This is a genomic window from Arthrobacter sp. Y3223065 (genome assembly GCF_059090885.1).
This window is the reverse complement of sequence record NZ_JBNHGC010000005.1, coordinates 170129-280963: the sequence shown is the minus strand read 5'-3', so window position 1 is coordinate 280963 and position 110835 is coordinate 170129. Positions and strand designations below refer to the sequence as shown.

General features: G+C 66.5%; 114 protein-coding genes, 1 tRNA gene and 2 pseudogenes (2 of these 117 only partly in view). 54 read left to right on the top strand and 63 right to left on the bottom strand.

What is annotated here, in order from left to right; genetic code table 11:
* On the bottom strand, window positions 1-256 hold the 5' portion of the coding sequence (locus AC5RUK_RS14690; protein WP_494152626.1) for a Gfo/Idh/MocA family protein. Its footprint begins 809 nt before the window's first position; only the first 256 of its 1065 coding nucleotides appear in the window; the start codon lies at window positions 254-256; its stop codon lies beyond the left edge, outside the window.
* Between the two features lie 53 nt (window positions 257-309).
* Window positions 310-1101 (bottom strand): IclR family transcriptional regulator, encoded by a 792-nt coding sequence (locus AC5RUK_RS14685; protein ID WP_494152625.1) that lies wholly within the window; start codon window positions 1099-1101, stop codon window positions 310-312.
* 234 nt (window positions 1102-1335) lie between these two features.
* Here AC5RUK_RS14685 and AC5RUK_RS14680 point away from each other — a divergent pair, with 234 nt between their 5' ends.
* Genes AC5RUK_RS14680 through AC5RUK_RS14670 form a run of 3 tightly spaced genes read left to right on the top strand, consistent with a single transcriptional unit; the run spans window position 1336 to window position 3978 of the window.
* Window positions 1336-2052 carry a CoA transferase subunit A gene (locus tag AC5RUK_RS14680; protein WP_494152624.1) on the top strand — a complete coding sequence of 239 codons (717 nt, stop codon included), beginning with the start codon at window positions 1336-1338 and terminating at the stop codon, window positions 2050-2052.
* Window positions 2053-2077: 25 nt separating this feature from the next.
* Window positions 2078-2788 (top strand): CoA transferase subunit B, encoded by a 711-nt coding sequence (locus AC5RUK_RS14675; RefSeq protein WP_494152623.1) that lies wholly within the window; start codon window positions 2078-2080, stop codon window positions 2786-2788.
* The gene (locus AC5RUK_RS14670) at window positions 2788-3978 is read left to right on the top strand and encodes an acetyl-CoA acetyltransferase (RefSeq protein WP_494152622.1); all 1191 of its coding nucleotides are present in this window, start codon (window positions 2788-2790) and stop codon (window positions 3976-3978) included. Before AC5RUK_RS14675 ends, AC5RUK_RS14670 begins: the two co-directional genes overlap by 1 nt.
* 219 nt (window positions 3979-4197) lie before the next feature.
* Here the strand turns inward: AC5RUK_RS14670 and AC5RUK_RS14665 are convergent, their stop codons facing one another.
* Together AC5RUK_RS14665 and AC5RUK_RS14660 are read right to left on the bottom strand one after the other, a co-directional pair.
* Window positions 4198-4860: a uracil-DNA glycosylase gene (locus AC5RUK_RS14665; RefSeq protein ID WP_494152621.1), complete on the bottom strand. Its 663-nt coding sequence runs from the start codon at window positions 4858-4860 to the stop codon at window positions 4198-4200.
* A 347-nt stretch (window positions 4861-5207) separates the two neighbouring features.
* Entirely contained in the window at window positions 5208-5810 is a 603-nt protein-coding gene (locus AC5RUK_RS14660; protein WP_494152620.1) for a biotin transporter BioY, read from the bottom strand.
* 154 nt (window positions 5811-5964) lie between these two features.
* Between AC5RUK_RS14660 and AC5RUK_RS14655 the strand changes: the two genes are divergently transcribed.
* Together AC5RUK_RS14655 and AC5RUK_RS14650 are read left to right on the top strand one after the other, a co-directional pair.
* Complete coding sequence (locus tag AC5RUK_RS14655; RefSeq protein ID WP_494152619.1) at window positions 5965-7599, top strand: LuxR C-terminal-related transcriptional regulator; 1635 nt, start codon at window positions 5965-5967, stop codon at window positions 7597-7599.
* A 130-nt stretch (window positions 7600-7729) separates the two neighbouring features.
* On the top strand, window positions 7730-8818 hold the full coding sequence (locus tag AC5RUK_RS14650; RefSeq protein WP_494152618.1) for a class I SAM-dependent methyltransferase: 1089 nt from the start codon (window positions 7730-7732) through the stop codon (window positions 8816-8818).
* A 105-nt stretch (window positions 8819-8923) separates the two neighbouring features.
* Here AC5RUK_RS14650 and AC5RUK_RS14645 read toward each other — a convergent pair whose 3' ends face one another.
* Window positions 8924-9910 carry an LLM class flavin-dependent oxidoreductase gene (locus AC5RUK_RS14645; protein ID WP_494152617.1) on the bottom strand — a complete coding sequence of 329 codons (987 nt, stop codon included), beginning with the start codon at window positions 9908-9910 and terminating at the stop codon, window positions 8924-8926.
* A gap of 160 nt (window positions 9911-10070) precedes the next feature.
* Here AC5RUK_RS14645 and AC5RUK_RS14640 point away from each other — a divergent pair, with 160 nt between their 5' ends.
* Complete coding sequence (locus AC5RUK_RS14640) at window positions 10071-10715, top strand: SAM-dependent methyltransferase (protein ID WP_494152616.1); 645 nt, start codon at window positions 10071-10073, stop codon at window positions 10713-10715.
* On the opposite strand, the gene AC5RUK_RS14635 is transcribed toward AC5RUK_RS14640, so the two are convergent.
* Window positions 10712-10900 (bottom strand): DUF1918 domain-containing protein, encoded by a 189-nt coding sequence (locus AC5RUK_RS14635; protein WP_494107353.1) that lies wholly within the window; start codon window positions 10898-10900, stop codon window positions 10712-10714. The genes AC5RUK_RS14640 and AC5RUK_RS14635 overlap by 4 nt on opposite strands.
* Window positions 10901-10954: 54 nt before the next feature.
* Window positions 10955-11506: an acyl-CoA thioesterase gene (locus AC5RUK_RS14630; RefSeq protein WP_494152615.1), complete on the bottom strand. Its 552-nt coding sequence runs from the start codon at window positions 11504-11506 to the stop codon at window positions 10955-10957.
* Window positions 11507-11589: 83 nt separating this feature from the next.
* Between AC5RUK_RS14630 and AC5RUK_RS14625 the strand changes: the two genes are divergently transcribed.
* Entirely contained in the window at window positions 11590-11793 is a 204-nt protein-coding gene (locus AC5RUK_RS14625) for a hypothetical protein (RefSeq protein ID WP_494152614.1), read from the top strand.
* 77 nt (window positions 11794-11870) lie between these two features.
* Here the strand turns inward: AC5RUK_RS14625 and AC5RUK_RS14620 are convergent, their stop codons facing one another.
* Window positions 11871-13634, bottom strand: a complete 1764-nt coding sequence (locus tag AC5RUK_RS14620; protein WP_494129216.1) for a BCCT family transporter — start codon at window positions 13632-13634, stop codon at window positions 11871-11873.
* Window positions 13635-13730: 96 nt separating this feature from the next.
* Between AC5RUK_RS14620 and AC5RUK_RS14615 the strand changes: the two genes are divergently transcribed.
* A complete protein-coding gene (locus AC5RUK_RS14615; protein ID WP_493989790.1) occupies window positions 13731-14354 on the top strand; it encodes a cob(I)yrinic acid a,c-diamide adenosyltransferase in 624 nt (207 codons plus the stop codon).
* 58 nt (window positions 14355-14412) lie between these two features.
* Window positions 14413-15201 (top strand): IclR family transcriptional regulator, encoded by a 789-nt coding sequence (locus AC5RUK_RS14610; RefSeq protein ID WP_494152613.1) that lies wholly within the window; start codon window positions 14413-14415, stop codon window positions 15199-15201.
* 80 nt (window positions 15202-15281) lie between these two features.
* Here AC5RUK_RS14610 and AC5RUK_RS14605 read toward each other — a convergent pair whose 3' ends face one another.
* Together AC5RUK_RS14605 and AC5RUK_RS14600 are read right to left on the bottom strand one after the other, a co-directional pair.
* Window positions 15282-17180: an ABC transporter ATP-binding protein gene (locus AC5RUK_RS14605; RefSeq protein ID WP_494152664.1), complete on the bottom strand. Its 1899-nt coding sequence runs from the start codon at window positions 17178-17180 to the stop codon at window positions 15282-15284.
* A 137-nt stretch (window positions 17181-17317) separates the two neighbouring features.
* Complete coding sequence (locus AC5RUK_RS14600) at window positions 17318-19051, bottom strand: ABC transporter ATP-binding protein (RefSeq protein WP_494152612.1); 1734 nt, start codon at window positions 19049-19051, stop codon at window positions 17318-17320.
* 235 nt (window positions 19052-19286) lie between these two features.
* Here AC5RUK_RS14600 and putP point away from each other — a divergent pair, with 235 nt between their 5' ends.
* Both putP and ligM read left to right on the top strand, forming a co-directional pair.
* Window positions 19287-20798, top strand: a complete 1512-nt coding sequence (putP, locus tag AC5RUK_RS14595; RefSeq protein ID WP_494152611.1) for a sodium/proline symporter PutP — start codon at window positions 19287-19289, stop codon at window positions 20796-20798.
* A 260-nt stretch (window positions 20799-21058) separates the two neighbouring features.
* Entirely contained in the window at window positions 21059-22465 is a 1407-nt protein-coding gene (gene ligM, locus AC5RUK_RS14590) for a vanillate/3-O-methylgallate O-demethylase (protein WP_494152610.1), read from the top strand.
* Between the two features lie 205 nt (window positions 22466-22670).
* Here ligM and AC5RUK_RS14585 read toward each other — a convergent pair whose 3' ends face one another.
* On the bottom strand, window positions 22671-22973 hold the full coding sequence (locus AC5RUK_RS14585) for a hypothetical protein (RefSeq protein WP_493989795.1): 303 nt from the start codon (window positions 22971-22973) through the stop codon (window positions 22671-22673).
* A 341-nt stretch (window positions 22974-23314) separates the two neighbouring features.
* Window positions 23315-24181: a methylenetetrahydrofolate reductase gene (locus tag AC5RUK_RS14580; RefSeq protein WP_493989796.1), complete on the bottom strand. Its 867-nt coding sequence runs from the start codon at window positions 24179-24181 to the stop codon at window positions 23315-23317.
* Between the two features lie 161 nt (window positions 24182-24342).
* Here AC5RUK_RS14580 and AC5RUK_RS14575 point away from each other — a divergent pair, with 161 nt between their 5' ends.
* Both AC5RUK_RS14575 and AC5RUK_RS14570 read left to right on the top strand, forming a co-directional pair.
* Window positions 24343-25650, top strand: a complete 1308-nt coding sequence (locus AC5RUK_RS14575) for an MFS transporter (protein WP_494152609.1) — start codon at window positions 24343-24345, stop codon at window positions 25648-25650.
* A gap of 149 nt (window positions 25651-25799) precedes the next feature.
* Window positions 25800-26435, top strand: coding sequence for a PadR family transcriptional regulator (locus AC5RUK_RS14570; RefSeq protein ID WP_494152608.1), 636 nt, complete (start codon window positions 25800-25802; stop codon window positions 26433-26435).
* Between the two features lie 26 nt (window positions 26436-26461).
* On the opposite strand, the gene AC5RUK_RS14565 is transcribed toward AC5RUK_RS14570, so the two are convergent.
* The 7 genes from AC5RUK_RS14565 to AC5RUK_RS14535 form a co-directional block, all read right to left on the bottom strand.
* A complete protein-coding gene (locus tag AC5RUK_RS14565; RefSeq protein WP_494152607.1) occupies window positions 26462-28015 on the bottom strand; it encodes an acyl-CoA synthetase in 1554 nt (517 codons plus the stop codon).
* A 428-nt stretch (window positions 28016-28443) separates the two neighbouring features.
* A complete protein-coding gene (locus tag AC5RUK_RS14560; RefSeq protein WP_493989800.1) occupies window positions 28444-29430 on the bottom strand; it encodes an ABC transporter substrate-binding protein in 987 nt (328 codons plus the stop codon).
* 249 nt (window positions 29431-29679) lie between these two features.
* Window positions 29680-30675 carry an ABC transporter substrate-binding protein gene (locus AC5RUK_RS14555; RefSeq protein WP_494152606.1) on the bottom strand — a complete coding sequence of 332 codons (996 nt, stop codon included), beginning with the start codon at window positions 30673-30675 and terminating at the stop codon, window positions 29680-29682.
* Between the two features lie 162 nt (window positions 30676-30837).
* Window positions 30838-31293 (bottom strand): MaoC family dehydratase, encoded by a 456-nt coding sequence (locus AC5RUK_RS14550; RefSeq protein ID WP_493989802.1) that lies wholly within the window; start codon window positions 31291-31293, stop codon window positions 30838-30840.
* Window positions 31294-31327: 34 nt separating this feature from the next.
* Window positions 31328-32539, bottom strand: coding sequence for an acyl-CoA dehydrogenase family protein (locus AC5RUK_RS14545; RefSeq protein WP_494152605.1), 1212 nt, complete (start codon window positions 32537-32539; stop codon window positions 31328-31330).
* On the bottom strand, window positions 32536-33438 hold the full coding sequence (locus AC5RUK_RS14540; protein ID WP_494152604.1) for an amidohydrolase family protein: 903 nt from the start codon (window positions 33436-33438) through the stop codon (window positions 32536-32538). The genes AC5RUK_RS14545 and AC5RUK_RS14540 overlap by 4 nt, the downstream gene beginning before the upstream one ends.
* Before the next feature lie 2 nt (window positions 33439-33440).
* Complete coding sequence (locus tag AC5RUK_RS14535) at window positions 33441-34373, bottom strand: SDR family NAD(P)-dependent oxidoreductase (RefSeq protein WP_494152603.1); 933 nt, start codon at window positions 34371-34373, stop codon at window positions 33441-33443.
* Window positions 34374-34497: 124 nt separating this feature from the next.
* Here AC5RUK_RS14535 and AC5RUK_RS14530 point away from each other — a divergent pair, with 124 nt between their 5' ends.
* On the top strand, window positions 34498-34971 hold the full coding sequence (locus AC5RUK_RS14530) for a MarR family winged helix-turn-helix transcriptional regulator (RefSeq protein WP_493989806.1): 474 nt from the start codon (window positions 34498-34500) through the stop codon (window positions 34969-34971).
* A 107-nt stretch (window positions 34972-35078) separates the two neighbouring features.
* Here the strand turns inward: AC5RUK_RS14530 and AC5RUK_RS14525 are convergent, their stop codons facing one another.
* The 7 genes from AC5RUK_RS14525 to AC5RUK_RS14495 all read right to left on the bottom strand — a co-directional run bounded on the left by AC5RUK_RS14525 (window position 35079) and on the right by AC5RUK_RS14495 (window position 40611).
* Window positions 35079-35942 (bottom strand): ABC transporter ATP-binding protein, encoded by an 864-nt coding sequence (locus tag AC5RUK_RS14525; protein ID WP_493989807.1) that lies wholly within the window; start codon window positions 35940-35942, stop codon window positions 35079-35081.
* Complete coding sequence (locus AC5RUK_RS14520; RefSeq protein ID WP_493989808.1) at window positions 35932-36705, bottom strand: ABC transporter permease; 774 nt, start codon at window positions 36703-36705, stop codon at window positions 35932-35934. The genes AC5RUK_RS14525 and AC5RUK_RS14520 overlap by 11 nt, the downstream gene beginning before the upstream one ends.
* The gene (locus AC5RUK_RS14515; protein WP_493989809.1) at window positions 36702-37547 is read right to left on the bottom strand and encodes an ABC transporter permease; all 846 of its coding nucleotides are present in this window, start codon (window positions 37545-37547) and stop codon (window positions 36702-36704) included. Before AC5RUK_RS14515 ends, AC5RUK_RS14520 begins: the two co-directional genes overlap by 4 nt.
* Before the next feature lie 243 nt (window positions 37548-37790).
* Entirely contained in the window at window positions 37791-38018 is a 228-nt protein-coding gene (locus AC5RUK_RS14510) for a PLDc N-terminal domain-containing protein (protein ID WP_493989810.1), read from the bottom strand.
* A 71-nt stretch (window positions 38019-38089) separates the two neighbouring features.
* Complete coding sequence (locus tag AC5RUK_RS14505; protein ID WP_494152602.1) at window positions 38090-38833, bottom strand: NUDIX hydrolase; 744 nt, start codon at window positions 38831-38833, stop codon at window positions 38090-38092.
* A gap of 54 nt (window positions 38834-38887) precedes the next feature.
* Window positions 38888-39931 (bottom strand): LLM class flavin-dependent oxidoreductase, encoded by a 1044-nt coding sequence (locus tag AC5RUK_RS14500; RefSeq protein ID WP_494152601.1) that lies wholly within the window; start codon window positions 39929-39931, stop codon window positions 38888-38890.
* Between the two features lie 29 nt (window positions 39932-39960).
* A complete protein-coding gene (locus tag AC5RUK_RS14495; RefSeq protein WP_494152600.1) occupies window positions 39961-40611 on the bottom strand; it encodes an NADPH-dependent F420 reductase in 651 nt (216 codons plus the stop codon).
* A 91-nt stretch (window positions 40612-40702) separates the two neighbouring features.
* Here AC5RUK_RS14495 and AC5RUK_RS14490 point away from each other — a divergent pair, with 91 nt between their 5' ends.
* The 4 genes from AC5RUK_RS14490 to AC5RUK_RS14475 all read left to right on the top strand — a co-directional run bounded on the left by AC5RUK_RS14490 (window position 40703) and on the right by AC5RUK_RS14475 (window position 42919).
* Window positions 40703-41209, top strand: coding sequence for a MarR family winged helix-turn-helix transcriptional regulator (locus AC5RUK_RS14490; protein ID WP_494107333.1), 507 nt, complete (start codon window positions 40703-40705; stop codon window positions 41207-41209).
* Between the two features lie 10 nt (window positions 41210-41219).
* Window positions 41220-41513: a DUF503 domain-containing protein gene (locus AC5RUK_RS14485; protein ID WP_493989815.1), complete on the top strand. Its 294-nt coding sequence runs from the start codon at window positions 41220-41222 to the stop codon at window positions 41511-41513.
* Window positions 41514-41627: 114 nt separating this feature from the next.
* On the top strand, window positions 41628-42059 hold the full coding sequence (locus AC5RUK_RS14480) for a hotdog fold thioesterase (RefSeq protein WP_493989816.1): 432 nt from the start codon (window positions 41628-41630) through the stop codon (window positions 42057-42059).
* Window positions 42060-42088: 29 nt separating this feature from the next.
* Window positions 42089-42919, top strand: a complete 831-nt coding sequence (locus AC5RUK_RS14475) for an aldo/keto reductase (protein WP_494107332.1) — start codon at window positions 42089-42091, stop codon at window positions 42917-42919.
* A 59-nt stretch (window positions 42920-42978) separates the two neighbouring features.
* Here the strand turns inward: AC5RUK_RS14475 and AC5RUK_RS14470 are convergent, their stop codons facing one another.
* Window positions 42979-44082: a fatty acid desaturase family protein gene (locus tag AC5RUK_RS14470; RefSeq protein ID WP_493989818.1), complete on the bottom strand. Its 1104-nt coding sequence runs from the start codon at window positions 44080-44082 to the stop codon at window positions 42979-42981.
* A 304-nt stretch (window positions 44083-44386) separates the two neighbouring features.
* On the opposite strand from AC5RUK_RS14470, the gene AC5RUK_RS14465 reads away from it, so the two are divergent.
* The 4 genes from AC5RUK_RS14465 to AC5RUK_RS14450 all read left to right on the top strand — a co-directional run bounded on the left by AC5RUK_RS14465 (window position 44387) and on the right by AC5RUK_RS14450 (window position 47145).
* Window positions 44387-44593, top strand: coding sequence for a cold-shock protein (locus AC5RUK_RS14465; protein WP_127512299.1), 207 nt, complete (start codon window positions 44387-44389; stop codon window positions 44591-44593).
* Window positions 44594-44775: 182 nt separating this feature from the next.
* A complete protein-coding gene (locus tag AC5RUK_RS14460; RefSeq protein WP_494152599.1) occupies window positions 44776-45474 on the top strand; it encodes a hypothetical protein in 699 nt (232 codons plus the stop codon).
* 1 nt (window position 45475) lies between these two features.
* The gene (locus tag AC5RUK_RS14455) at window positions 45476-46165 is read left to right on the top strand and encodes a PspA/IM30 family protein (protein WP_493989820.1); all 690 of its coding nucleotides are present in this window, start codon (window positions 45476-45478) and stop codon (window positions 46163-46165) included.
* Complete coding sequence (locus AC5RUK_RS14450; protein ID WP_494152598.1) at window positions 46165-47145, top strand: D-2-hydroxyacid dehydrogenase; 981 nt, start codon at window positions 46165-46167, stop codon at window positions 47143-47145. Before AC5RUK_RS14455 ends, AC5RUK_RS14450 begins: the two co-directional genes overlap by 1 nt.
* A 128-nt stretch (window positions 47146-47273) precedes the next feature.
* On the opposite strand, the gene AC5RUK_RS14445 is transcribed toward AC5RUK_RS14450, so the two are convergent.
* Window positions 47274-47858, bottom strand: a complete 585-nt coding sequence (locus AC5RUK_RS14445) for a PepSY domain-containing protein (protein WP_494152597.1) — start codon at window positions 47856-47858, stop codon at window positions 47274-47276.
* Between the two features lie 136 nt (window positions 47859-47994).
* On the opposite strand from AC5RUK_RS14445, the gene AC5RUK_RS14440 reads away from it, so the two are divergent.
* The 10 genes and pseudogenes from AC5RUK_RS14440 (at window position 47995) to AC5RUK_RS14395 (ending at window position 56567) form a co-directional block, all read left to right on the top strand.
* Entirely contained in the window at window positions 47995-48693 is a 699-nt protein-coding gene (locus AC5RUK_RS14440) for a dienelactone hydrolase family protein (protein ID WP_494107328.1), read from the top strand.
* 189 nt (window positions 48694-48882) lie between these two features.
* Entirely contained in the window at window positions 48883-49896 is a 1014-nt protein-coding gene (locus AC5RUK_RS14435; RefSeq protein WP_494152596.1) for a squalene cyclase, read from the top strand.
* A gap of 222 nt (window positions 49897-50118) precedes the next feature.
* Window positions 50119-50421 (top strand): urease subunit gamma, encoded by a 303-nt coding sequence (locus AC5RUK_RS14430; RefSeq protein ID WP_493989825.1) that lies wholly within the window; start codon window positions 50119-50121, stop codon window positions 50419-50421.
* A gap of 18 nt (window positions 50422-50439) precedes the next feature.
* Window positions 50440-50874: pseudogene (locus tag AC5RUK_RS14425) on the top strand (urease subunit beta); the annotation flags it as partial.
* Window positions 50875-51023: 149 nt separating this feature from the next.
* The gene (gene ureC / locus AC5RUK_RS14420; RefSeq protein ID WP_494152595.1) at window positions 51024-52736 is read left to right on the top strand and encodes an urease subunit alpha; all 1713 of its coding nucleotides are present in this window, start codon (window positions 51024-51026) and stop codon (window positions 52734-52736) included.
* Window positions 52737-52765: 29 nt separating this feature from the next.
* Window positions 52766-53239 (top strand): urease accessory protein UreE, encoded by a 474-nt coding sequence (gene ureE / locus AC5RUK_RS14415; RefSeq protein ID WP_494152594.1) that lies wholly within the window; start codon window positions 52766-52768, stop codon window positions 53237-53239.
* Window positions 53220-53933, top strand: a complete 714-nt coding sequence (locus AC5RUK_RS14410; RefSeq protein ID WP_494152593.1) for an urease accessory protein UreF — start codon at window positions 53220-53222, stop codon at window positions 53931-53933. The genes ureE and AC5RUK_RS14410 overlap by 20 nt, the downstream gene beginning before the upstream one ends.
* A 65-nt stretch (window positions 53934-53998) precedes the next feature.
* On the top strand, window positions 53999-54613 hold the full coding sequence (gene ureG, locus AC5RUK_RS14405) for an urease accessory protein UreG (RefSeq protein ID WP_494152592.1): 615 nt from the start codon (window positions 53999-54001) through the stop codon (window positions 54611-54613).
* Window positions 54610-55464: an urease accessory protein UreD gene (locus AC5RUK_RS14400; RefSeq protein ID WP_494152591.1), complete on the top strand. Its 855-nt coding sequence runs from the start codon at window positions 54610-54612 to the stop codon at window positions 55462-55464. The genes ureG and AC5RUK_RS14400 overlap by 4 nt, the downstream gene beginning before the upstream one ends.
* A gap of 56 nt (window positions 55465-55520) precedes the next feature.
* Entirely contained in the window at window positions 55521-56567 is a 1047-nt protein-coding gene (locus AC5RUK_RS14395; RefSeq protein WP_494152590.1) for a HoxN/HupN/NixA family nickel/cobalt transporter, read from the top strand.
* Between the two features lie 55 nt (window positions 56568-56622).
* Here the strand turns inward: AC5RUK_RS14395 and AC5RUK_RS14390 are convergent, their stop codons facing one another.
* On the bottom strand, window positions 56623-57069 hold the full coding sequence (locus tag AC5RUK_RS14390) for a MarR family winged helix-turn-helix transcriptional regulator (protein ID WP_493989831.1): 447 nt from the start codon (window positions 57067-57069) through the stop codon (window positions 56623-56625).
* A gap of 166 nt (window positions 57070-57235) precedes the next feature.
* Here AC5RUK_RS14390 and AC5RUK_RS14385 point away from each other — a divergent pair, with 166 nt between their 5' ends.
* Window positions 57236-57601 (top strand): hypothetical protein, encoded by a 366-nt coding sequence (locus AC5RUK_RS14385; protein WP_494152589.1) that lies wholly within the window; start codon window positions 57236-57238, stop codon window positions 57599-57601.
* 86 nt (window positions 57602-57687) lie between these two features.
* Here AC5RUK_RS14385 and AC5RUK_RS14380 read toward each other — a convergent pair whose 3' ends face one another.
* Window positions 57688-59052, bottom strand: coding sequence for a DUF2254 domain-containing protein (locus AC5RUK_RS14380; protein ID WP_494152663.1), 1365 nt, complete (start codon window positions 59050-59052; stop codon window positions 57688-57690).
* Between the two features lie 407 nt (window positions 59053-59459).
* On the opposite strand from AC5RUK_RS14380, the gene AC5RUK_RS14375 reads away from it, so the two are divergent.
* Window positions 59460-59717, top strand: a complete 258-nt coding sequence (locus AC5RUK_RS14375; protein ID WP_494152588.1) for a VOC family protein — start codon at window positions 59460-59462, stop codon at window positions 59715-59717.
* A gap of 129 nt (window positions 59718-59846) precedes the next feature.
* On the opposite strand, the pseudogene AC5RUK_RS14370 reads toward AC5RUK_RS14375, so the two are convergent.
* Together AC5RUK_RS14370 and AC5RUK_RS14365 are read right to left on the bottom strand one after the other, a co-directional pair.
* Window positions 59847-60052 (bottom strand): annotated as a pseudogene (locus AC5RUK_RS14370) (cold-shock protein).
* 33 nt (window positions 60053-60085) lie between these two features.
* Window positions 60086-60562, bottom strand: a complete 477-nt coding sequence (locus AC5RUK_RS14365; RefSeq protein ID WP_493989836.1) for a general stress protein — start codon at window positions 60560-60562, stop codon at window positions 60086-60088.
* 101 nt (window positions 60563-60663) lie between these two features.
* Here AC5RUK_RS14365 and AC5RUK_RS14360 point away from each other — a divergent pair, with 101 nt between their 5' ends.
* Window positions 60664-61188 (top strand): MarR family winged helix-turn-helix transcriptional regulator, encoded by a 525-nt coding sequence (locus AC5RUK_RS14360; RefSeq protein WP_494152587.1) that lies wholly within the window; start codon window positions 60664-60666, stop codon window positions 61186-61188.
* Window positions 61189-61295: 107 nt separating this feature from the next.
* On the opposite strand, the gene AC5RUK_RS14355 is transcribed toward AC5RUK_RS14360, so the two are convergent.
* Genes AC5RUK_RS14355 through AC5RUK_RS14345 form a run of 3 tightly spaced genes read right to left on the bottom strand, consistent with a single transcriptional unit; the run spans window position 61296 to window position 64902 of the window.
* Window positions 61296-62273 (bottom strand): formylglycine-generating enzyme family protein, encoded by a 978-nt coding sequence (locus AC5RUK_RS14355; RefSeq protein WP_494152586.1) that lies wholly within the window; start codon window positions 62271-62273, stop codon window positions 61296-61298.
* The gene (locus tag AC5RUK_RS14350) at window positions 62270-63991 is read right to left on the bottom strand and encodes a sulfatase-like hydrolase/transferase (protein ID WP_494152585.1); all 1722 of its coding nucleotides are present in this window, start codon (window positions 63989-63991) and stop codon (window positions 62270-62272) included. The genes AC5RUK_RS14355 and AC5RUK_RS14350 overlap by 4 nt, the downstream gene beginning before the upstream one ends.
* 5 nt (window positions 63992-63996) lie before the next feature.
* Window positions 63997-64902 (bottom strand): bile acid:sodium symporter family protein, encoded by a 906-nt coding sequence (locus AC5RUK_RS14345; RefSeq protein WP_494152584.1) that lies wholly within the window; start codon window positions 64900-64902, stop codon window positions 63997-63999.
* 200 nt (window positions 64903-65102) lie between these two features.
* On the opposite strand from AC5RUK_RS14345, the gene AC5RUK_RS14340 reads away from it, so the two are divergent.
* Window positions 65103-66800 (top strand): SulP family inorganic anion transporter, encoded by a 1698-nt coding sequence (locus tag AC5RUK_RS14340; RefSeq protein ID WP_494107279.1) that lies wholly within the window; start codon window positions 65103-65105, stop codon window positions 66798-66800.
* Between the two features lie 28 nt (window positions 66801-66828).
* On the opposite strand, the gene AC5RUK_RS14335 is transcribed toward AC5RUK_RS14340, so the two are convergent.
* The 3 genes from AC5RUK_RS14335 to AC5RUK_RS14325 form a co-directional block, all read right to left on the bottom strand.
* Window positions 66829-67332 (bottom strand): ferritin, encoded by a 504-nt coding sequence (locus tag AC5RUK_RS14335; RefSeq protein ID WP_493989842.1) that lies wholly within the window; start codon window positions 67330-67332, stop codon window positions 66829-66831.
* Window positions 67333-67403: 71 nt separating this feature from the next.
* Entirely contained in the window at window positions 67404-67934 is a 531-nt protein-coding gene (locus tag AC5RUK_RS14330) for a YbaK/EbsC family protein (protein WP_493989843.1), read from the bottom strand.
* Window positions 67931-68653 (bottom strand): alpha/beta fold hydrolase, encoded by a 723-nt coding sequence (locus AC5RUK_RS14325; RefSeq protein WP_494152583.1) that lies wholly within the window; start codon window positions 68651-68653, stop codon window positions 67931-67933. Before AC5RUK_RS14325 ends, AC5RUK_RS14330 begins: the two co-directional genes overlap by 4 nt.
* Before the next feature lie 167 nt (window positions 68654-68820).
* On the opposite strand from AC5RUK_RS14325, the gene AC5RUK_RS14320 reads away from it, so the two are divergent.
* From AC5RUK_RS14320 to AC5RUK_RS14305, 4 genes are all read left to right on the top strand, one after another.
* Entirely contained in the window at window positions 68821-69918 is a 1098-nt protein-coding gene (locus AC5RUK_RS14320; protein WP_494152582.1) for a DNA alkylation repair protein, read from the top strand.
* A 252-nt stretch (window positions 69919-70170) separates the two neighbouring features.
* Window positions 70171-70920, top strand: a complete 750-nt coding sequence (locus AC5RUK_RS14315; RefSeq protein WP_494152581.1) for a glucosamine-6-phosphate deaminase — start codon at window positions 70171-70173, stop codon at window positions 70918-70920.
* Between the two features lie 14 nt (window positions 70921-70934).
* Entirely contained in the window at window positions 70935-72206 is a 1272-nt protein-coding gene (nagA, locus tag AC5RUK_RS14310; protein WP_494152580.1) for an N-acetylglucosamine-6-phosphate deacetylase, read from the top strand.
* 23 nt (window positions 72207-72229) lie between these two features.
* On the top strand, window positions 72230-73267 hold the full coding sequence (locus AC5RUK_RS14305) for an LLM class flavin-dependent oxidoreductase (RefSeq protein ID WP_494152579.1): 1038 nt from the start codon (window positions 72230-72232) through the stop codon (window positions 73265-73267).
* Between the two features lie 39 nt (window positions 73268-73306).
* Here the strand turns inward: AC5RUK_RS14305 and AC5RUK_RS14300 are convergent, their stop codons facing one another.
* The 6 genes from AC5RUK_RS14300 to AC5RUK_RS14275 form a co-directional block, all read right to left on the bottom strand.
* Window positions 73307-74221: an alpha/beta hydrolase gene (locus tag AC5RUK_RS14300; RefSeq protein ID WP_494152578.1), complete on the bottom strand. Its 915-nt coding sequence runs from the start codon at window positions 74219-74221 to the stop codon at window positions 73307-73309.
* Between the two features lie 23 nt (window positions 74222-74244).
* Complete coding sequence (locus AC5RUK_RS14295; protein ID WP_494152577.1) at window positions 74245-75297, bottom strand: cation diffusion facilitator family transporter; 1053 nt, start codon at window positions 75295-75297, stop codon at window positions 74245-74247.
* Complete coding sequence (locus AC5RUK_RS14290; RefSeq protein ID WP_494107272.1) at window positions 75294-75659, bottom strand: ArsR/SmtB family transcription factor; 366 nt, start codon at window positions 75657-75659, stop codon at window positions 75294-75296. Before AC5RUK_RS14290 ends, AC5RUK_RS14295 begins: the two co-directional genes overlap by 4 nt.
* A 57-nt stretch (window positions 75660-75716) precedes the next feature.
* Window positions 75717-76388 carry a DUF305 domain-containing protein gene (locus AC5RUK_RS14285; RefSeq protein ID WP_494152576.1) on the bottom strand — a complete coding sequence of 224 codons (672 nt, stop codon included), beginning with the start codon at window positions 76386-76388 and terminating at the stop codon, window positions 75717-75719.
* A gap of 54 nt (window positions 76389-76442) precedes the next feature.
* Entirely contained in the window at window positions 76443-78620 is a 2178-nt protein-coding gene (locus tag AC5RUK_RS14280) for a heavy metal translocating P-type ATPase (RefSeq protein WP_494152575.1), read from the bottom strand.
* 66 nt (window positions 78621-78686) lie between these two features.
* Window positions 78687-79037 (bottom strand): heavy-metal-associated domain-containing protein, encoded by a 351-nt coding sequence (locus AC5RUK_RS14275; RefSeq protein WP_494107269.1) that lies wholly within the window; start codon window positions 79035-79037, stop codon window positions 78687-78689.
* A 295-nt stretch (window positions 79038-79332) separates the two neighbouring features.
* Here AC5RUK_RS14275 and AC5RUK_RS14270 point away from each other — a divergent pair, with 295 nt between their 5' ends.
* Complete coding sequence (locus AC5RUK_RS14270; protein ID WP_494152574.1) at window positions 79333-79755, top strand: four-helix bundle copper-binding protein; 423 nt, start codon at window positions 79333-79335, stop codon at window positions 79753-79755.
* Between the two features lie 83 nt (window positions 79756-79838).
* Here the strand turns inward: AC5RUK_RS14270 and AC5RUK_RS14265 are convergent, their stop codons facing one another.
* A complete protein-coding gene (locus AC5RUK_RS14265; RefSeq protein ID WP_494152573.1) occupies window positions 79839-81341 on the bottom strand; it encodes a hypothetical protein in 1503 nt (500 codons plus the stop codon).
* A gap of 444 nt (window positions 81342-81785) precedes the next feature.
* On the opposite strand from AC5RUK_RS14265, the gene AC5RUK_RS14260 reads away from it, so the two are divergent.
* Window positions 81786-82697: a DUF1963 domain-containing protein gene (locus AC5RUK_RS14260; protein WP_494107266.1), complete on the top strand. Its 912-nt coding sequence runs from the start codon at window positions 81786-81788 to the stop codon at window positions 82695-82697.
* Between the two features lie 182 nt (window positions 82698-82879).
* On the opposite strand, the gene AC5RUK_RS14255 is transcribed toward AC5RUK_RS14260, so the two are convergent.
* Window positions 82880-82952: transfer RNA gene (locus AC5RUK_RS14255), tRNA-Ala, on the bottom strand.
* A gap of 195 nt (window positions 82953-83147) precedes the next feature.
* A complete protein-coding gene (locus tag AC5RUK_RS14250; RefSeq protein WP_493989858.1) occupies window positions 83148-83522 on the bottom strand; it encodes a VOC family protein in 375 nt (124 codons plus the stop codon).
* Window positions 83523-83866: 344 nt separating this feature from the next.
* Between AC5RUK_RS14250 and AC5RUK_RS14245 the strand changes: the two genes are divergently transcribed.
* Both AC5RUK_RS14245 and AC5RUK_RS14240 read left to right on the top strand, forming a co-directional pair.
* Entirely contained in the window at window positions 83867-85012 is a 1146-nt protein-coding gene (locus AC5RUK_RS14245; protein ID WP_494152572.1) for a thermonuclease family protein, read from the top strand.
* A gap of 275 nt (window positions 85013-85287) precedes the next feature.
* Complete coding sequence (locus tag AC5RUK_RS14240) at window positions 85288-85749, top strand: Lrp/AsnC family transcriptional regulator (protein ID WP_493989860.1); 462 nt, start codon at window positions 85288-85290, stop codon at window positions 85747-85749.
* Window positions 85750-85826: 77 nt separating this feature from the next.
* Here the strand turns inward: AC5RUK_RS14240 and AC5RUK_RS14235 are convergent, their stop codons facing one another.
* Window positions 85827-86324, bottom strand: coding sequence for a DUF456 domain-containing protein (locus tag AC5RUK_RS14235; protein ID WP_494152571.1), 498 nt, complete (start codon window positions 86322-86324; stop codon window positions 85827-85829).
* 253 nt (window positions 86325-86577) lie between these two features.
* Between AC5RUK_RS14235 and AC5RUK_RS14230 the strand changes: the two genes are divergently transcribed.
* The 3 genes from AC5RUK_RS14230 (at window position 86578) to AC5RUK_RS14220 (ending at window position 91753) form a co-directional block, all read left to right on the top strand.
* Window positions 86578-88308, top strand: coding sequence for a calcineurin-like phosphoesterase C-terminal domain-containing protein (locus tag AC5RUK_RS14230; RefSeq protein WP_494152662.1), 1731 nt, complete (start codon window positions 86578-86580; stop codon window positions 88306-88308).
* A gap of 452 nt (window positions 88309-88760) precedes the next feature.
* Window positions 88761-90446, top strand: coding sequence for an alkaline phosphatase D family protein (locus AC5RUK_RS14225; RefSeq protein ID WP_493989862.1), 1686 nt, complete (start codon window positions 88761-88763; stop codon window positions 90444-90446).
* Window positions 90443-91753: an alkaline phosphatase family protein gene (locus tag AC5RUK_RS14220; RefSeq protein ID WP_494152570.1), complete on the top strand. Its 1311-nt coding sequence runs from the start codon at window positions 90443-90445 to the stop codon at window positions 91751-91753. The genes AC5RUK_RS14225 and AC5RUK_RS14220 overlap by 4 nt, the downstream gene beginning before the upstream one ends.
* A 66-nt stretch (window positions 91754-91819) precedes the next feature.
* Here AC5RUK_RS14220 and AC5RUK_RS14215 read toward each other — a convergent pair whose 3' ends face one another.
* On the bottom strand, window positions 91820-92263 hold the full coding sequence (locus tag AC5RUK_RS14215) for an iron chaperone (protein ID WP_493989864.1): 444 nt from the start codon (window positions 92261-92263) through the stop codon (window positions 91820-91822).
* A gap of 176 nt (window positions 92264-92439) precedes the next feature.
* Here AC5RUK_RS14215 and AC5RUK_RS14210 point away from each other — a divergent pair, with 176 nt between their 5' ends.
* Window positions 92440-92889 (top strand): hypothetical protein, encoded by a 450-nt coding sequence (locus AC5RUK_RS14210; RefSeq protein ID WP_493989865.1) that lies wholly within the window; start codon window positions 92440-92442, stop codon window positions 92887-92889.
* 58 nt (window positions 92890-92947) lie between these two features.
* On the opposite strand, the gene AC5RUK_RS14205 is transcribed toward AC5RUK_RS14210, so the two are convergent.
* The 3 genes from AC5RUK_RS14205 to gluQRS all read right to left on the bottom strand — a co-directional run bounded on the left by AC5RUK_RS14205 (window position 92948) and on the right by gluQRS (window position 96372).
* On the bottom strand, window positions 92948-94219 hold the full coding sequence (locus tag AC5RUK_RS14205) for an MFS transporter (RefSeq protein WP_494107262.1): 1272 nt from the start codon (window positions 94217-94219) through the stop codon (window positions 92948-92950).
* A 304-nt stretch (window positions 94220-94523) separates the two neighbouring features.
* Window positions 94524-95330 (bottom strand): SGNH/GDSL hydrolase family protein, encoded by an 807-nt coding sequence (locus AC5RUK_RS14200; RefSeq protein ID WP_494152569.1) that lies wholly within the window; start codon window positions 95328-95330, stop codon window positions 94524-94526.
* 127 nt (window positions 95331-95457) lie between these two features.
* Window positions 95458-96372, bottom strand: a complete 915-nt coding sequence (gene gluQRS, locus AC5RUK_RS14195; RefSeq protein ID WP_493989868.1) for a tRNA glutamyl-Q(34) synthetase GluQRS — start codon at window positions 96370-96372, stop codon at window positions 95458-95460.
* A gap of 65 nt (window positions 96373-96437) precedes the next feature.
* Between gluQRS and AC5RUK_RS14190 the strand changes: the two genes are divergently transcribed.
* Window positions 96438-97301 (top strand): SDR family oxidoreductase, encoded by an 864-nt coding sequence (locus tag AC5RUK_RS14190; protein WP_494152568.1) that lies wholly within the window; start codon window positions 96438-96440, stop codon window positions 97299-97301.
* 90 nt (window positions 97302-97391) lie between these two features.
* Here the strand turns inward: AC5RUK_RS14190 and AC5RUK_RS14185 are convergent, their stop codons facing one another.
* Both AC5RUK_RS14185 and AC5RUK_RS14180 read right to left on the bottom strand, forming a co-directional pair.
* A complete protein-coding gene (locus AC5RUK_RS14185; RefSeq protein WP_493989870.1) occupies window positions 97392-98237 on the bottom strand; it encodes an HpcH/HpaI aldolase/citrate lyase family protein in 846 nt (281 codons plus the stop codon).
* A gap of 111 nt (window positions 98238-98348) precedes the next feature.
* Window positions 98349-98828, bottom strand: a complete 480-nt coding sequence (locus AC5RUK_RS14180) for a DedA family protein (RefSeq protein WP_494152567.1) — start codon at window positions 98826-98828, stop codon at window positions 98349-98351.
* Window positions 98829-99111: 283 nt separating this feature from the next.
* Between AC5RUK_RS14180 and AC5RUK_RS14175 the strand changes: the two genes are divergently transcribed.
* The 3 genes from AC5RUK_RS14175 (at window position 99112) to AC5RUK_RS14165 (ending at window position 101606) form a co-directional block, all read left to right on the top strand.
* The gene (locus AC5RUK_RS14175; protein ID WP_493989872.1) at window positions 99112-99519 is read left to right on the top strand and encodes a helix-turn-helix domain-containing protein; all 408 of its coding nucleotides are present in this window, start codon (window positions 99112-99114) and stop codon (window positions 99517-99519) included.
* A 168-nt stretch (window positions 99520-99687) separates the two neighbouring features.
* The gene (locus AC5RUK_RS14170) at window positions 99688-100521 is read left to right on the top strand and encodes an aldo/keto reductase (RefSeq protein ID WP_494152566.1); all 834 of its coding nucleotides are present in this window, start codon (window positions 99688-99690) and stop codon (window positions 100519-100521) included.
* A gap of 299 nt (window positions 100522-100820) precedes the next feature.
* Window positions 100821-101606 (top strand): acetoin reductase, encoded by a 786-nt coding sequence (locus AC5RUK_RS14165; protein ID WP_494152565.1) that lies wholly within the window; start codon window positions 100821-100823, stop codon window positions 101604-101606.
* 169 nt (window positions 101607-101775) lie between these two features.
* Here AC5RUK_RS14165 and AC5RUK_RS14160 read toward each other — a convergent pair whose 3' ends face one another.
* The 3 genes from AC5RUK_RS14160 to AC5RUK_RS14150 form a co-directional block, all read right to left on the bottom strand.
* On the bottom strand, window positions 101776-101967 hold the full coding sequence (locus tag AC5RUK_RS14160) for a hypothetical protein (protein WP_493989875.1): 192 nt from the start codon (window positions 101965-101967) through the stop codon (window positions 101776-101778).
* Window positions 101964-102935: a lantibiotic dehydratase C-terminal domain-containing protein gene (locus AC5RUK_RS14155; protein WP_494152564.1), complete on the bottom strand. Its 972-nt coding sequence runs from the start codon at window positions 102933-102935 to the stop codon at window positions 101964-101966. Before AC5RUK_RS14155 ends, AC5RUK_RS14160 begins: the two co-directional genes overlap by 4 nt.
* A 98-nt stretch (window positions 102936-103033) precedes the next feature.
* Window positions 103034-103180, bottom strand: a complete 147-nt coding sequence (locus AC5RUK_RS14150) for a hypothetical protein (RefSeq protein ID WP_493989877.1) — start codon at window positions 103178-103180, stop codon at window positions 103034-103036.
* Between the two features lie 405 nt (window positions 103181-103585).
* Between AC5RUK_RS14150 and AC5RUK_RS14145 the strand changes: the two genes are divergently transcribed.
* Complete coding sequence (locus AC5RUK_RS14145; protein WP_493989878.1) at window positions 103586-104560, top strand: helix-turn-helix transcriptional regulator; 975 nt, start codon at window positions 103586-103588, stop codon at window positions 104558-104560.
* 68 nt (window positions 104561-104628) lie between these two features.
* Window positions 104629-105921, top strand: a complete 1293-nt coding sequence (locus tag AC5RUK_RS14140) for an aminotransferase-like domain-containing protein (RefSeq protein WP_494152563.1) — start codon at window positions 104629-104631, stop codon at window positions 105919-105921.
* Here the strand turns inward: AC5RUK_RS14140 and AC5RUK_RS14135 are convergent.
* The 6 genes from AC5RUK_RS14135 to pdhA form a co-directional block, all read right to left on the bottom strand.
* Window positions 105899-106123, bottom strand: coding sequence for a hypothetical protein (locus AC5RUK_RS14135; protein ID WP_494152562.1), 225 nt, complete (start codon window positions 106121-106123; stop codon window positions 105899-105901). The two genes, AC5RUK_RS14140 and AC5RUK_RS14135, sit on opposite strands and share 23 nt — an antisense overlap.
* 40 nt (window positions 106124-106163) lie before the next feature.
* Window positions 106164-107204, bottom strand: a complete 1041-nt coding sequence (locus AC5RUK_RS14130) for a serine hydrolase domain-containing protein (protein ID WP_494152561.1) — start codon at window positions 107202-107204, stop codon at window positions 106164-106166.
* Between the two features lie 20 nt (window positions 107205-107224).
* Window positions 107225-107737 carry a ribonuclease E activity regulator RraA gene (rraA, locus tag AC5RUK_RS14125; RefSeq protein ID WP_494152560.1) on the bottom strand — a complete coding sequence of 171 codons (513 nt, stop codon included), beginning with the start codon at window positions 107735-107737 and terminating at the stop codon, window positions 107225-107227.
* Window positions 107738-107867: 130 nt separating this feature from the next.
* Window positions 107868-109394, bottom strand: coding sequence for a dihydrolipoamide acetyltransferase family protein (locus AC5RUK_RS14120; RefSeq protein ID WP_494152559.1), 1527 nt, complete (start codon window positions 109392-109394; stop codon window positions 107868-107870).
* A gap of 13 nt (window positions 109395-109407) precedes the next feature.
* Window positions 109408-110382 (bottom strand): alpha-ketoacid dehydrogenase subunit beta, encoded by a 975-nt coding sequence (locus AC5RUK_RS14115; RefSeq protein WP_494121390.1) that lies wholly within the window; start codon window positions 110380-110382, stop codon window positions 109408-109410.
* Window positions 110382-110835 carry the end of a pyruvate dehydrogenase (acetyl-transferring) E1 component subunit alpha gene (pdhA, locus tag AC5RUK_RS14110; protein ID WP_494152558.1) on the bottom strand. It continues 731 nt past the right edge of the window, so the window shows 454 of its 1185 coding nt (coding positions 732-1185); its start codon lies off the right edge, out of view; the stop codon is at window positions 110382-110384. The genes AC5RUK_RS14115 and pdhA overlap by 1 nt, the downstream gene beginning before the upstream one ends.

Sequence of the window (110835 nt, the reverse complement as noted above, 5' to 3'; positions counted from 1 at the left end):
GCGCGTAGTGGCTGGCCGGCGGGGTGCCCACCACCACGAGGTCGAGAGGCTCCGGCGCCTCGAAGAGTTCGTCCGCGGATGCCACGATCCTGGCGCGGGGGTGCGCGGCCGTTGCCTGTGCCGCCCGCTCCGGGTTGGCCGTCACGATGGCGTCCAGCGAATAGTCGCTCGCGGCCTCCAGCAACGGCGTGTGAAAGACCCGCCCGGAGAGTCCGTAGCCGATCACGGCGGTGCGCAGCGGGTGGTGCCCGGCCATGGTTGCTCCTAGCGTGCTCTGGTGCCGGCCGGAGGTGGCGGCTGCCCCCGAGCTTACCGGCGGATCTGCGGTTGCTCGCGCAGCTGCTGCGTGAGGATGTGTGCTTCCTCCAGCAGCAGCTTGCCCAGAAACTCCTGCCGGTCGGGCCGGAACCGCTGCTCGATGCCGGTCAGTGACAGCGCCCAGGCCGGCTGACCCTGCCGGTCGAAGACGGCCGCGCCCATCCCCCAGCTGCCCTCCAGGATCAGCCCGGGGTTGACCGTATAGCCCCGCTCCCGGGTTTCGGCCAGGTTGGCGCGGATCCTGTCCGGCGCATGGGCCGGGCCGAAGCGCTCGACCCGGGCACCGCCGTCGTCGAGCAGCCGGTCAATTTCCGCAGGCTCCAAAAAGGCCATGATGGCCAGCCCGGCGGAAGCGATGCCCAGCGGGAAGCGGACTCCTTCGTGCAGCACGAAGGAGCGAACCGGGAAGCTGCCTTCCACCCGGACCAGGCAGACGGTTTCGTCGCCCCGCCGGATGGACAGAAAGGCGCTCTCGCCGGTCTCGTCCGCCAACCGCTGCAGGCGCGGCCGGGCCAGGTCCTCAATCGCGAAGCGGCCGGCGGCCACCGAGCCGAGCACGTAGAGCTCAGGGCCCAAATGCCAGGTGCCCGTCCCGGCATGCTGGTCCAGCAGGCCTTCGGCAGCCAGCGAGTTCAGCAGCCGGTAGACCGTTGGCCGCGTCAGGCCCGACGCCCGTACGATGTCGGCCAGGGCCGCGCCGGTCTCCGGGGCGCGCCCGACGATCCGCAGCAGCCGGGCCACCCGGCCGACCACCTGGGCACCCTGCACCTGTTTGTCCGGCAACTGTCCTCCTGGCGGGTCCTGACCGGACGGCTGGCTCAGTTTGCCGCCATCCGATCCACAATGTGGACAGTCTACCTCCCGCTGACCATAGTGTGAATGCGGCATTCGGCCACCCGTTGACGGTTCCACCGCCGCCGCACTAGTCTGCCGCATAACAGCTGTCCATAAGATGGACAAATTCCGCGCCCCTGTGCAGACGAGTGGGTGGGGACGGCACTCAACGAGGAGGAAGCAATGTCCAAATTGACGGCAGGACCCGCCGCCGCACTGGCCGGCGTGCTGCATGACGGGATGACGATCGCGGTGGGAGGATTCGGGCTCTCCGGCATCCCCGCGGACCTGATCGACGCCGTGCGCGATTCCGGCATCAAGGACCTGACGGTGGTCTCCAACAACATGGGCGTGGACGGCAAAGGCCTGGGAGTGCTGATCGAGGCCGGGCAGGTCCGCAAGGTGCTGGCGTCCTACGTGGGCGAGAACAAGCTGTTCGCCCAGCAGTTCCTGGCCGGCACGCTGGAGGTCGAATTCAACCCGCAGGGCACGCTCGCCGAGCGCCTCCGCGCCGGCGGTGCGGGCATCGCTGCCTTCTACACCAAGACCGGGGTGGGCACCGTCATCGCCGAGGGCAAGCCGCACGAGGAGTTCGACGGCGAGCTCTACGTGCAGGAGCGCGGGATCGTGGCCGACCTGGCCCTCGTCCACGCGCACACCGCTGACACGGACGGCAACCTGATCTACCGCTACACGGCCCGCAACTTCAACCCGGTGGTGGCCACCGCCGGCCGCGTCACCATCGCCGAGGCCGAGGTGATCGTGGAGCCGGGCCAGCTGGACCCGAACCACATCGTCACCCCGGGCGTCTACGTCCAGCGCCTCGTGCAGGCCTCGGACCGCACCAAGGACATCGAACAGCGTACCGTCCGCCCCCGCCCCGCCGCCGTCGGCGCCTGACATTTCAGACCAGAAGGAGCACATCATGGCTTGGACCCGAGACGAGATGGCGGCCATCGCGGCCGCCGAACTAAACGACGGCGACTACGTCAACCTGGGCATCGGCATCCCCACGCTGGTGGCCAACAACCTGCCGGACGGCGTGCGCGTGGTCCTGCAGAGCGAAAACGGCCTGCTGGGCATGGGCCCGTTCCCTTACGACGGCGACGAGGACGCCGACCTGATCAACGCCGGCAAGCAGACCGTGACGGTGCTGCCCGGCGGGTCGATCTTCGATTCGGCCACCAGTTTCGGCATGATCCGCGGCGGCCACGTGAAGACCGCAGTCCTGGGCGCCATGCAGGTCTCCGCCGCGGGCGACCTGGCCAACTGGACCATCCCCGGGAAGATGGTCAAGGGCATGGGCGGCGCGATGGACCTGGTCGCCGGCACCCCGCGCGTGGTGGTGCTGACCGAGCACGTGGCCAAGGACGGCACGCCCAAGATCGTCAACGAATGCTCGCTGCCGCTGACCGGCGTGAAGGTGGTCAACCGGATCATCACGGACCTCGCCGTCTTCGACATTGACGATGACGGCGGCGCCCTCCCGCTGCGGCTGGTCCGCCTGGCGCCGGGGGTCACCGTGGCCGAGGTGCGGGAGAAGACCGAGCCGGACTTCGCCGTCGCCCCTGAACTGGACGACGACGCCGCCACACCGGCGGGCGCACTGGAAACAGCCCTGGAAGGAACACACTGATGAGCCTGAAGCAACATTTCGGCCGGGACATCCTGCTGACCGGCTGGGGGCATTCCCCGTTCGGGAAGCTGGCCGACGAGACGCTGGAGTCGCTGATCGTCACGGTGGCCCGTGACGCCATCTCCAATGCCGGACTGGAGCCCGGACAGATCGACGAGGTCTACCTGGGCCAATTCAACTCCGGCATGGTGCCGCTGGGCTTCGCGTCCTCGCTGGCCCTGCAGGTCTCCGACGACCTGGCAAACGTGCCGGCCACCCGGGTGGAGAACGCTTGCGCGTCCGGTTCGGCCGCCGTGCAGCAAGGGGCCAAGTCGCTGCTGGCCGGCACGGCGCGCAACGTGTTGGTGATCGGCGCGGAGAAGATGACCCATGCGGGCGCGGACGTGGTGGGTGCTGCGCTGCTCGGCGCCGACTACGAGGCCGCCGGCAAGCCGAGCTCCACCGGGTTCGCCGGCCTCTTTGCGGAAACGGCCAAGCACTACCAGAAGCGCTACGGCGAGGTGGGCGACGTCCTCGGCTCAATCGCCGCGAAGAACCACCGCAACGGCGTGGCCAATCCCTACGCGCAGCTGCGCAAGGATCTGGGCGAGGAGTTCTGCCGGACGGTCTCGGACAAGAACCCGGTGGTTGCCGAGCCGCTGCGCCGGACGGACTGCTCGCCGGTCTCGGACGGGGCCGCCGCGCTGGTGCTCAGTACCGAGGCACCGCGCCCCGAGGCCGCCGCTGCCGCAGTCCGGCTGGCAGGGTTCGGCCACGCCAACGACTTCATGCCGGCCGAAAAGCGCGATCCCATCGCCTTCGCGGGCAGCCGTGCCGCCTGGCAGCGCGCCCTGGACATGGCCGGGGTGGGGTTGGAGGACCTGGACCTGGCCGAGGTGCACGACTGCTTCACCATCGCGGAGCTGATCATGTACGAGGTCATGGGGCTGACCCCGGCCGGCGAGGGCCGCCGGGCCATCGAGGAAGGCTGGGTGTACCGCGACGGCAAGCTGCCGGTGAACCTGTCCGGCGGGCTGAAGGCCAAGGGCCACCCCGTCGGCGCCACCGGCGTCTCCCAGCACGTAGTGACCGCCATGCAGCTGTCCGGCACGGCCGGCGACATGCAGCTCACCGGCGCCCGGCGCGCGGCCGTACACAACATGGGCGGCCTGGCGATCGCCAACTACGTCAGCGTGCTCGAAGCGGTGTAGTTCGCGCGTCCTCGCGGCAACGGGCGTTCGGCAACCGGCCGGGCGTCCGTTCGCGTCCCTGGCCCCTGCCGCCGCCTGGGCCGGCCGCGGCACGCCGCCGGCCTGGCCTGCTGGCACAAGCCGCACGCCGCGTTAGCTTGGGAGGGGCGGAAGCGGGCCGTGCAGGCTTGCCGCCGTGCAGCCTTGCGCCTGGCAGGCTGCGGCCGACCCCGTGCCGAACTACGTCCCCGCGGATTGGTTGATGCCGGCCGCCAGCAACTCCTGCAGTCCCCGGCGGAACAGCTCCTTGCCGCCATGGGCCGGGTGGCGAACCTTCGGCACGTTGAGCCCGGCTGCCGCGACGCTTCGGTGCCCTATGTTCCCCACGGCAACAACAGTGTCGATGCCGAAAATCCGGGCCAGCTCCTGCCAGAGCGGCAAACCGTCTTGGATTTCGGTGCTTGAGGGTGTCCGGTTGGAGTGCGGCCGGCCGGGCTGGTGCGGGTGGAACGGGTACGCGCTCCAGAGCAGCGGCAGGAAGTCCAGGTCTGCCAGCACGTTCCACATGACCGTTGCCGTCGGCTCCGCCGGGACGGTGAGGACTTCCGGCGGAACCACGTAACCGTTGCCCGGGCCGAACATGCCGAACGGGTCATTTCCCGAAATCAGCGCCTTGTTGGTGAAGGGGACTCCGGTCACGGTCATGCCGCGGTACCCGGGGGCCTCCCCGACCAGCAGGACCTTTGGCCGGCATTCCAGCATCTGTTCAAGGTATCTGGTGATGTTGTGCCGGCGCGCAGCGTTCTCCGGCGCCGATGCCGAGAAGAAGTTGCGGCTCGCCGGGCCTGTCTCGAACTCCCCCAGCCGCACCACAAAGTCCCTGATCTCCTGCTGCGCCGTCACCATCCCAACCTATGCGATCTGTGCGGCAGAGGGCGGAACCTGCACCCCCGAACCCTCTGCCACCGAACTGTCAACAATCCAGTGGCGGGAAGACGCAGCGAAAGGGCCCTGATCGCTGCATCTTCTCTCCACTCGAGTGCGCAGGGGAACACATGTCCGTGAACTGCTTGGTGGAACAGGCGTCAGGGAGCCAGCCCGGGACTGGTCCCGCCGGCCCACAGACAACCACGCCGACCCACAGAAGACGACGCCGGCACCCGGGTGAGGAACGAATCCCCGCCCGGGCACCGGCGTCGTGCTATGAAGTTGTCCGGCTGCAGCGGGCGCGATGCCTGCCGCCCCACGCGCTAGACGCGGGCAGAGTCCTTGGGCAGGCGGGCCGCCAGCTTCCACGCGGCCGGCATGACGGCTGCCGCGATCAGCGACTTCACGATGCCGCCGATGATGAACGGGTACAGGCCCCACTCGAGGGTCTGCTGCAGGTCGGCGCCCAGGGAAATGGCCAGCCAGGCCATGCCAAAGACGAAGGTGATCACGGTCCCGGCCAAGAACGACACCGTGGCGCCCAGGAACTTCTTGTCCCAGTTGCGCTTGGCCAGCCAACCGGTCAGCCCCGCGGCGGCGATAAAGCCCACCAGGTAGCCGCCGGTCGGGCCCACGGCGGCGGCCAGGCCGGAGGATGCGTCGCTGAACACCGGCATGCCGGCCACGCCCGCCACCCAGTACAGCGCCATCGACAGCATGCCGCGGACCGGGCCCAGCGTGCTGCCGACCAGCAGGACGGCCAGGGTCTGGCCGGTGATCGGGACCGGCCACAGCGGTACAGCCAGCTGCGCCATCACGGCGGTCAGGCCGGCCCCGCCGACAACCAGCGCGGTGTTGGCCAGGGCGGTGCTGGGGACGAGGGCGTCGGCCAGGACACCCTGACGCGCGACGGCGGCTGAACTCATGTTTGCTCCTTTTCGGGGGATATTCCCTGCGGAAACTGCTGATCCGGTTTCGGCACCACTGTACCGGCAGCCCTCCGCGGCGGCGCCGTTTATGGCGATGATTACGCGGTTCCCTGCAGGCTGCAGGAGGACTACCCTGAAAGGCAGGAGCGCTATGGAGCCAATCGAAACACTGCTGGCTACTGCACGCGATGCCTACGCGCGCGGGGAATGGCGCCCAGCCTATGACGGATTCGAGAAGGCCCGCAGCCTCTCGCCGCTGGACGTGGAGGATCTGGCCCGGCTTGGCGATGCCGCCTGGTGGGTGGGGGATGTCCGCGAATCGGTAGTGGACTCCGAGGAGGTTTTCCACCGCTACGAGAACGACGGCGAGAAGCTCTCCGCCGCTATGAAGGCCCTGGATCTGGGGCTGCTGTGGACACTGCGCGGGGACCTGATGATCGCCTCCGGCTGGATCAACCGGGCCAGGCGCATGCTGCTGGATGCCCCGGAGAGCCCGGTCCACGGTTACCTGCTGTATCTGGACACCGTCAACGCGCTGCTGTTCGCCGAAGACCCGGAGCCGGCCCTGGCCGCGGTCGATGAACTGCAGCAGATGGGGCGGAGGTTCAACGCACCCGTGCTGCATTCCTTCAGTCTCACCCTGGTAGGTTTGGCCGATCTGCGAGCGGGGCGGACCGCTTCGGGGTTCGCGGCCTTGGACGAGGCGATGCTCCCGGTCCTGGCCGGGCAGGTGCCACCCACCTGGGCGGGAGACATCTACTGCACAGTCCTCCACGCCTGCTACCAGCTGGCCGACCTGCCGCGGATGCGGGCATGGACCGAAGCCACCGAGCGTTGGTGCGAGCAACTGGCGGGCGGCATGGTCTATTCCGGCGTGTGCCATATCCACCGGCTCCAGATCCGCAGCATAGAAGGCAATTGGGACGGGGTGGAACGCGAGATTGCCCAAAGCAGCCTGGAGCTGGCGGACCGAAACGTGTGGGCCGCCGGCGAAGGTTACTACCAACTCGGCGAGCTGCGCCGGCTGCGCGGCGACCTGCAAGGTGCCACCGAGTCCTATGCCAAGGCGCGCGACCTGGGTGTTGAACCACAGCCCGGCGAGGCCAAATTGCTGGCCGCTCGCGGAAATGTCGACGCCGCGTGGGCCGGCCTGGCAGCGGCACTGGAATCCAGTGATCGGCTGGCCCGGGCGCAAATGCTGCTCCCCGCCGTAGAACTCGCGGTGCAGATGCATCTGCTGGCGGAAGCCGAGGAATACTGCCGCGAACTGGAGCAAGCGGCCAGTGACTTCAGCAGCCCCGGTTTCCTGGCCTGGGCCCGGCACGCCCGCGGCGTCCTGCTGTTTTCCGGCGGCCAGGCCGCGCAGGCCCTCTCCATGCTGAGGTCGGCGCTGCAGGGTTATCGTTCCCTGCACCACCGACACGACACTGCCCGCGTCTACGAACTGCTCGCTGCCGCACGCCGGGAACTGAACCAGCCGGATGCCGCGGCTTCCGAGGCAGCCATCGCCCTGGCCATCTACCGGGAACTTGGCGCGGAACCCGATGTGCGCCGCTTGGACGGGCAAAAGTCCCCGGGCGGATTGACCGACCGCGAAGCCGAGGTGCTGGCATGCATCGCCCGCGGCGCCACCAACAAGGAAACCGCGGCGGAGCTGTTCATCAGCCAAAAGACGGTGGGCCGGCATCTGGCCAACATCTTCCTGAAGATCGGCGTCTCGTCCCGCACCGCGGCCGCGGCGTGGGCCCACGAGCACGGCATCACCGCTCCCTTGGCGCGGCACTGACGCCTGCATCTTTTGCCCCATCCGCGCCGCCCGAACCCACAGAACTTGCCCGATGTTCCGGCTGCCGCCGGCTCCCTACCGTGGAATTCAGCAGGCAGCAGGTGCCTGCTTCCAGACCACGGGAGAAGTTATGACCACCATCCAGGAAACTGCCGGGCAGTTCGACACCGAGGCCGCCGAAGCCTTCGTGCAGCGCTGCCTGACCATCCTGAACGACGGCGCGCTGGCCATGCTGGCCAGCATCGGACACCAGACCGGGCTGTTCGACACCCTGGCGGCGTTGCCGCCGGCCACCAGCCAGCAGATCGCGGACGCCGCGGAGCTGGACGAGCGCTACGTGCGCGAATGGCTCAACGGCCTGTCCGCGTCGCAAGTGGTTGTCTACGACCCGGTTGCCCGCACCTACCGGCTGCCGGCCGAACACGCCGCCTCGCTGACCAGGGCCGCCGGCCCGGACAACGTGGCGCGGCTGCTTCAGTACATCCCGCTGCTCGGCGGCGTGGAGGAAGGGGTCGTCGCCGCATTCCGCCAGGGCGGCGGGCTGTCCTATGCCGACTATCCGCGCTTCCACCAGCTGATGTCGGAGGAAAGCTCGGCGGTTTTCGACGCCGGGCTGATCGAGGAGATCCTGCCGCTGGCCGACGGGCTGGTCGAACGCCTGCGCCGGGGCATCGACGTGGCCGACGTCGGCTGCGGCAGCGGGCACGCCATCAACCTGATGGCGCAGGCGTTTCCCGCCAGCCGGTTCACCGGCTACGACTTCTCGTCAGAGGGAATCGCCCGGGCACGGCAGGAAGCGGCGCGCATGGGCCTGCAGAATGCCTCGTTCGAGGTCCGGGACGTCGCCGAGCTGAATGAACCGGGACGGTTTGACCTGGTCACCGCCTTCGACGCCATCCACGACCAGGCCCAGCCGGCGCGCGTGCTCGGCGAAGTCCACGCGGCCCTGCGGTCCGGCGGAACCTTCCTGATGGTGGACATGAAGGCCTCCAGCAATGTGGAGGACAACGTGTCGCTGCCCTGGGCGGGCTTCCTCTACACCATTTCGGTGATGCACTGCATGAGCGTTTCGTTGGGCCAGGGTGGCGCGGGACTGGGCACCGTCTGGGGCCAGCAGCTCGCCCTGTCCATGCTGGCGGATGCGGGCTTTTCCGGGACGGTGGTCAAGGACGTCGAGCAGGACCCGTTCAACACCTACTACATCGCGGCCAAACAGTAACCCCGACGGCGGCTCACCCAGTGAACGCCGAGTGGGCACCCCGGCCGCAACCGGCCGCCACTCCGGCCTGGCCGGCACCGGCTCAGCCGGTCAGGTCCGCGCGGCTCAGGCCGCCAGCCCGGCGGCCTGGGCCGTCAGCTCCAGCGCGCGCAGCCGCTGCGCGACGGTCGGCGCCTGGAACGCCACGATCAGTTCGTCGGCGCCGGCGTGCTTGGCGAAGCCTTCCAGGTATTCCGCCACCGCATCGGGCGTCCCGACGGCCGAGTACTTGACCATCTGCTCCACGTGCTGGCCCTGCGGCGAGTCAAGGATGAGGTCCGCTTCCTCGTCGGTGAACGTCCGGTCGCGGCCGAACAGCAGCGAGACCCGGCTGCGCCGGACAATCCGGAACTGCTCCTGCGCTTCCTCATTGCTGTCCGCGGCGATGGCGTTCACGCCGGCGATCACGTAAGGCTCGGCGAGTTGCTCCGAGGGCTGGAACTCGCGGCGGTACGCGGACACGGCGTCCTGCAGCGCATTGGGTGCGAAGTGCGAGGCGAACGAGTACGGCAGCCCCAGCGCAGCGGCCAGTTTGGCACCAAACAGCGAGGAGCCCAGGATGTACAGCGGCACGTTGGTGCCCTTGCCCGGTGTCGCATCCACGCCCTTGATGCGCGTCTGCCCGGTCAGGTAGCCCTGCAGTTCCAGCACGTCCTGCGGGAAGGATTCGGCGCTCATCGGATCACGGCGCAGCGCCCGCAGGGTGTTCTGGTCGCTGCCCGGCGCGCGGCCCAGGCCAAGGTCGATCCGTCCCGGGTGGAGCGCTTCCAGCGTGCCGAACTGCTCGGCGATGGTCAGCGGGGCATGGTTCGGAAGCATGATGCCGCCGGCACCGAGGCGGATGCTGTTGGTATGCGCTGCCACGTGGGCAATCAGCACGCTGGTGGCCGAGGACGCGATCGACGCCATGTTGTGGTGCTCGGCGTACCACACCCGCCGGTAGCCCAGCTCCTCCGCCCGCTGCGCCAAGGACACGCTGCCGGCAAGGCTTTCACCCACGGTTTCGTTGCTGCCGATGGTTGCCAAGTCAAGGATGGACAGGGGTATGTTCACGTCGGCGGAGCCTTTCGTTGCGGGACGCCCACGGTGGTTGCCGCGGGCACACATCCTGCACAACGACGGCGGTGCCCGTCTTTATTTCTTCCCTCCCGCCTGTGGGGGCCGGCTACACGCCCGTCGCCGCCGAAACCACACGGGCGTAGAGTCTGCAGGCATGGAGCATCATCACGACCGCAGGGAAGAGCCCGACCAGTTCTGGGAATCCTTCTACAGCCAACGGGACCAGGTGTGGAGCGGCCAGCCCAACGCCATGCTGGTCCGCGAGGTCTCCGGCCTGCGGCCAGGCACCGCCTTGGAACTGGGTTGCGGCGAGGGCGCGGACGCCATCTGGCTCGCCGGCAAGGGGTGGCTGGTCACCGGACTCGACGTGTCCGGGCTCGCGCTGCAACGGGCGGCCAGGCACGCCGATGAAGCCGGAGTCGCGGACCGCGTCCGGTGGCTCCGGCAGGACCTGGCCCGCTGGGAACCGCAGGAGAGCTACGACCTGGTCTGCGCCCAGTTCCTGCACTCGCCGGTCGAGCTGCCCAGGAACGCCATCCTCACCACGGCGACCCGCGCGGTCGCACCCGGCGGCACGTTGCTGGTCGTCGGCCACGAATCGTTTCCGCCCTGGTCCGGGCATCCGGAGCCGGAAGAACCGCTGCCCACCGCCGCGGAACTGGCCGACGAGCTGGGACTCGATTACCCCGACTGGGCCCTCGACACGCTCGACTCCGTCCCCCGCGAGGTCACGAACCCGGACGGGCAGACCGCCACGATCACCGACAGCGTCCTGCGCGCCCGGCGGCTGGCGGGCTAACCTGCAGCCGGTTCGATGCTGCAGTCGGTGCCCGGGAAGACGATACTTTCATGGCCGTCGTCGAACCTCACGAAGTAGGGCGGGGCACCGTCGTCGCCCCTGACCTCGATGACTTCACCGTGCCGGTCCGCCGATTCCACGGTCCTGCCCCTGATGACGATGCGGTCTCCGGGTGCTGCGATCATGACCGCTCACCTCCTTTCCCATAGCGTAGGGGAACAGGTCGTCTCCGACCAGAGTCAGCGGACCCAGCGGTGCGGCGCGGGACGGCGGGTGCTGGGCAGGGCGTTGTTCTCCCGCCACTCATGCAGCCATTCGGGCAGGATTAGGTCGGCCGGCGGCTGCTGGCCGGCGGCCGCGAAGATTTCTTCAGTGGCGACCGGCCCCTGCTTCGAAACCAGCCGGGTGGCGATGTAGGCGCGGGCATATATTTCGCCGGCGGACACCATGCGCTGCTCGAAAAAGATGGCACGGTCGTCGAAACCGATGATCCGGGTTTCGATGCTGTAGCGCTGGCCGAGGGTGAGCGATTTACGGAAGGCAATGGTCTCCGCGCCGACCACCGGCGACCAGCCGTTGCGGCGGAAGATGTTCCACACGCCGGCGCGCACCATCAGCTCAAAGCGGCCCAGGTCCATCAGCGAGAAATACATCCCGTTGTTGACGTGCATGGCGATGTCGATGTCGGTGGGCAGCACGCGCAGGGACAGCGTGGCTGAATCCCAGATGCCGAGGGCGGGCCGGCGGCGGGCCGTCAACAGCAGCAGGAGGGTCCGGAAGATCAAATGCATGCCGCCATGTTACCCGCAGGTAACTTATCGGTGCCGCAACGCGTCCCGTCAGGCCACGACACTGCGGACAAAAAACGCCCCCCGTGCCCACGGTTCGGCACCGGGCAGCTGGCCTAAACACACCGACCGACGCCGTCTTCGACGTCCGCGCCGTCGTCCAGCAGGGCCACCGGGAGTTGGACACCAACGCCGTGCCGGCCTTCCTGTTTCCGCGGAAAGGGCCGTTCGGCCTGAAGGACTACGAAAAGGTTTTCACGCCCGACCTGGCGTCCGGAGAAGGGGTCTAGTCCCCCCAGGCCGCACTGAGGACTAAAGGGGCGGGACCGGCGTCGCGACGCCGGTCCCGCCCCCTGGCTTGTCCCGGCTACGGGTGGTGTCCGTGTTTTTTGCCGTCACCGAGGTCCTCCGGCAGTCCCCCCGCGGGATGGTCGGGGCCGCCGGAACCATTGATGCGCTCCGGCTGTCCGGCCTGAACGACGGGCGTCTCAGACGTCAAGGGCACCGCAAACGGCACGTTGCTGGGGACGCTGACGGCTCCGCGCACCGGGCCCATGCGCCGCTGCCGCAGCGGATCCCGGCGCAAGTCCACGTACAGCGAGAGGCATAGCCCGACCATGATCAGCACGAAGGGCGTTGAGGCCAGGATGGTGAACGTCTGCAGCGCGTCAAGTCCGCCGACGAACAACAGCACGGCCGCGACGGTACCGGTGAGAACGCCCCAGAGGATGACCAGCGGTTTCCACGGCTCCTTTCGGCCACGGGAGGAAAGCGTTCCCAGCACGACGGCGCCGGCATCGGCGCCGCTGACGAAAAACACCGCAGTCAGCACCATCACCACGATGGCTGCGCCGATAAAGAACGGATAGTTCTGCAGGGTCGCGAAGAAGCCGGCCGCCTCGTCTCCGGTCCCGGCAATGTCTTCACCGCCCAACTGCAGGTGGATACCCGCACCGCCGAACACGGAGAACCAGACAACGCTCACGGCGGTGGGGACCAGCAGCACGCCCAGGACGAACTCCTTGATCGTCCGCCCGCGGGAGATCTTGGCGATGAACGTGCCCACGAAGGGGGTCCAGGAGATCCACCAGGCCCAGTAGAAGATGGTCCAGTTGGCCAGCCACTCGGTGCCGCCGAAGACGGCCGAGTGGAAGCTCATGGGGACGAGGTTGGCCAGGTAGTCGCCGATCGCGGCAGGGACCAGGTCAAGGATGAAGACGGTGGGACCCAGCACGAAGACGAACAGCAGCAGCACCGCGGCCAGCACCATGTTCGTGTTGCTCAGCCACTTGATGCCGCGGGCAACGCCGCTGGCCGCCGAAATCACCACGCCCACGGTCAGCACGCAGATGATCAGGATCGGAGCCGCGACTCCGGGGTTCTCCTCGAACCGGCCGGTCCGCAGCAGCGACAGGCCGGCGGCAATCTGCAGTGCACCCAGGCCCAGCGAGGTGGCTGAGCCGAATTTGGTACAGATGATCGCCAGGATGTCGATCGGCTTGCCCCAGCCCTTTTTCTCGATCCGTTCCTTGCCGAAGATCGCCTGGAAGGGCGAACTCATCAGGTTGCCGCGGCCCATCCGGTACGTCGAATAGGCCAGTGCCAGGCCAACGACCGAGTAGATGGCCCACGGGTGCAGGCCCCAGTGGAAGAGCGTGTAGGCCATGGCGCTGTTCGCGGCCTCGGGGGATCCAGGTGCCGCGTCCACGAAGGGGGGCGGCGAGGCCAGATGGGTGACCGGTTCGTAGACGCCGAAGAACATCAAACCGATCCCCATGCCGGCGCTGAACATCATGGCAATCCACGACATCGTGGAGAACTCGGTTGTTTCGCCCTCCCGCGCGAGCGGAATGTTGCCATACCGGCCGAAAGCCAGCACCAGCGAAAAGACCACGAAGCCGGTGGCGCCGAGGATGAACAACCAGCCGAAAGAGTTGGTCACCCAGCCGAGAATGGATCCGGTTACTTCGGTCACCTGCTGCGTAAAGAAAACGCCCAGCAGGCAGATGGCAACAATAATGCCGCCGGAAACGAAGAAAACCGTCTTGTCGACGGTATTCCAGCCCCGCTGCCCGTCGTCACCCGTATCCTGGGAGACCGTCGGCAAGGGGCCGGTAAATTCGCTGCTCATCATGATCCTCACTGTTGTCACCGGTTGTGCGCATGCTGCGCCCCGGGCTTCCTGCGGCTCTTCGATGTCAAACGTCCCGTCAGTATGATGGCAGGCATGAGTGGAGATGGCGACTTTCAAAGGGATGACCAGACCCGGATGGACCACTATGGAGACACCGGGTACACCGACTTCGGCAGCCACGGCGAGGTGTCCAAGAACGACCCGAGGGTTGTCGGGCATGCCGAAGTGGATGCCGCAAACGCCGCGGTGGCCGTGGCCATGGCGAGCGGGGGGGTGTCCCCGGAGGTCAGCGCCATGCTGGTCAGCGTCCAGAACGATTTGTTCGACCTGATGGCCGACCTGCTGGTGCCGTATCGTGGCAATCACCCTGCGGACGCCCGCATCATTCCCGAGCATGTGGAGCGGCTGGAACGCGCCATCGAGCACTTCAGGCAGGAAGCCAAGGACCTCAGCGGCATGCTGCTGCCGGGCGGAACCCTCTCCGCTGCGCTGCTGTACCAGGCCCGTACGGCGGTGCGCCGCGCCGAACGCGCGGTCTGGGCAGCACTGGACGAGTACGGCGACGTCGTGAATTCCGAGGCGGGCCGTTACCTCAACCGGCTCTCCGGACTGCTCTTCGTGATGGCCCGGGTGGCCAACGCCGAGCACGGGGACGTGATGTGGGTCCCGGAATCCTCCGTTCGCGGCGTCCTCGAGGACCAGTCCGGCACCGAGTAGTGCTACGCGGGGTGTAACCGCCGTCGCGACGCATTGGTCCGGGGTATCCTCGACGGTGATGAGCATCACCTCCGCCGAGCCCGCAACCGGGGCCAAGACCGAGCCGTCCGTGCGTACCTTGGCGCGCGGCCTGTCCGTGTTGAGCGTCTTCGATGACGGGCACCCGCAGATGCGGGCCGCCGAGATTGCCGCCCGTGCCGGCCTCAACCGTGCCGCCACCGCGCGGGTGCTGCGGACACTGGTCTACCTTGGTTATCTGCGCTGCCGCGACGACCGGTACTCGTTGACCCATCAGGCGCTGGAGCTGGGCCACGGCTACCTCTCCGGTTCTCCGCTGGTCCGCGCCTCCCGGACGGCGGTCCAGTGGCTGACGGAGGAATTTAGCGAACCGTGCACTGCGGGCGTGCTGGCCGGCGGCGACGTCATCTGCATCGCAGCCACCCGCGTTCCCGGGATGATCCGCGCCGGGCTGACGGTCGGCATCCAAATTCCCGCGCACGCCTCGTCGATGGGCAAGGTGCTGGTGGCCGGACTGCGCGGGGACGACTTCCGGTCCGCCGTCGACGGCAGCCTCAGCAGGCTGACCGAGCAGACGATCGACAGCACCTGGCGTTTCCGGCAGGAGATCGAGCGGGTCCGGCGGCAGGGCTACGCGGTCAACGACAGCGAGCTGCAGCCGGGCCACCGCACCGTGTCCGTGCCCATCCGCGACGCCGCCGGAGCGGTGGTCGCCGCCGTCGGGGTCAACATGCTGGCCACCCCGGACACACTGGACGCCGCCACCGCGGCCCACCTCCCGCTGCTGTACCGCGCCGCGGAGCGGATCACTGAAAGCGCCACGCGCTAAGAGCCCGACGGCGGGGCCTGCGGGCGGTGCGGGATGCGCCCGCAGCGGGCACCGCCGTCGTCGTCCTCCGCTTCAGGGGATCAGGACACCGGATCCGCGGCCGCCGCGAACTGCGACATGTACAGCCGGTAGTACGGGCCTTCGGCCGCCAGCAGCGCCGTGTGGTTGCCCTGCTCCACGATCTTGCCGTCCTCCATCACCAGGATCACGTCGGCGTCCCGGATGGTGGAGAGCCGGTGCGCAATGACGAAGCTAGTGCGGTCCGTGCGCAGCGCGGCCATGGCGTGCTGGACGAGCAGTTCCGTGCGGGTGTCCACCGAACTGGTGGCCTCATCCAGGATCAGCAGCGACGGGTTCGCCAGGAACGCGCGCGCGATGGTGATCAGCTGCTTCTCACCGGCGGAGACGTTGTTGCCCTCTTCGTCGATCACCGTGTCATAGCCGTCCGGGAGCGCCCGCACGAAGCGGTCCACGTAGGTGGCCTTGGCCGCCGCCATGACTTCTTCCTCGGTGGCGTCCAGGTTGCCGTAGCGGATGTTCTCGTAGATGGAGCCGCCGAACAGCCAGGCGTCCTGCAGCACCATGCCCACCTTGGAGCGCAGTTCGGCGCGGCTGAGGGCGGTGATGTCCACGCCGTCGAGGGTGATGCGGCCGGCATCCAGTTCGTAGAAGCGCATCACCAGGTTCACCAACGTCGTCTTGCCCGCGCCCGTCGGCCCCACGATCGCCACCGTTTCGCCCGGCCGCGCGGCGAAGGAGAGGTCCTCGATCAGCGGCTTGTCGGGGCTGTAGCTGAAGCTGACGTTGTGGAACTGGACCTGCCCTTCGGTTTGGGCAGGCAGCGATGCGGTGGCGGTGTCCGGAGCCTGCTCGTCGGCGTCGAGCAGTTCGAAGACGCGCTCGGCCGAGGCTACGCCGGACTGCAGCATGTTGGCCATGCCCGCCATCTGGCCCAGCGGCTGGTTGAATTCCCGCGAGTACTGGATGAACGCCGTGGCATCGCCCAGGGTCATGGAACCGGACGCCACGCGCAGGCCGCCCACCACGGCGATGCCCACGTAGCTCAGGTAGGAGATGAACTGCATGACCGGCATGATCATGCCGGAGACGAACTGAGCACCGAACGAGGCCTTGTAGAGCTCCTCATTCTTCTCGTCGAACTGTTCCACCGCCTGCTGCTCGCGGCCGAAGGCGCGGACCAGATCATGGCCGCTGAACGATTCCTCGATGTGCCCGTTGAGCGCTCCGGTGTTCTTCCATTGCGCGGTGAACAGCTTCTGGCTGCGGGTGCCGATGAGGCCGGCCCCCACGGCGGAAAGCGGCAAGGCAATCAGGGCGATCAGGGCCAGCTGCCAGGAGACGATGAACATCATGATGGTGATGCCGAGCAGGCTCAGCGCGGACATGATCAGCTGCGCGAAAGCCTGCTGCAGCGCCTGCTGGATGTTGTCGACGTCGTTGGTCACCCGGGAGAGCATGTCGCCGCGCTGGCGGGTGTCGAAGTAGTTCAGCGGCAGCCGGTTCAGCTTGGCTTCCACGTCGCGGCGCAGCCCGAAGACCACCCGCATGACGATTTGGTTCAGCAGCCAACCCTGCAGCCACATGAACAGCGAGGCGACGACGTACATCCCCAGCACCAGCAGGATCAGGTTGCCCAGCAGCTGGAAGTCGATGCCCACACCGGGGATCAGTTCCATGCCGCTGAGCATGTCGGCAAACTGGTCCTGGCCCTGGGCGCGGAGCCCGGTGATGACTTCTTCCTGGCTGGCGCCGGCGGGCAGGTTCGCGCCGATCGCGCCGCTGAAGATGACGTCCATCGCGTTGCCCAGCACCTTGGGCGCAATCACGTTAAGCACAACTGCCACCAGCACCATGCCCAGCACCAGGATGATCCCGGCCTTCTCCGGCTTCAGCAGCCCGAACAGGCGCTTGGCGGACGGCCAGAAGTGCTGGGCCTTGCGGACCGGCGTCCCGGTCATGAAATCCTGGTCGGCCTCGCCCGGCTGGAACTGTTCTTCCAGCACCTCGGCCTCGGCCTCGGCGGCGGCTCCCGGCGTTGGCGCCGTCACGGGGTCCGGCCCGGCGGCGACCTCGGCCGGGGCTTCCTTGTCCGGCGTCATGCCGCTTCCTCCACCGCAGTCTGGGATTGAACAATTTCCTGATAGGTTTCCGAGCTTTCCAGCAGCTGCCCGTGGGTGCCGCGGGCCACGATTTGTCCGTGCTCCATCACCAGGATCTGGTCCGCGTCGATGATGGTGGCCACGCGCTGGGCGACGATGATCACCGTCGCGTCGCCAGTGGTCCCCTTCAGCGCCGCCCGCAGCCTGGCGTCGGTTGCCACATCCAGCGCGGAGAACGAGTCGTCGAACAGGTAGACCTTGGGCTTGGCCACCAGCGCGCGGGCAATGCACAGCCGTTGGCGCTGGCCGCCCGAAACGTTGGTGCCGCCCTGCGAGAGCGCGGACTGAAGCCCCGTGTCCTTGGCGCGGATGAAGTCCTCCGCCTGGGCCACCCGCAGCGCCTCCCAGAGTTCTTCATCCGTGGCGTGCGGGTCGCCGAACCGCAGGTTGTGTGCCACCGTGCCGGAGAACAGGTACGGCCGCTGGGGCACCAGCGCCACGCGGTCCGTGATGTCGGTGCGCTCCATCCGGGTGACCGGAACGCCGTCAATCAGCACCTGACCGCTGTCGGCGTCGAACAGCCGCGGCAGCATGCTGATCAGCGTCGTTTTGCCCGCGCCGGTGCTGCCGATGATCGCCGTGGTCTGCCCCGGCCGGGCGGTGAAGCTGATGTTGCGCAACACCGGCTCTTCGGCGCCCGGATAGGCGTAGGTGACGTCGCGGAACTCGACGACGCCGGCGGGTTCCCGGGCTTTCTGCGGCTCGTCGGGTTCATGCACGGAGGGCTCGACGTCGAGCACTTCACCAATGCGTTCGGCACAGACCGAGGCCCGCGGGATCATCATCGCCATGAAGGTGCCCATCATCACCGCCATGAGGATCTGCAGCAGGTACTGCAGGAAAGCGGTCAGGGCGCCCACCTGCATCTCGCCCGCGTCCACGCGCAGGCCGCCGAACCACAGCACTGCCGCCGTGGCGAGGTGCAGGATCATGCCGATTGAGGGGAACATCAGCACGAACAGGTTGCCGACCGAGAGCGAGACATCGGTCAGTTCCCGGTTGGCCTTCTCGAAGCGCTGGGCTTCGTAGGGCTCGCGGACAAACGCCCGGACCACGCGGATGCCGGTAATCTGCTCGCGGAGCACGCCGTTGATGTTGTCGATCTTCGTTTGCATCATGCGGAAGAGCGGCATCAGCTTCCATACCAGCACACCGACGACGACGAACAGCAGCGGCACCGACGCCCACACCAACCATGACAGCTGGAGGTCCTCGCGCAGCGCCATGATGATGCCGCCGACGCACATGATGGGTGCCATCACCATGAAGTTCAGGCCCATCAGCACGAGCATCTGCACCTGCTGCACGTCGTTGGTGCCGCGGGTGATCAGGCTGGGCGCGCCGAATCGTCCTACCTCGCGGGCGGAGAACCCCGTGACCTTGTGGAAAATGCCGCGGCGGAGGTCACGGCCCATGGCCATTGCGGCCTTGGAGCCGAAATAGACCCCGGCGATCGCGGCGGCCACCTGAATAAAGCTGACGACCAGCATGAGGCCGCCGGTGCCCCAGATGTAGTCGGTGTCGCCGCGGGCCACGCCCTCGTCAATGATCTGGGCGTTCAAGCTCGGCAGGTACAGCGCAGCGATGGTCGCAATCAGCTGCAGCACCACCACGGCGAAAACGTAGGGAAGGTAGGGGCGGCCGTAATGGCGGATGAGGCGGAGCAGCATCGGGACGTGACGCAACTTTCGGCAAAAAAGGGTGGATTGAGGCCAGATAGAGGCTACACCTTGGCCGGAGCGGCTGTAACCCGCCGCGGATGAACTTCTCCCCGCTCTTCAGAGGCACGTCGATTTCCCTGCGGTGGCCCCTCCCGGGCGACATATAGCGGCCCGTAATTGGCCACACATGTACCCCGCTGGAAGACTGAGGCGCACCAAACCGATACACGGCGGAGGAAACCTCGTGAACGACCAGATGTTCCAAATCATCGCCATGCTGATTTACATGGCGGGCATGCTGGCCATCGGCTGGTGGGCCTATCGGCGCACGAGCGATTTGGACGACTACATGCTCGCCGGCCGCGGCCTCAAGCCCGGCGTCGCGGCACTGAGTGCCGGCGCCTCGGACATGTCCGGCTGGCTGCTCATGGGCCTGCCCGGTGCCCTCTACGTGGGCGGCCTCTTTGAGGCCTGGATCGCCATCGGGCTGACCATCGGGGCCTGGCTCAACTGGAAGTTCGTTGCCCCGCGGCTGCGTGCCTACACAGAAGTATCCAACAACTCGATCACCGTTCCCAGCTTCCTGGAGAACCGGCTGAAGGACCGCTCCCGCCTGCTCCGGGTGGTCTCCGGCGTGATCATCCTGGTCTTCTTCACCTTTTATGTTTCCTCCGGCATGGTGGCCGGCGGCGTCTTCTTCGAATCCTCCTTCGGCTCCAGCTATGAGCTCGGCATGCTCGTGGTCGGCGGCGTCACGGTCCTGTACACCTTGTTCGGCGGCTTCCTCGGCGCCAGTTACACCGACGTGGCCCAGGGGCTGCTGATGTTCGCGGCCCTGCTGCTGGTTCCGATCGTTGGTGTTTTCGCCACCGGCGGCCTGGGCGCCACCATCGACTCCATCCGTGAAGTGGATCCGAGCCACCTCAGCCTGTTCACCGGTGGCGCAGTCGCTGGCATTTCAGCTGCGGCCTGGGGACTGGGCTACTTCGGTCAGCCGCACATCATTGTCCGCTTCATGGCTCTGCGCACGCCCGGCGAGGCCAAGGCCGCCCGCCGGATCGGCATCGGCTGGATGCTCATGACGGTACTCGGCGCTATTGCCACCGCGCTGGTGGGTGTGGCCTACTTCCAGCAGAACCCGGACGTCACCCTCACGGACGCCGAGTCCGCCGAATCGGTGTTCCTGGACCTGGCGCAGATTCTGTTCCACCCGCTTATCGCCGGTTTCGTGCTCGCCGCGGTGCTGGCGGCGATCATGAGCACCATCTCCTCCCAGCTGATCGTGTGCTCGTCTGCCCTGGTGGAGGACCTGTACAAGATCTTCGCCCGCAAGGACGCGCCGGCGAAGACGCAGGTGATGCTCGGCCGCATGGGCGTGCTGGTCGTCGCCCTCGTGGCGGGCATCCTCGCCTGGAGCCGCAACGACACCATCCTGGGGCTCGTGGCGTTCGCCTGGGCCGGCTTCGGTGCATCGTTCGGGCCGACCATCATCCTGTCCCTGTTCTGGCGCAAGCTCACCGTCGCCGGCGCGCTCTCCGGCATGCTGGCCGGTGCGGTCACGGTGTTCGTCTGGGGCACCTCGGCGCTCTCGGCCACCATGTACGAAATCGTCCCGGGCTTCATCCTCAACGTCGCCGTCGCCGTCGTCGTCAGCCTCTTTACGCACAAGCCCCAGCCGGACATCGAGACGGAGTTCGCCGAAGCGATTCGCCGTGCCGCCGCCGGGAAGCCGTCCATGGCCGCCGCGGAGCGCTGACCGGTTCCCGCCCAACGGACCGCACAGGTGCCTTTCCCGACGTCGGGAAAGGCACCTTTTGCATTGCGGCCCACGCGCGGCCCCGCCGTCGTCCGTCCCCCGCCAGTGCCAATCCTCGGCCGGTACCGGCCGACGAACCTCCGCCAAAATCACCAGCCCCAAACCATCGACATAACTATCTCCATAGGTATAGAGTCGGACTATCTTGGAAATGTGCACTGCGTCACACTCCGGCCCGCCATCGAGGAGGACAAGAACCCATGAGCGCCAAGAATCTTCAGGAAGTTTTGAACCAATCCGGCAACACCGTCGAGATGCTGCGCAACTCGCAGATCGGCGCCTACATTTACCCCGTCGTCGCCCCGGAATTCACCAACTGGCGCAGCGAGCAGCGCGCCTGGCGCGAATCCGCGGTGCTGTTCGACCAGTCGCACCACATGGACAATCTGTTCATTAGGGGCAAGGACGCCCTGAAGCTGATTTCGGATACCGCCATCAACTCGGTCGCCAGCTTCCCCGTGAACAAGGCCAAGCAGTACGTTCCCACCACACCGGCCGGGCACGTCATAGGCGACGGCATCCTGTTCCACGAAACCGAGGACCAGTACGTCTACGTGGGCCGCTCCCCGGCCGCCAACTGGCTGATTTACCACGGTGAAACCGGTGGCTACGACGTGGACATCGAGGTGGACCGGCGCTCGCCGTCGCGGCCCATGGGACAGCCGGTGAAGCGCAAGTACTGGCGCTTCCAGATCCAGGGCCCGAACGCCTGGAAGATCATCGAAAAGGTCAACGGCGGTCAGGTCGAACAGCTGAAGTTCTTCAACATGGACCAGATGCAGGTCGCCGGCCAGCAGGTCCAGACCCTGCGCCACGGCATGGCGGGCGCACCCGGGCTGGAGATCTGGGGGCCGTACGAGACCTATGACCAGGTACGGGACACGATCCTGGAAGCCGGCCAGGAGTTCGGACTGCTGGCCGTCGGTTCACGCGCCTATCCGTCCAACACCCTGGAATCGGGCTGGATCCCTTCCCCGCTGCCGGCCATCTACACCGGCGAGGAGCTGCGCCCCTACCGCGAATGGCTCGGCGCCGACAGTTACGAGGCGGTCAACGCGGTCGCCGGCAGCTTCGTCTCCGACAAGATCGAGGACTACTACCTCAACCCCTGGGAGCTTGGGTACGGCCACATGGTGAAGTTCGACCATGACTTCATTGGCCGGGAGGCGCTGGAGAAGATCGACCCGGCAGCCCAGCGCAAGAAGGTCACCCTCGAATGGAATGCCGAGGACATGGCGAAGATCTTCGCCTCGCTCTTCGATACCGAGGGCACGCCGTACAAGTACTTCGATTTGCCGCTGGCCAACTACGGTTCGTCCAACTACGACGCGGTGCTCGACGCGGCCGGCGAGACGATCGGCTTGTCCATGTTCACCGGCTACTCCGCCAACGAGAACCGGGCGCTGTCCCTGGCCACGGTGGACGCCGATGTACCGGAAGGCACGGAGGTCACTGTGGTCTGGGGCGAGCCCGACGGCGGGACCCGCAAGACCACCGTGGAGCCGCACCAGCAGCTGAACGTGCGGGCGATCGTCAGTCCCGTGCCGTACTCCCAGGCAGTGCGCCAGGACTACCCCGGCGGCTGGCGCTCCGGCCAGAAGGCCTGAGCCACCCTGCGTTAGGCAGCACGACGACGGACGGCGGGGAAAGTGCCTGGGGCACCTTCCCCGCCGTTTGCGTTGCTGTGCCGACGCCGACTGGCCTCCGGCCCGCGAATCCGCCCGGAGTCCGACCCGCTTCAGGCGCCGATCTGCCTCAGGCCGGGGCCGACGACAGCCGCCGTCTTCTGGTGCTGCTCAGCCGGGACCTGCGTCAGCTGCCGTTGTCCTGGCCGCCGGTCTCTTCGATGTACCGCTCGCCCGATTCGGTCTCCCCGACGCGGTAGTGCTGTTCCATGTGCTCGATGGCTGCGGCGTCTTCGGGGCCGGGCGCGCTGACTGGATCGTCAATAGCTGTCCGGTCGGCATCGCCGTAGACGTTCGCCAGGCCCTTCTTGGCGTCCGCGGGCAACTCGCCCGGTGGGAGCAACTCCTCGTCCCGGGAGGTTTCGCTGCCCTGGCTCTCCCGGCGATCCGTCCGGTCGTAGCGGTCCGGGTTGTTGATTTCCTCGCTCATGAATCTCCTTCCCTCAAGCGCTGGTGCGCCCTGCCTTCACCTAATCACAGAGCGGCGGCGCGCAACAGGGCCGGGAACTGCGCACCACGCCCTCTGGAGCTCGATCAGCCGACCTGGGCGGGGCCATGGGGTGGCCCAATCCGGCCTAACTCCGGCCTTGCTAAGGAGCGGCGCTGTCCAAGTATTAAAACCTGCTCAAGCATCGTCCCTTGTCAGGGCGCCATGGCGCACCAAGAGATGGACAATTCCGTCTGAACGTGGACAGCGCAGCCCCCGGGAAGCCCGCTACCATCGCCGCGGCGCGGAGTCACCGTCCCCGATGAGCTTCCGTTCGCGCGCCGCTAGCGGGCGGCGCGGAAGTCCTTGACCCAGTCGGCCGTGGCCTTCATCCCGCCAAAGGTGTAGAAGTGAAGCTTCACGGTACCGTGCACAGCGGGGTCATAGCGGCTGGCGAATTCCTCGAGGAACTTGTCCGGCCCGGCGGTCCCCAGCAGGTTGGTCAGGGAGAACCCGTACTTGTGAACGATTCCGGCCGACGACGCCACTCCGAACCGCTTGGCATAGTTCAGCAGCCTCTTGACCCCGGCCGGCCCGGGGATGCCGATGCGCACCGGCGCGTTAATCCCACGGCGGCGGGCCTCGGCCAGCCACTCGAAGACGGGATCGGCGTCGAAGCCGAATTGGGTGATGATGACCGCTTCAAGGTTTTGCCGCTGCAGTTCGGCGTGCTTGTCTTCCAGCGCCTTCCACAACACCTCGCCGGAAATGTCCGGATGCCCCTCCGGGTAGCCGCTGATGCCGACCCGGCGGATTCCGTACCGGGGCAGGAGCCCGCTGCGGATGACCTCCAGCGAGTCCGGATAGGGCCCCATCGGCTCGACCGGGTCGCCGCCTACCACGAAGACGTCCTCGGGTGCCGCGTCGGCGGACAACGCCCGCAGGAAGTCTTCGAGTTCGGCCCGTGACGCCAACCGGCGGGCGGAGACATGCGGCACCGGCACGAAGCCGTGCCGCTTGACGGCGGCGGCCGCCGCCACCCGTGTCGGCAGGTCCTCGTTCCCCAGGAAGGTGACATTGATCCGCGTCCCCGCCGGGATGGTGCCGGCGGCGTCTTCCAGTGCGGGGACATCCTTGCCGGTCATCTCGAGCGAGAAGTCGTCAAGCAATGTCCGGGCTGCCTGCGACGGGGCGTGTTTGGGGTCGGCCATAGTCGGAAGTCCTTCCATGTGTGGTGCCGGTCACCCTTGACCGACCTGCAGCGAGTCTAGCCGTAAAACCACTACGGATATAGGGGTTGAAGAGTGGTTTGCATTTCTCAATCACTGGGTGGATACTATGGGAGCCTTCCCTTCTAATCCCAGGAACCACCATGTCCACGCCCCGCGCGCTGCGGCCGTTCGCCCACCGCAACTACCGGATCCTCATCTCGGCCCTGGCCATCTCGGTCTTTGGCACCGGCATGTGGGCCGTGGCCATGGTCTATCAGGTCATTGCCCTGGGCGGCGGGCCCATCCAGCTCTCGCTCGTCGCCACCTGCGCCAGCATCGGTTTGTTGGCGTTCGTACTGCTCGGCGGCATCGCGGCCGACCGGCTTCCGCGCCGCCGCCTGATTATCAGCGTGGAAGCGGCCAACCTGGTGGCCATCGGCGCGGTGGCCCTGCTGGCCATGACCGGGCTGCTGCAGCTGTGGCACCTGGCCGCCGCCGCTTTCCTGCTGGGTGTGGGAGCCGCGTTCTTCTTCCCTGCCTACTCGGCCATCCTGCCGAGGATCCTGCCAGCCGAGGACCTGCTGGCGGCCAACGGCATGGAGGGCACCATGCGGCCGCTGCTGCAGCAGGCCGCCGGCCCGGCGGCAGCCGGCATGATCGTCGCCTCCTTCTCCCCCGGTGCGGCCATCGGGTGGATCACGCTGTGCCATCTGGCCGCGCTGATCATCCTGAACTTCCTCGGCCAGGAACTGGTTCCGGATGCAGGGACCAGGGCGTCGGTCGCCGCTGCAGACGAGCCCACGGCCAAGCGGGGCTCCGTGCTGGCGGATTTGCGGGAGGGCGTGGCCTACACGCTGAAGACTCCCTGGTTGCTCTGGACGCTGCTGTGGGCCGTCGTGAGCGTACTCATCTTCATCGGCCCCATCGAGGTACTGCTGCCGTTTGCGGTTGCAGACCAGCTGGGCGGGGACTCACGCACGTTCGGCTTCCTGCTTGGCATCTTCGGCATCGGCGGCGCCACGGGGGCGATGGTCACCGCCTCGCTGCGGCTGCCACGGCGCTACCTGACGGTGATGCTGCTGTTCTGGGGCGCCGGCGCGCTGCCGATCGCCGTCATCGGCTTCACCGGCAGCTTTTGGGCGATGGCCGCCGCGCTGTTCGTGGTCGGCGCGACCGGCAGCGCGGGCCAGGTCATCTGGGGCACGCTGCTGCAGCGCCGGGTGCCGCCGCACCTGCTCGGCCGGATCTCCAGCCTTGACTTCTTCGTCTCGCTGGCGCTGATGCCGGTCTCCATGGCGCTGGCCGGCCCGCTGGGCGAAGTCGTGCCCATCTGGCTGATCTTCCTCCTGATCGGCCTCGCCCTGCCGCTCCTGGCGGTGCTGGCGCTCATTTTCGGCGGAATGCTGAGGGACGAGCTTGAGCACCCGCTGGACCGGACCCTCGAACCGTCGGGGCAGGCGCGCACCTAGCACGGCCGGCCGCAGAGTCGCAGGGGCACATCCCGAAAACGGCCCGATTCGAAGCGGCCGTCTCAGGATCAACATCGATTTTTCGTGGCCATCCGACTATCGATGGATATAGTGATTGGCAACACAACACTGAAAAGGAAGTTGAATCAGTGAGTCTCCGCTATGCGTTACTGGCGCTGCTCAGCGTCGAACCAATGACCGGTTACGACCTCTACAAGGAATTCGAGGCGTCCGTCGGGAATGTGTGGCACGCGCCCGACTCCCAGATCTATCCGGAGCTGCGGCGGATGGAGCAGGAAGGCCTGCTCGACGGGGAGGAGGTCGTCTGGGGCCAGCGCGGCAAAAAGCGCCGCTACCACATCACTGCCGCCGGCCTGCAGGCCTTCCGGGACTGGATGAACACCACGCTGGACTACACCCGCGTGCGGGATCCCGCCCACCTGAAGGCGGCCTACCTGGAGTGGGCCGAACCGGACGCCGCGCGGGAGCAGATGCGCGCGCACATTAAGCACCACGCCGCACTCCGGCAGCAGTGGGAGCAGCGGATCCGCGAGATCGACGGCGACAGCAGCGAGATGCTCAATCGCCGGCTGGCGGGCACCCCGGACAGCGAACGGGCGCGGGTGAAGGCCTTCAAGCGCTTCACCTATGAAGGGCTGGTTGCCCGCGCGGAACAGGAGATTACCTGGGCCCGCCGCGGTCTCGCCCTCATCGACCGCCTTTACGTCGACCAGCCGGACGTCCGTCAGCCGAAGGCCCCGCAGCCGGCCGGCGCCCGCAAGTAGCCCCGCTCGCGAAGGCAGCCCCGGGGCTAGTTCGAGTATTCCTTCCGCAGGTCGGCCTTGCGGATCTTTCCGCTGGCCGTCCGCGGCAGGTCCTGCACGAATACCACGGACTTGGGAATCTTGTAGCGGGCCAGCCGCCCGTCCAGGTGCTGCTGGATCTCCTCGGCGGACACCGAGAAACCGTCGCGGACCGTGACCACCGCGCGTGGCACCTCCCCCCACTTCTCGTCCGGGATGCCGATGACGGCGGCACTGCTGACGGCCTCCAGTTCCAGGATGACCTGCTCCACCTCGGCCGGGTAGATGTTCTCGCCGCCGGAGATGATCATGTCCTTGAGCCGGTCGGAGATGAACAGGAAGCCTTCGTCGTCCAGGTAGCCCATGTCGCCAGACTTGAACCAGATGCCGTCGGCATAGCTCTCGGCCGTGGCATCGGGCCGGTTCCAGTACTCGCGGATGACATTGGGACCCGAAATCTGGATTTCGCCGACCTCGCGCGCCGGCAGGACCTCGCCCATCGGATCGGCGATCCGGATGTCCGTGAAGAAGTGTGGAAGCCCGGCCGATCCGGCCTTCGGGCGGGACTTTTCCGCTGCCAGCGTGGTGGCGCCTGGCGCCGTTTCGGTCATCCCGTAGCCGTTGGTGAAGGACAGCCCGCGGGCCTCGTAGGCTTCCAGCACCCGCATAGGCACGGCCGATCCGCCGCAGGTCAGCTTGTTCAGGGAGCTGATGTCCGTCCTGTCCCAGTCCGGGTGCTCGCACAGCAGTTGGTAGGTGGTCGGCACGCCGCTGATGCTGGTCGCCTTGTACTTCTCGATCAGCATCAGGGTCCGCCCCGGATCGAACTTTGGCTCCAGCACCACGGTGGCCCCCTTGAGCAGGGCCGGCAGCACGCCCATGCCCAGGGAGGCAACGTGGAACATCGGGGCGATCATCAGGGCGACGTCGGTGCTGGCCATGTCGAAGTCCACCAGCACATTGATGCTGTTCCAGGTTATGTTGCCGTGGGTGAGCAGCGCGCCCTTGGGCCGGCCTGTGGTGCCGGACGTGTAGAGGATCATGGCCGGGTCGTCCAGCGACACTGCTTCATCGCGGCGTTCTGCGCTGCCGGAGGCAATGACCTCCTCCAGAAGCTCGACGGCGGTGCCCTGCTCCCCTGCCTCGGCAACGGTTCCCGCCGGGGCATCTTCCACCACTATCCGGTGGCTCAACCCCAGGAGCGAACTGCCCCGGGCGGCCAGCGCTTCCAGGCTGCGTGCGTGCACCAGGATGCGGCTGCCGGAATCCTGCAGGGCGAACTGGACCTCGGGCGGGGCCAGCCGGGTGTTCAGGGGGACAAAAATGGCGCCCAGGGTCCCGCAGGCAAAAAAGGTTTCAAGGAACGCCGGGTGGTTCTCCCCCAGGTAGGCCACCCGCTCGCCGCGGGTGGTGCCGCGGTCCGCCAGGGCGTTGGCCAGCCGGTCCACCCGCTCGGCGAACGCGCCGTAGCTCAGGTCGCCCGCGCTGCTGATGATCGCGGTCTTCTCCGCAGACTTCATGCGGCGCTTGTGGATCCAGGCGCCAAGCCCTTGATTCTGCATCGTGACATACCCTTCCGACATACCCGGCGAGCGGGTCTGGACAGCCCCGGCAAGCGGGCCCAACTCATAGCCCGGCGGGGCCGAACTCACGGCTCCGCGGTGAACCGCGTCACAGCGGACACCTCCAACCTAGGGCTTTTTAGTTGATAAAGTCAATAGTTGAGGATGCAGGCCTACCGCCGGCTTTCGCCGCACCAACAACCTTGGGTGTGCGCCCCATCCGGCCGGCTCCTCTGGGCCTCAAGAACGCGATCGGCTCGGCCCCGCCCGCAAAATGGCGCCCGCCCCACAAGGCAGCGGGCCCGGCCCGCCCCAGGCCAGTGAAACGCCCCTCCGCAAGCGCGGAGAGGCGTTTCTGCCCAAGGCCCGCCCGTAGCGGCGCCGCCAGGCCCCCAGCAACACGCCGGCCAACGCAGGCCGGTGGACGCTTACTGCTGCGGCAGGAGCGCCTCCATGTCCGGGATCTCCTCGATCAGTCCGTTCTTCAGCGAGATGTCAGCGATCTCCTGGATGGATTCGGCATTGACCTCCTGCGGGAATTTCGGCAGGGTCAGCTGCTCAATGACCGCCGGGTCCAACTGGGTGTACTCGGGCAGGATCTCTCGCACCCGGTCCGGGTTCTCGTCGGCGAACGCCAACGACTTCTTCATCGCCCGAACGAAGGCCTGGGTGACATCCGGCTTCTCCCCGGCGATGTCGTCCGAGGTGAAGTAGGTCGCCACGGTCAGATTTTCCACGGGATAGGCGTAGTTGGAGAACACCGGCACCGCACCGTCACCTTCGACGATGGTCACGAACGGCTCGACCGCGGCGATCGCGTCCACGTTGCCGTTGGCGAGAGCCGCGGGCATGTCCGGGAAGGGCATTTCCACGAAATTCAGGTCGGACGAGTCCGCACCGGACTGCTCCACCGCCTCACGGATCGTGGAGTCGCTGATGTTGTTCAGCGTATTGACGCCGATGCGCTTGCCGGTCAGGTCCGCAATCTCCTTGATCCCGCTGTCCGGCTTGACCATCACGGCGGCAAAATCCTCATCCTGGTTGCCGGTGGTCGAAGCGCCATTGGCCACCATCTGCATGTTCAGCCCCTTGGAGCGGGCAATCACCAGTGACGTGACGTTGCTGAAGCCGAAGTCCATCTGACCGCTGGTGATGGCCGGAATGATGGCCGCGCCACCCTGGGCCGGCACGAGCTCCAGATCCAGCCCCTCCTCTTCGAAGAATCCTTCCTGGTCGCCCAGGTAGATGGGGGCCACGTCAACGATCGGGATGACCCCAACGCTGATCGGAGTGAGCCCCCCGGCGGCTTCGGTGCCGCCTGTCGGTGCACCGCCGCCCCCGGATGGACTGCCGCCGCCGCAGGCTGTTGCCGCCAGCACTGCCGCCAGCGCAGCTACTGTTCTGATTCTCTTCATGGGTCCCTCTCCCACTCACCGCCCCATGCAGCAAGAGTGTGCCTTAGGTCACAGTATCTACGGACATAGTGGAGGCAGTCAACGATCCGGGGTCGCCGTGCTCCGGTCCGGGCCACGGCCGACCCCCGGACCATCCGAGACGCCCGGACGGGCCAGCTGGGCCCGACGCCCGTGCGGCACGGGCAGAAACACGCCGCAAGACGGCTGCCGCATCACCGGAACCGCCCTGCCGCTAGCGAAGAACGAAAGCTACTGCACGATCATGGCCGGCACGTCGGGTGCCTTGTCCACGTACTCGTACTTGACCATCAGCTCGCCCATGTCGCTGAGCACCTCGGTGCGGACCTCGCCGTCGAAGACTTCCATCTTCAGGTTCTTGGCGACCTCCTCCGGCATGCCCATGAATTCCGGCAGGACCGCGCGGACGCCGTCGGTGTCACCCTCGGCGGCCTCCAGGGTTTCCGTCACCGCGGCCTTGAAGTCGGCCACAATGTCCGGGTTCTGCTCGGCGTAGCTGCCGCTGGTGAATGTGACCATGGTGGGCAGGCCCGGCAGCGTCTTCTGGTTGGGGTAGCCCAGGAGTTTGTAGGCGTCGTTGGAGAGGGCCTTGGACTGGAACGGCTCCGGGACCCAGATGGCGTCCACGTTGCCGCGTTCCAGCTGCGCTTCCATGTCCGGGAACGGCATTTCGCTGAACTTCAGCGCGGAGGGGTCGGCCCCGTCCATCTCGGCAGATTCCATGATGGTCAGGTCGCCCTGGGTTTTGAGCGTATTGACGGCAGTCGTCTTGCCGGCCAGGTCGGCAAAGGTCTCGATTCCCGAGTCGGCCTTGACGATGACGGCATTGTTATCCTCGCCCTCGGCGCGCGAGGCGCTGAAGCCGGAGACAATCTTCATATCCAGGCCCTTGTCCACCGCGGTCATGACCGACAGCGGGTTGCCGACGGCGAAGTTCATGGTGCCGGTGGAAACGGCGGGCAGCATGGCAGCGCCGCCCTGCCCGGTCTGCAACTCCAGCTCCAGGCCGTGCTTCTCGAAGATGCCGTTATCGATGCCGTACTGCATGGCTCCCGACGGGGCGATCGGCAGCACGCCCACGGTGAGCTTGGTGAGCCCGGCGCCGGCGGCGCCGGACTGTTGCGCCGGCGCTTCGTTCGACCCGGAGGGGGAGCCGGAGCCGCAGCCGGTCAATGCCATTGCGGCAATCGCGCCACTGGCCAGTAACTTCGCCAAGTGCTTCTTCATGAATTGCTCCTCGCGGTCCTCGGCGCCGCCGCCCCCGCCGTCGGGAGACTGACTGTGATCGGCGCCACACCTAAATACAATGTAGATACAATAGTTGAATAAATCAACAGTTAGGCAGGATTTGTAGAACTGCCTTCCATTGCGACCGGGAGCGGCCCGGCGTCAGGCGTAAAAGCGGGCCAAGAACTCCGCGATGACCGCGGGGCGCTCCTCGCCTTCGATTTCGATGGTGTTGTTGGTCTTGATCTGGACGCCGCCTTTGACCTCGGTGACCTCGGAAATCACCGAATGCATGCGGACCTTGGAGCCGACTTTCACCGGACTGGTAAAGCGGACGCGGTCCAGGCCGTAGTTGACCTTGGTCGTGACGCCTTCCACGTCGAACAGTTCGCTCCAGAGCGGAATGATCAGCGACAGGGTCAGGAAGCCGTGGGCGATCGGTGCGCCGAACGGGCCTTCCTTGGCCTTTTCCGGGTCGGTGTGGATCCACTGGTGGTCATCGGTGGCATCGGCAAAGGTGTTGACCTGGTCCTGCGTGATTTCACGGTAGTCCGTGTAGCCCAGGTCCTTGCCGACGAGGTTGGGCAGTTCTTCGAGGCTGACGACGGTGTTGCTCATGGGTGCTCCTTGGGGAATGTGGTGCGGAATGGTTCTAGCGGAATGCGCCGGTGCCGGTGATGGCCCGGCCGACTATCAGGGCGTTGATCTCGTGGGTGCCTTCATAGGAATAGACGGCTTCGGCGTCGGCGTGGAAGCGCGCGACGTCGGTGTCCAGGGTGATGCCGTTGCCGCCAACGACTTCCCGGGCCAGGGCAACGGTCTCGCGCATGCGGGCGCTGCAGAACATCTTGGCTAAAGCCGAGTTTTCGTCCTTGTAGATGCCTTCCTCCTGCTGCTGGGTCAGCCGCACCGCCATGCCGAGCGACGCCGTGAGGTTGCCGAGCATGGTGGCCAGCTTCTTCTGGACCAGCTGGAATCCGGCCAGCGGCTTGCCGAACTGCCGGCGCTCCTTGACGTAGCGCAGCGCGGCCTCGTAGGCGCCGGCCTGAACGCCGGCGGCGATCCACGCGACGTCAGAGCGCATGTTGCGCAGCAGCGAGGCCACGTCCGCGAACGAATTGACGTTCTGCAGGCGCGCGGACTCCGGTACGCGGACCCCCGCCAGCGTGATGTCCGCGTTCTGCATCATCCGCAGCGAGGTCTTGCGCAGGATCTTGGCGATGCCGACGCCGGGGGCATCGGTGGGGACGAGGAAGCACTTGACCTGTCCGTCCGCCTGGTCGCGGGCAAAGATGGCGAGCACGTCAGCAGTGGCGGCCCCGCCGATCCAGCGCTTGGCGCCGTCGATAACCCATTCGTCCCCCTCGCGGCGGGCGCTGGTCTCGAGCCCGCCGGCAATATCCGATCCGTGTTCCGGTTCGGTCAGCGCAAAGACGCCCTTGAGCTCGAAGCTGCGGATCTTCGGGTCCAGCTCTGCAGCCTGCTCGGCGCTGCCGCCAAGGTTCACGGCCGTGCGGAACAGGCCCGACTGGGCGTTGTAGAAGGTGGCGACGGAGGCGTCGGTCCGGGCGAGCTCGAAGTTGCGGAAACCCTCGTAGAGTCCGGAGGGCTTCGCGCCGCCGTCGGTCAGTTCGGCCGGCGCCATCAGGTTCAGGTCATAGAGCGGCTGGGCAATCTGGTACGGAAACTCACCCTGTTCCCAGTAGTCCGCCAGCAGCGGCTGAACCTGCTCCTCCAGCACGCTGCGCAGCCGGCCGAGCACGGTCCGCTCGGCGTCGGTCAGCAGGGTGGCGTAGCCGTACTGGTCGGAGGGATAGAACGGCCCGGCTGCGGTGCCTGCTTTCTCTTCGGCCACCGCGCTCATGCCTGCCCACCGCCCAGCCCGAGCAGGCGCACTGCGTTGTCCTTGAGGATCTTCGGCCGGACCTCGTCCTTTAAGGGCAGGTCCGCGAAGGCGCCCAGCCACTTCTGCGGGGTGATCAGCGGGTAGTCGGTGCCGAACAGCACTTTGTCCTGAAGGACCGAGTTGGACAGTTTTACCAGGGATTCCGGGAAGTACTTCGGAGACCAGCCGGACAGGTCGATGAACACGTTGGACTTGTGCGTGGCAATCGAGTTGGCCTCGTCCTGCCAGGGCACCGAGGGGTGCGCCATGATGATCTGGAATTCCGGGAAGTCAGCGGCGATCTCGTCCAGCAGCAGCGGGTTCGAGTAGCCGAGCTTGATACCGGAGCCGCCGGGAGTGCCTGCACCCATGCCGTTTTGGCCGGTGTGGAACACCGCAGGCAGGCCCAGCGACTGCAGGGCTTCCCACAGGGGGTAGAACCGCTCGTCGGACGGATTGAAGCCCTGCAGGCTCGGATGGAACTTGAATCCCCGCACCCCGTAGTCCTCGACCAGGGACTTGGCCCGGTCGATGGCCGCCGGACCGGTCAGCGGATCGACGGAGCCGAACGGGATCAGCACGTCGTTGTTGCGGGCGGCGCCCTCGGCGATGTCCTCGATGCTGTTCGGCTCGTGCTTCAAACGGGTCCGGGCGTCCACGGTGAACACCACGGCCGCCATCTTCAGTTCCCGATACGTTGCTGCAACCGCGTCCAGCGACGGCGTCCGTTCCTCCGCCTTGAAGTACTTGCTCGAGGCGTCCATCAGTTCCTGCGGCAGCGAGACGTGCCCATGGCCGTCGATCTCGATGTGCACATGCATGTCGATCGCGGCCAGCGACGCGACGTCGAGCCCCGGTTCGTAGCGCGTGGGAGCCATGGCTACTTGGCCGCCGGCTCGGGCTGCAGGTCGGCCGGCAGCTCGGGGAACTCCTCGCCCACGCTCTGCAGGCGACCGCCGAACAGGTCGTCGAAGCGCTCGGTCAGCGCCTCGTAGGTCCAGCCGCCGTCCATGAACTCGGTGGCGACGGCCTCCGGGTGGGACCACAGCTGCAGGCGGTCGCCGCCCACACCGATCGCCTGTCCGGTCACGTTGGCTGCCGCGTCGGAGGCGAGGTAGGCAACGAGCCCGGCGACGTCGTCGGCCGTTCCGAAGCCCAGGTCCTTGCGGAAGAAGTCGGGCATGGCCTCGCCGCGTTCGTCCGCCTCCACGGCCTTCTGGAAGAACGGCACGGTCTTCGTCATCGCGGTGGCTGCGACCGGGATGACGGCATTGGCGGTGACGCCGGCCTTCTTCATTTCCAGCGCCCAGGTGCGGACCATGCCGACGATGCCGGCCTTCGCCGCGGCGTAGTTGGTCTGGCCAAAGTTGCCGCGCTGGCCGGTGGGCGAACCGATCGTGATGATCCGGCCCGCGACACCGTTCTCCTTGAAGTAGGCGTAAGCCTCGCGCGCGCAGGTGAAGGTGCCGCGCAGGTGCACGTTGATCACCAGGTCGAAGTCCTCGTCGGTCATCTTCAGCAGCGACTTGTCCCGCAGCACCCCGGCATTGGCCACCAGGATGTCAAGGCGGCCGAAAGTCTCCACGGCGGCGCCCACCAACTGCTGGGCGGTTTCGGTGGACCCCACCGGGGCAACGACGGCCGTGGCCTTGCCGCCGGCGGCGGTGATGCTGGCAACGGCTTCCTCCGCGACCTGCGCGTCCACATCGTTGATCACAACGGAGGCGCCCTGCCGGGCAAGCTCCTGCGCGTAGGCCAGGCCGAGGCCCCGGCCGCTTCCGGTGACGATCGCTACTTTTCCGGCCAAAGACATCTGCTGCTCCTGAGTCCCGCACCGTGGAGGTGCGTTGCGGTTTATGATGGTCTAAAACCAATGACAACCCATATGATTGAAAAAGTCAATCAATTTTGGCAGCACCGACTTCGAGCGAGGGAACATGTCCGCACCAACCACGGCCGTCCGTCCGTCGGCAACCAACGGCCTCGAACGGCTGTACGGTACCGAGCTGGCCAACGAGATCGAGTTCCTCACGGCGCGGGCGCGTTCGCTGGGGTCAGGCCTGGCCAACACCATGCTGGCCGAGCTGGACCTGAAGGTGCGGTCCTACTCGGTGCTGTCGCTGGCGTGCAGCGGACAGAACCCGTCGCAGCGCGAACTTGCCGACTTCCTGAGCCTGGATCCCAGCCAGATCGTGGCCCTGGTGGACCAGTTGGAGCGGCGCGGTGCCGTTACCCGCGAAGCCGACCCGCGCGACCGCCGCTCCAAGGTCATCGTTGCGACGGCGCCCGGCCGAAAGCTGTACAAGCAGGCTGAAGCAATCATCCGCCAGGCGTCGGACGAGTCCCTGGCCCAGCTGAACGAACAGGAACGGGAGACGCTGCGCGACTTGCTGCGGCGCATCGCCTTCTGAGCGGCGGCACCGGGCCCTGAGCGGCACCGGCTCTTGGGCAGCCGATTAAACAGCGGAGCCGGCCGCACCCTCGCGGGGATGGGGCCGGCCCCTGCCTGCCTGGACTGCTAGCTGGCGCTGCCGGCCTGGGTGGCGGCTGCCGGGCGGTGGCCCTGCTTGGCAAGCTGGATCTGTTCGTAGACGTGGTGGCGCAGTTCGGTGAACCGCGGCAGCGCGCGGGTGTTCAACTGGTCGCGCTCGTCGGGCAGGTCGATCTGGAGGTCTTCCTGGATGACGGTCGGCGAGGAGGACAGGATGATCACGCGCTGGCCCAGGTAGACCGACTCGTCGATGTCGTGGGTGACGAACAGGACAGTGACGCCCAGTTTCTTCCAGACCGTGCGGATCAGGTCCTCCAGGTCGGCGCGGGTCTGTGCGTCGACGGCGGCGAACGGCTCGTCCATCAGCAGCACCTCGGGCTGGTAGGCCACGGCCCGGGCAATGGCCACGCGCTGCTGCATGCCGCCGGAGAGCTGCCACGGGTAGGACTGCGGCACGTGGTCCAGGCCCACGGCCTCCAGGGCGTCGTCCACCAGCTTGTCGCGCTCGGCCTTGCCCATGCCGGCGTTCTTCAGCGGCAGCTCCACGTTCTCGCGCACCCGCATCCAGGGGAACAGCGAGCGGCCGTACTCCTGGAACACCACGGCCATTTTCTTCGGCGGGCCGGTCACCCGAGCGCCGTCCAGAAGCACCTCGCCCTCGGTGGGTGCCAGCAGGCCGGAGATGCACTTGAGCAAGGTGGTCTTGCCGGATCCGGACGGGCCGACCAGGCAGGCCAGCTCCCCTGCCCTCAGGTCGAAGGTAAGGTTGCGCACCGCCTCGATGTCGCCGCCGTCGGTGTGGTAGACCTTCTTGACGCCGCGGACCGAGAGCATGGCCTGGCCTTCGGGCAGGGTTTTGCCGGTCGGAACCGGGGTGGTTTCAGGCTGCATTTTCTACCTCTCGCAGGCCATGGTACCAGCGCAGGATCTTGCGCTCGGTCCATTGGAAGATGAATGACATGGCAACACCGATCAAACCCAGCACCACGATGCCGGACCACATTTCCGGGATCGCGAAGGAGCGCTGGAACTGCACGATGGTAAAGCCGAGCCCCGACGACGAGGCGAACATTTCAGAGATGACCATCAGGATCAGGCCGATGGACAGGCATTGGCGGACACCGGCCATGATCTGGGGCCCCGCCGAGGGCAGCACGAGGTGACGCACGCGGGCCATACCGCCGATGCCGTAGGTGTGCGCCGAGTCCGAAAGCACCGAGTCGATGGCGCGGACGCCTTCGATGGTGTTCAGCAGCACCGGCCAGATGCAGCCGGAGATGATAACCACAATCTTCATCGTGTCGGTGATGCCCATCAGCAGCATCAGCACCGGAATCAGCACCGGCGGCGGGATGGCGCGGAAGAACTCCAGCACCGGCTCGGTGAAGTCGCGCAGCCACTTGATCGAGCCGATCAGCAGGCCGGCGACGATGCCCAGGATGATCGCGGCGGCCACCCCGATGAGCAGGCGGCCGATCGAGGGCAGCACGTCGGACAGGAGCCGTTCGCCGAACCACGTTTCGGCGAACGCGTCGACGAGCAGTGCCGGCGTGGGTACGAAGAAGTTTGCCTCGCCCAGCGTTGAGGCCCACCAAATCAGCACCAGGATGACCGGCAGTGCCAGCGCGTAGGCAATGCTTTTCAGGACTTTCATGCGATCACCTCGGAACGGATCGATTCATGCCAGGACAGGGTCTTGCGCTCGATGAAGCGCATCACCAGGTTGACCAGCACGCCGATCAAGCCGGTGGCCAGCACCAGCGCGTACATGCCCGCGATCGCGCCGCCGGACTGCGCCAGTGCGATTTCCCGGCCCAGGCCCGGAGAGCCGATCACCAGTTCTGCCGTGATGGCCAGAATCAGGGCGACGGCCGCTGCCAGCCGCACCCCGGTCATCAGGTACGGCAGGGCGGTGGGGAACACCACGTGGCGGACCCGGGCGAACCGGCCCAGGCCGTAGGACTTCGCCGTCTGCATGGCCACGTTGTCCACGTCGGCCACCCCGTAAAGCACCTGGATGAAGACCTGCCAGAACGATGCGTAGACGATCAGCATCAACGAGGACTCGATCTTCACGCCGAACAGCAGCACGGCCAGCGGAATCAGCGCCACCGACGGGATCGGCCGCAGGAACTCCACCGTGGAATTGGTGAACTTCCGCAGGAAGTTTGACGAACCGATGATGAAGCCAAGGACCACGGCCAGCAGCACCGCCATCAGCAGGCCAAGGAACCACGCGAGCATGGTCTCGCCCACTGCCAGCCAGAACGCCGCCAAACCGAAGTCGTTGAAGAGCACGGCGAGCACCTCGGACGCCGGCGGCAGGAAGCGCGCCTCGACAATCCCCACCCGCGGAACCAGCTCCCACACCAGCAGGAACGCGAGGATCCCGGCAAGCCCCAGCAACTGCTTGGCGGGACGCTTCTTCGAGGGGCGCCGGCGGGACCGGCTGGCCGCCGGACCCTTGCTGTCCGTGGTCACCGCGGGGGCGCTCATGAGAGCATCTCCGCGAGGTGCGGCGCCCTATACAGCGCACATTTCATTTCCACTCCTTCTGCCCCGAGGAGAACGGGGATACAGACCGCCCTGTTCGCTAGCCGAACATGCGTTCACTAGCTCCAGTGTGGTCGACGCCACTTGGTGACGTCAAACACTCTAGGCCATCGTTACGCAGGCAACACTGCGCGACGGTGTTTAACGCCAGTGAATTGGAATGATCAACGGTTTGTGCTTGGCAGCTCAGCGCTTTCGGCCGAGCAGGAAGTAGGCCAGCGGGCCGATGAAATTGAGGAAGGAGGCCGCAAACCACACCGGCTTCGGCCCGTTGACCAGGGCGGCCGGGCGCTTCTTCAAATCCTTGAGTGCGGCCGTCTGCAAGACAAGCTGCAGTCCGGCCATGATGGCCACGCGCAGCCGCTGTCCCCCGCTCAAATCCTTGAAGGACTTCTTCTGCATGGCTTTCTTCATGGCGGCCTCCCGGTCTGTTCTGGCAACAGGTGCCTCAAGTGTAGGCTTGCACCGGCCGGCCGCGTAGGGGCTCAGCGGTCCCGTTCGTACCGCCACGGCAGCGACGCGGTGGAGAGCCGGTGCCGGGCCCCGGCGAAAGCCGCTGGCCCCGGCCCGGGGTAGGCGTCATCGCCCGCCCACACGATGACCTGTCCGCCGGCCGGGTCGTCAATCACGTGGCTCTCATAGTTGAAAGGCTCCGTCTTCCGGGCGGCTTCCAGCGCGTCCGCCACGGTGCCGAAGCGGCCCAGTTCATGCAGTGTCACCCAGGTCGGCGGGACCAGCCGCATCCGGCCGGATTCATGCCGGCGGAGCGCTTCCCCGGGCGGCATCCAGGCGAAGCCGGCCAGCTCGCCGTCGTTGAGCACGATCTCCCCGGCCGGCGCCGCTGCCGCAAAAAACCACGTTTGGAAGCGGCGGACCAAGCTGTGCCGCGGCACCCAGTTCGACAGGTGCACCAGTTCCCGCGCGGCGATCCGCAGTCCGGTCTCTTCGAATGTCTCGCGCACCCCTGCAACTTTCGCCGCCGCCAGCTGCCTGCCATGTTCACCCTCGACGGCGCTGCCGATCCCCGTGCCGCCGGGGGCTTCCGCTTCGGCCGCCAGGTAGTCCTCCGGATCCACCTTGCCGCCGGGGAATACCCAGGCACCGGCGAAGGATCCACTGCCGGGGCGTTTCAGCATCAGGACTTCCAGTCCCTCCGGGCTATCGCGCAGCAGGATGACTGTTGCCGCCAGTTCCGCCTGGTTCGCCTGCTTGTCCTCCGCTTTATCCACGCCCTTAGCTTAGGACGATGGCTGAAGCTTGGGTTCCAGCCAAGCCTGTCACGCCTACTTCCGTGACAGCAGCCGCTCAACCCGCGGCTTGACCTCTGTGGCCAGCAGCGTGATGGATTCGATCAGGTGCTCGTGCGGCAGCCCGCCGATGTCGGTCTGCAGGAAGTGGCGCACATGTCCCAGGTATCCGTGCAGGTGGACAATCCGCTCGGCCACGTCGTCCGGATCGCCGACGTAATAGGCGCCCGGCGCTTCGGCCTGGGCCAGGAAAGCGCGCTTGTCCGGCGCGGGCCAGCCACGCAGCCGGCCCATTTCCACATTGAGGTTGTGCCAGCCGGGGTAAAACCGGTCGAGGGCCTCCTGCTTGCTCGGCGCTACCAACCCGAGGGCGGCTACGGAAACTCTGATCTGCGGGCCGCTGTGTCCGGCTTGGGCCGCGGTGCGCCGGTAGAGCTCGGCCAGCGGCGCGAACCGGTGCGGGGCTCCGCCGATAATCCCATAGGAGACGGGCAGCCCGAGCTGCCCGGCCCGGGCCGACGAACCGGCGTTGCCCCCGGTTGCCAGCCAGATCGGCAGCGGCCCGGCGGCGGGCCGCGGCACGACGGCCAGGTCCGCGATGGCCGGCCGCCGGGATCCGCTCCACGACACTTCGGGGGCGCGGCTGTTGTTGATGGTCATCAGCAAATCCAGCTTCTGCGCATACAACTCGTCGTAGTCGCCTAGGTCGTAGCCGAACAGCGGAAAGGTTTCCACCGACGAACCGCGGCCGGCGGTGATCTCCACACGGCCGCCGCCGGAGATCGCGTCGGCGGTGGAGAACTGCTGGAACACGCGAACGGGATCGTCCGTGGAAATAATGCTGGCGGCACTCCCGAGCCGGATCTGCTTCGTGGCGGCCGCGGCCGCGGCGACGATTGCGCCCGGCGAGGACGCGGGCATGCTGGTGGTGTGGTGCTCGCCGATCCCGAAGTAATCCAGGCCAACCTTGTCGGCGTGGACGATCGCGTCGAAAAGGTTGCGGATGGCCTCGGACGTATCCCGCTGGGTGCCGTCCGGATTCAGTTGCGTGTCGCCGAAGCTGTAGGCACCGATTTCCATGTCTTGTCCTGTCCTGCCTGTCGTCGCCGTCATGGACGTGCGGGTTCGTGGGCCTCCGCCAAGAGGCCACGGAGCTGTCCGGCGGTATGGGCCGCGTTGAAAATGCGGGTGCCCGGTTGGAAGACGCGGCCGGCGGACAGCGGGCCGGCATCGACCGGGTCATAGCCGAGGCGGTCGATGAATCCGGCGACCATGGACTTGGCGTCGTCATCATCGCCTGCAAGAGCCAAGGCCCGGCGGTCGGCGGAGCCCGAGTCGCGGCCGTCCTCTTCGAGTTCCCGGTAGCCAATATGGTTCAGCGTTTTCACCAGGCGCGCGCCCGCCAGGAAATCCTGGATGACCTCGCTGCTGCCGCGCGGGTCGTTCTCGAAGTCGTCGATCACGCCGTCGGTGGGCGCCCAGTAATTCATCACATCTATCACGGTCTGTCCGGCCAGGATGCCCGGATCCAGGGTGCGGTATCTGTGGAACGGCACCGCGGCGAGGACCAGGCCCGCCGTCACAACCTCGGCGGCGTCGACCGGCTCCGCGCCCGGCGTGATGATTTCCGCCAGCAAGGCGATCTCTGCGGCCGGCTTGGATGTTGCGATCTTCACCCGGTAGCCGGCTTTGAGCGCTTGACGGGACACGGCGGTACCCACCCGGCCGGCTCCCAGGATGCCAATGGTGCCCAGCTCCATACCAACTCCAGTCTGCAAATATGTTGTCTGACAGACTATATTGTGCGCAGATTATCTGTGCAACTTCGTTTGGTTGGATATCATGTGAGGCATGACAGGAGAACGAGCCGCCACAGCGGACAGGACGCACAGCCCGGTTCCTGGCGATCTCGGCTGGAACCTCGGCATGGTCCTGCGCGGGTACCAGGAAAAATTCGAGGAGGCCGTCACCGGCATGCCGGAAGGCATCCGCGGCTACCAAATCCTCTCCGCCGTCGTTCATCGGGACCCGCCGAACCAGCAGGCCCTCGGGGCTCACTTGGTAATTGACCGAACCGTGCTGACCTACATCTTGGACAAGCTCGTGGCCGCCCGGCTGGTGGAGCGCGTACCCGCCGCCAACGACCGGCGTGCCCGGAAAATCGTCCCCACCGCGCAAGGACGCGAAGCGCTCTCGGACCTCGAGGTCCGCGTCGCACGTGCCGAGCAGGCCCTGCTCTCCGGCTTGTCGCCGGAGGACGTGCGCCGGCTCTCCACCCTGGTCGAGGTGTTGGCCATGGAGATCCACCGCGCCCAGCCGAACTCCAGCCCGTGCGAGGCGATGGACCACCTGCCCTAAACTCGTCAGCATGTGGATCGGCTGGATTGAGTTCGACCTGCTCCTGGGCGACGTGCATTCACTCAAGGAAAAGCGATCCGTGCTGCGGCCGATCGTCGCCGAGGTACGGAAGCGGTTCGATGTTTCCGTGGCGGAAGTCGGCCAACAGAACCTCTACCGCCGGGCCGAACTGGGCATCGGGCTGGTAGGCGCCGACCGTGCCCATGTGGTCCAGGTGCTTGACGCGGCCGAGAACTACATTGCCTACCGCCCCGGCGTGGACTTGCTGAGCACGCGGCGCAGAATCCACTCCAGCGACGACTAAGTCCGGCAGCGGACCGCTGCAAACCGGCCCTGCAGGCAGCTGGTGCGCATCGACCGGCGCGGATATTGGTAGCGTTGGTCACGCCCATGATCCGTGCCACATCCGGAGGCTCTGTTGACCACCCCCGCCACCGACGAGCAGTTTTCTACCGTTGAGGAGCTTGTCCGCCACCGCTATGCCTCCGACAAAGCGTCGCAGCATCTTGGCATCGAGGTGCTCGAGGCCGAAGAAGGCCGCGTTGTAATGGCCATGGGCGTGCAGGACTACATGCTGAACGGCCACCACATCCTGCACGGCGGCTATCTGTTTACGCTCGGCGATACGTGCTTCGCGTTCGTTTGCGAGTCGCTGGGCCGGCCGTCGGTCTCCCGTCAGGCCGAGATAACGTACATTGCGCCCGGCGCGGCGGAAGCCCGCCTGGTGGCCACCGGCGTCGAACGCACCCGCTATGGCCGCAACAACATCGTGGATATTTCCATTCACGACCAAGACGGCCAGCACTTGGCCGAAATGCGCGTCTACGGCGTGCTGGTCCCGAAGAAGTAGTTCCGCCCCGCACCGAAGGAGCATTCCCGATGGTCGTAGTGCCCGCGATCGATCTCAATAACGGCGTCAGCATCCCGCAACTGGGCTTCGGCGTTTTCAAGGTGCCGCCGGCTGAAACGCAGCGGGCAGTTGAAGCTGCCCTTGAAGCAGGCTACCGCCACATCGACACGGCTGCCGCGTACCGGAACGAGTCCGGCGTCGGCGCCGCCATCTCCTCCAGCGGAATTCCCCGTGAGGATCTGTTCATCACCACCAAGCTCCGCAACGGCGAACAGGCCGACGCCCGCCGGGCTTTTGATAACAGCCTGCGCGAACTCGGCTTGGACTTCGTGGACCTGTACTTGATCCACTGGCCGGTGCCCTCGCAGAACCTGTACGTGCAGGCGTGGCATGAACTCGAAGAGCTCTACGCCGAAGGCCTCAGCCGGGCCATCGGCGTCTCCAACTTCCTGTCAGAGCATCTGGAGACCCTGCTGGCCGCCGGAGGCATGGTGCCGGCGGTCAACCAGATCGAAATCCATCCCACGTTCCAGCAGCGCGAAGTGGCGGCACTCAGCCGCCAGCACGGCATCGCCGTCGAAGCCTACAGCCCTCTGGGCCAGGGCGCCGATTTGGAGAGCCGGACGGTCACCGCCATCGCGGCAAAGTATCTGGCGACCCCGGCCCAAGTGGTGCTCGCCTGGCATCTGGCCAACGGCAACATCGTGATCCCCAAGTCCGCCAACCCGGACCGGATAGCGAAAAACCTGACCGCGGCACGGCTCACGCTCGATGCGGAGGACCTGGCCGCGATCACGGCGCTTGACGCCGGCGGTCGCATCGGCGCGGACCCGGCCACGGCCGCCTTCACGCAGCTCTAGAAACGACGGTTGCCGGTGTCCGCGTTGGACACCGGCAACTGTAGGGAACCTGCTGAGCGCTAGAGGCGGCGGTACTCGGCCACCATCGGGCAGTCGAACGGATCTCGTGCCGACAGGCCAACCTTGTTCAGGTACTGGACCACGATGCCGTAGGACTTGGGCAGCGAGGTTTCGGTGTACGGGATGCTGTGGTTGGCGCAGTATTCGCGCACGATCTGGGCCGCCTTAGCCAGGTTGGGCCGGGGCATGCTCGGGAACAGGTGGTGCTCCACCTGGTAGTTGAGTCCGCCCATCAGTGCGTTGATGGCACCGCTTCCCCTGGGGGTGCGGCCAACGATGTTGCGGCTGGTCAGGACCTGGCGGCTGAGGAAGTCCACCTTCGAGTCCTTGGGGATCAGCGGCATGCCCTTGTGGTTCGGCGCGAAGGACGCGCCCATGTAGACGCCGAAAACGGCCAGCTGGACTCCGAGGAACGCGAAGGCGATGCCGGGCGGCAGGAAGACGAAGATGGCCGCGACGTAGAGAGTCAGCCGGGCGAACAGCACGGAGATTTCCCGCTTGCGGCCCTTGACGGGGCCGCGGGCAAACAGCGACTTGATGGAGGTGATGTGCAGGTTGATGCCCTCGAGCATCAGCAGCGGAAAGAACAGGTAGCCCTGTCTGCGGGTGAACCAGGCCATCAGGCCCCGGCGTTCGGCAGCCTGTTCGGGCAGGAAGGAGACGGTGTCCTGCTCGATGTCCGGGTCTTTCCCGATGGTGTTCGGGTTGCCGTGGTGCCGGGTGTGCTTGTTCATCCACCACTGGTAGCTGATCCCAACGACGGCGTTGGCCAGGAACCGTCCGGCACGGTCGTTGGCCGGCCCGGTTTCGAAGACCTGCCGGTGGGCGGCCTCGTGGGCCAAGAACGCCAGCTGGGTGAACAGGATGCCCAGTGCGCCGGCAATCAACAGCTGGAACCAGCTGTCGCCGAGCAGTACGAATCCGGTGACCGCGCCGGCCAGCCCCAGCGCCAGCGCAACAAAGAGGCTGATGTAAAACCCCCTGCGCTTTCGCAGCAGACCTGCATCCCGCACCGTACTCAACAGCTGGGAGTAGCCGCTGGCGGCGGAAGAACCGCGCTTGCTACGGGTAGAAGTTGTCGGGGGAGATACAGATATGCTCATGCAGCCTTCAGTGGATCGGGTCCGGCTTCCCAGCCGTGGAGTAGGGCGAGTGCCCCGTAGATGAAGATCACTTTACGGTAGCAACCTGAACGAGTCCTGAACAGTAGGTGCCGTGGTAGCGCCATTCGGATTCCCGGACAAAGTCCTGTACAGTAGTTCTTGTAGTTGTTGTGTTGCGCATTTGATTTTGAGCAACAGGCCTTTCACCGAAGGGCTTGTGCTTCTCTGAACGGCGGACGAAAAACACCGCTGCAAGCGACCCGTGAAGTCCGCGGGCCGTGTAATTACTCGGAGGAGTACAAAAATGGCAACTGGAACCGTCAAGTGGTTTAACTCTGAAAAGGGCTTCGGCTTCATCGCTCCGGACGACGGCTCGGCCGACGTCTTCGCTCACTACTCGGCTATCGAGAACAGTGGCGGATACCGCGAACTGCGTGAAGACCAGAAGGTCGAATTCGAAACCGTGCAGGGCCCCAAGGGCCTGCAGGCTGCCAACATCCGCGGCCTCTGAGACGGCAGCGGCAACGCCGCTCTAGTCTTTCCAATGGAGCCGGTTCCCGTAAGGGAGCCGGCTCCATTGTTTTGCCCGCTGTCTTGCCGCTGGTGTTTTTGCCCGGCTGTTTTACCCGGCTGTTTTACCCGGCGATTCACTCCCACTGGCAGGAATCGAGCATCCGGGGGCAAACTTGAGGCATGCCCTTGACACCAGTGCCCGCCAGTACCGGAACCTTTGTGGCCGACATGGTCCTGCAGATCCTGATGTTCACCGGCATCGCCGTGCTGTGCGTCGGGACGGCGGCGGCCGTGACCGTTTGGCTGGTCATCCGCAGGATCCGGCGCTCCCGCCGGTTCCGCAACGGGCTGCGCCGGGGATCTCTCACCGTCCGCAGTTTCACCAAGGACGACGCCGGCCGCCGCCTTGCGCGCCAGCGGCTCGGGTTGCAGCGCTCGACGGAAGCAACGGAACGGACACTCGCCGCCGCCCGGGCGGAGGGCCGCCCCGTCGGGGAACTGCCGTTGGTGGCGGCCGGGCTTGAGACGGCTTCCCGGTCCCTGGACGAACAACTGAAGTTGGCGGAAGGCGAGCCGGTGCCGGAGGTCAAGCGCTCCCTCGCCGCCAGCTTGAGCGGGCGGGCCGAACAACTCACCCGGCTGTCGGGCCAACTGCGGCAACACCTGGTGGAAGCCGGGTACTCTGCAGACGCCGAACAGCTGGAACTGGCCGGACGGCATTTGTCCCGGGAGATCGAGGCGCTGCACGCATGGTCCTCGGCCTACCGCGGTGTCCGTGACGGGCGCACCACTGCTGTCCCGCCGCACCCCCGGTCCGGCTTCCCGCCGCGCCGCCAGCCCGCCCCGGCGCAGCGTCGGCCCGATCCCCTGAGGAGCTAACGTGTCCATCAAGCACCGCCTTGGACGCATCATCCGCGCCAACCGCGCGGCCAAAGAGACTCCGGTCGATCCCCTGGCGGCCATTGAGGCCAGCCAGCAGCAACAGTCCGAAGCGGTGGACCAAGCCCGCCGCAGCGTCGCGGACATCGCGGCCGATTGCCGCCGCATCGGGCTGCTGCTGGATGAGGCCAAAGCAGAGCAGGCGTACTGCGACCGCCAGGCCGAAGAGTGCGTGGCCCGCGGCGACGACGACGGGGCCCGCGAGTTCCTGCACCGGAGCATCACGGCGTCGAAGCGGGTGGAAACCCTCGCCCGGCAATATGAACGCATGGCCGATCAGTGGCGCCGGCTGGACGGGGAGCTCGCCCGCCTGTCCTCGCGCATAGACGAGAGCCGCCTGCGGTACCAGACCCTCCAGGCCCGCCACAACGTCGCCCAGGCCACGCTCGGCATGCAGCAGGCCGCCTCGGCGGCAGCCGGCAGCGCAACCGGAATGCAGTCCGCTGCCCGGGATGCCGAGCGGGAGACCCGGCGCATCGAGGCCGAGGCATCCGCCCGCAACGAAATCGCGTGGTCGGACCCGGACTCGCCGCAAGTGCAGGAGGCCTTCGAATGGCTGGAGGCCAGCACGGAAGTTGACGACCAACTGGGCGCGCTGAAGTCGCGGCGCAACAAGGCGCCGGAAGCCTGATGGCCGCAGCCGCCAGACCTGTCGTCACCGTCCTGTACAAAGACCATCTGCCGCCGGGCATGGAGGACGTCGAGGCCGCCGCGGAGGTGCGTTATGCCCCCGCGGACCAACTCGCCGAGGCCCTGGATGGCGCCCAGGTGCTGTTTCTCTGGGACTTTTTCTCCGCCGCGCTGGAGGATGCCTGGCATGCCGCCGGCTCGCTGGAGTGGATTCACGTGGCCGCCGCCGGCGTGGACAAGCTGCTGTTCCAGGACCTGCGGGATTCGGGCGTGGTGGTCACCAACGCCCGCGGCATCTTCGACCGGCCAATCGCCGAATTCGTCCTCGCCGGGATGCTGGCCTTCGCCAAGGACCTGCCCGGCCTGCTGTCCCTGCAGCGGGGGCGGACCTGGCAGCACCGCGAGACCGAACGCCTTGAGTCCGGCCACGCGCTCATCGTCGGCACCGGGGCCATCGGACGCCAAATCGCCCGCGTGCTCAAGGCCCTCGGCCTGCGGGTTGCCGGGGCTGGGCGCACTGCCCGCAGCGGTGACGCCGATTTCGGCGAGGTTTACGCATCGAACGAGCTTGCCGCCGTCGTCGGAGACTTCGACTGGGTGGTGATGGTGGCACCGCTGACCGAAGAGACCCGGCACCTCGTCGACGCAACCGTGCTGGAGGCCATGAAGCCGACCGCCCGGCTGGTCAACGTGGGCCGCGGGGCGTGCGTGGACACCGACGCGCTGGTGGCAGCGCTGCAATCCGGCGCCATCGCCGGAGCCGCCCTGGACGTGTTCGAAACCGAGCCGCTGCCGGCCGACCACGCGCTCTGGACGATGGACAACGTGATCGTCTCGCCGCACCTCAGCGGTGACGCGCGTGGCTGGCTGCCCCAGCTGGCCTGGCAGTTCGCGGACAATTTCGCGCGCTACATCCGGCAGCAGCCGCTGGAGAACATGATCGACAAAAAGCTGGGTTTCGCCGCTCCCGCAGGATCATGAACGAGCATGCGGGCAGGGTCGATCGGGGCAGCCTGATAATCCGTGCGGCGCCGCCAAAGATCTACCGCGAATGACCGATCCCGTCAGCCTCGAAGCGTTTCGACGCGGGCTTCGCAAGGTTCTCCCTCTTAGCGCATTTGCTCACCGGTTATGCCGTCAATCAGCACATCAATGCTGGAGCCGTCTTCGCGGTCGATCTCGATCTCCCACACCGGCAGGCCGCCCTCATTCCCCAGCGTCACTTCGTCCACGTTGCCTGGTTCTGCCTCCGCGGCGGTGGCAAGGGCCTCGGGCATGGAAACCCTGGTTTGCTCCAACTCACGGGCATGCTCCGGTTCGGCACCCCCGGATTCCCGCTGCTCAAGCACCTCGCTGCCGTCCGGCGAGACCTGCACCTCTATCTCAGCATCGACGTCGAAGACGTCCACTTCCCAGGCCTGAAGCCGGTCGCTGTAGTCCAGTTCGATCGCGGAACTGCCGTGGACGGCAGTTACCGCGGTTTCGACAGCGGCTATCGCATTGCGTTCACTGGGCAAGGCAGATCCGGTGCCGGCAGGGCTGGGGTTGCCGGCCCCGGCTGGGGTTTCGGCCGGCTGGGCCTGGCCCGGTTCGGGCTGGGATATGTCGTCTCCGGTGGCGTCACAGGCCGACACTGTAACGGCCAGGCCGGCAGCAATCGAAAGGGCGGTGAAGGTCTTCCTCAGCTGTTCCATAGACCGATTCTCCGCCCCGACAACCGGCTTGGCCATGCCCCGGAGCCTCCGCCGTCGCCCCACACGGTAAGCACGACAACACCCGCTGCTGTCCTAGACTGACATGGAATGCCCCCGAGTGATCAGGAGTAGGACTTTGGCCAACAACCCGACGTACCAGAACGTCACGTTCGAATCCGCAGGCACCGAGGCCCACGGCTATCTGGCCGTACCTGAGTCCGGGTCCGGCCCCGGCGTCATCGTCATTCAGGAGTGGTGGGGCCTGGTGGACCACATCCGGGACGTTGCCGACCGCCTGGCCGCCGAAGGTTTCGTGGCGTTGGCACCCGACCTCTACGGCGGACGCATTGCCCACGACGGCAAGGAAGCCGCCGCGATGATGTCCAAGCTGCCGGAACAGGAAGGTGCCCGGTTGCTGGCCGGCGCCGTGGACTACCTGCTGGCCCACGAGGCGGTCACCAGTTCCACCGTGGGCGCCATCGGTTTCTGCATGGGCGGCGGCTTTGTGCTGGCGCTGGCCGCACAGCAGGGCGAGCGCATCAGCGCAGCCGTGCCGTTCTACGGCGTCGGCCAGGGCGTGCCCAAATCGTACGAAGGGGTCCGCGCCGCCATCCAGGGCCACTACGGCGAACAGGACTCGTCCTACCCGGTGGAGAAGGCCAAGGCGCAGGAGGAGCAGATCCGCCGCGAGTCGGGCGCGGAAGTGACCTACTACTTCTACGACGCCCCGCACGCCTTTCACAACGACGAGAACCCGCAGGGCAACTACCGTCCCGAGGAGGCCAAACTGGCCTGGAGCCGCTCGGTGCAGTTCCTCAAGGACAAGGTCAAGTAGCCTCCACGAGTCATAGGACGACGTCGGTGCCCACCTTGGCACCGACGTCGTCCCTTGTGTTTGTGACCGAGTGTCGGAGCGGCTTCCGCCGGCCCGGCCGCAGTCCCCGCACGCGGAAGTAGCCCCTCCCCCGGCGGCGTGGCGGTTCAGCCATGTTGTTCTTTCACAGGGGCCGCTACTCTGTTGACCATGAAGCCCGAGGCGGCGTTGGTCGACTGGTTGCTCGACTCCGATCCGGCACTGCGCTGGCAGGTCGAACGGGACCTCGCACATGCACCCCCTGAACAGTGGGCCGCGACGAAGGCGCGCGTGGCTACGGAGGGTTTCGGCGCGCGGCTGCTCGCGCACCAGGACCTGGACGGCCAGTGGGCCGGCGGAGCGTACTTCCCCAGCGACTTCGACTTCCAGGGGCCGGAAGCAGCCGAGGGTGCCGGACAGCCGTGGACGGCCACCACGTGGTCGCTCAATTCCCTTCGGGACTGGGGCCTCGACGCCGCCGTGCTCGCCGGCACCGCCGAACAGCTCGCCGCCAACAGCCGCTGGGAATACGAGAACCTGCCGTACTGGGACGGCGAAGTGGACTGCTGCATCAACGCCTTCACCATCGCGAACGGCGCGTGGCTGGGTGCGGATGTGGACGGCATCGCCAACTGGTTCATCGAGCACCAATTGTCCGACGGCGGCTGGAACTGCGAGTGGATCGAAGGTTCCACCCGTTCATCGTTCCACTCCACGCTCAACACCCTGAAGGGGCTGCTGTACTACGAGTCCGCCACCGGCGGCTCCGACGAAACCCGCGCCGCCCGCCGCGCCGGCGAGGAGTACCTGCTCGAACGCCGGCTGCTGTACACCCACTCGACCGGTGAACTCGTCGCCCCGTGGGCCACGCACTTCGCCTACCCGTTCCGCTGGCTGTACAGCGCACTGAACGCCGTGGACTACTTCAGGTCGGCGAGCCTCCATGACGGCGCGGCACCCGATTCCCGGCTGGGCGACGCCATGGAGCTCATCGACTCCGCGCGCCAGCCCGACGGAACCTGGCTGCAGGAACGCCGCCACCCCGGCCGCGACTGGTTCGACGTCGACGTAGCCCCTGGCGAGCCGTCCAAGTGGCTCACGTTCCACGGCCTGCGCGTCCTGGCGTGGTGGGACGAGGCCGGCGCCTTCCCGCCTGCGCCGGGCTACAGGTCCGAGACCGTGTGAGGTCGGTCGCGGCCCCTTGAGACAGACGGAGCGAAGCGGGTGACACCTGGGAGCTCCATTTCAAGCAATTGCGAGGCGGTGGTGCCACCGGATTCCCATCAAGTTGCCGGGTGCAATCTCCGTGGCTATCCTTGCCTTATCCACGGGCCTCCCGGTCTAGTCTCTGACCGGTTGTAGATAACGGGTGGACACTTCTTTTCGTTAAGGACTAGGGAGTTCTACATGCATTTAACGCCCCGTGAGCACGAAAAACTCATGATTGTGGTCGCCGCCGACCTGGCCCGAAGGCGCCAGCAGCGCGGCCTTAAACTCAACCATCCCGAAGCGGTCGCCCTGATCACGTACGAGCTGATCGAAGGGGCCCGCGACGGCCGGACGGTCGCGGACCTGATGAGCTACGGGTCCACGATCCTCTCCCGCAGCGACGTTATGGACGGCGTGGCAGAGATGATCGCCGACGTGCAGGTCGAGGCCACTTTCCCCGACGGCACCAAGCTGGTCACCGTCCATAACCCGATCCGCTGAGCCTGAGGAGGAGCACCCATGAAACCGGGAGAATACATCCTGCGCGGCGAGCCCATCACCTGCAATGAGGGCGCCGCGACCCGCATCATGAACGTGACCAACCGGGGCGACCGGCCGGTCCAGGTCGGGTCGCACTACCACTTCGCCGAGGTTAATCCGGCGCTGGACATGGACCGGGTCGCGGCGCGCGGCTTCCGGCTGGACATTCCGGCAGGCACGGCCGTGCGTTTCGAACCGGGCGATGCGCGCAGCGTGCACCTGGTGGAAATCGCAGGGAACCGCGAGGTCCATGGCTTCCGAAACCACGTGAACGGGTCGCTGGGCGCCAGTGTCCCCCCGGGCTACACCGAGGCCATCGGAGGCACCGCCGGCATCAATGCGGAGGCCGAGCCCGAACTGGCGGCCGAATACGCCATTGATCTGCCCAACGTTGGCTTCGAGGGGGCCGGCTTCCACACCACGTACGGCCTGGACCCGGTCGACGAATCGCGCGGACCGAAGGCCCGCGGCGCCGGCAAGAAGCCGGGCCGCGGCGAGGCCGCCGAGAAGACCGACGACGGTGCTGCCCCCGGGAAGACCAACGGCGGCGGGGAGGAGCAGCGATGAGTTTCGAGATGAAACGCAGGCACTATGCCGAGATGTACGGGCCGACCACCGGCGATGCGATCCGGCTCGCAGACACCGACCTGCTGCTGGAGATCGAGCACGACTACACCCGCTACGGCGAGGAAGTGGTCTTCGGCGGCGGGAAGGTGATCCGGGACGGCATGGGCCAGAACGGACAGCGGACGCGCGACCAGGACATTCCGGACACGGTCATCACGAACGTCGTGGTGCTGGACTACAGCGGGATCTACAAGGCCGACGTCGCGCTGCGCGACGGACACATCTTCAAGATCGGCAAGGCCGGCAACCCGGACATCTCCGCCGGCGTCGACATCACCATCGGTGCCGCGACGGACGTGATCGCCGGGGAGCACAAGATCCTCACCGCGGGCGGCATCGACACCCACGTGCACTTCATCAGCCCCGACCAGGTGCCGGTTGCCCTGGCGAACGGCGTCACCACGCTGATCGGCGGCGGCGCCGGCCCGTCGGATGCCTCCAAGGCGACGACCGTGACGCCGGGACCGTGGCACATCGGCCGGATGTTGCAGGCCGTTGACGACCTGCCCGTCAACATCGGGCTGCTTGCCAAGGGCCACGCCAGCGCGCGCGGTCCGCTGGCCGAACAGATCCGGGCCGGTGCCATCGGCTTCAAGGTGCACGAGGACTGGGGCGCCACAACCTCCTCCATTGACATGTCGCTGCGGATCGCCGACGAGTTCGACGTGCAGGTCGCCATCCACGCAGACACGCTCAACGAGTGCGGTTTCGTGGAGGACACCATCCGCGCCATCAACGGTCGGGTGATCCACACCTTCCACACCGAAGGCGCCGGCGGCGGGCACGCCCCGGACATTATCCGCGTCGCCGGGCTGCCGAACGTCCTGCCGGCTTCGACCAACCCGACCCTGCCCTACACCACCAACACACTCGACGAGCATCTGGACATGCTCATGGTCGCGCACCACCTGAACCCGGACATCCCCGAGGACGTAGCCTTCGCCGACTCCAGGATCCGCAAGGAGACCATCGCCGCCGAAGACGTGCTGCACGATCTCGGCGTCTTCTCGATCACCAGCTCGGACGCCCAGGCCATGGGCCGCGTCGGCGAGATGGTGCTGCGGACCTGGCAGGTGGCGGATGCGATGAAGCGCCAGCGCGGCAAGTTTGAGCAAGACCCGGAAATCGGCGACAACTTCCGGCTCAAGCGCTACATCGCCAAGTACACCATCAACCCCGCGCTGGCACACGGCATCGCCGACTCGGTCGGCAGCGTCGAGGTGGGCAAGTTCGCCGACCTGGTGCTTTGGGATCCGGCCTTCTTCGGCGTCAAACCGGAGATGGTGATCAAGGGCGGACAGATCGTCCAGTCGATCATGGGCGACGCCAACGGTTCCATTCCCACCCCGCAACCACGCGCCCTGCGGCGGAATTTCGGGGCGTTGGGCAACGCAGTGCACTCATCCTCGATCACGTTCATGCCGAAGATCGCCATCGACGAAGGCATCCCGGACCGGCTGAACCTGCGCCGGACCATCCGCGCAGCACACGGCATCCGCACCCTGACCAAGGCCGACCTGAAGTACAACGGGGAGACCCCGGACATCCAGGTAGACCCGCAAACCTACACCGTCACGGTGAACGGTGAAGTAGCGACCTGCGAGCCCTCGAGTGTGTTGCCGATGGCCCAGCGTTACTTCCTGTTCTAGACCGAGCCATACACGAAAGGACGTAGTCAATGATTATTGAGCGCGTCATCGCCAACCGGCACGATCTTCCGAACACGGAGCTTGCCGGCCTGCACGAGGAGAAGGTAGCGCTTCCCAGCAGCGAACTGGTCAAGCGCGTCCAGCGCGTCACCACCGATCACGGCCGCGAAATCGGCATCCGCCTGGCCACGCCGGGCGACCTGCGCGACGGCGACATCCTGTTCCGCGACGAGTCGAACGTCATCGTCGTCAGCGTCCTGCCCACGGACGTCCTGGTCATCGCCCCGCGCACCATCCGGGAGATGGGCGTGGTGGCCCACAGCCTGGGCAACCGGCACCTGCAGGCGCAATTTTTCGACGCCGGAAGCGACTACCGCGCGGAGGTCATGGTGGTGCAGTACGACCACACTGTCCAAGACTATCTGCAGCACATGCAGGTGCCCTACTCCCGGCAGGAACGGGTCATGCCCGTGCCGTTTCGACATGCCGAACACACGCACTGAGGCACCCGGCCGCCGCCCGTCGTCGTATCTGCTGCCCCTGCTGCAGTTGGCCGACTCCGCCCTGCCCACCGGCGCCTTCAGCCACTCGTTCGGGCTCGAGACGTTCCTGGAACGCGGACTGGTCCGCGACGAAAAGACCTTCGCGGTCTGGCTCGGCCAGTTCATCCACAGCCAGCTGACCTACAGCGACGGCCTCGCCATCCGGCTGGCCCTGGAAGCCTGCTCGACGGCGGAACTGCGGGAGCTGGACACGATGCTGGCAGCGCAGGCGCTGCCGCGGCAGGTGCGCGAGGCCGGCGTGAAAATGGGCGCGCGGATGCTCCAGATCGCCTCGGTGATCCTCGACAGCGACGAGATCGAGCAGTACCGCGAAGACGTCGCAAGCGGCGCGTGCAGCGGACATCCGGCGCTGGCCTTCGCCGTCGCCGGGCGCAGCCTGCAGGTTCCGCTGCCGGAGCTGCTGGGCACCTACCTGTTTTCGACGGCGACCTCGCTGACGCAGAACGCCATCCGCGGCATCCCGATCGGCCAGGATGCCGGGCAGCGGGTGCTGCGCCAGGTCCATCCGGAGATCACCGCGGCCACGGCCCGGATCTCCGGACTGGACCGCAGCGACTTCGGCGCCACCGCCCCTGGGCTGGAAATCGCCCAAATGCGTCACGAGCGGCAGCGGGCCCGCATGTTCATGTCCTGACCCGCCGTCGCATACCGCAAGACCCGGCCGCCCAGCGGCCGGCCCACGGAACAAGGAGTAAAACAATGGAACCCATCAAGATTGGTATCGGCGGCCCCGTCGGCGCCGGCAAGACCCAGCTGGTCGAACGCCTGACCCGGCACCTGTCCGGCGAGATCTCCATGGCCGCCATCACCAACGACATCTACACGATCGAGGACGCAAAGATCCTGGCCGCCAACGGCGTGCTGCCGCTGGACCGGATCATCGGCATCGAAACCGGTGGCTGCCCGCACACAGCCATCCGCGAGGACACCTCGATGAACTCCTCCGCCGTGGAGGAATTGAAGAACCGGCACCCGGACCTGCAGGTCGTGTTTATCGAAAGCGGGGGCGACAACCTCTCGGCGACGTTCAGCCCGGAACTGGTGGACTTCTCCATCTACATCATCGACGTGGCGCAGGGCGAGAAGATCCCCCGCAAGGCGGGCCAGGGCATGATCAAGTCGGACCTTTTCATCATCAACAAGACCGACTTGGCGCCGCACGTGGGCGCCGACCTGTCGGTGATGGAGTCCGACTCGAAGGAATTCCGCGGAGACAAGCCGTTCTGCTTCACCAACCTGAAGACGGACGAGGGCCTGGACAAGGTCATCGAATGGCTCCGCCGCGACGTGCTGATGCAGGACCTGACGCAATGAGCGCGGCCCAGCCGGCGGGCGTGCAGCTTCCGACCGGTGAGCTGCGCCTGACGGTTGGCCAGCGCGGCGGCCGCGGCGTCGCCACCTCGCAGTACCACCAGGGCGCGCTGCGCGTCATCCGCCCGCACTACCTGGACGCGTCCGCGCAGGTCGCCTACACGATCGTCAACCCGGGCGGCGGCTACCTGGGAGGGGACGTCTACGAGGTCGACATCCAGGTCGAGGACCAGGCCCGACTGTTGCTGACCACCCAGTCCGCCACCAAAATCTACCGGACGCCGGGCGATCCGGCCGTGCAGCACACCCGGTTCCGGCTCGGCCCCGGCGCCAGCCTGGAGTACCTGCCGGACCAGCTCATCGCGTACCGGGAGGCTACCTACCGCCAGGAGACCGTCGTCGAACTCGCCGCGGACTCCTCCCTGGTGATGTGCGACGTGGTCACTCCCGGCTGGTCCCCGGACGGAAGGCCCTTCCGGTACGAGGAGGTGCGCATCCGCAACGACATCTACCGCGACGGCCGCCTGCTCGCCCTGGACAACCTGCTGATCCGCCCCGGCGATCCGGACGCGCCGCTGTCCAGCATGCTCTTCCTCGAGGACTACTCGCACCTGGGCTCGATGCTCGTGGTCGACCCCCGCGTGGACGGTGACCTGGTCCGCGAGTTGCAGGACCTGTTGGCACCAATGGATCCCGCCGGGCAGCTCGGCCTGTCGCTGCTGAACGGCCCCGGCTTCGCCCTGCGCGCCCTGTCCCGCAGCACCGACACGCTGAACGCCATGCTGCACGCCGCCGTCGACCTGCTCCGCCACCGCTGGTTCGGCCAGCAACCACTGAATCTTCGCAAGTACTGACCCGGCGCCGGACACCACCCGCCCTGACTCCGGCCAGGCCCCAAAGGAGACAAAGCATGAACGCACAGCCGTTCCCCCTCGCTTCCAGCTACCTTGAGCGGGAAAAACTGCCGGCCTCGCGCCGGATCGCCACGACCTTCGGCGCCGTCGCCCTGCTGCACGTGCTCTGCCTCGGCCTGCTCGCCTACTCGTTCGCGACCGACACGCACCCGCTGGCCATCGGCCTGTTCTTCACCGCTTACCTGGCCGGCGTCAAGCACAGCTACGACTGGGACCACATCGCCGCCATCGACAACTCCAGCCGCAAATTTTCCGCCCAGGGCCGCTCGCCGGTCAGCGTGGGCTTCGCCTTCAGCCTCGGGCACAGCACCATCGTGATGCTGGCCGGCATTCTCGTAGTCAGCGGCGCCACCATCATGGGCTCGGCTTTGGAGGAAGGCTCCACCGTCAACACGGTGCTCGGCCTGATCGGCGCAGCCGTCTCGGCCACCTTCCTGCTTGTTATCGGCGTCTTCAACGGCGCCGCCTTCCGCCGCACCGCCCGGCTCTACCGGCACGTGCGCGACGGCGGACACGTCACCGCGGAGGAGCTGCGCCCGCAGGGCCTGGTCGCCCGGCTGCTGGACAAGCCGCTGTCCCGGATCAACCGCCCGCGGGACATCTATGTACTTGGCTTCCTGTTCGGCCTCGGCTTCGACACCGCCACCACCATCGCCTTCCTGCTCCTGACCGCCTCCGCCGCCCTCGCCGGTGTCTCGCCCCTGGCGCTGATGGCCCTGCCCCTGGGCTTCACGGCCGCCATGACGCTGTGCGATACAGCCAACGGCATGGCCATGATGAAGATGTACCGCACCGCCATCCTGGACCCGCAGAAGAAGATCGGATTCAACATGGTCATCACCGGCCTCTCCTCCTGCTCCGCGCTGTTCATCGCCGTGCTGACCGCCGGCGGCATACTGCATGAAGCCGGCATGAACGATCCGTTAACTCGTTGGCTGGGCGCGCTCGACCTCGGCCACGCCGGCCTGCTGCTGGTCGCCGTCTTCCTCGCCATTTGGGGCATCGCCACCCTCGGCTGGCGCCGCCGGGCCGTACCCGCCTGACCAGTGCGGCACGGACGCAGCCCAGCCGGCGTAGAACCCCGTGGTTTCTGCCGGGTCAGGCAGGGCGCAAGGGCCTCTTGATGCCGAACCTGTCATTACCGAGGTCCCGGATGACATCGATGAGCCGCGTCTTGAGCTGCTCGACCTCGCCGTCCTCACCCAGCAGCTCCTGTCCCAGTTTCACCACCTGTTGGAAGGTCTCCTCGCCTCGCTCCGAGATATTAACCCGTTGCTCGCGCCGGTCGTTTTTGCTGCGAGCGCGGGATATGTAACCGGTTGCTTCCAGCCGTGCCAGGGTCTTGCCCACGGTCTGTGGCTGCACCCGCACCCGCTTTGCCAGCTGTGCCTGCGCCATCGGCCCCTCCACGGCCAGGATTTCCAGCACAGTTGCTCCGGCATGGGTCAGGCCGAGGGAAGCCAGCTGCTCGTTCCACTCGTATTCGACAAGCCTCGCGGCTGTGGACAGGAGCCGGGGCATGGGCCACTTGGAAAGATCAGGCATGCAGGATTATAAGCAAACTGACCGTTGAGAGGTCAATGGTTTAGCCGGCCTTTTGCACCCGTGCTGTAGATTCGACTCAGTGGGCAGGCCTGTCTGTCTACAACACGCAGCAAGCGCTCTCTCACCAGAGGAAGAAGCGCTGCATTTTCCCTTGAAAGGGACATTGATGGATCCCGTGAACGAAACCAACACGCTGCCCCTGTCCATCGCGGAGTTGGACTCCACGATCTATACCGGACGGCCAGCGTCGACAGACACACTCCCTGTGGGGCGGGCGCAGACAGTTTCCGACCTGACCCCGGGGCAGAAGAAAGCACTGGAGGCCGTCACCGTCCGCGCGGGACAAGTCGAGGCGGCGGAATGGGCCCTGGACCAGGCGAAGGCCGTCTTCCAGGAGCAGACAGCCGCCGCTTTGGCCTCCGGTGTACCTGCCGAACTGGTTGCCGAAGCCGCCGGAACGTGTGCCTCTGCCCTCGCGGCACCGACCGGTGCGGCTGCCGCGAACCCGCTGAGTCTAGTGGCCATCGGCTGAGCTGCTCTGCCGGTACGCCGGTCCGGCCGCCATGGCGCGCTGCGGGGGCCGCTACGCAGTTGACCCACGAAGCCCGAGGCAGGCGATCAGCCTCTGCCACCGGGCGTCGACGCGTCGGTACGAGGGGGACGTTGCCTGCTATGGTCAGCCGGGTCTGTTTCGTTGGCTGAGAGATCACGCAGGTGCTGCCGGTCCGCAGGGTGCAGCCTGGAGTTCCCGTCGATCGCTTCCGTCAGTATCGTCAGGTGCTTGCGGAGCACCGGGACGTGCTGGGGACGACCCGACTCTTGTGACAACTGGATGAGCATGCGGAGTGTTCTCAAGATTGCGGCAGCCACCTGCGGCTGCTCCGTTGCGGCATGCCGCAGCTGGTCAAAAGCGTGGTCAATGTATTCATCCATGTTGAGCTCCCAGGGCCGCAGCAGGAGCCTGCCTTGGCGTCCGGCGATCCTTTCCGGAGGCAGCTCCGAGAGCACCAGTTTGCGCAGGAGGCTTCCGAGCCGCAACACCACTTCGACGGCGGTGTTCGGGTCGTTAATCGCCGAGCTCAGCGCCCGCAGGCCGATATCGACCAACTGCCGAATGGAAAAGTCGATGTCCTGTTGGGCAGTGCGCGCGTTGCTGACCCTGATCACCCCCCTCAAGCGGCGGGCGACGGCCGCGTCGCCGTCAGGCCAGACGGTGGCCAGCGGTTCGCCCTGGTGGATGTAAGCCCCGACGCGGGTCTCGAGCCGGACGGTGGTGCGGGCGGGAACGGCGGCAAGAATATTCTTGCTCAGGGCCTGGGTCACCCAGCCGTCCCGATGCGCGCGGACAATGAATCCTGGTTGCGCTTCCGGCGGCACCGGTGACCCTGTGGGACTTGTTTCGGCTCCACTGCTGTGCAGGACGGTAGCCGCAATTCTTTGGCCTTCGTTGGCGATGGTCCGGACAATTTCGCCCACCTGTAGCCGGTGCGCGAGGTGGTTGAGGTGCGCGATGATGAGCAGCACCGTCCCCACCGTCAGCAGCACCGCAATGGTCATGGATAAGCGGGGCGCGGGGTCGCTGGATTCGGCATTGATGTTCCGCATCACCAGGACGCAATAGACGAACGTTGCCACGAGCAGTCCCACCACGCATTGGCTCAAGCGGTCGCGGACAAAAGAGCGCATCACCCGGGGCGAGAACTGACTGCTGGCCAACTGCAGGCTCACGACCGTCAGGGAGAAAACAACACCTGCGGTCGTGATTGTCGCACCCGAAACAACGCTCAATAACCAGACCGCAGCGTTGCTCGACATCCCGAACGTGAAGCCAAGCAGCGGAGTTTCCGTGCCCGCCGCGTCAATTGCGCTGGCAGCTTCCGCCAAGCCGGCACCGCACACGACGATGATCGCCGGAAGAACAAACAGGCTCTCCCGAAAGGCATATGCCGCCGCACTGGCCCTGATCCCGAACCTTGTCCACATCATGGGCTGAGACTATGGAGGAGCGCGAGGCCAGTCAAAACACCGTTGCTCGAGCGTTCGGGGACCCAGAAGGGTGGGACCAGTCCTGATGTTTCCCTTCCTTAGCGGCGCCGAGCCTCAGCAGTATGGCGTGATGGGCATTCTGATGGGCCTCGCCCGGGTCGCCTTCGCGATGTGCCGTGACGGAACTGGCCGCTCCCGCCGTGCGGGCCCACGTCGTACGTGTTTTGTGCTCCACCCCGGACCGGCCGTGGCTATGATGCGATGAGTCCGCATTCGGAGAATGGAGCAACACATGCAACTCGGTGCTTTTTCGCTCAGCCTCGCAGTTAAGGACATTGCGGTTTCTGCCGCGTTCTACGAGAAGCTTGCTTAGCCGGCACGGCGGTGATATCACGCAGAACTGGTTGATCCTGAAGAACGGTGAGGCCGTCATCGGACTCTTCCAGGGAATGTTCGAAAAGAACGCCTTGACCTTCAACCCAGGTTGGAATCAGGACGCCCAGGCCCTTGACTCATTCGCAGATGTGCGCGCTCTCCAGCGGCAGTTAAAAGCGGAGGGCGTGCAATTCCTGTCGGAAGCAGACGAGGCAACGACCGGTCCTGCCAGCTTTGTTCTGCAGGACCCCGATGGCAACCCGATCATCGTGGACCAGCATGTCTAATGGCCGCTGGCTCTGGCCCCCGAACAGGGAGGGCCGATGACGCGGCGCTCATGGCGCTGCACGCGGAAACGCAACCAGCATAGGAAACGCCCCCGAACCACAAGGATCCGGGGGCGGTATTCAAAGCCGTCAGAGCGGGCGGATGTTCTCAGTCTGCAGGCCGTTCGGCCCCTGAGCGACATCGAACTGGACCCTTTGGTTCTCTTCCAGAAAGCGGTAGCCGCTGGGGGGAGATTGCCTAAAAGTGCGCAAACACGTCCGGTCCTTCGTCATCCTGGCCCGATGAAGCCGAAACCCTTTTCGGCGTTGCACCACTTGACGGTGCCTGTTGCCAGTTCGGGATGGCAGGGGACGCAGCTTTGGGGCGGCTACCGGTTGGTGATGGCGGACGCCTGCGCGAAGTATTCTGAGTCGACCATGACGGCGTAGCGCTCGGCTTCAAGGGACTTTACCGACTTGAAGTCCCGGCGTCCGCCGCTGCTCCAGTGCCCGATGAAACCGAACAGGGCACCCCACACGGCGGCAATGAGCACGCTGCCCAACAGCACGCTCAGCCATACGATGCCGGGGACGAACAGCCCGAACAGCAGCCCGATGAGCAGGCCGAACCAGGCGCCGCCGGCAGCTCCGGCCAGCGCCGCCTTGCCCTTGGTCATTCGGCCCGTGACTTGCTCCACACTGCTGATGCCTAGGCCGACAATGCGCACGTGCTCCACCGGGAACTTTTCATCCGAGAGCCGGTCCACCAGGCGCTGCGCCTGCAGGTAATCACCAAATTCGGCCAACACGGCCGTGGCGCGCGGAGCGGAAAGAGTTGACTGGTTTTCGATCGTCTCGCTGGTCATATTCCTCCTCTAGTTTTACTCGGTCATCTATCTGAGGACTCTTCCACCGTACCAACGGTAGTTCGGTTAGTCGAACCGAACCTTATTGGTAGACTCCTTCCATGACTGACCCTCATTCGACAAAAGCCGGCGTGCCGACGCCCGGGGCACAAGTGCGTCACGGCTTCGCCCTGCTGCTCCAGTGGTCCAGCCGGAGAAAAATCCGCAGTTACATCTTCGGCCCCGCCGCCGCGAACCTCTCGCCCACCGATACCGCGCTGCTGGAATATTTGACCAGGAACGGGCCGATGCGGCTTTCGGATCTGGCAGCACAGTGGGGCGTCAACAAATCCACCATGAACCCGCAGGTCCGCCGCCTCGAGGCCAAGGGCCTGATCGACCGCCAACCCGATCCCGCCGATCGCCGTGCCACCCTGTTGGGGACTTCCGCCAGTGGAATCGAACTGCAGCACCAGATCGGCGTGGCCGGTGCGGCAGCGTTCGACGAAATACTCTCCACTTGGTCCCCGGAAGATCGGGAAGTCCTCGGCGCCATGCTGGTCCGCTTCGCCAACGAACTCTCGGCCGCCACACCCCAACTCCTCCACAAAGGTGCCGCCGGGGCCTCCCTGCCGGGTTCCAGCTGAGCGCCCACACAGCAAAAGCGCGATCCGACCGATGGCCGGCCGCTGCGTATGAGCTGTAAACACAGCTACTGACTGCCTGGGGACCCGTGTGGTTTTGGCCGATGCGCCTAACGACCGTCCTCCCGCGGAACCAGACCAGCAATCGTCGTCCCGATGTCCCGGACGCACCGGAATCCGATGTGCGTTGTGGCGGAGTCGCGGTCCTGGGGCTGTCGGGCGGCGGGCCGGTAGCGCAGGCAGTATTCGGGGGCGCAAAGGTGGGAGCCGCCCTTGACCACGAAGGCGTCGCGTGGGTTTTCCGGGCCGGCGTGTTGCCGGCGCGGATCCGTCGGGACGCAGCAAGGGGAGGCCGCGGCCTGCGGGTGACGGGGCGACCACCGGTCGGCCGTCCACTCCCAGACGTTTCCGATCAGGTCCACGGCTCCGTAGGCGTTGGCCGCGTAGGCGCCCACTGGAGAGGTCGCGGGCCAGCCGTCGTCGGCGGAGTTCCGGTAGGGGAACGCCCCTTGCCAGGTGTTGGCCAGGTGGTGACCGCCCGGGCACCGCTGGTCGCCCCAGGCGTAAGGAGTCGGCGCGGTACCCCCGCGGGAGGCGAACTCATGTTCCGCCTCGGATGGAAGCCTTCGCCCGGCCCATCTGGCATAGGCAGCGGCATCCTCCAGTGACACCTGCGTGACGGGGTGGTCCGGCCGGTCATCCAGTGCCCGCGAACCGGGGCCCTCGGGGGAACGCCACGACGCGCCGGGCACCCAGGACCACCAGAGTGACGGGTCGCTCAGTGGAACCGACCCGGAGGTTCCGGTGAACACCAGCGCCCCTGGAACCAGCAGTCTCGGGTCCACGCCGGGGTAATCCCCCGGGTCGGGGCCCCGCTCGGCCACGGTCAGGTAGCCGGTGTCGGCGGCGAACCGGGCGAACTGCGTCACCGTCACGGGCGTGCGGTCCATCAGGAACGGGGACACACGCACCGGGTGGACGGGCCGTTCTTCGGGATAGAAGTCCTCTGAGCCCATCGGGAACGTCCCGCCGGGTACGAGAACCATTCCAGGCGGGACCTCGGCCTCCGGGACAACACCCTGGCTCACGGCTCTTGCTCTTGCCGCGCCGCGGTTGCAGGACCGGGTTCGGACGGCAGCCCGCCGCCCGGGGCCCCGGCCTCGATGTCCTCCAGGCGGTAACGGACCTCCCGGGTGCCGAAGAGGTCCAGGTCGAAGGGCGGCTCGTCCTCGCCCAGCTCCGTGTCAATAAGGTTGACAAGCTTCTTGAGCATCGACTCCATCAAGTGCCCGTCATAGTCGGGATGGGAAGGATCCCCGATGTTACGGGTCTCGCCGGGGTCTTCCAGGAGATCATAGAGCGCCACGTCGGAGACTGCGTGCAACTCCTCGACTGAACGGGGAACGCCGTACTGGGTGGGAGAAAACCAGCGGACCAGCTTGTACCGCCCGTCGGAGACGGCCCGGAAGAAGGTGCGCTTGTCCATGTCCGGTGCCCCGTAGACCTCCCCCACCCTCCGGCAGTCCTCGAGGGTCTTGTCCGGTCCATGGCCGAGCTGGGCCAGCTCCGCCAGGGCACCCTGGATCGCCCACTCCGGATCGAGCATGTTGAGCCCGTCCCAGTTGACTAGCGCCCCGTCACCGGGCTCGGCGGACGAGCCCCGGGGCGGGCGCACCTTTCCGGGAGCTTCGAACAGGTGCCGCAGGTTCCGGCCCTTCAGCGCGGGGTACCGTTCCCGGGTCTCTGCCTCCCCCAGCCCGGCCCAGGACAGGAACGTGGTAGCCAGGTCGAGGTGGGAGCCAACAGCGTCGGACTGGACTCCACTGGGCCCGTACGGTGAGACGACCGTCATGTTCACGATCGAAGCCTCCTGAAAGGGAATCGCCCCCTTCTGTGCCATGCCGTGCGCCCCGTTCATCTCACCGTGGTCGGAGGTCAGCACCACGACGGTGTTCCGCCACAGGCCCTGCCGGTCGAGCTCGTCCAGGATCTTCTGGAACTCGGCGTCGACCATCCGCAGACAGTTGATCAGATAGTTGCGCCGCACCTTCCACAGGTCTTCGCGACCCTCGGGGATCCGGCCGTAGTTCCACTCGACGTTGCGCTTGTAGGAGCGCACCCCGAACGGTTGTCCCTCGAGGTCGTCTTGGAAATTGCCGGGAAGCTCGACGTCAAACTCTCGCATGAACCCCAGATCCTGGGGCGGATGGGCCAGCGGGGCCAGCGCGCCGTTGGGGTGGGCGCGCTCGTCCGCACCGGCGCGCAGGAACATGATGTCGTGCGGGTTCACCATCGAGGAGATCAGCAGCCAGGGCCGGTCGTGCGGGCGCTTGTGGCGCAGCCAGTCAACGGTCTCGAAGGCCACCGCACCGTCGAGCTGCTCGCCGTGCAGCGGAGCACCCCAGTTGTCGCCCCAGGACTGGTAGTCCGAGAACCCGTAGCCCTCCAGCGCGGTGGAGGAGCGCTCCGGGTGGGACAGGTGCCACTTGCCCTTAAACGCGGTGTAGTACCCCTGTTCCCGCAGCATCGTGCCGATGGTCGGCACGTCCTGATCCAGCACGTCGGTCCAGGCAAAGTTGGTGTTGTCCCACAGCCCCACGTTCTTGGCATGCTGGCCCGTCCACATGGTCGCCCGGGACGGGGTGCACTGCGGCACCGTGCAGTACTGGTTGCTCAAGCTGACGCCCGCCCCCACCAGGCGATGGATGGCAGGCAGCTCCACGCCGGGCGGCAGGTCCATGTGCACGTCCCACTGGTCCATGCACAGCACCAGGATGTTGGGTCGTCGATCGCGGGCAGCGCTCATTGTTGTCAGCCTCCTCGGTCGTCGTGGTCGTTCTTCTCCGGCACGTCGGCCGCCGTCGGGATCAGAAATTGGAAACTGTTGTCCCTGCTCATCCACTTCGCCGCGGCGATCAGCAGCAGCACGCCGCAGGTGTTGAGCAGCGTGATAACGACCAGTACGCGCGGATCGTTGAAGTTGGTCTGGGCGACGATCAGAGCTGCGGCGATGCCGCGCTGGGCCGTACTTAACCCGCCCACGTCCTGGAGGTGGTCGTGGCCATCGCCCATGGTCCAGCCCAGGAACAGCGCAAGCAGCAGCACCACCAGGCCCACCCCGATGGCCGCCCACAGCCCGGGATCGGCCAACTCCGGTAGATAGCCGATCGGGATCGCCACGATCAGCACGTATAGCGCGATGGTTGATATTTTCGCCACCCAGGGCTGGACGGCCGCCACGAGTTTCTCGGCGAACTGCCGGGCCAGCATTCCCACGGCCAGCGGCAAAAGCATCTGCACCAGCAGGCCCCTGACGATCGCCCAAGTGTCCACCGCCACGCCCTCGAGGACAAGGGGCAGCGTGATCGGCAGCACCGCCACCGTGGCGACCATCAACACCAGCAGCACGGTGGCTCCGAGGGCGACGTCCGAGTCGGAGAGACTGGTGAGCTTGATGAGGAACGGGGCCCCGGCGGACAAGGAGAACACCAGCAAACCAGCCGAGTAGACAGGGTCCAGTTCCGCGAGGTCCGTGGCCGCAATCATGAGGGCCGGAACCACGATGAGGTTAAGCAGAAGCATGCGCAACAGGAACGCCCGGTTGGACAGGTGCGCCAGCAATCGCGATGGTTTTTGGGTCAGGCCCACGTTGAGCATCGAGGCGACCACAAAGATGGTCACGCTCACGCCGCCCACGGTTTGGAAGAATTCGTACACGCGCGGATCCATCGTCGTTGGAGAACGACTGTCCCCGCACGGGACCGGCGTCGCCGCCGGTCTCGTCCCGGGGTGTTCATCCATCCCATCACGGATTACGTTGGATGGGGAGTACCCGTTAGCAAGCGCGCTCCCGCGCTGCGCAAAAACCGCCGCATGGACGGGGCAGGCTCCAGTTATCCGCAAAACCGGGAGGCACCGTGCCACGGGACAGCAAGAAGGCGACCGGGTTCCTGCCCCGGCTCAAGGACCTACCTGGGGACGCACTGGCCGGGCTCGTCAACGCCGTGGTCAGCGTCCCCTCCGGCATGGCCACCGCTGTCATGGCCGGGGTCAACCCCGTCTACGGTCTCTACGCCACCACCGTCGCCCCGACCGTGGGCGGGTTTTTTGCGAGTTCCCAGCTCATGCAGATAGCCACCACGGGCGCCTCTGCCCTCGCCGCGGGCCAGGCGGTGGCCGCTTTTCCCGAGGAACAGCGCGGTCCGGCGCTGTTCCTCCTCGTCGGCATGGCCGGATTGTTCCTCGTGGTCTTCGGCCTGCTCGGTGCCGGCAAACTGGTTCGCTACGTCTCCTACCCGGTCATGACCGCCTTCCTCTCCGGCGTGGCCGCGGTACTGGTAATGGACCAGGCCGCGCAGTTCGCCGGCTACACGTCCGAAGCCAACACTAGTCTGGGCAAGTTTGTTGACCTGCTCCTGCACATCGGGGAGTTCAGCTGGAGCGCCGTGCTGATAGGAGGCATCGCCCTGGTCATCATGATCTTGCTGGGGCGCACACCCTGGGCGAACGCCGCCTCCTTGTTTGCGCTCGTCATCCCCGGTCTCATCGCCTTCTGGTGGCAACCCGAAGGTGTCGAGATCGTCCAGGACGTCAGCGACATACCCTCCGGCCTTCCGCCGTTCGCGGTCCCGGACCTCACCCTGTTCACCCCAAGCCTGGCGATCTCGGCGTTCGCCGTGGCCGTGGTCATCGCCCTTCAGGGCGCGGGCGTGAGCCAGGGCGTCCGGAACCCTGACGGCTCGCGCGCCAACAGTTCCCGGGACATGCTGGCCCAGGGACTGGGCAACACGGCCGCCAGCTTTTTCAACGGCATGCCCTCCGGTGCGTCGGTGAGCCAGAGTGCGTTGAACACCCAGATCGGGGCCCGCAGCCGTTTCGCCATGGTGTTCCATGGACTGGCCATGCTGGCCATCATCCTGGTCGCCTCAAACCTGGTGGGCCAGGTCCCGATGACCGTGCTCGCCGCAATCATGATGGTCGCGGGCTTTCAGGCCATAAAGTTCAGCGACCTGCGCTCCATCTGGCGAGTCGCCGGGACCGCAAGATGGGCCATGGTCATCACCTTCCTCGCCACCCTCCTGACCTCAATTCCGGTGGCTGTGGGACTGGGCGTGGTGCTGACCCTGGTGCTGTTCATTTACCGGGCCGGGCAGCTGACCGAGGTGTATGAACTGGTCCGCGAGGACGACGGGAAGATCCACGTCAAGGACGCCCCGTCTCAATTGCGCTCGGGTCAGGTCACGGTTTTGGACGTCTACGGCCCTCTCTACTTCGCCGCTGCCCGCACGCTTCGGGAACGGCTTCCCGCACCGGACTCCGCCGAGGACGCCGCCGTCGTACTGCGTATCCGCGGCAACAGCCAAGTCGGCGCCACCTTCATCGACGAGATCGACAGCTACGCCCATGAACTCAGCCAGCACGGCGGGCGGCTCTACCTCTGCGGCATGACCCCTGACCTCGCCGAAAAAATTCAGCGCGCCGAGCGGCTGGCCCTCAACGACGAAGTCGTTCTGGTCCCGGGCGGCGAGATCCTCGGCTCCTCCCTCCAGGACGCAGTACGGCAGGCCCGGTCCTGGCTCGACAATCGCGGTGAGGATGAGGACCCGTCGGCCTAGCCCGGACTGCCCGGCCGGGGCTTTCGTGCTAGCTGTCTTCGCCGGTGCGGGAACCGAGCTGCTCGTCCAGGCGCAGCAGGCCGGGCCCGTCATCGTTGACCAGCTTGACCCGGCCGATAATCTCGCCGACCGTGGCTTCTTCTTCCAACTGCTCGTCGATGAACCAGTTGAGCAGCGGGATGGAGTCGATGTCGCCCTCCTGCTGCGCGAGCCGGTACAGGTCGCGGATCGACTCGGAGACCTTCCTCTCGTGTGCCAACGAGGCTTCGAACGCCTGCAGTACGGTCGCGGCGAAAATTGTCGGAGCCGTGATCGCCTGGATCTTGGGGTGGGCGCCGCGGTCCATCATGTGCTCGATGAACTTGTTCGCGTGGACCACCTCTTCCTCGGCCTGGGCGCGGAACCAGCCGGCAATCCCGGGCAGGTCGATGGCATCCATTTCGATGGCCAGCTGGCGGTAGACCACGGAGGCCTGGAGTTCCAGCGTGACCTGGTCGTTAAACGCTTCTGCGAGTTTTCCTGTGAGTCCCATGGCTCCAGATTATGCGCAGGCTTGTATCCCCGCCAGCAAGGTAAGGCAAGCCAAGATTAGGGCAGCCTGTGCTACCCGTCCCCTGGCCTGTCGGTGGCGTGGAGCGGCACGGCAGGCTTCGCCAGCCCTTCAATCACCACGGCGCGGGGCAGCTTGGCCAGCTCCTCCGGCTTGAGCAGCAGTTTGCTGGACCGGTTGCCGCCGCCCATCACCACGCGTTCCTGGTCCATCACGGCGGCGTCGATGTAGATGGGGTGGCCGGAGGTTCCGATGGCGGTCACTCCCCCGATCTCCATGCCGGTCACGGCTTGGGTGGTCTCCGCGTCGGCGAAGGACGCGCGCTTCACGCCCAGGAGTTCACGGACCGTCTTGTTCACGTCCAGCCGGGCGGTCCCCAGCACCACGCACACCGCGTACCTGGCCGGTTCCACCTTCTTCGACGCCACCAGAATGGTGTTGGCCGACTGCTCCAGGGCGAAGCCGTAGTGTGCGCAAAAGGCCGCCGTGTCCGCCAGGTCCGGGTCGCAGTCGAGGACCTCATAAACGAGGCCGTGCCCGGCGAGCGCTGCCTCGACGGCGGGCAGCAGTTTGGCTAAGCTCACTGCGCCCCGGTTGCCTCAACAGTCTTCGTGACGGCGGCCAGGATGGCTTCGCCGAGCTCGGCCGGTTTGGTGAACTGCGGCCAGTGCCCCGTGGGCAGGTGCACGTACTCGACATCCCGGATCCTGGCCAGTTCGATCACCTGGGGTGCGCCGGCGTCGATCCAGCCCTGCAGCTGTTCAGGCGTGAACTCGCACGTGATCACCGTGACCGGAACGTTGAAACGCCGCTCGTCGGACAGGTGCTGCGGATCGGAGGCCACGCCCCTCGGTTGCGGGATGGCCCGGGCACGGAAGGCGGCGCGGAGCCCCTCGTCGAGGTCCACCAGGTCTTCTTCCTCGAAGAGGCTCCAGTCCGGCAGCGGTACCTCGTCGCCTTCGGCGGGTAGTTCGTCATTGATCACGCCGCCTTCGCCCAGCGGGCCGCTGTCCACGTAGACGGCACGGGCGATCCTGTCCGGGCGCTGGTCTACTACGCCGTGGATGATGGCTCCGCCGCCGGAATGGCCCACCAAGACCACCGGCCCGTCCAAACCGTCCACCGCTTTGACGGTCGCGTCGATGTGGTCGCGCAGGCCGATCCCCGCCCGCGGGGCATCCGGCGCTTCCAGCCCGGGCAGCGTTAACGGGTGTACCCGGTGCCCGGCGGCGGCCAACGGTGGGGTAACCTCCGCCCACGACGACGCGTCCAGCCAGAATCCGGGTACCAGGATGATGTCCATGTCACGTGACTCTAGTGCCCGACCGTGACCCGGAACACCCTTGCGGCGAAATTCAGGACAACCACGGTCCTTTAGGTGGTTCCGGAGGAGAGCAGCGGCCGGGTCCACCGGCCGAAGCGCCATAGGCTGGCTTCGACGATCTTATTGGCCCCGACCCGGAGGACCGTATGGGAATCATGAACGACCTGCTGGGGCCGGCAGCCGTCGAGCAACTGCAAAGGTCCTTGGCCGCAGCCGGTGGCCAAACTGCGTGGCCGGCGCTCCAGGAAGCAGGTGTTGGGCTCGGGCCGCTGGCCCTGCGCGCCCGCGCCGACTCGCTGGCGAAAGCGCTCCTCGCCGACCTGGATGCCGGCTACGAGCGGGTCGCAGCCCTGATCCGCGCGGCGCTGGCCGACGGCGCCTTCACCGGCTGGATGCTCTGGCCGGTCGGCGAGGCGGCCGTAACCCGCGCCTTGGAAGACGGGAGCCAGCGGGCCTTCGACGATGCTTTGGCCCTGCTCGCGGAACTGACGCCGCGGATGAGCAGCGAGTTCGCCATCCGCCGGCTGTTGATCCAGGACCTGGACCGGGCGCTGGGAATCATCCGGGACTGGACGGGCCACCCGGATGAACAGGTGCGGCGGCTGGCCAGCGAAGGCACGCGGCCGTACCTGCCGTGGGCCGTCCGGGTACCCGGCATCATCGCCCGGCCGGAGGCGACCCTGCCGATCCTCGACGAGCTGTTCCAGGACGACAGCGATGCCGTCCGCCGCTCGGTGGCCAACCACCTGAACGACGTCTCGCGCCACGCCCCGGACGAAGTGGTGGCCACCGCCGCACGGTGGACCGCCGCGCCGGGTGTCCACACGGCCTGGGTGGTACGGCACGGGCTGCGCACGCTCGTGAAGAAGGCCCACCCCGGCGCCCTCGCGGCGCTTAGTTTCACGGCCGACGCCGTCACGGTGGCCGTCCCGCAACTTGACCGGAACATTGTCCACCTGCCCGGGGAGCTCGGCTTCGCCGTCGAGATCCGGAACGAAACGGATACCCCGGCCCGCGTGGCCGTGGACTATGTGGTCCACTACGTCAAGGCCAACGGTTCGCTGGCCCCAAAGGTCTTCAAGCTGGCGGTCGCTGACATCGCGCCGCGCGAGGCCCGGCAGTCCCGCAAAGCGCACGCCTTCCGCCAAATGACCACGCGAGTGCATTACCCGGGCCGGCACCTCGTCCAAGTGCAAGCCAACGGAACGCTGTCGCCCGAGGCGGGCTTCGACGTCGTGCTCTGACACGTGCACCGTGCGGAAACGGTTGGAGTTCGCTCTCGGCGTGGTGCGCCAGCAACGAGCCTGAATGGCAGGCACCATCCGGTAATCTTGCCCCAACCTGTGTCCGGGTCGCCGACGATGACGGCGCACCCGGAGGCTCCGACCCGTCCCACAAGGAAAAAGTGGAATGAAGTTTGACTTGCCCTTGCCGCAAACCACGTGCAGCGCGGCGCGCATCCGTCCCGGCGGACTCATCCAGCAGACAGGACTCCTATGAACCCGTTGGCCGAGCAGGAACGCAAGCTGCAGGTTTCGCACCACGACGCTGGCGACATCGGCGCGTTGGCCGCCGACATCGTCACTGACCTCGTCGAAGAGTTGCCCCACGCCGTCATCGGGCTGGCCACCGGGTCATCGCCGCTGCCGCTGTATGAGTCCTTGGCGCGGCGCCGCCTGGATCTGTCCGGCGTCCGCTGGTTCGCGCTGGACGAATACGTGGGACTCCCGTCCGGGCACCCGGAGAGCTACGCCCAGGTGATTGACCGGGAAGTGATCCGGCCGCTGGGCCTAAACCGGGCCTCGGTCCTGCTGCCGGACGCCGACCGGGCGGACGTCGATCGGGCCGCTGCGGACTATGAAGCGGCCATCGCAGCGGCGGGCGGAATCGACCTGCAGATCCTGGGCATCGGCCACAACGGCCACCTTGCCTTTAACGAGCCCGGCTCGGCCTTGGATTCCCGTACCCGGGTCGAGGAGCTGACGATGAGGACGCGCCTAGCCAATGCGCGTTTCTTCCCGTCGCTCGACGACGTCCCCACACGCTGCATCACGCAGGGCCTGGGAACCATCCTGGATGCCAGGCGCCTGCTGTTGTTGGTGCAGGGCCGGGACAAGGCCGACATCCTCCACCGTGCGCTGACCGGGCCCGTCCACCCCGACTGCCCGGCCTCGGTGCTCCAGCTGCATCCGGACGTCACAGTCCTCACGGATGTCGAGGCGGGCTCGCGGTTTCCCGCCGGATAAACCTCGTCTCCGCCATGACACACCAAAGCGCGGGCGGCCCTGACGGCTCCCCCGTCCCGCTCCGCGAAGCGGGGCGTGCTCCGCTGCCGGGCGGCCGGATGATCCTCAGGGGCAGAATCCACACCGGCGAGGGTGAACTGCTCGACGGAGCCGTGGCGGTGTCAGGCACGGAAATCAGTGACGTGGGCACGGCGGAGACCCTGCCGCCCGGGGAAGCGGACACCGTCGTCGACGTCCCTGCCGGCCAGAGGGTGATCCCCGGGTTGGTTGATCTGCACTGTCACGGCGCCTTCGGCGTCGACTTCCCCACCGCCCACGAAGCGGACGCACGCCGCGCGGCGGCGCGCATCCATGCCTCGGGCACCACCACCCTGCTGGCGAGCCTGGTGACCGCGCCGCCCCAGGATTTGCTCGGCGGACTCGACGTCCTTGCGCGTATGGCCGCCGACGGCGAGGTAGCCGGCATCCACGTGGAGGGGCCGTTCCTGTCACCTGCCCGATGCGGCGCGCAGGACCCGCGATGGCTGCTGGAACCGGACCTCGGCCTCGCACGCGAGCTGCTCGCGGGCGGTCGCGGCTTCCTGCGCACCATGACGTACGCGCCCGAACTGGCTGGCGCCGACGAACTGGTGGAACTGCTCGCCGGCCACGGCGTTGTCCCGTCGCTGGGCCACACGGCGGCGGAGACCGCGGTCGCGGCCGCCTCCCTGCGCCACGCACGGGATGCCCTCGCCCGGCTGTTCGGTGAGGGGTCACCGGTGCCCACGGTGACGCACTTGTTCAACGGAATGGAACCGCTGCACCACCGCTCCCCCGGTGCCGTGAGCGCCTGCCTCCGGGCCGCCCGCGCCGGCGAGGCCGTCGTGGAGCTCATCGCGGACAACACCCACCTGCACCCCGACCTCGTCGTGACCATGTTCGAGCTGCTGGGTGCCGACAACATCGCCTTGGTCACCGACTCGATGGCAGCAGCCGGCCTAAGCGACGGCGTGTACCGCCTGGGCCCGGCGGAGGTGCGCGTGCAATCGGGAGTGGCCCGCCTGGGATCCGGAGCCATCGCCGGTGGCACCGCCAGCATGATGGACCTGCTGCGGAACGCCCTCGAGGCGGGAGTCCCGTTCGACCAGGCCCTCCGGTCGGCCACGGTGGTCCCGGCCCGAATCATGGGCCTGGCCGGCAGCGTGGGAACCCTGGCTCGCGGCAAGTTCGCCGACCTCGTGATCATCGATGAAGCCCTCGCAATCAACGGCGTCATGCGCCGGGGCCGGTGGCTGGCCCGGCACTGAGCGCGCGCAGGACCGCCCCCGGGATGGAATACCAGCCTGCCGGCCACGTTGTGACTGGTATGCAGCGTGCCTCCATCCCCGTCTCCATCCTGGACCGCGCAAACGCCCGTGAGGGCACCTCGGCGTCGGCTGCCCTGGGCGCCACCATCCGCCGGGCACGGCATGCCGAGCAGCTGGGCTACCACCGGTTCTGGGTGGCCGAGCACCACGGTGTGCCGGGGATTGCCGGTTCAGCTCCGACGGTGCTGATGGCCGCGGTGGCTGCGCAGACGGAACGGATCCGTGTCGGCTCCGGCGGAGTGATGCTGCCCAACCACCAACCGCTGGTGGTGGCCGAACAAGCCGCCACCCTGCAGGCGCTCTTTCCCGGTCGGATCGATCTCGGGGTCGGACGCTCCGTCGGATTTACGCCGGCAGTACGGTCGGCGCTGCGGCAGGACAAGGACGCCGCGGACCGCTTCGGCGAGGACCTGGCGGAACTGATGGCCTACCTCGACGGCAGCGCCGCCGTCACTGCCCGCCCGTACGACGGCGGGGCGACGCCGCTTTTCGTGCTGGCTACCGGCAAGGGGGTGGACATCGCCGCCAAGGCGGGCCTCGCCGTCGTGGTTGGCGGTCCTGCCTTTACGGGGAGCAATCCGGAACCGGCCCGGGGAGTTCTGGGGCGCTACCGGAAGAATTTTCGGCCCTCGGCCTGGTGCCCCGAACCGTACGTGATCGTCTCCGCGACCGTGGCCGTTGCTGAAACCGCCGAAAGGGCGCGGGAGGTGCTGCTGCCCGAGGCCTGGGCAATGGCGCAGTCCCGCACCCGCGGGGAGTTCCCGCCGCTCGCGCCCGCCGACTCCATCCGGTCAGCTCCAATGACCTCCAGGCAGGAGCGCCTGGTGGCCGAGTCCCTTGCCGCTGCGGTGCACGGAACGGCGGACCAGGTGGGCCAGCGGCTCGGGCGCTTGCTGGAGGTGACCGGTGCCGACGAACTCTTGGTCACCACCAACACCTTCGACACGGACGCCCTCGCCGACACCGACCGGCGGCTTGCCTCGCTCCTCGGCTTTGGATGACCGCGCGGGTGAGCCACTTGGCGGCGGCCGGGGTGTGGGTCAGGCCTTAGCCAGGGATTCGACTTCCATGCGGACGACGTCGAGGAATTTCTGGAAGCCCGGTTCTTCCACTGGAAAATGTCCGCATCCCTCGAGCTCAACCAGTCGATGGTTTCCGGCAAGCCGGCTCAGGTACCGGCTACTGATCCCCGTGGGGGTCCACCGATCCTCACCCGGATGGACCAGCAGGACCGGCGGTCCGCCATACGACTCGGGCGGCACGGCGGGGCCGGCCTCCAGGAACGACCGGAACCAACTCAACGGCATCGAACCTCCCCCGCCGCGCGAATCGCGCAGGACTTGGGCGGATAGTTCCGGGTCGTTGGAAATCTTCCGCATCGGGGCGACCCACCGCAGCGGAAGGGGTATCCGCTGAACCGGCCCGCTGATGAACCTGAGAGACGACGCCGCCAGCCGGGCTATCCACGGGGCACGCACGATGACCGCTCGAACGTCAGGGTCGGTGGCGTCGAGCAGGCACGTCACGATGACCCGGTCACCCCTGCCGCTCAAAGCGGCCGCATCCAGCGCCAGCATGCCGCCCATACTGGCGCCCAGGAGCAGTAGCGGCCGCTGGTCAGCGATGCGCGCCGCGAGGTCCGCCAGAAGCCGCTGCCAATCCTGGTACCAAATGCGCGCGCTTCCGCGGGGACGCGTACGCCCATAGCCTGGAAGGTCAACGAGCGTTACGAGGGCTCCAAGGCGCGACAGATGTGCGGCAAAGGGCCACATGGCCGCAGCGTTCCCTCCCCCGCCGTGCACCAGAAGCATCCGCACCGGAGCTTCGAGGGAGCCGACGTGTTCAACGTGTACGTCCCACCCGCGCCAGGTCCAGGTTTCTGCGAGGCGCCCGACCGACGGGTCGATAGGACGCACGTAGGGCTCGTACCTGCGGTCAGCCGATGTGAACCTCACGCCCTGATCCTTCCCGACGCCGCTCATTTACGGCTGCGCGCTAAACCCGGGCCCGGACGGAGGGCTTCAGCGGGTGTAGGGGTCAGGGACAGGTAGTCGATTCCGGGCAGCGCCTCGCGTAGTCCGGCAACCAGGCGTCGCCGGAGATAGTTGTAACCGTCGACGGTCATGGCCGGGTCCACCAGAAGCGTGGCGGAGACATTGAGCCGATGGCCGTTCCAGCGAAGCCGCACCTCCGACAGTCCCTTGACTTCGCTCTCAGCCAGCAGGATCTGTTCGGCACGATCGACGAGTTCAGGTTCCACGCCGTCCAGCAGGCGGCGGCCGATGTCCCGGGCGGTGCCCCAGAGCAGGACAATGATCGCAGCGGTGATGACCAGGCCAACGATGGGGTCGGCCAGCGGGAAACCAAGCCAGACCCCAATCACGCCCAAAACCACGGCCAGGGAGGTGAACCCGTCCGTGCGGGCGTGGATGCCGTCGGCAACCAGGGCCGCCGAGCCGATGCTCCGCCCGACCCTGATCCGGTAGATCGCCACCAACTCGTTGCCCGCAAAACCGACGAGTCCTGCCGCGAGGACCCAGCCCAGGTTCTGCAGGGGCTGCGGGTTCAGCAGCCGGTCGATGGACTGCCAGCCGGCGCCCAGGGCCGAAAGCGCGATCATGGCCACGATGAACAGACCGGCAAGGTCCTCGGCCCGCCCGAAGCCAAACGTATAGCGGCGGGTGGGCTGCCGCGTCCCCAGGATGAAGGCGATCCATAGCGGGATGGCGGTCAGCGCATCGGAAAAATTATGAATCGTATCGGCCAGCAGGGCGACCGAGCCGCTGATGACCACGACCACCAGCTGCAGCACTGCTGTGGCGCCGAGCCCTGCCAGGCTCAGCTTTACCGCGCGGATGCCCTTTGCACTGGATTCCAGTGCATCGTCGATGGAGTCGGCGGTGTCGTGGCTGTGCGGGACAAAAAGCCCGTGGAGGAACCCTTTCAGCCCCGTCGGATGATCGTGGTCGTGACCGTGCTCGTCCCCGGCCTCCCCGGTTGCAGAGTGTCCGGCCTGCGGATGCACGGTCATGATGCCTGCGCCCGGGGGTTGCTGTGGTGTGCCGGAAGACCGCCCAGGGAATGCTCGGCTTGAAAGACGGCGTCGGCAACCAGCTGCCGGGCATGTTCGTTCTCCAGCCGATAGTACACCTTGGTGCCCTCCTGCCGCGTCGCCACGATGCGTCCCAGCCGCAGTTTCGCCAGATGCTGCGAGACCGCGGCCGGCGACTTTCCCACCGTCTCAGCCAGTTCGTTCACCGGCAGCTCGGTATCCCGCAGAGCCAGGATGATGCGCACGCGTGTGGCGTCTGCCAGCATCGCAAAGACCTCAACGGCTAGCTCAACATAATGGCTGTCCACCTCGAGGCTGCAACCCTTCTTATCTGCATTCATACGCAGATAATTGCACACGCCGGCCGGGGCGGCAATGGTTTCCAGGCGGGAGAGCGGTTAGAGGCTGGCAAGCAGGTCCTGCATTTCCTGGATCTCGCCTTTCTGGTCCTCGATGATGGTCTGTGCCAGTTCCGTGGCCCGCGGGTTGGAACCCTGTTCGACTTCCTGCCCGGCCATCTTCACGGCACCCTCATGGTGGGCGATCATCTGGGTCAGAAACAACCTGGCTGCCTCGAGACCCTGCGCGGACTCCAGCCGCGCCAGATCCTCCTCGGACATCATTCCCTCCATGGCACCCATGCCGGCCTCCCCGGGTTCCGCACCGTGCATGTCGTGGCCTTCCATGCCGCCGGCCCCGGCGGTTTCCGAGGGCATCCCGGCCTGTTCTCCCCAGGCTTCAAGCATGGCCGTCATTCGGTCGATTTCCGGGCCCTGTGCTTCCTTGATACGGATCGCCAGCTCGCTGATCCGCGCGTCCAGGCCCTCCTTGGAGAGCATGATGTCGCTCATCTCCACGGCCTGCCGATGATGCGGGATCATCATCTGCGCGAACATCGTGTCGGCGTCGTTGTGCTCGGTGCCGGTTTCCGCGCCGGTCTGAGGCGCTGCCCCAGTGGTCGCGGCGGTAGGCACAGGGGCGGTCTGGCTGCCGGGGTCTCCGGTTGCACAGCCGGCGAGCGCGAGGACGGCGGCGAGGGCGGCAGCGGACAGGATCGGGTTTTGCTTCATGATTTAGTTCCTTCGAAATAGCTTTTTGCTCGTGCAGCTGTGGCCTCGCGCGTGCTACTGGATGCGTTCCGGGTCCAGGTCAATCCGCCGCAACAGCTGGGCGTTGAGGGCGACCACGATGGTTGAAACGGACATCAGGATCGCCGCGACAGCCGGGGAGATCGCGACGCCGGCGAAGGCCAGCACACCGGCGGCCAGCGGCACGGCGATGACGTTGTAGCCGGTGGCCCAGATCAGGTTCTGGATCATCTTGCGGTAGCTGGCCCGGGACAGGTCAATCATCGACAGCACCGACCGGGGATCGTTTCCCGCCAAGACGACGCCGGCAGATTCCATCGCGACGTCGGTGCCGGCTCCGATGGCGATGCCGACTTCGGAGCGGGCCAGGGCAGGTGAGTCGTTGACGCCGTCTCCGACCATTGCCACTTTCAGGCCGCGTTGCTGCAGTTCGGTGACCTTCTTGTCCTTGTCCTGCGGCAGGACCTCGGCGAATACCTCGTCGATGCCCAGGTCGCGGCCCACGGTGTTGGCGACCTGGCGGGCGTCGCCGGTGATCATGGCGACCTTAAGCCCACGCTCCTGCAATGCCCTGACCGCCGCCCGAGACTCGGAACGGACCTTGTCTTCCAGGGCCAGCGCCCCGATAATCTTTCCGTCGCGCACCACGTGCAGCACGCCGGCGCCCCGATCCATCCAGGCCGAGGTTTCGTGGGCCAGGTCCCCGGCCTCCGTAAGTTTCGACTCGCGGAGCATGTTTGGTCCGCCCACGGAGACGTCGGCGCCGTTCACCATGGCGCGCACGCCCCGGCCGGTGCTGGACGTGAAATCGCGGCCGGTCAGACCCAGTCGGGCCGCCTCAGGGTGCCCGGCGGCGGCGCGCACGATGGCGCGGGCCACGGGGTGTTCACTGTCGGATTCGGCGGCGGCCGCCAAAGCCAGCAACTCACCTTCAGTCACGCCCTCCACAGGGGCGACGGCGGTAACCGCGTGTTCGCCTTCGGTCAGCGTGCCGGTCTTGTCGAACAGGACGACATCGATGGTGCCCATCCGCTCCAGCGCGATGCGGTTCTTGATCAGCACGCCGGAGCGCGCGGCCCGTTCGGTGGAGATTGCGATGACCAGCGGAATGGCCAGGCCCAGCGCATGCGGGCAGGCGATGACCAGGACGGTCACGGTGCGGACGACGGCCTCACCGGGACTTCCGAGCAGCAGCCATGCCCCGAAGGTGATGATGCCGGCCAGCAGCGCAAAGTAGAACAGCAGGGCCGCAGCCCGGTCCGCCAGGGCCTGTGCCCGGGACGACGATGCCTGGGCCTCGGCCACGAGGCGCTGGATGCCGGCCAGCGCCGTGTCGGAGCCGACGGCAGTGATCTGCACTCGCACCGAGTTGTCCGTGGCGACCGTACCGGCGACCACCGTATCGCCGGTCGCCCGGCCGACGGCTTTGGATTCGCCGGTGATCATCGATTCATCGAACTCGGCCGCGCCGTCGATGATCTGCCCGTCCGCCGGCACGCGGGCACCGGAGCGCACCAGCACGATATCGCCGGTGGCCAGCGAACCGACCGGCACGGTTCGGACACTTCCATCGCTGTTGACCACGTCCGCTTCATCCGGCAGCAGGGCAGCCAGTGCATCGAGCGCGCCCTGCGCGGAACCCAGCGCCCGCATCTCCATCCAGTGGCCCAACAGCATGATCACGATCAGCAGCGCCAGTTCCCACCAGAAGTCCAGATGGAACCCGCCGATGCCAAGGGTCGTGATCCAGGAGGCGGCGAAGGCGACGGTGATGGCCATCCCGATCAGCAGCATCATGCCCGGCTGCCGGGACCGCAGTTCCTTCACCGCGCCCTTCAGGAAGGGGGTGCCGCCATAGAAGAAAATGATGGTGCCAAGTACCGGCGGGATCCACGCCGCCCCGGGGAACTCCGGGACGGCATACCCCAGGAGCATGGCAAACATCGGGCTGAAGAACACCACCGGGACCGAAAGGACCAGGGAGAGCCAGAACTTGTTCTTGAACATCGCCGTGCTGTGCCCGGCATGCTGGCCGTGCGTATGGACTGCGTGTTCCTCGTCCACCGCCGAATGTGCGTGCCCGTCCGGCATGGCCTGCCCGTGCGTTTCGTGGTCGGCCATCATCGGGCCCGGGCCCTGATGGCGGTGCTCCGGGCCAAGGCCTTGGGTGTGCTGGCCGGAATTGTCGAGGTGCTGCGAATGCTCACTTTTCATGGCTCTTCTTTCGCGGGCGCCCCTACCTTTGGAGGCGGGGCGGCCCTTCGCGGGAAACCCTGATCTTCAGGAGGCAATAAGTTCATAGCCGGCGTCGGCGATGGCCGACCGGACGGCGGAGTCGCTGACCGGCGATACGGCCAGAAGGGTGACGGTGGAAATGCCGCCGGGAACGAGGGCGACCTGCACGTCGCTCACGCCGTCGAGAGCGCCCAGCGCGTCCGTGACGCTGGAGGCGCAGTGTCCGCAGGTCATTCCTGCAACCCGGTACTCTGCCTGAACGGCCGGCAACATCGACGAAGCCTTCGGCTCGCGGCGCTCGGTTCGTTCTCCGGAGGCGCCGGTCGGGGCGCAGCACGTGCACCCTTGTGCGGACTTGGCGGTCAGGGACAGTTCCCGGTCAAGGGACTCGGCCATAATATTCTCCTCACATCATTGGTGCTGGCTGCGGGAAGTGGGAACGCCAGACCATGTGGAATGACGCTCCGCCGCCGAAGCCGGTGAGGACCTTCACTGCGTTGAAGCCCTGGCGGGCCCGCGACGCTTGTTTCCGGTGATTCCGAAGTTATACCCCCGGGGGGTATAAGTCAAGGGGGATGGCAGGAGCTAGGGTTCGCTTTTGCGGCTGTGGCCACAATTCCAGCGTAAGGGCTACGGTTCATAAGAAGCGGTTGGCGGCCGTCATCCCGCAACCGGACGACAGGAGCAGATCATGACCCACATCAGCTCGATGCTGGATACCTACCCCAAGGACCTCGGCGGCGTGGACCGCCAGAAGCTGGCGGAGTGCATTGCCGCCTGCTTCGAATGCGCGCAGACGTGCACCGCGTGCGCCGACGCGTGCCTCTCAGAGGACATGGTTGCCGACCTCACCAAGTGCATCCGCACCAATCTGGACTGCGCCGACATCTGCGCAGCCACCGGCCGTGTCCTCTCGCGCCATACCGGCTACGACGCCAATATCACCAAAGCACTTCTGGAGGCCTGCCGGACTGCCTGCAAGGCCTGCGCCGACGAATGCGGGCAGCATGCGGAGATGCACGAACACTGCAAGGTCTGCGCGGAGGCTTGCCGCCGCTGTGAACGCGCCTGCGACGAACTCCTAGCCTCGCTGGGACGCGACGCCTCCGATTAAGCAGGCACCACTTTCCGCATATCCTTCACCGGCGGCGACCGCACCCTTCCCGCCACGGGCCCAAGGCCCCGGGACCTGCCCTACTACGAGCCGATTTTCAGGCCGTTCCAGCCGCCGAGACCGACGGTAATGCGCTTCTGGATTTTCTTCGAGGAGACCGGGTAGAAGTGCAGGTTTCCCTTCTTGTCGCGGGCAAGGATGCCGGACTGGCCAGCCGCCACATGATCCTCGGCAGTGGACAGGTGCGTCATCGCGTTCCAACCGGACTTGGCGATCACCTTCCGGGTCTCGCTGATGAGCTGGCCTTTGCCATTGGAGCGGTAGAGCTTCAGCTGCCCGGCCGCGGTGCGGGCGACCAGGTCCATCTTCTTGTCCGCGTCGAAGTCCAAGGCCATCACGTCCATGCTCTTCCAGTTGCCGGAGCTAAGCAGCTTCCGCTGCTCGGGCTTTGTGCCGGCCGGGTTCGCGTAGGAGTACAGCTTGCCGTTACGGTTCTTGGCGATGATGCCCGGGTGTTTGTCGGCGGTCCTCCACTTGGTGACGATGATGGTGTTGTGCTGCCATCCGCTCGCGCCCAAGGTGGAGCGTTTGAAGCCGCCGTTCTTCTGCCCGTAGTCGACGGTGAGCCGGCCGTCCTGCCAGTTGGCGATCAGGTCCTGGATGCCGTCGGCGTTCCAGTCTGCAATCTCCACGGCTCGCGACGCTCCCCATCCGGCGGAAACGTAGGAGCGCTTGTTCAGGTCCCTCCCCTTGGCGGACGGGTATATGTAGAGCTTGCCCGCGGAGTCCACGGCTGCGACATCGCCGGACTTGGCCTGGGCTGGCGCGACCGCGGCCGGCATGGCCTTCAGGTCGTTGGCGATTAGCTTCGGCATGTCATAGGTGTAGTGCGTGACACCCGGGAGGATGGTTATCTTCGTGTTGGTGAATCCAAGGCTTTTGTATTTTTTCTCCGCGCTCTTGGCTGTGCCCAGGGCTGACCAGTTCTTCAGGCTGGTGCCGCCGCGTCCGTCGCGGCTGCCGCAGATCCAGTGCAGCTTCATCTTCTTCACTGCCGCGGGAGCAGCGGTCTCCATGCCCGTGTATCCGCCGCCGCCGACGATGGTGGCCCCGCCGCCCTTTATCCACTCCTGGCGGTCTGCGAGGAGCTCATAGGTGATGAACTCGGCTCCGCCGGAGTAGCCGTGAAACCAGATACGGCGGGCGTCCAGCGTGTATTTGGCGATCAGCGTTCCGGCCAGCGCCCGAAAGTAGTCACCGTTGCGGTCGGCATCCTCCCACCACGTGATGCCGCCCTTCTTGTCCGGGGTGATGACGGGAACCATGATCATGTTCTTCTTGGCTGCCTCGGCCGCCATCTTCTTCATGATGGACCCGTTGGGATGGTGGACGTAGGACTGTGCCGGATAGGAGTAGTCGCCGTGGAAGACAAATAGGACGCCGACCGGCTTCTTCGTGTCGATGCCGTTGGCGTAGACGTGGTATTTGCTGCTGACACCGTTGGGAGCGGTGTAGGTCTGGTAGGTCGCGCTGCCCGGTGCCGCGGCCTGGGCCGGTGTGCTGACAACCAGAGCTGATGCGAGCATAGTCGTTCCGAGGATTGCTGCCAGGAGCGCGCGGATGAGGGCCTTCATCGAACTGGATCCGTTCATAGTGCTGCCGCACTGCGCGAATGCGGGCACGGGTGCTAAGGGATGCAATCGGACGTGAGGGCGCATGCGTAAGCAATCGCGGGAAAAACGCGCCAGTCCCGGCCCGCTAAACCGCCTTGGCCGGACGTCCCGGAGGAGATGCTCCTCTGAGGGCTCATCCTGGTCCTTGGGCGCGGCGCGGCGAGCAGGCAGAGGCTCGGTGCCTTCCAAGAAACAGCCATCACCGGCCCTACGGCGGCGGCTCGCGCGCCGATGGGCGCAGCGGCGCCACCGTAGCTCCTACCCCGCTGCAGCTTGGGCATTCGACCGGGCAATAATGTAATCCGGACAGGAGCCACAGAAGCTCGCCCCGGCAACGGAAGGAAACAGGCCCGACCCATGGCCGCGAAGAAGAAGTTCCCCGCCGCGCCGATCCACGGCCCCTACGGGCAGATGGAGAAGTGGCTGAAGGCCGCCGGCGCGGCTGCGCTGCTCGGGGAGGCAGCATACTCGCCGGTGCTCAGCGAGCAGTCGTTCGAGCCCGGGGAGGCCGAGCTGCGCGAGCTATGGCCCGAGGGGGTTTGGATCAGCTGGCTCGGCGGACCCGCCGTCGCTCCGCTGCCGGTTTGGCCGCGCCGGGCCGACGGCAAGGCGCTGGCCCATGTGGCCGCCATCCATCTCGGCGACGTGGACGCGACCGTGGATGCCGAAGGCAAGGCGGCCTGGCCCGCCGGGCAGCTGCGCGAGGGACTGCCGGCCGAAGGCATCCTGGAAATCTTCCACGACCTGGAATCCTCCGGCTACCAGCCAGAGGATCAGGCCGCGGGCTCCTGGCTGGTGCGGTGGGTCCGTGACCCCGACCGAGCAGGACTGGTCGACGCACCCCACGACCTGGACCTGCCCTCCCGGGTATGCCAGGTTGTGATTCCGCTTCCGGGTTTCACCTTGCCCGCCGCCGCGGACGCCGTGTCCACCGGCGGGGACCGGTTCGACACGCTTGAAGCCCTCGAGCTCACCCTGCAGCGCGGCTGGCGGGAACAACGCACGGGCTCAGCAAAGGGCAGCCCGGTCCCCTTCAGCCACGTTTATGGCCACAGCCACCACGGCCTCATCAACGCCGTGGAGGGGATCCTGCCGGGGGTTCTGCCCTTGGACCCCGGCGACGAATACCGTCTGGTCCTGGATCTGGAGTCATGGAGCGCGCTGGAGGGATGGTTCGGGGACGCCGGGAACCTCGAAGTATGGATGCGCGGGTCGGACCTGGCCAAGCGGGCCTTCGACCGCGCCTGGTGCCTCATCCGCATCGATTAGCCGGGCGTACCGGCCGGAGGCCAGTTCGCCTTCACGGAGCGCACCACCCCGGACCTTAACCTGCCGGCCGCACCGTCCCTCTTCTTAGAAGAGGCGTTCGACCGCGACTTCGGCAAAGCCCTTCCGTTGAACTCAGCAGGCTGCCTGCACGGAGCGTCGGACGCAAGAATCCTTGCGAACAGTGGAGCTTAGGGGAATCGAACCCCTGACCTTTTCATTGCGAACGAAACGCTCTACCAACTGAGCTAAAGCCCCGGATGCGCGTGTTCACGCGCGCAATCACACGTGTGTAAGGGTAGCGCATCTACCCTTGTGTGCACCAAATGATCTCCGGGCTTTTCGAAGGCCTATTCCTCAAGTAATTCCAACAGCCGTTCGTGATCCCACATGCAGCCCGGCTTCGCGGAGTTCACCAGCCTCCTCGGATGGTGGCGTCCGGGCGACCTCCGACTACTTCTCCTGCAAGACCGACAGCACGTTCCCGGACGGATCTTTGAACCATGCGATGTAGGGGCCTTCGTCGCGAAAGATGCCATTTTCGTCCTGGGCAAAACCCTCATAGCGCTCGAAGCGCACTCCCTGCGAGGCCAGTCCGGTCACGGCTGTATCGATGTCATCGACTTGAAAGTTGAGGATTGTGAAGCTCGCCGGAACGGCGTCGGGCTGTTCGTAGACAAGGGTGTCGCGGCCGCCGGCGAGATGCAGCCACATCAGCCCGTACTCCTCGGACGTTCTCAGTCCAAGAGTTTCGCCGTAGAAGCGTTGCGCCGCCCGCAGATCACGAACAGCGATGCCGCTGTATGCCTTGCTGTTGGTGAGCTTCATCGCAACCCCTCCAGGGTGGACCCAAGCGTCAATGTGCAGGGCCTGCCTTCAACATGTCCTGCCGCCAGCTCTTGCCCGGTGGTGATCTTCTGTCACAGCGAAAGATCCTGCTCAACAGTGTTGCAGGCCCGAGGAGCCTGGGGAAGACGTCAGCCCACTCGAGCCCCGACAGTCGATGCCTACCTGGGGTTGAAACGTTACGGATGACTGCGAGCCCTGCGTCGATGGGGCCGAGGTATGGGGGAAAATGAATACTCTTCGTTTTAATAAGCTCAAGTAAGAATTTGTTTGGGGGATCAATGGTCACACCTTTGGGCGCAGCCCTTTCAAGCGCATGGCTAGGCATGACGAGCACAATCGTCGGGAAAACTGCCATCGCTGCCATCGCCGCTGCCGGGATAGCAGCTGGAAGCCTCGCCGTCGTTGGAACCGTGAATCAGAATCAGGGCTCGGTCGTACGGATTATTGACGGCGATACGCTTGTCATCAACTACAACTTCCGGGATGAAACGGTACGACTGCTAAACGTCGATACTCCGGAGACCAAGGATCCCAACCAGCCGGTTGAATGTTTGGGACACGAGGCAACACAGAATCTTGAAGAGCTCGCTCCGCCCGGCACGAAGGTCCGCCTCGACTTCGACGTCGAGCGCCACGACCGGTATGGCCGCACATTGGCCGCAGTATTCGTCGGCGACTCACTTTTGAATGCAGATATTGCCAGACTTGGCTTAGGGCACGCCGTCTACTACGAGCCCAACCGGAAGTATCTGCGCCAGGTGCAAGAGGCTCAATCCGAAGCAGCGGGATCAGGGCAGGGCATGTATGACCCGTCCATCGGCTGCACCATTCCCGGACAAGTCCACGAGGCAATCGAACAAGTAGCGGCAACAGCCGCAGGCAATCCGGGCGATACTTCGTCCGCGACAGGGGAGGTTGTAACTGCCTTGGCCGCAACCATAGCGGCCGCAAAGTCTATTGACTCCATGCTTCACGCTGCCTCTCACACGGCAGATACTGTGCTGTGGGCGGCTCTATCGAGTGCTGATCGGAAGCAACTCAGCAGCCAGTTGTCGGACGCCATAAAGTCCGGCGAGGCGAAACATCAACAACTGTCAGTCAAACGCGACAGGCTCAAAGCTGCCGAGGACAAGGCAGCCGCTGAGAAGAAAGCGGCCGAGGAAAAGCGGAAGGCGGATGCGAAGGCCAAGGCGGAGCGGATCGCCGCTGAAAAGAAGGCGGCCAAGGAACGCGCTAAAGCGGAGCGGGTAGCGGCCGAGCAAGCGGCAGCACAGGCCGCTGCCGCAGCTGAGGCGGCCCGACAGTCCGAAATCATTAGGCAGGCGCAAATTGCTGAAGCAGAACGGCAGTGGCGTCAACAACAGCAACAGGCCCCTGCTCCCGCACCTCCGGCTTCCAACCCCTACCCTGGCTACACCGGCCCCCGATGCTATGCACCCGGTGGCCAATCGTGGACGCCCTGCCCCTAGGCCTTTTTAGAAAAACAGCAAGACCCCTGGCGATCCGGCATCCGGACTGGCAGGGGTCTTCAGCTGTGTGAACAACAAGGTCGGGCTTTGCGGGCCCGCAGACACTGCTCCGGCTTCGTGAGCCTGAACGGTGCACCTTAACGGGCTGGCAGCTTGTGGCTTCACCCGATCTGATAAGTATCAGAGCACTATGCCTACAATCCGTGCAAGCGCTCCGCTTACAATTGATCAGACTGTTCAAGCAGTAGTGCGGCACTCGACAGGAAGTGGTCATTTTGCAGCAACTTGATGCGACGGACCGGCGGATCCTGCTGGCGCTGGATGAGGACCCGCGGATCCCCGTGATGATGTTGGCCCAGAGGCTGGGTTTGGCCCGCGGCACCGTCCACTCGCGGCTCGAGCGCTTGGCTGCCTCTGGTTGCCTGCGCACACACTCCGCACGGGTGCTGCCGGAAGCCTTGAACCGCGGGGTGATGGCCATGGTGAGTGCGGAACTGGACCAGAGTAAGCTCAACGACGCGGTGGAAGCGCTCAGGAAGATTCCGGAAGTGCTGGAATGCCACGCCCCGGCGGGCGATACGGACTTGCTGATCCGGGTGGTGGCCAGCAGCCCGGACGATCTGTATCGGGTGAGCGAGGAGATCCGCTTCTGTCCTGGCATCACCCGCACCTCCACGCAGATGTTCCTGCGCGAGGTCATCCCCTACCGCACCACGGGCCTGTTAAAGCAGGACTGATCCGCCCAGAGCCAATGCCGGCCGCCACACTGGTCTCCCGAACCGGTGGCAAGAATCGCCGATGCCGGGAAAACCGCCTAGAAGAAGAATTGCGCCAGCACGCCGACCACCCAGACGGCGCCGGCGGCGAACGCGCAGCCGAGCTCCACCAGCATCCCCAGGCCCACGGCCTTGAGCGCCGCCCAGCTGGCCCCGACCGCCTGGCCGAAGTCCCGCCGTCGTGCGTATTCGCTGAGCAGAAGCCCTGCGGCAAATCCGATGAACAGCCCGACGACGGGAATCACGAACATTCCGACCACACCGACCAGCACACCCGCCAGGATTGACCAGTTGCGCACCTGCCGCTGTTTCAGCCGGCGCCCGGTGAGCACCAGGCTGGCCAGCATGCCGGCGGCCACGAACACCATGCCGATCGCGAAGACCACCCAGCCCAGGGTGTTCTGCAGGACGATGGCCCAGACCAGCAGGCTGATGCCGATGGTGATGGTGCCGGGCAGGACGGGGACGACGATGCCGGCAATGCCGACAGCGATGAGCAGACCGCAGAAAACGGTCGCGAGTATCTGGGCTTCCACCCACTCAGCCTACTGGGATGCCTCCCGGCCGGGTGGGAGGGGTGTGTCACCAGAACGTGGCGCGCACCTCGTTTCCCCTTCGGTCCCCGTTCATTCGCACGGGCAACAGTGGAGCAGTCGGCCACCATAACGGCCGGCTATCACTCAACCGGAGGTTCAATTCGTGCACGCGTCCCCAACTCCGAAATCAGCCTGGTTGTCCCGACCTTTGCGCCTGACCGGCGGCGCTCTGGCCCTGCTGGCCGCCGGCGCCATGCTCGGCCCCGCAGCCACCGCGGCTCCCACCCCAGTCGACACCGATTGGGCCGCCTCGGCCTACCGTGGAGGCATCGACGTCGTTGATGCTCCGGATGCCGACCAGCAGACCCTCGACGGTTCCGTCTTTGATGACAAGAACAAGAACTCAAAGCAGGACGTCAACGAGCCGGGCCTGCGTGGTGTCACCGTCTCCAACGGCCGCGACGTCGTCACCACGGACAGCCATGGCCGCTACGAACTGCCGGCGTTCGACAACATGACCGTCTTCGTCACCCAGCCCCGCGGCTACCAGGTGCCGGTGGACGAAGATAACGTCGCCCAGTTCTTCTACCACCACCTGCCGGAGGGATCACCCGAATTGAAGTTCGGCGGCATCGCCCCGACCGGGGCGCTGCCTGACAAGGTGAACTTCCCGCTGGCCAAGAGCAAACTCACCCAGTCCCCGGAGCAACACTGCGCAATCGGCGCCGACGTCCAGACCTACAACCAAAAAGAGGTGGAGTTCGCGCACAACGGCGCCTTCGCCGACCTGGCCGCCCGCTCCGACTATGCCGGCTGCGGCGCGCTCTTCATCGGCGACATTGTCGGCGATGACCTGTCCCTCTTCGGGCAGACCCGGGAACTGACCGCTCAGCTCAACGGTCCGGCCCGCTTTCTGCCCGGCAACCACGACCTCGACTTCGACGCCCTCGACGGCGGGCACGAGTTCGACACTTACCGCAGCCAGTTCGGCCCGGAATACTTCTCGTACGACGCCGGCAAGGCCCACATCGTCGCCCTGAGCAACATCGAATATCCGACGGCGATCCCCGCGAAGAAGAGCAATTACACGTACGCACTGGGCGAGCGCCAGCTCGAGTGGCTCCGCGCGGACATCGCGAAGGTGCCCAAGGACCGGGTGATCGTGTTGGCCGGCCACAGCCCGCTGCTCGAGTTCTACTACAGCGACTCTCACACCACGAAGCAGCTGCAGGCGATTTACGGGATACTCGAGGGCCGCGAAGTCGTTTCCTTGGGCGGGCACACCCACATGTCGGAGAACCTGCGGGAAGGCGACCTCATGGCCGGCTGGCGCGACGAGGTCGGCGACGCGGGCCTGCCGTTCACCCACCTGACTGTCCCGGCAGTGTCCGGCCAGTGGTACAACGGCCGGGTGCTCGAGGAGGGCTTCCCCACCGCCATCCAGCGTGACGGGACCCCTCCCGGCGTCCTGACCCTGGACATCAAGAACACGGAGGTCCGCGAGCGTTTCACGGCCACCGGCGACGATGGCTCCGACCAGATGGCGCTGGGCATCAACTCCCCCGCCTACCGTGCCTGGTTCGACGAATACAAGAACCAGCGAGGCAAAGCCCCGTCCCCGGAGAACCCGAACGCGGTGGCACAGGGCGAACTCGGTGAGACCTGGCTGACCACCAACTTCTGGATGGGCTCCACCGGCTCCACCGTGAAGGTATCCATTGATGGCGGCGAGACCGCCGAGGCCGCGCGTACCCAGTCGATGACCGCCGACGACGTCCCGCTGATTGGTGCCGAGTACACCGATCCGACCGCCGCCATCGAGCAGTTGGTGCACGGAGGCGGCTTACACGACCGCAGCTCCCACTTGTGGCGACTCGAGCTGCCGGCCGGCCTGGCCGTCGGCGAGCACACGGCCACGGTCACCGCGACCGACGTGCACGGCCGCGAGTTCACCGAGACCATCACCTTTGAGGTCGTCAAGTAACCCTGCCTGATATCCGACGGCGGGTGGTTGCGTTACGCAGCCACCCGCCGTCGCTGGTTTCACCTCAGGGGAAGAAGTTGTTGCCGTTCTTGATTAAATCCGTGTCTGGTGCTGTCCGATGTCCAGTTTCAGGGGAACCGCATTCAAAGGTTGTAGTTCTCTCCGCGCTCTTCTACGAGCCCAAGGAGGAGCATGAAGAGGCCGCGGCATAACCTCTCAGCGCTTCCGCCCTTCGATGCCCTGATCGGTGAAGGACTTTTGTTCCCGCACACCCGACGACCGCTTCGGCTGCCGGTCCCCTACCGCCTTCCAGAGCGCTGGACCTCCGAGGGCCTGGGCACAGGGGCCACGCCCATGCACCGGTAAAGGACCACGGAAGGTTGGGCGAAAATCCGGTGAACAGCCCTCGGATCCGGGCTTTTGCTACCCGGCGATAGGGTTGAATACGGTGAGTGACATCCGACCGCTCCTTTACTCCATCCCAGTCCGCGACGACGGCTCTGCCCCGGCGTCAATTACTTCGATCAGCCGGAATTCTTGCCGCTGCTGCCTCGGTTCCGGGTTTCCTGACCGCCCCGCTGCCCGCGCACGGCGCGACGGGCTTCTTCCGGCACGGCCTTGCCTCGGGGGATCCCTACCCGGATTCGGTGCTGTTGTGGACGCGCCTGACTCCGGAGGAAGACGCGACGCCCGGTTCGGGACGTGGTGGCGATGCCCGTATCCGCTGGGAAGTAGCAGCCGATTCAAATTTCAAGCAGGTGGTGTCGCGCGGTTGGACGGAGACGGGCGCCTGGCGGGACCACACGGTCAAGGTGGTGGCCGCCGGGCTGCTACCGGGCACGGCGTACTGGTATCGGTTCAGGTTCGGTAAGGACTATTCGCCGGTGGGCCGGACACGCACTGCTCCGGCATCCGGCGCGGCCGTGGACCGGCTCCGGATGGGCGTGGTGTCGTGCGCCAATTACCAGGCCGGCTACTTCGCTGCTTACCGACACCTGGCCGACCGCGGCGATCTGGACCTGGTGCTCCATCTGGGCGACTACCTCTATGAGTACGCACCGGGCGAGTATCAGGCGCGTGACGTCCTCGTGCGTCCGCACGACCCCGCCGTGGAGATGACCACGTTGGAGCATTACCGCCGGCGCCATGCCCAGTACAAAACCGACCCGGAACTGCAGGCGTTGCATGCTGCGGCACCGTTCGTGGTGACTTGGGACGACCATGAATCCGCCAACGATGCCTGGTCCGACGGCGCAGAAAACCACACCGAGGGGGCTGAAGGAACCTGGTCCAAGCGCTCGGGCCACGCCAGGCAGGCCTACGCGGAATGGATGCCGGTCCGCTACGAACCCGGTGGACAGTTGTACCGCAGGCTGGAGTTCGGCTCACTGGCGAGCCTGTCGATGCTGGACCTGCGCTCTTACCGGAGCAAGCAGGCCGACAGCCAGTTGGACTCGGCGGTCGACGATCCGAACCGCACCATCACGGGCGATGAGCAGATGGACTGGCTGTTGGCCGGGCTCGGCAACGATTCCCCGCAGTGGAAGTTGGTGGGGAACCCGGTCATGATTACTCCGGTCCGCTTCCCGTCGACCCTGAACACGCAGGAACTGCATGCGCTGAGCGAATTGCTGGGGGACCGCAATATCGACGGGGTTCCCTACAACGTGGACCAGTGGGACGGCTATGTCGCCGACCGAAACAAAGTCCTCACGCACCTGCGCGACAACGCCGTGACAGACACCGTCTTCCTGACCGGTGATATTCATTCGGGTTGGGCCTGTGACCTGCCGGCCGACCCGCTGACCTACCCGCTCAACGGCCGCTCCGTGGGCACGGAACTTGTGTGCACGTCCGTCACCAGCGACAACCTGGACGATATCCTCCGCGTTCCGGAACGCACCGCCTCGCTGACGGTCGAGTCGGCCGTGAAGCTGCTGAACCCGCACGTCAAGTACCTGGATTTCGACTCGCACGGCTTCTCAGTGCTCGAGGTGACTCCGGCCGAGGTCCGAATGGACTGGTATCGGCTGGCGGAACGGACCGACGCCGCGTCGCCCGCGTACCTAACGGCGTCTTGGGCAGTCGCTGCCGGTACGCAAAGAGTCCGCCGCGCAGCGAAAGGTATTCTTGGATGAGCCCGACTGAGACGAGCGGCGGCACAGCCCGCCGAAGTTTCCTAAAGTTTGCCACTGCCTCAGGCGCCGCCGTCGTACTTTCAGCTGTCCCGGGTGCCGGATGGGCCGCGCCCGGCAGGAACGGGAAGGGCAAGGCCGCTCGGGAAGTGTCGACGCCCAAGGTCTACGTGCTGGTGGTCGACGGCTGCAGGCCGGACGAGGTCACAACGGCTCTCACACCGAACCTGGCGGCACTACGCGATGCCGGTACCAACTTTCCAGCGGCCCGCTCCCTGCCAATCATGGAGACCCTCCCCAACCACGTCATGATGATGACAGGCCTGCGCCCCGACCGCACCGGAGTCCCGGCCAACTCCGTCTACGACCCGGCGGAGGGCGCGGTTCGCACACTCAACCGGCCCACGGATCTGCGGGCGGTGACCGTGCTGGAGCGGCTAAATGCAGCCGGCTTCACCACCGGAACGGTGCTCAGCAAGGAATACCTGTACGGGATCTTCGGGGAGCGGGCCACCTACCGATGGGAGCCTGCGCCGATTGTCCCCGTCTCGGGCCACGCGCCGGACGCCTACACAGTGGACGCCCTGATCGGCATGGTGGACTCAGCCGACCCCGACCTGGTCTTCACCAACCTCGGCGACGTCGACCGGATGGGCCACTCGGACCTGACAGGTACTACCCTGCAAGCAGCGCGGCATGCTGCGCTGGCGTCGACGGACCTGCACGTGGGTCGCTTCATCGAACATTTGAAGGCCCGGAGGACTTGGCAATCCAGCGTGGTGATCGTGTTGGCCGACCACTCAATGGACTGGTCGTTGCCGACCAACGTGATTAGCATCGACAATTCCCTGTGGCTGTATCCGGAACTCCGCCGAAACCTGCAGATTGCCCAGAACGGCGGGGCGGACCTGCTGTACTGGACGGGGGATGCGGCAAGCCGGGACGAGGCGGTAGCGCGGCTCGCCATGGTGGTAGCCGCCCATCCCGGGGTGCTCTCAGTGCATCGGCCGGCAGAACTGCGGCTGGGCCCGGAAGCGGGCGATCTGGTGGTCTATTGCCGAGCCGGATGGCGCTTCTCCGACCCCTATGTCTTGTCCAACCCGATTCCCGGCAACCACGGGCATCCCGCGACGGAACCGATCCCCTTCTTCATTGGCGGCGGCAGCGATCTGGTGCTGCCCGGAGTGTCGTCGGAACCGGCGCGGACCGTCGATGTCGCGCCAACAGTTGCAGCCCTCTTCGGTTTGGACGAACCGAAGGGCGGCTACGACGGAAGGCAGCGGACCGCATCCTTGTCGCTGGCCCGCTGAGCCCCGGTCCCGGCTCGCTGAATCGGCCACCCGCCGTCGCTGGTTTCCGCTGATCGGGGAGGGCGCTTAGGCTATCGCGGCCTTGACGAGCGCCTCGACCTTCTCCTCCACCGCGGGAGTCCACTCCACTATTGCGAACGAGACAGGCCACATCGGCCCGTCGTCGAGCGTGGCCGTGTCGTTGAATCCGAAGGTGGCGTAGCGGGCCTGGAACTTGGCTGCGCCCTGAAAGAAGCAGACGACCTTGCCGTCCGTGTTGGCGTACGCCGGCATTCCGTACCAGGTCTTGGGCAGAAGCTCCGGCGCGTTCGCGGTGACGAGTGCGTGAATGCGTTCGGCGAGGACGCGGTCGGCGTCGGGCATCTCGGCGATCGCGTTGAGCACGGCGCGCTCGTTGTCGGCCTTCTTCTGACCGCTGCGGCCCTGTGCCTTCAGCTCCTGGGCCCGCTCCTTCATGGCGGCACGCTCGGCCTCCGAGAAGCCGCCCGCATCAGACTTCTTAGTGGTCATCTCGATCTCCCTTGTACGAATCACGACCGACAGTAGCAGCCACGCGGGGTGCGGGCTTCTCGAATCCTGCTCGGTTCGTGAAAAAACGTAGCCGTCGGCGGGCAATCTGATATACGGTGCAGCGATACCTCGCGGCTACAGGGCGGGGGCTATTTACCGGAAGGCGCGGGGACATCATGGACGACGCACAGGGCCGGCAGGACCTGACCCGGCAAATCGACCAGCGCCGTGATGACATCAGGGCTTTTCTTCGCCGCGCCCGTCCCAAACGCAACCGCCTGACCAATGTCAGCATCGTCGGGAGCTCGGTCGTCGCCGCGTTGACGGCGGGCCCTGGCTTCGGCCAGAACAATTTCAACTCGGCCGTGGCGGGCACTTTTTCGCTATCCAGCACGTCGGTCGTCTGGCAGGTCATCTGCATCCTGGCGTCGATCCTCTCCCTTGCCGCAGCGATTGCGTCCGGCCTTGCCAACTCACGCAACAGTGCGGAGCAGATCTCAACGGCCGAGTCCGCCAGCGCGCAACTCGACGGGCTGCTGACTGCCCTGAAGTACGGCCAGCTGCCGGTGGGCGATGCTGCGCGGCTCTATCAGGAGTACAGCTCGAAAGCAGCCTTCATCGACTAGCCGTTGCGGCGTCCCGCCCGCCGGCCCTGCTCTACGCGGGCTTGGAACCGAGCTGTTGCTACCGCACGCCCTTGATCTTGACTACGAAGACCGCGCCGAGCAGGCCGATCACGGCGGACAGCACGAACAGTGCCGTGTAACCGCCGAGGTAGAGCACGGTGGGGGCGGCGATCAACGGGGCGATGACCTGCGGCGACGAGGCCGCGATATTGATGACGCCCATGTCCTTGCCCCGGTCGGCGGCGCTCGGCAGCACTTCCGTGAGCAGGGCGAAGTCGACGGCCAGGAACATGCCGAAGCCCGCGCCGAGGACCATTGCCGCCCCGACCACGGCCGGCCACGCGGGCGTGATCGCCACGATGACCGAGGCCGTTGCGATGGTGACCGAGGACGCGATAACAAACGGCTTGCGGCGCCCCACCCGGTCGCTGAGCGGTCCGCCCACTACCGCCATCACCACCACCATGGCCGCATAGACGCCGGTCAGCAGCAGCACGCCGGCGGCGGGGTCCGGATGCCCCACGGCGTCCTGGAGGAAGAAGAACAGGTAGAGGGTGAAGATGTTGTTGCCCAGATTGACCAGGAACCGGGTCAGCCACGCCCAGCCGAAGTCGGGGTGCTTGGCGGGGGAGATCCAGAAGCCCTTGAGGAAGCTGGGCCAGGCGAAGGGCGGGCGGTCGGCCTTCCGCAAAGGGGTGTCACGGCCCGCAATCACGAAAGGGATGATGCTGGCCAGCAGGAACACGGCACAGTAGATGTAACCGAGGACGAAGCCGCCGGCCAGATTGGCCAGCACCGCACCCATCACAATGCCCAGTGTCTGCCCGATGGCCGCCAGACCGCCGATTTGGCCCCGCTGCCGCCGCGGCACGCGGTCCGGGATGCTGGCCGTCACGGCTGCGTAGGCGCCATTGCACCCTGCCTGCACCAGGCACCAGGCGATCACCATCACCGCGATGTTGGGGGCGCCGGAAAGCAGCAGCAGCGCGGCGAACCCCAGGATGCCGCCGGCCAGGGCCCACGGCACACGTCGTCCGAACCGTGAGGTGGTGCGGTCGCTCAGCGCCCCGAAGACCGGATTGGCGACCAGGGACACGGCGGCGCCGAAACCCGTGGCCATCGCCAGTACGGCTTCCTTGTTCACCGCATCGAACGCCTGCGACTGCTGGGCCAGCAGCACCTGCAAGGGGCCGAAGAACGCCGCGTTGATGCCAAGGTTGGTCAGCACGACGGCGGTGACCCAGCCGGCCCGGACCTTGGTGGTGGGTTCCCGGAACGCCGCGGGAACGTCGAGCGCCGGCACGGGCTCGCGCGGTTCCTGGACGGACATGGCGACAACCCTCCTCACCGACGGCGCGGCATGGCCGCGGTCCCCTGTTGTTGCAACAGCGTACAGCCGCCGCCGCGCAGGCCGGTAAGACCATGCACCCGCTGCCGGCGGTATCGCCGAACGGCAGTGTTGCCGCGGTGACCGGCTGGCCCGTCGCGGTGACCGGCTGGCCTAACGCAGGCGTGCGGGACGTTATCTGTGGAACGTCAGCCATGGCGGCCGGGGCCGGCTTGGCGCGTGCTGTGCCGAGTTTATCTGGGAGTCGTCAGCCGGCGGCCTGCCGGCCAAGGACTGTGCGGGGACGTCAGCCTGCGGAAGCAGCGAGACGCTGTCTGGCCAGCTTTTTCAGCCCGCGCGAGACCTGGACCGGCTCCGGCCAGCGCGGCGTCAGGTTGTCCCCCAACGTGACGCCTTTAAGCTTGCGCCCGAACATCGGGACCACCCATTCCTGCAGCCAGTCGCGCTCCCGCCGGAGCGCCTCGCGCCAGCCCGCCCGCACCGGAGCCTCCGGCCGCTTCAGCCTGAGTGTGTGATCCACGCCGAGGGCCTCGAGGACCCTGGCCGCCATGTACTTGTGCCCCAGCGCGGACATATGCAGCCGGTCCGTGTCCCACATCCGCCGGTCCTGGTAGAGGTCGAACGCCCAGTGGTCCACCAGCACGGCGTCGTAACGCCGGGCCAGGTCACGGACGGCCTCGTTGAACACCCAGTTGCGCCGCCGCATCGGCTCAAGGACCGGCGGGAGCATGACCTCAAAGCCGGTGAAAAGGATCAACTGCGCACCCGTTTGGGCCAACCGGCTGACGGCGGATTCGTACTCGGCCAAGAGCTCCGGCATGCTGCGCTTGAGCTCCAGGATGTCGTTTCCGCCGGCATAGAAGGAGACCAGCGTGGGCTGCATCGCCACGGCCGGTTCCAACTGGTCGGCGATGATCTGGTGCAGCCGCTTGCTGCGTACCGCCAGGTTGGCGTAGCGGAAGTCCGGGTCCTGCTTGCCCAACTGCTTGGCCACGCGGTCGGCCCAGCCGCGCACGCCATTGGGGAAGTTGGCGTTGTAGTCCCCCACGCCCTCGGTAAAGCTGTCGCCCAGCGCCACGAATAGTCCTCCCACCTGCGGAAGACTAGCTGCGCTGGGCGACGTACCGGCAAACAGGCGGTGAAGTCCAGCGCTGCGGCGGCCGGGTTGTCCGCTGCGGGGTTACAAGACCCGGAGCCACGCGGCAGTTGCCCTGCTGCCGTCAGGTGGCGTCGGGAACCAGCTCCGGCGGGTCGAAGATCCACGGCTCAAGCGGCAGGGCATCGGGCCGGAAGTCGGAGAGCAACTTGTGCAGCGGCACATCCGGCAAATCCAGCGATGCCAGCAACAGGCCGCGCACCGCGGCCGCGTCCAGCCCGGCCAGCTCAAGTGCCCCCAAGGTCACCGCGCCGTCGCGCTTGGCCAGGCGCCGCCGTCGTTCATTGAGGACCAACGGCACGTGGACGTATTCGACCGGCGGCAGCCCCAGCAGCGCGGCGAGGTAGGCCTGCCGCGGTGCCGAGGACAGCAGGTCATCGCCGCGCACCACTTGGTCCACGCCCTGGGCGGCGTCGTCCACCACCACCGCCAGGTTGTAGGCGGGGACGCCGTCGTTGCGCCGCAGCACGAAGTCGTCAACGATGCCGGTGTAGTCCCCGTGCAGCCGGTCGGTGACCGTGTGGCTGGTGGTCGAAGCGCGCAGCCGCAGCGCGGCGGGGCGGAACTGGCGGCGCTCCTCGCGTTCGGCGTCGGTCAGGTTGCGGCAGGTTCCCGGGTAGGCGCCCTCCGGAGCATGCGGGGCACTGGGGGCCTCGGCAATCTCGCGCCGCGTGCAGAAGCATTCGTAGATCAAGCCGGCCTCCGCCAGCTGCCCGAGGGCCTGCCGGTAGACCGCGGAGCGGTCGGTCTGGCGCACTACCTCGCCGTCCCAGTCCAAACCGATGGCCGCCAGGTCCGTCAGCTGCCGGGCCTCGAACCCGGCTCGCGCCCGGTCCAGGTCCTCGACCCGAATGAGGAAGCGGCGGCCGGTGCTGCGGGCGAAGAGCCAGGCGAGCAGCGCGGTGCGCAGGTTGCCGACGTGCAGTTCGCCCGAGGGGCTGGGCGCGAACCGACCGGCGGGACTGTGGGCTGCTGGCACGTCCCCACGGTAGCAGGCCGGTCCCGGCCCGCGGGGGTGTTGCCGCGGCCCATTAGGCTGGTGCTATGAGCACACCCGACTCCCGCATGGAAACCCCGATTGCCGTCACCGGTGCCACCGGCGAGCTGGGCGGCATGGTCGCCAGGATGCTGGCGGAGAAGAACCTTCCACAGCGGCTGATTGTCCGCGACCCGTCGCGCGCACCGCAGCTGCCCGGAACGACGGCGGCGCCCGCCGACTACGGCGACAAGGCCGCCGTCGTTGCCGCGCTGCAAGGCATCGAGACAGTGTTCATGGTGTCCGCCGCCGAAGCCGAGGACCGGCTGGAGCATCATTTCACCTTCATCGACGCCGCCATCGACGCCGGCGTGCAGCACATTGTCTACACCTCCTTCATCGGTGCGACCGAGGACGCTACGTTCACGCTGGCCAGGGACCACTACGCCACGGAGGAAAAACTGCGCGGAACCGGGCTGAAGCACACGCTGCTGCGCAACAACTTGTACGCAGACGTCCTGCCGTTGTTCGCCGACGAATCGGGCGTGATCCGCGGTCCGGCGGGCGACGGAAAGGCGGGATTCGTGGCCCGCGAGGACGTGGCCCGGGCGGCCGCGACCATCCTGGCCGAACCCATGCCCCATGCCGGCTTTACCTATGAGCTGACCGGTCCGGAGTCGGTGACCCTGGCCGAGGCTGCGGCGGCCATCGCGGAGGCAACGGGCCGTCCGACGTCGTTCCTTAACGAAACGGTGGAGGAGGCCTACGCGAGCCGGGCGCACTACGGCGCCCCCGACTGGCAGCTGGATGCCTGGGTCAGCACCTACACGGCAATTGCCGCCGGGGAGCTGGACCTGGTGACCCACGACGTGGACCTGCTGACCGGGCGGCCCGCGCTGAGCCTGCGGGAGCTGTTCGGCGGCCGGGACTGATCCGAGGCCGGGCAGTTCGGCGTCCGGTCCGGAGCCGGGCAGCGCCGACGGTGCCGGACGGACGGAGCCCCGCGCCCGGACAGTGAAACCCTAGGCGTTCCAGAGTCCGTAGGAGTCCGCGAGCGAAGAGATTTTCTCGGCGCGGGCGAGGCGCGGCAGGTAGGAGCCGTCGCCCACCACCGCGCCGGCCGCGTGCGCATCGAGCAGTTCGTGCGCCCACTTGATTTCCGACTCGCTGGGTGAGAGTCCCTTGTTGATGGTGTCGGCGGCGTCGGTGAGCAGGCAGAGCTTGCCCGTCATGCCCATGGACGCTGTCACCTTGCAGGCTTCGAGCAGTTCGTCGCCGAGCGCGCCGACGGTCGGGCCGTCGATGGGGCCCGGCAGCTGGCCCACGCGGGAGGCAACCACCAGCCGGGAACGGGCGTACGCCAGGGCCATCGGTGAATCGCTGGCCCCGGTGTCGCGGCGGAAGTCGCCAACGCCGAACGCGAGGCGGAAGGTGCCCGGCGCGCGGGCGATGTCGGTGGCGTTCTCGATGCCGACGGCTGATTCGATCAGGGCGAGCACCGGGGTGCCGGCCTGCAGCCGCATGGCGGTGTGCGTGACCTGCTCGGGCTTTTCCGTCATGGCCAGCATGACGCCGCGCAGGCCCGGCGCCTTGGACAGGGCGGCCAGGTCGTCGGCCCAGTAGTCGGTTTCCATGCCGTTCACCCGGACCCAGGCGGTCATGCCGGTGGACAGGGCCTCCACCACCCGTTCCCGCGCCGCGGCCTTGCCCTCCGCCGGCACGGCATCTTCCATGTCGAAAATGACGGAGTCTGCTTCAGAGGCGAGTGCCGGACCAAAATTCGCTTTGTCAGCCGCCGAGGCCAGAAGCCAAGAGCGGGACAATTTTGCGGGAAGGGCGGCAGCACGACGGTTTCTTAGAGCGGACATACCCCTAGCCTAATGTTTCCGCCGCCGGGGCCACCAATGGAGGAGCGAATGCCGATTGAGGCATGCGCCACGTGCGGCGGCGGTGGAGGTAAACCGGCGTCAGAGAGACGGTCAGAGAGATGCCGGGTGGCGTCCGCGCCGCCGGCGCGCCACAACGATGGCGGCGACCACCGCTGCCGCCAGCAGCACTACGACGGCGATGCCCGGCGGGGACCCGGCGGCCGCGGCCAGCCAGGCGTTGAGGGCGGCCAGGCCCACGGTGGCGTACAGCACCGCCCACAACACCGAGCCGACCACGACGGCCGGCAGGTACCTGCGCAGCGGCATCCGGCCCAGGCCGGCCGTCGCGTTTACCGCAGTCTGGACGCCCACGGTCAGGAAGCAGAGCGCGACGGCGGGGGCTCCCCAGCGGGCGATGATAGCCTCGGCGCGGCGCATGGCCGGCGAATCCAACTGGCGGGCCAGACGGGTGTGCCGCCCGCCGGCGGCCACTCCCCTGCCGGCCCAGTACGTGGCGTTGGCGCGCAGCATCACGATCACGAACAGCGCGCTGACCGCGTATCCAAAGGGGAGGCTGGCGATGTGCTCCATGTCAGACCGCGGTCTCCGGCCGAAGCGCGGCGTTCGGAGCGCCCTTCAGTTCGGCGCAGAACGGTCTGCCCACGATGGTCTCCTCTGGAGTCGGCGGATGTTCGGCTTCCGCGGACGGAGCACGCTGTCCGTCGCGAACAGCAGTTTACGCTTACCTAACGCCTGGCCGTCAGGGAATGTCAACGGCCGCCGCCGGTCGGGCACCTCGGGGATGTCCGCCGCAACAACGACGGCGAAGCACGCCTTGCCCGGTGCGGGCCGGGAAGTGATTTACGCTGTCCCCATGGCCCAGCTGACACCCCGCACCACCGATGCCCTCCCGGCCGCCCAGGCGCAGCGATTGCAGCGGGCACTCGACGAGAGCGCCGATGTCACCGTCTTCGTGAACGGCACCGCGGTGAAGCTGCCCGCGCAAGCCGCCGACGCCGTCGTCGATATGCTCCGCCGCTTTGCGCACGGCGATGCCGTGATGGTCAGCTCAGCAGTCGAACTGCTGAACACATCGCAGGCGGCGGAGGTGGCCGGCGTGTCGCTGACCTACATGCGGCGCCTGACCGATGCCGGAACCATCCCGGTCCAGTACCGAGGAACGCACCGGCGGATCTTGCTCTCCGATGTGTTGGCCTGGCTGGAGACCCGGACCGCCGCGCCCGACGCGGGTTCGGCGGACGCCACTTCGGCCGCGGGTTAGCCGGCCTCCTCCCGCCTGACCGGCGGATCCGCGGCGGGGCGCCATCCCCTTCCCTACCTGCCGCCAGGCAGCACTGCCGCCCGGGGTGCACAGCCGGCGCGATCACCTTTAGGCTGGGTGCCACGGGCCCGGACCGGGCCTGAAGGACAACCAGAGGAGACTGTGACCGTGGCCGACCTGCTTGCTCCGCTTGTGACCCTCCGCAACGGGGCCAAGATGCCGATGCTGGGACTGGGAACCTGGCCCCTGGACCATGCGGAAACCGCCCGGACGGTCGAAACTGCGCTCAACCTCGGCTACCGGCTGTTCGACACCGCGGAGAATTACCGGAACGAGGAAGGCGTCGGCGAGGGGTTGCGCCGCAGCGGGCTTGACCGCTCGGAAATCTTCATCACCACCAAGTTCAATAAGCAGTGGCACAGCGTCGACGGCGTGCGGCAGGCTTTCGAAGCCAGCGCCCGGCGGCTGGGCGTCGACTACGTGGACCTGCTGCTGATCCACTGGCCCAACCCCGGGCAGGACCGCTACGTGGAGGCCTTCGAGGGGCTGACCCGCTTGTTGGAGGACGGGAGCGTGCGGGCCATCGGCACGTCCAACTTCAAACCCGCGCACCTGCAGCGGCTGTTCGACGCCGGACTGATACCCGAGGTCAACCAGATCCAGCTGGACCCGCGGCACACCCGCGGGGACCTGGTGGAGATACACCGCCAAACCGGCATCGTCACGGAGTCCTGGAGTCCGCTCGGGAAAGGCGGCGACCTGCTGCGGGAGCCGGCGGTTCAGTCTCTGGCCGGCAAGTACGGCAAGAGCCCGGCCCAGATCGTGCTCCGCTGGCACACCCAGCTGGGGCATGTGCCCATCCCCAAGTCCGCCCGCCCGGACCGGCTGGCCGAAAACTTCGCCATCTTCGACTTCATGCTGGAGGCCGGCGAACTGGCCCGGCTCTCCGCCCTGGACCGGAGCACCGGAGACATCACAGACGCCGACGTTTTCGGCCACTAAGCGGTTGCCGCGGGAGCTGCTCCGGCTCCCTCCCGCTCGAAGCGCGCCAAGGTTCCGGCCCGGCTTCCCTCCTGCCCGAAACCGCCTACCCCGCCGTGGCCGGCTTCTCACCGTCCCGGCGCGAACCTCCTCCGTCCTTTGGCCGGCCACCGGCCGCACAAATATGCAAAGGAATGAATACAGAGAAATTTGTGTTGCGCCTAGTGACACCGGATCTAACTCAACGGTGTTCACCGCAGCCGGCGTGACGCTCAAATTAGCGCTACTGGCCGGCTGGAAGCAGTACAAAGGAGACAACAATGACTGTGCAGGACAAGGTCGCTCTCGTAACCGGCGCCAGCCAAGGCATTGGGCGGGCCATCGCTCTTCGCTTGGCTGAAGACGGCTTTAATGTCGCCATCGCCGATATCGAACCGCAGCGCGCCAAGGGCGAGGCTGTCGCGGCGGAGATCGCAGCCCTCGGGCGCAAGTCCGTTTTTGTGGCAGCAGACGTCGCCAAGAGGGACGAGGTTGTCGCGGCTGTCGACACGGCCGCCGACCAGCTCGGCGGATTCGACGTCATCGTTAACAACGCAGGCATTGCCCAGATCAAGCCGGTTCTTGAAATCAGCGAGCAGGAACTCGACCAGATTTTCAATGTGAACGTCAACAGCGTCGTCTGGGGCATTCAGGCCGCGGCCGCCAAGTTTGAAGAGCTCGGCCACGGAGGCAAGATCATCTCGGCTGCCTCCATCGCAGCCATCCAAGGCTTCCCGATTCTCAGCGCCTACTCCGCCTCCAAGTTCGCCGTGCGCGGCTTCACGCAGGCCGCAGCCCAGGAGCTGGCACCCAAGGGGATCACGGTCAACGCGTATGCGCCCGGCATTGTGGGAACCGGAATGTGGGAGCTCATCGACAAGGAGCTCAGCAAGATCAACGGAAAGCCGATCGGCCAGAACCTCAAGGAGAACGTGGAGGGCATCGCCCTCGGCCGGATTGAGACGCCGGAAGACGTGGCAAAGATCGTGTCCTTCTTCGCCGGCCCGGACTCCGATTACGTCACCGGCCAGGTGCTGCTGGTGGACGGCGGCATGCTCTACAACTGACCAGGGCATGCGGGGCTGTCCGCACCACAGCTTGATGGGTGAAAACAGCCCCTGATGGGCAGGACACGCAAAGAAAGGATCAGGCCGGAGCGTTGGGGGTCGCTCCGGCCTGATCCTGTTGGGGGGGAGGAATGCTTTGGAGGCCGACAGGGACGCCGGCAGAATTCTCTTATTGCCACGCCTGGTCTGCCCACGCGGCGTCGCGCGAGTAGTTGCTGCCGGTGAGGTTCCAGAGGTCATCATCCTGGGCGTGCGCACCCAGCACACCGACCTGATCCAGGGATGATGATGTTCCTTCGTTCTGGACATCCGGAGTCTTGATGGATTCGGGTCCTATCGACGAGAAACCGAACGGGCTCATTTTGTCCTCTTCTCCAACAGTGAGGATTCGACTTCGGGCGACCAGGCCCTGGCATAAACGCCGAGTGCCGCTTCTTCCCACGTGGTGAACCCCAACCGGTTCATCAGCAGGTGGGCTTGGGAAAACGTCAATTGCTGCGCACTGCGGCTAACCCGCGCACGGTCCGCCCGGTACAGGTACGAGTCAAGGGTCCTGATCCAGCGGCGGCGCCAGTTCTGGACACTGCTTTCGTCCGCGGTCGCGGCCATCAAACGGTGCATCGGTGCGGTGCGGGCTACCAGTCCGGCGGTGAGGCTGTGGCGCGCCTTCGGGGCCGAACGGCCCAGCTCGGCCGTGGATACCCGCAGATGGTTGTCCCAGCAGTACTCCCAGGACAGCCTGCCGCGGTCCGGCCACTGCTGCGCCTTCGGCCCGTACATCATGGCCCACGCTGCATCGCAGAGGAGCAGGGAGGCAAGCGCCGAACGTCCTTGGGACTTGCTGAAACGCTGCGTGGCCCACATCGCCAGCTCGGAGGATAGTTCGAAGACCTCCTCCGCGAGTTCCAGCCCATCGGGTCCTCCAAAACGGTCCAAGTCCGCTTCGGGCACGGGGACGGCGGCATCAGCCGGCGAGAGGTGGATGGCATCCTCGCTGCCGGAGGGCAGTACGAAATTTTCCTGCGTGGTGATGCCGGGAAGGATGTCGAGGACCCGGTCCCGGGCCGCCAGCTCGAACCTTTGGAGGCTGTCGAGGATTGGGCGGCGGCCCAGGAACCGGACCTTCACGTGAGGCCCCATCTGGTCGGCACTGTGGCTGAAGTACCAGCGGCCCACGCCTTCGCGGCGAGCGTGGGCGACCAGCGGCGTAACCAGTTCTCCTATGACTGCGTCGACTACGTCCTGCCTACCCGTGTAAATAGACAGAACCCACCAGTACGATTTGACGTTCACCGAACTTGTTGGGCGGATGGCTGTCAGCTGGCTCATGCGCTACTCCTGGTTCGATGTTCTGGTGGTTGGGGAGGGATAGCCGGCGTCATCCTGGTTACGGAATCAGCACAGTGCCGATGAGATGGGGCGGCTTTTTACCAGTCCCAGATATAGGCGGAAGCGGTGGCGTTTTGAGAATGGGGAACCGGTCCTAGATCGGCCGCTACTGCCGGAGTGGCCGCCGAGACCGCCCCCAAAGCAACCAGCAGACCTGCCGCGATGCTTGCGATCTTCTTGAACATGTCATTCCCTTCACATGGCTTAGGTTCGTTCAGTGACAAATCCAGCCGGGTTGCTCGCCCCCGACATGTACAAGAGTTCCGTGCTACTGCTACGCCTGTCCAGCCAATCCAGTTGCAACATCCGGACATGCCATGATCGTGCCTCACGGCTTGCGCTGTCACGTTCCGGACAGGTGGTCGAAACCGCTCGCTGCCCCGGGAACGCGGGGAAAGGAACGGCTTTACAGGATCACCGGACAAACGCCGTGAGCCGGTGGCATAATGTGGCCATGGCAGGAAGTGGCCGTTAACTAAAGGCGCAAGATGGCCCGAAGAAGTGCTTTAGACTGACCAAAGAGCGGCCGCACCGCATCGGAATTGGCAGGCCCTGCGTGATACGTAACGGATCAACCGGAGGAGCGCCCTATGCTGAGCGGGACGGCATTCGAGGTTTATGAATTCGCCGTGGCCCACCCCGGCTGGACCAAAGAAACCATGTCCACGGCACTGGGCTACACCATCCGCGACCTCAACATCGCCATCGGCGAGCTGGTCAGCCGGCAACTGCTCCAGCAGCCGGCACCGGACGTCGAATGCTATGTCGCCATCTCCCCCGACGTAGCGCTGTCGCAACTGGTGGACTCCGACGAGCGGCTGCTGATCGACCTGCGCACCAAGATCAGCGGACACCGTGCGGACATGGCGGCCCTCGTGCCGACGTATTTGGCAGCCCGCAAACGGGTGTCGCTTGACTCCTCCGTGGAGGTCCTCGAAGACCCAGGGGTGATCCGCAAGCTGCTGGTGGACTATGGCCGGGACGTTTCCGAGCAGGTGCTGATCAGCCAGCCGGGCTCCGGCGCCTCCGCCGACGTCCACGAAGAGGGCATCCAAAAGGACATCGAACTGCTCAACCGCGGGGTCGTCCGCAAGAACATCAGCCACGCCAGCACTCTGGACCACGTGCCCACGCGCAAGGCGGTCGCCGCGATTTCCCCGGCCGGCGGTGAGTACCGGACCTTGCCCTACGTGCCGCTGAAGATCATGATCTTCGACCGCAACCTCGCCCTTATCGGACGCCAACTGCATCCGGAAGACCGCGGCGCGCTGGTGGTGCGCGACTTCAACCTCATCCAGGTCTTCATCAACCTGTTCCATGTGGCCTGGGAGCTGGCCGACCCCTACATTTTGGACGGGCAGGACAACGACGCCTCGGATCTCAACGGCATCCAACACTCCATCCTCAACGCCATGGCCGCTGGCTACTCCGATGAAGTGATTGCCCGGCGGCTGGACATCAGCGTCCGCACGTGCCGGCGCCACATCGCGTGGATGCTGGAGCAGCTCGGCGCTGAAAGCCGTTTCCAGGCCGCACTCAAGGCCCGGGACGCGGGCTGGCTCTAGGCCCCCAGGCAGCACCAATAGAAAACTTCTGTTTCCTATCCCGTAACGCCTCGGGCTATCCTGTGTGAGTGACTTCACAGGATGCAGACCTTTCCGAGACCCTGCCCACCGAAACGGAAGTGGCGCTGGAGCGCGCCACTGCGGCGCACCGGCACGAGCACCTGTTCTCGCAGCGCGCCGCAAACATCAAACAATCAGCCGTCCGTGACGTCTTCGACATCTCGATGCGTCCCGGGCTGGTATCCCTGGCCGGCGGCAACCCCTACCTGCAGTCCCTGCCCCTGGAGAAGATTGCCGGCATGGCGCAGCGGCTGATCGCCGAGCATGGGATGACCGCCCTGCAGTACGGCGGCGGCCAGGGCACCCAGGAGCTGCGGCGCCAGATCTGCGATGTCATGGCACGGGAAGGGATCACCGGCGTGGATCCCGCGAACGTGGTCGTCACGGCTGGGTCCCAGTCCGCCCAGGATGTGGCGGCCAAGGTCTTCTGCAACCCCGGCGATGTGGTGCTGTGCGAGGATCCCACCTACGTGGGCGCGCTGAACACCTTCGAGGCCTACGAGGTCCAGGTGGAGCCGGTGCCGATGGACGAACACGGTCTGGTCCCCTCGGAACTCCAGCGCCGCATCGAAGAGCTGCAGGGCGAGGGCCGCAGCATCAAGTTCCTCTACACCATTCCCAGCTTTAACAATCCCTCCGGCATCACGCTGGCCGCCGAGCGCCGGCAGCACATCGTGGACATCTGCCGCGGGGCCGGCGTTTTGATCCTCGAGGACAACCCCTACGGGCTGCTGCGCTTCGACGGCCAGCCCTTGCGTCCACTGCGCGCAGATAACCCCGACGACGTGGTCTACCTGGGTTCGTTTTCAAAGATCCTGGCGCCGGGCCTGCGGATCGGCTGGGCCCTGCTGCCCGACCACCTGCAGCGCAGCTTCTACCTGGCTAACGAGGCGGTCACCCTGTGCCCGCCCACGCTCAACCAGATGCTGATTTCCGCTTATCTGGACGAGCACGACTGGGTGGGGCAGATCGATACCTACCGCCAGTTGTACGCCACCCGGTGTGCCGCCATGTTGTCGGCCTTGGACGAGTTCATGCCGGCCGGGGCCACCTGGACCGAACCCGAGGGCGGCTTCTTCGTCTGGGTCACCCTCCCGGAGGGCGTTGACACCTACCCGCTGCTCTACGACGCGATCGAGGCCGGAGTGGTCTTCATCCCGGGAGCGGCGTTCAGCCCCTCCGAGGAGCCGTCCCGTCAGCTGCGGCTGGCTTTCAGCGCCGTGCCCGAAGAGGCCATTCGCGAGGGCGTGCGGCGCCTGGCGCCCGTCCTTGCAAAGGCTATGGCCGGCGCCGGTTCTTGAAATAGCGGTAGTACGCGTAGCGACCGGCGAAATACAGGCCGATCACGATGATGATCCGCAGGATGGGGTGCAGGCCGGGCATCAGCCAGATCATGACGTAGCTGAGCAGGAAAACGGCCGCCATGGCCCACAGGGTGCCCTTCCAGTCGATCCTGGGCACCCCGGAGTCGTTGCGCCGACCCGAGGGCCTGTTGTTACTCATGCGCCCAGTCTTTCACAGCCGGTACGCGGCCGACGGTCCGTCAGGGAACGAGGTCGTTGATCTTGCGCAGCGGGTCCCAGACGCCGTCCTCCGAGTTGGACACCATGGCCAGGGTGAGGTCGTGTGCGGGAAGGTACTCCACGATGGCGCTGGCCCCGGTATTGATTCCGTCCTTGGACAGCGTCCGCATCCGGCCGGCGGTAGACCTGAATTCGAGTCCGAACCCGTACTCCACCACGGTGTCGCCGTCCTCGTGGTGTTTCACCTGGGGAGTCAGGAAAGCCCGCGTGGATTCGGCCGACAGCAGTTTCCCAGACCTCGCCGCGTCCAAGAACACGGCCAGGTCGCGCGCGGTCGCGTGGGCGCCCCCGTCCGGAGATCCGATGGGCGGATAACTGTAGATGTTCGACCGCCAGCCCGTCCCGTCCCCGGCCGGTTCCCAGCCTTCGGCGACATCCGGGACCGCCTCGCGCATATCGAAGAAACCGGCCGTCATCCCTGCCGGAGCAAAGACCTGATCGACGACGTAGTCCCGATAGGCACGGCCCGTCACCTTTTCCACAGCCAGGCCTGCCAGAACGTAGCCCACGTTGCAGTACCGGCATCCCTGCCCCGGCGCGAAGTTGGGCACCTTGTGCGCGAACTGCGGCAGGAAGTCCACGGTCTCCGTGACCGAATAGTTGGGCCTGTCATGCCAGAGCGCCTCGTACGATTCGCCGGCTTCCTCATCGGCGTCGTCGGCGATGCCGGAGGTGTGGGTCAGCAAGTGCCGCAGGGTGACCCCGGCGGGGATCTGCGTGTCCGCCAAATCCACGTAGTCGTGGATCCGCGCGTCCAGCGCCAACGTCCCGGCATCGACCTGCTGCAGCACGGCAACGGCGGTAAACAGCTTGGTCACCGAGGCGACGTCGAACCGGGTGGCCGTGGTGACCGGCACGTTCCATCGCCGCGTGGCCACCCCGTAGGCTTCGTCGAGCAGGACCCGTCCGCCCTGCCGGACATGGATGGCGCCGGAGAAGTTCCCGACGGCCGCCGACTCCAAGATCCCGGCGGCAGCGGCGGCGTCGAAGGATGCAGTCATTCACCGACTGTAGCGCGCGGTCAGGCGCCTACCAGGATGCCGTCCAGGTCGGCGTAAACCGCGGCGCCCGGCCGAAACAGCACGCCACCGATGTCGACGGCAACGTCCGTTTCCCCGCTGCCGTCCTTGGCGCTCTTGCGCGGGTTGCTGCCGAGCGCCTTGACGCCGAGCGGCAGCTGCGCGAGGGCGGCCCGGTCCCGGACGGCACCGTTAATGATCACCCCGGACCAGCCGTTGGCCACGGCGGCGGCGGCGATCATGTCCCCCATCAGCGCCGTCTCCAGCGAACCGCCGCCGTCGACCACCAGCACGGCACCGTGGCCCGGGGAGTTGAGGACGGATTTCACCAGCCCGTTGTCCTGGTAACACCTGATAGTGCGGACCGGTCCGCTGAACGCCGCCCGGCCGCCGAAGTTGCCGAACTGAAGCGCCAGCGACGCCAGTTCGTCGCCGTGCCGGTCGTACAGGTCCGCCGTCGAAATCACTGTGGGTTCTGCGCCGTGGGTCGCTGCGTTGCCCGCTGTCTCGATCACCTGATGGTGCTCCTCCTCGCCACACCGCGATCATAGCCAACCGCGGCCCGCCGGGCATCCGCGCGCGGCGCACCGCCCCTTCAGCACGCGGCGGCGCACGGTCAACCCAGCATGCGGCGGTGGCGCATCGTCAATCCAGCAGCAGCGCCGGTTCTTCCATGATCGCCGCGACGTCTGCCATGAACCTGGCGGAAAGGTCGCCGTCCACCACGCGGTGGTCGAACGATCCGCCCAGCGTGGTGATCCAGCGCGGAATGACTTCGCCGGAGACCACCCACGGCTTCTGCCGAATGGTGCCGAACGCGACGATTGCGACTTCGCCCGGGTTGATGATCGGGGTGCCGATATCGATGCCCAGCGCGCCGATGTTGGTGATGGAAAGGGTGCCGTTCTGCATGTCGGCCGGCTTGGTCTTGCCGGCACGGGCGGTGGTGGCCAGGTCGTTGAGGGCGACCGCGAGCTCTTTGAGCGAGAGGTCCTGGGCGTCCTTGATGTTCGGAACCAGCAGGCCGCGGGGGGTGGCGGCGGCAATGCCCAGGTTCATGAAGTGCTTGACGTGGATCTCGTCGCCGGACTCCGTCTCCACCCAGCTGGCGTTGACGTTCGGGTTGCGCGCGGCAGCCCAGATGACGGCCTTGGCCAGGATGAGCAGCGGCGACACCCTGACGCCTTCAAAGTCGCGGGACTTCTTCAGTCGCTGGACGAACTCCATGGTCCGCGAAGCATCCACATCCACGAAGATGCTCACGTGCGGGGCGCTGAAGGCAGACTCGACCATGGCCTTGGCGGTCGCCTTGCGCACGCCCCTGACCGGGACCCGCTCGATCCGGTTGTCCAGCCCCTTGCGCGGCGTCCAGAACGTCGGCGCAGCTGCCTGCTCGGCCTCGCGCTGAGCCTGGTAGCTGAGCAGATCCTGCTTGGTGACCTCACCGCCCTTGCCGGTGGGGGTGATGTCCGCCAGGTTGATGCCCAGGTCCTTGGCGGCCTTGCGCACCGGCGGCTTGGCGAGCACCCGGGTCAGCAGCCGGGTGACGGCTGCCTGGACGGCTTCACCGCGGGCCTGCCCGGCACCGGCCGCCGGAGCCGCCCCGGGAACCGCAGAGCCTTCGCCCGCGGGGACCGGCGGCACGTGCTGGGCCTGGCCGTGCGGCTCGGGCAGGTGGATCTCCGCGGCGGGCGCGGCCCCGCCGGCGGACGCAACCCCGGAGCGGCGCACCGCCGTCGTCGTTGTGGGAGAGGAAGCCGAGGCGCTGCCGCGCCGCGGGCGCCGCCGGACCGGATCCGCCTTGGGGCCGGAACCGACCAGGGGTCCGCCCTCGGCGGTGGCCTCGGGCACCGGCTGCTCCGGAACGGGAGCCGCGGCGCGCGGTGGGGCGGTGGCCTGCTCCGGGGCGGCGGCCTGCGGGGCAGTGCCTTCGGCGGCGACGGCGAAGATCGGGGTGCCGACCTCTACGGTCTGCCCCTCCGGCACCAGCAGCTCCGAAACCACGCCGGCGTAGGGGCTGGGCAGCTCGACCAGCGACTTGGCCGTCTCGATCTCCACGATGACGTCGTTGACCGCCACGGTGTCCCCCGGCTTGACCTTCCAGGACACGATTTCGGCTTCGACCAGTCCCTCGCCGACATCCGGGAGGTTGAAAATCTGCGTGTTCGACATGGAAACTCCGATATCAGTAGGCGAGCGAACGGTCGAGGGCCTCGAGCAGGCGGTCGATGTCCGGCAGGTACTGTTCCTCCACCTTCGCCACCGGGTAGGGCATGTGGAAGCCGCCGACGCGAAGCACCGGCGCCTCCAGGCTCAGGAAGGCGCGCTCGCCGACGCGCGCGGCAATCTCCCCGCCGATGCCGCCAAAGGTCGGGGCTTCATGCGTGACGATCAGCCGTCCGGTCTTCTCCGCCGACGCCGTGATGGTGTCGAAGTCGATCGGCGAGATGGAGCGCAGGTCGATGACCTCCACGCTGTTGCCGTCCTCTTCCGCCGCCTTAGCCGCGGCCAGGGCGACCGGTACCAGCGGGCCGTAGGCGACGATCGTCGCATCGGTGCCTTCGCGGACCACCTGGGCGCTGAAGGCGTCGCGTCCGGCGGATTCGGTGTCCACCTCGCCCTTGAGCCAGTAGCGGCGCTTGGGTTCGAAGATGATGACCGGGTCCTGGCTGGCGACGGCCTGCTGCGTCATCCAGTAGGCGTCGTGCGGGTTCGAGGGGGTGATGATGCGCAGGCCGGGAGTGTGCGCGAAGAGGGCCTCCGGGGACTCCGAATGGTGCTCGATGGATCCGATGCCGCCGCCGTAGGGGATGCGGACGACGACGGGGGCCGACAGGAGTCCGGAGCTGCGGGTCCGGATCTTGGCCAGCTGGGTGGTGATCTGGTTGAACGCCGGGAAGACGAACCCGTCGAACTGGATCTCGCAGATCGGCCGGTAGCCGCGGAAGCACAGCCCGATGGCGGTGCCGAGGATGCCGGATTCGGCCAGCGGGGTGTCGACCACGCGGTCGGCGCCGAACTCGGCCAGAAGTCCTTCGGTCACCCTGTAGACTCCGCCGAGCTTGCCGATGTCCTCGCCCATGATCAGCGTCTTCGGATCATTGGCCAGGGCCTCGCGCAGCCCGCTGGTGATGGCCTTCGCGATCGTCATGGTGGTCATCAGCGGGCCTCCCCGGCGGCGTTGTCTTCGGTGGCGGAATCGGCGAAACCGGCCTGGTACTGCCGGTGCCACTCCAACTCCTCGCGGACCAACGGGTGCGGATCGGCATAGACGTTGGCGAAGTGGTCCTCGAACTCCGGGGCCTCCATGGCCAGGACGTCGGCACGGGTGGTCGCCGCGAGCTTGTCGGCATCTGCCGACACCTCGTTGAAAAATTCGTCGCCGGCCGTGTTGCTGCTGCGCAGGTACCGTTCGAGCCGCAACATCGGATCGCGCTCCCGCCAGCCCTCTTCCTCGGCAGCCTCGCGGTATTTGGTCGGGTCGTCGGCGGTGGTGTGGGCGCTCATCCGGTACGTGAATGCCTCGATCAGCACGGGCCCCTTGCCCGAACGGGCATGCTCCATAGCCCACCGGGTGACGGCATGGACGGCGACGACGTCGTTGCCGTCCACG

Coding starts and splice junctions, on each gene's coding strand:
- AC5RUK_RS14680 (WP_494152624.1), top strand. CDS start 1,336: ATGTCCAAATTGACGGCAGGACCCGCCGCCGCACTGGCCGGCGTGCTG.
- AC5RUK_RS14675 (WP_494152623.1), top strand. CDS start 2,078: ATGGCTTGGACCCGAGACGAGATGGCGGCCATCGCGGCCGCCGAACTA.
- AC5RUK_RS14670 (WP_494152622.1), top strand. CDS start 2,788: ATGAGCCTGAAGCAACATTTCGGCCGGGACATCCTGCTGACCGGCTGG.
- AC5RUK_RS14660 (WP_494152620.1), bottom strand. CDS start 5,810: ATGAGTTCAGCCGCCGTCGCGCGTCAGGGTGTCCTGGCCGACGCCCTC.
- AC5RUK_RS14655 (WP_494152619.1), top strand. CDS start 5,965: ATGGAGCCAATCGAAACACTGCTGGCTACTGCACGCGATGCCTACGCG.
- AC5RUK_RS14650 (WP_494152618.1), top strand. CDS start 7,730: ATGACCACCATCCAGGAAACTGCCGGGCAGTTCGACACCGAGGCCGCC.
- AC5RUK_RS14640 (WP_494152616.1), top strand. CDS start 10,071: ATGGAGCATCATCACGACCGCAGGGAAGAGCCCGACCAGTTCTGGGAA.
- AC5RUK_RS14635 (WP_494107353.1), bottom strand. CDS start 10,900: ATGATCGCAGCACCCGGAGACCGCATCGTCATCAGGGGCAGGACCGTG.
- AC5RUK_RS14630 (WP_494152615.1), bottom strand. CDS start 11,506: ATGCATTTGATCTTCCGGACCCTCCTGCTGCTGTTGACGGCCCGCCGC.
- AC5RUK_RS14620 (WP_494129216.1), bottom strand. CDS start 13,634: ATGAGCAGCGAATTTACCGGCCCCTTGCCGACGGTCTCCCAGGATACG.
- AC5RUK_RS14615 (WP_493989790.1), top strand. CDS start 13,731: ATGAGTGGAGATGGCGACTTTCAAAGGGATGACCAGACCCGGATGGAC.
- AC5RUK_RS14610 (WP_494152613.1), top strand. CDS start 14,413: ATGAGCATCACCTCCGCCGAGCCCGCAACCGGGGCCAAGACCGAGCCG.
- AC5RUK_RS14605 (WP_494152664.1), bottom strand. CDS start 17,180: ATGACCGGGACGCCGGTCCGCAAGGCCCAGCACTTCTGGCCGTCCGCC.
- AC5RUK_RS14600 (WP_494152612.1), bottom strand. CDS start 19,051: ATGCTGCTCCGCCTCATCCGCCATTACGGCCGCCCCTACCTTCCCTAC.
- ligM (WP_494152610.1), top strand. CDS start 21,059: ATGAGCGCCAAGAATCTTCAGGAAGTTTTGAACCAATCCGGCAACACC.
- AC5RUK_RS14585 (WP_493989795.1), bottom strand. CDS start 22,973: ATGAGCGAGGAAATCAACAACCCGGACCGCTACGACCGGACGGATCGC.
- AC5RUK_RS14580 (WP_493989796.1), bottom strand. CDS start 24,181: ATGGCCGACCCCAAACACGCCCCGTCGCAGGCAGCCCGGACATTGCTT.
- AC5RUK_RS14575 (WP_494152609.1), top strand. CDS start 24,343: ATGTCCACGCCCCGCGCGCTGCGGCCGTTCGCCCACCGCAACTACCGG.
- AC5RUK_RS14565 (WP_494152607.1), bottom strand. CDS start 28,015: ATGCAGAATCAAGGGCTTGGCGCCTGGATCCACAAGCGCCGCATGAAG.
- AC5RUK_RS14560 (WP_493989800.1), bottom strand. CDS start 29,430: ATGAAGAGAATCAGAACAGTAGCTGCGCTGGCGGCAGTGCTGGCGGCA.
- AC5RUK_RS14555 (WP_494152606.1), bottom strand. CDS start 30,675: ATGAAGAAGCACTTGGCGAAGTTACTGGCCAGTGGCGCGATTGCCGCA.
- AC5RUK_RS14550 (WP_493989802.1), bottom strand. CDS start 31,293: ATGAGCAACACCGTCGTCAGCCTCGAAGAACTGCCCAACCTCGTCGGC.
- AC5RUK_RS14545 (WP_494152605.1), bottom strand. CDS start 32,539: ATGAGCGCGGTGGCCGAAGAGAAAGCAGGCACCGCAGCCGGGCCGTTC.
- AC5RUK_RS14540 (WP_494152604.1), bottom strand. CDS start 33,438: ATGGCTCCCACGCGCTACGAACCGGGGCTCGACGTCGCGTCGCTGGCC.
- AC5RUK_RS14535 (WP_494152603.1), bottom strand. CDS start 34,373: ATGTCTTTGGCCGGAAAAGTAGCGATCGTCACCGGAAGCGGCCGGGGC.
- AC5RUK_RS14530 (WP_493989806.1), top strand. CDS start 34,498: ATGTCCGCACCAACCACGGCCGTCCGTCCGTCGGCAACCAACGGCCTC.
- AC5RUK_RS14525 (WP_493989807.1), bottom strand. CDS start 35,942: ATGCAGCCTGAAACCACCCCGGTTCCGACCGGCAAAACCCTGCCCGAA.
- AC5RUK_RS14520 (WP_493989808.1), bottom strand. CDS start 36,705: ATGAAAGTCCTGAAAAGCATTGCCTACGCGCTGGCACTGCCGGTCATC.
- AC5RUK_RS14515 (WP_493989809.1), bottom strand. CDS start 37,547: ATGAGCGCCCCCGCGGTGACCACGGACAGCAAGGGTCCGGCGGCCAGC.
- AC5RUK_RS14510 (WP_493989810.1), bottom strand. CDS start 38,018: ATGAAGAAAGCCATGCAGAAGAAGTCCTTCAAGGATTTGAGCGGGGGA.
- AC5RUK_RS14500 (WP_494152601.1), bottom strand. CDS start 39,931: ATGGAAATCGGTGCCTACAGCTTCGGCGACACGCAACTGAATCCGGAC.
- AC5RUK_RS14495 (WP_494152600.1), bottom strand. CDS start 40,611: ATGGAGCTGGGCACCATTGGCATCCTGGGAGCCGGCCGGGTGGGTACC.
- AC5RUK_RS14490 (WP_494107333.1), top strand. CDS start 40,703: ATGACAGGAGAACGAGCCGCCACAGCGGACAGGACGCACAGCCCGGTT.
- AC5RUK_RS14485 (WP_493989815.1), top strand. CDS start 41,220: ATGTGGATCGGCTGGATTGAGTTCGACCTGCTCCTGGGCGACGTGCAT.
- AC5RUK_RS14475 (WP_494107332.1), top strand. CDS start 42,089: ATGGTCGTAGTGCCCGCGATCGATCTCAATAACGGCGTCAGCATCCCG.
- AC5RUK_RS14470 (WP_493989818.1), bottom strand. CDS start 44,082: ATGAGCATATCTGTATCTCCCCCGACAACTTCTACCCGTAGCAAGCGC.
- AC5RUK_RS14465 (WP_127512299.1), top strand. CDS start 44,387: ATGGCAACTGGAACCGTCAAGTGGTTTAACTCTGAAAAGGGCTTCGGC.
- AC5RUK_RS14460 (WP_494152599.1), top strand. CDS start 44,776: ATGCCCTTGACACCAGTGCCCGCCAGTACCGGAACCTTTGTGGCCGAC.
- AC5RUK_RS14450 (WP_494152598.1), top strand. CDS start 46,165: ATGGCCGCAGCCGCCAGACCTGTCGTCACCGTCCTGTACAAAGACCAT.
- AC5RUK_RS14445 (WP_494152597.1), bottom strand. CDS start 47,858: ATGGAACAGCTGAGGAAGACCTTCACCGCCCTTTCGATTGCTGCCGGC.
- AC5RUK_RS14435 (WP_494152596.1), top strand. CDS start 48,883: ATGAAGCCCGAGGCGGCGTTGGTCGACTGGTTGCTCGACTCCGATCCG.
- AC5RUK_RS14430 (WP_493989825.1), top strand. CDS start 50,119: ATGCATTTAACGCCCCGTGAGCACGAAAAACTCATGATTGTGGTCGCC.
- ureC (WP_494152595.1), top strand. CDS start 51,024: ATGAGTTTCGAGATGAAACGCAGGCACTATGCCGAGATGTACGGGCCG.
- ureE (WP_494152594.1), top strand. CDS start 52,766: ATGATTATTGAGCGCGTCATCGCCAACCGGCACGATCTTCCGAACACG.
- AC5RUK_RS14410 (WP_494152593.1), top strand. CDS start 53,220: ATGCCGAACACACGCACTGAGGCACCCGGCCGCCGCCCGTCGTCGTAT.
- ureG (WP_494152592.1), top strand. CDS start 53,999: ATGGAACCCATCAAGATTGGTATCGGCGGCCCCGTCGGCGCCGGCAAG.
- AC5RUK_RS14400 (WP_494152591.1), top strand. CDS start 54,610: ATGAGCGCGGCCCAGCCGGCGGGCGTGCAGCTTCCGACCGGTGAGCTG.
- AC5RUK_RS14395 (WP_494152590.1), top strand. CDS start 55,521: ATGAACGCACAGCCGTTCCCCCTCGCTTCCAGCTACCTTGAGCGGGAA.
- AC5RUK_RS14390 (WP_493989831.1), bottom strand. CDS start 57,069: ATGCCTGATCTTTCCAAGTGGCCCATGCCCCGGCTCCTGTCCACAGCC.
- AC5RUK_RS14385 (WP_494152589.1), top strand. CDS start 57,236: ATGGATCCCGTGAACGAAACCAACACGCTGCCCCTGTCCATCGCGGAG.
- AC5RUK_RS14380 (WP_494152663.1), bottom strand. CDS start 59,052: ATGTGGACAAGGTTCGGGATCAGGGCCAGTGCGGCGGCATATGCCTTT.
- AC5RUK_RS14365 (WP_493989836.1), bottom strand. CDS start 60,562: ATGACCAGCGAGACGATCGAAAACCAGTCAACTCTTTCCGCTCCGCGC.
- AC5RUK_RS14360 (WP_494152587.1), top strand. CDS start 60,664: ATGACTGACCCTCATTCGACAAAAGCCGGCGTGCCGACGCCCGGGGCA.
- AC5RUK_RS14350 (WP_494152585.1), bottom strand. CDS start 63,991: ATGAGCGCTGCCCGCGATCGACGACCCAACATCCTGGTGCTGTGCATG.
- AC5RUK_RS14335 (WP_493989842.1), bottom strand. CDS start 67,332: ATGGGACTCACAGGAAAACTCGCAGAAGCGTTTAACGACCAGGTCACG.
- AC5RUK_RS14325 (WP_494152583.1), bottom strand. CDS start 68,653: ATGGACATCATCCTGGTACCCGGATTCTGGCTGGACGCGTCGTCGTGG.
- AC5RUK_RS14320 (WP_494152582.1), top strand. CDS start 68,821: ATGGGAATCATGAACGACCTGCTGGGGCCGGCAGCCGTCGAGCAACTG.
- AC5RUK_RS14315 (WP_494152581.1), top strand. CDS start 70,171: ATGAACCCGTTGGCCGAGCAGGAACGCAAGCTGCAGGTTTCGCACCAC.
- nagA (WP_494152580.1), top strand. CDS start 70,935: ATGACACACCAAAGCGCGGGCGGCCCTGACGGCTCCCCCGTCCCGCTC.
- AC5RUK_RS14305 (WP_494152579.1), top strand. CDS start 72,230: ATGGAATACCAGCCTGCCGGCCACGTTGTGACTGGTATGCAGCGTGCC.
- AC5RUK_RS14295 (WP_494152577.1), bottom strand. CDS start 75,297: ATGACCGTGCATCCGCAGGCCGGACACTCTGCAACCGGGGAGGCCGGG.
- AC5RUK_RS14290 (WP_494107272.1), bottom strand. CDS start 75,659: ATGAATGCAGATAAGAAGGGTTGCAGCCTCGAGGTGGACAGCCATTAT.
- AC5RUK_RS14285 (WP_494152576.1), bottom strand. CDS start 76,388: ATGAAGCAAAACCCGATCCTGTCCGCTGCCGCCCTCGCCGCCGTCCTC.
- AC5RUK_RS14280 (WP_494152575.1), bottom strand. CDS start 78,620: ATGAAAAGTGAGCATTCGCAGCACCTCGACAATTCCGGCCAGCACACC.
- AC5RUK_RS14275 (WP_494107269.1), bottom strand. CDS start 79,037: ATGGCCGAGTCCCTTGACCGGGAACTGTCCCTGACCGCCAAGTCCGCA.
- AC5RUK_RS14270 (WP_494152574.1), top strand. CDS start 79,333: ATGACCCACATCAGCTCGATGCTGGATACCTACCCCAAGGACCTCGGC.
- AC5RUK_RS14265 (WP_494152573.1), bottom strand. CDS start 81,341: ATGCTCGCATCAGCTCTGGTTGTCAGCACACCGGCCCAGGCCGCGGCA.
- AC5RUK_RS14260 (WP_494107266.1), top strand. CDS start 81,786: ATGGCCGCGAAGAAGAAGTTCCCCGCCGCGCCGATCCACGGCCCCTAC.
- AC5RUK_RS14250 (WP_493989858.1), bottom strand. CDS start 83,522: ATGAAGCTCACCAACAGCAAGGCATACAGCGGCATCGCTGTTCGTGAT.
- AC5RUK_RS14245 (WP_494152572.1), top strand. CDS start 83,867: ATGACGAGCACAATCGTCGGGAAAACTGCCATCGCTGCCATCGCCGCT.
- AC5RUK_RS14230 (WP_494152662.1), top strand. CDS start 86,578: ATGCTCGGCCCCGCAGCCACCGCGGCTCCCACCCCAGTCGACACCGAT.
- AC5RUK_RS14220 (WP_494152570.1), top strand. CDS start 90,443: ATGAGCCCGACTGAGACGAGCGGCGGCACAGCCCGCCGAAGTTTCCTA.
- AC5RUK_RS14215 (WP_493989864.1), bottom strand. CDS start 92,263: ATGACCACTAAGAAGTCTGATGCGGGCGGCTTCTCGGAGGCCGAGCGT.
- AC5RUK_RS14210 (WP_493989865.1), top strand. CDS start 92,440: ATGGACGACGCACAGGGCCGGCAGGACCTGACCCGGCAAATCGACCAG.
- AC5RUK_RS14205 (WP_494107262.1), bottom strand. CDS start 94,219: ATGTCCGTCCAGGAACCGCGCGAGCCCGTGCCGGCGCTCGACGTTCCC.
- AC5RUK_RS14190 (WP_494152568.1), top strand. CDS start 96,438: ATGAGCACACCCGACTCCCGCATGGAAACCCCGATTGCCGTCACCGGT.
- AC5RUK_RS14185 (WP_493989870.1), bottom strand. CDS start 98,237: ATGTCCGCTCTAAGAAACCGTCGTGCTGCCGCCCTTCCCGCAAAATTG.
- AC5RUK_RS14180 (WP_494152567.1), bottom strand. CDS start 98,828: ATGGAGCACATCGCCAGCCTCCCCTTTGGATACGCGGTCAGCGCGCTG.
- AC5RUK_RS14175 (WP_493989872.1), top strand. CDS start 99,112: ATGGCCCAGCTGACACCCCGCACCACCGATGCCCTCCCGGCCGCCCAG.
- AC5RUK_RS14165 (WP_494152565.1), top strand. CDS start 100,821: ATGACTGTGCAGGACAAGGTCGCTCTCGTAACCGGCGCCAGCCAAGGC.
- AC5RUK_RS14160 (WP_493989875.1), bottom strand. CDS start 101,967: ATGAGCCCGTTCGGTTTCTCGTCGATAGGACCCGAATCCATCAAGACT.
- AC5RUK_RS14155 (WP_494152564.1), bottom strand. CDS start 102,935: ATGAGCCAGCTGACAGCCATCCGCCCAACAAGTTCGGTGAACGTCAAA.
- AC5RUK_RS14150 (WP_493989877.1), bottom strand. CDS start 103,180: ATGTTCAAGAAGATCGCAAGCATCGCGGCAGGTCTGCTGGTTGCTTTG.
- AC5RUK_RS14145 (WP_493989878.1), top strand. CDS start 103,586: ATGCTGAGCGGGACGGCATTCGAGGTTTATGAATTCGCCGTGGCCCAC.
- AC5RUK_RS14135 (WP_494152562.1), bottom strand. CDS start 106,123: ATGAGTAACAACAGGCCCTCGGGTCGGCGCAACGACTCCGGGGTGCCC.
- AC5RUK_RS14130 (WP_494152561.1), bottom strand. CDS start 107,204: ATGACTGCATCCTTCGACGCCGCCGCTGCCGCCGGGATCTTGGAGTCG.
- AC5RUK_RS14120 (WP_494152559.1), bottom strand. CDS start 109,394: ATGTCGAACACGCAGATTTTCAACCTCCCGGATGTCGGCGAGGGACTG.
- AC5RUK_RS14115 (WP_494121390.1), bottom strand. CDS start 110,382: ATGACCACCATGACGATCGCGAAGGCCATCACCAGCGGGCTGCGCGAG.